This window comes from Mesorhizobium sp. USDA 4413 (assembly GCF_056280365.1).
In genome coordinates, this window is record NZ_JBVPRP010000001.1 from 6523783 (window position 1) to 6636529 (window position 112747).

Genomic DNA, 112747 nt, shown 5'->3' on the forward strand with positions numbered 1-112747 from the left:
CGTTCCATCCCGGCAATCCCGCGCTGACGCTGAACCTGCCGCTTTTCATCTTCCTGTTCCTTGCCTTGGCGGTCGGCATGGTCGTCGGCAGCATGGCGACCTGGGTCAAGCAGGGCCGCTACCGCAAGCTCGCGCGCCAGCGTGGTCTGGAAGCCGAAAACCTGCGCCAGGCGGTGAGCCGCCCGCCGGCGGCGCCCAAGGGACCGGCGTTACCTAATCCCACGAACTGAATAACGCCCTACGGAGCCTCCGATGCTGCACATTTCGGCCGAAGAGGTCGACCGCGCGCTGACCTTTCCCGGCCTTGTCGAGACATTGCGCACCGCTTTCCGCGATGGCGCCGTGCAGCCGGTTCGCCACCATCATGGCGTCGAGCGGCCGGATGGTGCGGCCTCTACCCTGCTTTTGATGCCAGCCTGGACCGACTTCAACGCGGCCGGCACCTCGGCGGGAGGGCATATCGGCGTCAAGATCGTCACCGTGTCGCCGGACAACAACGCCATCGGCAAGCCGGCGGTGATGGGCCTTTATCTTCTGCTCGACGGCGTCACCGGCGAGCCTGAGGCGCTGATCGACGGCCAGCTGCTGACGCAATGGCGCACGACCTGCGCCTCGGCGCTCGCCGCCTCCTATCTCGCCCGCAAGGACGCCTCGCGGCTTCTGGTGATCGGCGCCGGAGCGTTGTCGCCGTTCCTTGCCAAGGCGCATTCGGCGGTCAGGCCGATCACATCCATCCGCATCTGGAACCGCACGCCGGCCAATGCCGAAAAGGTGGCCGCCGCCTTGCGTGCCGAAGGCCTTCCGGCAAGCGCGGCCAGCGATCTCGACGCCGAGCTTGCCGAGGCCGATATCGTCACCTCCGCGACCATCTCGAACACGCCGCTGGTCAAGGGCGCGCTTTTGAAGCCGGGCGCCCATGTCGATCTCGTCGGCGGCTTCACGCCGACGATGCGCGAAAGCGATGACGACGCGATCAAGCGCGCCCGCGTCTATGTCGACACCCGCGCCGGCGCCACCAAGGAAGCCGGCGATATCGTCCAGCCGCTGGCCTCAGGTGTGCTGAAGCCGGAAGCGATCGTGGCCGACCTGCACGAGCTGGCGCGCGGCGAGAAACAGGGCCGGGAAAGCGACGGCGAGATCACGCTGTTCAAGTCGGTCGGCGCAGCTCTTGAGGATCTCGCCGCCGGCATCGCCGTCTACGAGGCGCTCAAATAGGCAGTACGGATTGGGCAGTAGGCAATAGAGAGGGTGGATCTACTGCCTACTGCCTACTGCCTACTGCCTACTGCCTACTGCCTACTGCCTACTGCCTACTGCCTACTGCCTACTGCCTACTGCCCATTCGGCCAATAGACGCGCAGGCGATGATTGTCGGGATCGAGCGCCACGAAGGTACGGCCGAAATCGAGATCGGTTGGCGCCTGCAGCATGTCGATCCCTCTGCCAATCCAATCCGCATGGGCGGAGTCGACCGCCGCCGCGTTCTCGACGGCAAGCACAAGCTCGCCGCCGCCCCCTGCCGCCGCCGCGGCCGGTTCTACCGTGTGGCGCGACCAGAGACCGAGCTTGAAGCCCTTGTCGAGCACGAACATGACGAAGGTCGACGAGGATTCGACCGGGTCGCGCCCGAGCAACGAGGCGTAGAACGCGCCGCTCCGCTCGGGGCTGTCGACATAGAGGATGACGAAATTCGGCGTGGTCATATCCGATCTCCAAAGTATCTGCACCTTGGAGACCATACGCGTACCCGCTGTCGGATTCTGGCAGCAGCAAATCAGCCGGAAGCGTCGAGGCCCGCCCGCCATTCCTTCAGCATCGCCTGGCGGCGGCGCGGATAGCGGAAGCCGGTCGCTGTCAGCCCGGACATCCGGTCAGTGCGGAAATGCCGGAAATCCTGGCGCATCTCACACCACGCCACCATCACCCGCACCTTGTCGAAGAAGGCGAGCGCGAAGGGCCACACCAGACGCTTCGATGCCGCGCCTTCGGCGTCGCGATAAAAGAAGCCGAGCTTGCGCTCGTCGCGGATCGCCTGCCGTACGATGCCGAGGTCGATCGCTTCGGCATTTTCCGAGCGTGGTCCGACAAGCAGCGTCGTGGCGTCGAGATCTTCGCGCAGATCATCCGGCAGCACTGCCGCGATCTTGGCCAGCGCATCCGTCGCGGCGGCCGCCAGCCTTTCATCCGGCTGCTTCGCCACCCAGCGCGAGCCGAGCACGATCGCCTCGATCTCCTCGTCGGTGAACATCAGCGGCGGCAGCATGAAGCCGGGCTTCAGCACATAGCCAAGCCCCGCCTCGCCTTCGATCGGCGCGCCCTGCCCCTGCAGCGTCGCGATATCGCGATAGAGGGTGCGGATCGACACGCCGATCTCGTCCGCAAGCGTGCGGCCGCTCACTGGCCGGCGATGGCGGCGCAGGATCTGGACGAGATCGAGCAGGCGTTCCGAGCGGGACATGAATGGCAACCGGTGTGCCGGACAATAGGGCCGGTCCGCACGTCCCGGCAAGCGACCTGGTGCCGCGGAACGCCTGCGTCCCGTTGCCGTTGTCTCCGCAATGGAGATGCGCGGAACCCTGCTGTTCTGGTCGGTGCTGACCGTTTTCGTTGCGGCGCTCAGTCTTGGACCGTCCTTTGCCCATGTGCTGGAATCGCTGCCCAGGTTGACGAAGTGGTCGCCGGCGCTGTGGCGAGAGACGACGGTCTTCAATGGTCAGTTTCTGCTTTTTGCCGTGATCGGAGCCCCGCTCGATATAGCTGCCATCCTCTGTCCGGCGCTGCTTGCCTGGATGCTGCGTGGTCAAGCTTCGGCCTTCCGCTTTGTGCTCGTGGCCACATTGCTCTATGCGGCCGCGCTGGCGCTCTGGTTCGGCCTTGTCAAACCGGCAAACGATATTCTCGGAACCTGGACGCGGGGGCCAATCCCGGAAAATTTCGAAGCCGTCCGGCTGCGTTGGGAAACCGGCCACATGGCGGTAACCGCGGCGAAGGCGCTTGGCTTCATTTCGCTTTGTTTCGGCCTGCTCGGCGCCCGGCATGGTTGATGGCCCCACCATTGAATAAGCCGGGCTTTGTTGCGCCGGTGGGCTTAGCTGTGGCAGAAGCGGGCCGAACCGCCGGAGATGATCCTTCTTGAAATCTTTTCGCGACAAACGCCGCGACGGCCGCCCGCGTCCCGCAAGGGCGGACCAACCCCGCTTGCGTGATCCGTTCCCGGCCGGACGGCAGCAGGCCGCGCCCGCCGAGCGCCGCGAAACCAAACCGGCGGACCGGCAGGAAGCCCGACCGGCGCCGCGCATGCTGGCGCGCCGCGAGGGCATGCTGCCCGCCGAGCGCCTGCCATTGATCCTGGAAGTGGCGCCCAACGCCGATTACGCTCTTCTGGACAGCGGCGCCGGCGAAAAACTCGAGCAATACGGCCCCTATCGTATCGTGCGCCCCGAAGGCCAGGCGATCTGGCAGCGCGCCCTTCCGGCGAAGGAATGGGAGCGCGCCGACGCCATCTTCACCGGCGACACAGACGAGGAAGGCATCGGCCGCTGGCGCTTTCCGAAGGCGCCGCTCGGCGAGACTTGGCCGATGAAGCATGACGGCATCGACTATCTCGGCCGCTTTACCTCGTTCCGCCATGTCGGCGTCTTTCCCGAGCAAGCCTCGCATTGGGACCATATGGCGGGGCTGATCGCAGCGGCGAAGAGGCCGGTGAAGGTGCTGAACCTCTTCGGTTACACCGGTCTGGCCTCGCTGGTGGCCGCCCGCGCCGGCGCCGAGGTCACCCATGTCGATGCCTCGAAGAAGGCGATCGGCTGGGCGCGCGAGAACCAGGAGATGGCCGGGCTGGCCGAAAAGCCGATCCGCTGGATCGTCGAGGACGCGGTCAAATTCGCCGAGCGCGAGGAGCGCCGCGGTAGCCGCTACGACATCGTGCTGTTCGACCCGCCGGCCTATGGCCGCGGCCCCAAGGGCGAGGTCTGGCAATTGTTCGAGGACCTGCCGGGCCTGACCGACCTCTGCCGCTCGATCCTGACGCCGAAACCGCTGGCCGTCGTCCTCACCGCCTATTCGATCCGCGCCTCCTTCTTCGCCATCCACGCGCTGATGCGCGATACTTTCGCCGGCATGGGCGGCACCGTCGAATCCGGCGAACTGATCATTCGCGAGAAATCCGCCGGCCGCGCGCTGTCGACCTCGCTGTTCTCGCGCTGGGTGGCTTGAAATGACGGCATATGACGGCGCGCGCCCTGTCGGGCAGGTCAAGGAAGTCACCAGCCTTGCCAATCCGCTGGTCAAGGACATCAAGGCGCTGGCGCTGAAGAAGTTCCGCGACCAGCAGAACGCCTTCATGGCCGAGGGCCTGAAGCTCGTCATCGACGCCCTCGACCTCGGCTGGTCGATCAGGACCTTGGTCTTCGCCAAGGCCGGGCGCGGCAATGCCGCCGTCGAAAAGGTCGCCGCCCGAACCGTCGCCGCCGGCGGCACGGTGCTCGAAGTCTCCGAAAAAGTGCTCGCGGCCATCACCCGCCGTGAAAACCCACAAATGGTGGTCGGTGTCTTTGCCCAGCAGACCGTGCCGCTGAAGGACATCCGCGCCAGGGACGGGGACGTGTGGGTGGCGCTCGACCGGGTCCGCGACCCCGGCAATCTCGGCACCGTGATCCGCACCGTCGACGCCGTCGGCGCCAGGGGCGTCATTCTGGTCGGCGACACCACCGATCCGTTCTCGCTGGAGACGGTGCGCGCCACCATGGGCTCGATCTTCGCCGTGCCGGTCGCTAGGGCGACGGAGCAGGCCTTCCTCGCCTGGCGGCGCGATTTTTCCGGCCTGGTCGTTGGCACGCACCTCAAGGGCGCGGTTGACTATCGCTTGGTCGATTTTTCAAGGGGGCCGGTCCTGCTGCTGATGGGCAACGAGCAGCAGGGATTGCCCGACAGCCTTGCCGAAAGTTGCGATCGCCTGCTCCGGATCCCGCAGGCCGGCCGCGCCGACTCGCTCAACCTGGCAGTCGCCACCGGCGTGATGCTGTTCGAGATAAGGCGCGGCGCGTTGAAGCTCGAGCCCGCAACTGACTCGCTATGAGGACTACCAAGTGAAATCCTGGTCCCCTTACGTCCTTCTGGTCTTCATCTCCATTGCGCTCGACCAGTGGATCAAGCAGCTGGTCGAGAACGGGCTCGCCTTTCAGGAGAAGGTCGACCTCCTGCCCTTCCTGGCGCTGTTCCGCACCTACAACACCGGCATTGCCTTCTCGATGTTCGAGTCCTTCGGCGATACCGGCCTCGTGGTCATCGCCGTGCTAGTCGTCGCCTTCGTGCTCTATCTCGCCACGCGCACGCCGGCCGGCCATGTCGTCGCCCGCACCGGCTTTGCGCTCATCATCGGCGGCGCTCTCGGCAACCTCATCGACCGGGCCGTCTACGGTCACGTCATCGACTACATCCTGTTCCACACGCCCGTCTGGTCCTTCGCGGTATTCAACCTTGCCGACTCCTTCATCTCGGTCGGCGCGGCGCTTGTCGTCTTCGACGAGCTGATCGGCTGGGGCCGCGAGGCCAAGCCGCAGGATCCAGGCAATTGACCTGACGCGGTTGAAACCGCAGACTTCTCACCAACCGGAACCGAGGAGAAAAAAGTGTCAGACACCTTCAAAGCCATCCTCGTTTCGCGCGATGCGGACAAGAAGCAATCCGTCGATGTCGTCGACCTCACCGAAGCCGATCTGATGGAAGGCGACGTCACCGTCGCCGTCGAGGCGACGACGGTGAACTACAAGGACGGCCTCGCCATCACCGGCAAGGCGCCGGTCGTGCGCCGCTGGCCGCTGGTTCCTGGCATCGATTTCGCCGGCACCGTGATCTCCTCCTCGCATGCCGACTGGCGCAAGGGCGATAAGGTCATCCTCAACGGCTGGGGCGTCGGCGAGACGCATTACGGCGCCTATGCCGGCCGGGCCCGCGTCAAGGGCGATTGGCTGGTACCGCTGCCAGAGGGCATGAGCGCGCATGATGCGATGGCCGTCGGCACGGCGGGCTATACGGCCATGCTCTCCGTTATGGCGCTGGAGCGTCACGGCATCGTGCCGGACCGCGGCCCGGTGGTGGTGACGGGTGCGGCCGGCGGCGTCGGCTCGGTCGCCATCTCGATCCTGTCCAGCCTTGGCTATCATGTCGTCGCCTCGACCGGCCGCAACGCCGAAAGCCCTTATCTGATCGACCTCGGCGCGGCCGAGGTGACCTCGCGCGAGGAGCTCAGCCAGCCGGCGAAGCCGCTCGCCAAGGAGCGCTGGGCAGGCGGCGTCGACTCGGTCGGCAGCCATACCTTGGCCAATGTGCTGTCGATGACCTCCTATGGCGGCGCGATCGCCGCTTGCGGCTTGGCCGGCGGCATGGACCTGCCGGGAAGCGTCGCGCCCTTCATCCTGCGCGGCGTCTCGCTGCTCGGCATCGATTCGGTCATGGCGCCGAAGCCGGTACGCCTGGAGGCATGGCGCCGCATCGGTACCGACCTCGACTTGAACAAGCTGTCGACCCTGTCGCGCACGATCGGTTTCGACGGCATCGTCGAAGCCGCGCGCGACATCGTCGAAGGCAAGATCAGGGGCCGGGTCGTCGTCGATATGTAGCCGGAAGTCGCGGTTTCACTTGCATCCGCAGGGCCGCCGGAATCCGCGCAATCGCTAAAATTCGAACGATCCCTCCCAGTCTTCCATAATCTCTGTCTGGCATGGTCCGCGCATGGTCGCGGACTCCGACATCGAACAGGACAGCAAAGCCGCGGGCGCTGACAGGCTCATCGCCGGCGCGCCGAAGCGGCAGGTGCTTGTCGCGCCGCCGCTGGCTCCCGAATTGCCCGCGGCCAGCCGCGACGGCCTGCCGTTCCTTACGATCGTTGCCATCGCGGTCATGGCGGGGCTCGCGCATCTCACCGGAGCGCCGCTCATCGTCACCGCCGGCCTCGCCGCCGCGGCCCTTGCCGGCCTGGCCATGCATCTGCGCAGCCGTCGCGACGAGCGTCGCACCGCGGCACTCCTTGACGAGACCGCAGCCCGCAGCCGCGCCGAGATCGAGACCCTCGCCGACCGCATGTGGGAGATGCAGGAGAGCGAGGAACGCTTCCGCGGCCTGATCGATGCGCTTGGCGACCTCGTCGTCCATCGCGACCGCGACGGCCATATCGTTTATGCCAACAGCGTCTTTGCCTCGCTTGTCGACATCGACCCCCGCGATCTTGCCGGCAAGACCCTGTCCGAGCTTGGCATCGATGTCGGCGTCGTTCCCGACGCCGCCTTCTCCGACCATGAATGCCTGAGTTCCACGGATGTCGCGATCCGCACGCCGAACGGGCCGCGCTGGTTCTCCTGGATCGAATTGTCGGTGCGCGACAAGGACACGGGCGCGGTCTCGCACCGGGCGATCGCCCGCGACATCACCGCCCGCAAGCGCGCCGAGTCCTCGCTGATCACCGCGCGCGAACGGGCCGAATATGCCAGCCAGGCCAAGTCGCGCTTCCTCGCCACCGTCAGCCATGAGATCCGCACGCCGATGAACGGCATCATGGGCATGGCGAAGCTGCTTGCCGATACCGACCTTTCGCCCGAACAGCGCACCTATGTCGGCGCCATTTCCACCTCGGCCAGCGCGCTGCTCGCGCTCATCGAGGACCTGCTCGACTACTCCAAGATCGAGGCCGGCCGCTTCGAGCCCGAGCCGCAGCCGACGTCGCTGCGCGAAATCGCCGACAACATCATCGAGCTTCTGGCCGCAAAGGCCTTCGCCAAGAACATCGGCCTTGGGTGCCATGTCGAGCCCGACGTGCCGCAGATGATCACCGCCGACCCCGGCCGCGTGCGCCAGGTGCTGCTCAACCTCATCGGCAATGCGGTGAAGTTCACCGACACGGGCGGCGTGCTGCTCACGGTGGCGCGCGCCCGCACCGAAACCACCGACCGTATCTGCTTCACCGTCGCCGACACCGGCCCGGGCCTGCGCGAAGAGGATATGGAGCGCATTTTTGAGGAGTTCGAGCAGTCCGACGGCACTTCGACCAGGGTGCATGGCGGCGCCGGCCTCGGGCTTGCCATCTCGAAGCGGCTGGCCACCGCGATGGGCGGCACGATCTCGGTCTCGAGCCGGCTCGGCGAAGGATCCGAATTCGTCCTCGAGCTTCCGGCGGTCGCGGCAAGCGAACCGCCGCCACATCGCCACAAACATCCTCGCCGACCGGCGGGCGGTGATCCTGTCGAAAAACGTCACCGAGGCCGATGCCATCGCCCGCACGATCAGGGCCCATGGCGGCAGTGTCGAGATCGCGACGACACCGGGCCAGGCAGCCCCCTTTGCTGCCGGCTGCAACGTGCTCCTGATCGACGCCGCGCTCGAAATCGGCGACGGCAGGCTGCTCAAGCGGCTGCGCGACTCGGGCTTTGTCGACTGCGAGGCCATCACCCTGATCGCGCCGACGGACCGCGGCATGCTCGGCGAATTCCGCGCCAGCGGCTACGCCACTTTCCTCGCGAGACCCGTCCGCGGCGAAACCCTGTTGCGGGTGCTGTTGACCAGCCATGGCTCCGCGCTTGTGCAGCCGCGGCCGCAGCCGCGCGAGGCTTCCTCGCGCAAGCGCGACCAGGGCCTGTCGGTGCTGATCGCGGAAGACAATGACATCAACGCCATGCTCGCCCGCGCCACGCTGCTCAAGGCCGGGCATCGCGTCAAGATCGTCGGCAACGGCAAGGCCGCGGTCGATGCCGTTACCGATGCCGGCCTCAAGTTCCGCTTCGATGTGGTGCTGATGGACCTGCATATGCCTGTCATGGACGGGCTCGACGCGATCGCAGCGATCCGTCGCCATGAAGAGTCGCTAGCCATGCCGCCGATCCCGATCATGGTGCTTTCCGCCGATAGTCAGGAAAAGACCCGGCATGCCGTGCTCGCCCACGGCGCCAGCGGTTTCGTGACCAAGCCGCTCGACCCGGACGCGCTCGTCCAGGCGGTCGAGGGCCAGGTCGCCGCCTGAGGAAATTTTTAGCCCTTGAACGCCTTGGCTTGCCTGGCGTTCGCGGCCACAAGATAGCCGGTTGAGCGTATTGCCCAGCCGACAAAGTATTGCCCGGCACGTCGTATCACGGTACTGTCACAATCCTGTTGCACCTACACCGTATCCCCGTGCCAAGAGGGATGGCTCGAAGGAGAATCACTCGTGCATACAGTCGTGCCTGAATGTGACACTCGGCCGAACGCCGGCGGCGCCCTGCTCGCTGCCCGCACCGCCGACGCTGTCGCAAGCGGTGCTCCCTTGGGCCGCATCGGCAATCTCGAAGTGCGGCTCGCCCGCAACGAGGCCGAGATCGCCGCCGCCCAGGAAGTCCGCTATCGGGTATTCTACGACGAGCTTGGCGCGAGGAAGGACCTGTTTCAGGCGCAGGACCGGCGTGACGCCGACCGTTTCGATCCGCTCTGCGATCACCTTCTTGTGTTCGATACCTCCCTTCCCGGTCCCGAGCATCGCCGCATCGTCGGCACCTACCGCTTGCTGAGGCAGGAGATCGCCACGGCCGCCGGCGGCTTCTATTCCGAGGGCGAGTTTGAGCTCACCAAGCTGATCGCGCGGCACCCCGGCCAGCGCTTCCTCGAGCTCGGCCGCTCCTGCGTTCTGCCGGAATACCGCTCCAAGCGCACCATCGAGGCGCTCTGGCAGGGCATCTGGGCTTATATCAACCATTACGGCATCGGCGTGATGACCGGCTGCGCCTCTTTCCATGGCATCGTGCCGGCGGCGCATGCCGAGGCGCTGACCTATCTTGCCCATCATTGCCGCACCGACTCCGCCTGGGATGTTCGCGCGGTCCCGGGGCGCTACTGCTCGATGGATCTGATGCCGATCGAGGCGGTGAACACCAAGGCGGCGATCGCCGCCATGCCGCCGCTGGTCAAGGGCTACCTGCGCGTCGGCGCCCGCATAGGCGACGGCTGCGTCATCGACCACGAATTCTCGACCGTCGACGTCTTCGTCGTCATGCCGGTCAAGGAGATCGGCGCCCGCTACGTCAACTACTATGGCGGTGAAGGGCAGCGCTTCGCGGCATAGCGAATAGCGAATAGCGAATAGCGAATAGAAGAAAGTAGCGGGATCTGTTCCGTTTAACTTCTATTCGCTACTCCCTATTCGCTATTCGCTCACCGGATGTCTTCCGGCTTTCGCCCCGGCCGGCTTTTATAGGCCGGAAACGACCAGCCAAATCTGAGCGCGCCGCCGCGCACCAGGAACGCTGCCGCAAAGCCGAGCAGGCTGGACGCCAGCGCCGGCAGGCCGGCTAGATCGCCAAGCGTGAAGAGGGTAGCGCCGGCAAGGGCGGCCGTGACATAGATTTCGGGCCTGAGCAGCACCGAGGGCTCGCCGGCAAGCAGGTCGCGCAGAATGCCGCCGAAGGTCGCCGTCAGCACGCCCATGACCACCGACACGACGGGAGAGCCGGTGATCGCCAGCCCCTTGGCCGCGCCCATCACCGAGAACGCCGCAAGGCCGATGGCGTCGAGCCAGAGCAGAAGCTTGTAGCGGGATTCGAAGCGGTGGGCGCTGAAGAACACTAGCACCGCGACGACGGCGCAGATCAGCACATAGCCGCTGTTGGCAACCCAGAACACCGGCAGGTTGAGGATGACGTCGCGCAACGTCCCGCCACCGATGCCGGTGACGCTGGCCAGGAACAGAAAGCCTATGATGTCGAGCTGCTTACGCGATGCCGCAAGCGCGCCCGTCGCCGCGAAGACGGCTACGCCGGCATAGTCGAGCAACGCGATGGGATTCATGGGTTAAGGGGAGTAGAGCAGTAAGGGAGTAGGAATAGGGAAAAATAAATAGCACAAGTCGCGCAAATTGTACCGCCGCTATCCCTACTCCCTTACAGCCCTACTCCCCTAGCTACGCATCCTTCTCCGCCTGCTCGTTCACCGGGCCCGGCTCGACCTTCGCCTCGGCGGCGGCCTTCGGGCCGCCCTTGGCGACGCCGACCATCGCCGGCCGCAGCACGCGCTCACCGATCGAATAGCCCGGCTGCACCACCTGGACGACGGTGCCGGCCGGAACGTCCGGATTGGGCACCTCGAACATCGCCTGGTGGAAGTTCGGATCGAACTTCTCGCCTTCCGGCGCGAGTTTCTTCACGCCATGGCGCTCCAGCGCGGACAGCATGGCGCGTTCGGTGAGCTCGACACCTTCGATCAGCGCCTTGAACCCGGCGTCGCCGCCGGCCTTCGCCTCGGCTGGGATCGCGTCCAGCGCGCGGCGCAGATTGTCGGACACCGACAGCATGTCGCGCGCGAAATTGGCTACCGCGTAAGTCCGCGCATCATGCACGTCGCGCGCGGTGCGCCGCCGCAGATTCTCCATGTCGGCCGCGACGCGCAGCGCGCGGTCCTTCAGTTCCTCGTTTTCTTTCAGCAGCCGCACCAGCGCTTCGTAGTCGCCGTCGACGCCACCTTCCGCACGCTCGCTGGAAGCCTGGGTGGCTTCCATATCTTCGGGCGTGCGTTCGTCTTTTGCCTGGTCGCTCATCGCGTTTCCCGTCATTCGGATTGGTCTGGATTTGCGCCCGATATCGAGGTTTGGAGGTCAAAAATCAAGGGGTAAGCGGTGGCCGAGGACGCCAGGCCATCATTCCGAATTAATTCAAATTTTACCCTATCACGCAGCTTTGTTTGCTCTCAAATGCCGTTGCGGGAACCATAGCGGGGCTGGAGGAGTTTCGAAGCCGACACAGGATTTTGGGACGATGAACGGCAACCACGGCAACAGGCGCGCCGAGCTGGCGAACGATATCAGGCGGCAGGCCAGTAGCGAAGCAACGAAGCGCTTTCTGCGCACCTTGCCGGCATTTCGCCTGGAAAAGGAGATGCCCCAGCGGCTGAGCGATCTGCTTGACCGCCTCGACGATGTCGAGGCGGAGAATGCGGACGGCGGGCGGCGCTCAATGGCCGCGCGCCACAACTGACGGGTTTTAGACCGCCCTCCGGTCGTCGCGCATCAGCGCTTCGCCGTGGCGGATCTCGGTGCCGAGCACCTTCAGGCATTCCCGCATGAAAGCGGCAAGGCCCGGCCAGCCCTTGGCTGAAACCAGATTGCCGTCGACATGCGCGCCTGTCGGGGCGACATCAACATAGGTGCCGCCGGCAAGCGTCACTTCCGGCTCGCAATATTGCAGCGCCGCGACCTCCTTGCCGCGCACCACGCCGTCGACCGCGATCAGGATCTGCACGCCGTGGCATATGGTGAAGATCGGCTTGCCTGTCTCATGGAAATGCCTGACCAGAGCCTGCACGCGCTTGTCGATGCGGATATATTCCGGTCCGCGCCCGCCCGCCGCATAGACCGCGTCGTAATCGGCCGGCTTCACCTCGGCGAAGGTCTTGTTGAGGATGTAGTCGTGGCCGAGCTTTTCCGTATAGGTCTGGTGGCCCTCGAAGTCGTGCAATGAGGTCTTGAGCACGTCTCCGGCCTTCTTGTCGGGGCACACGACATGGACGGTATGGCCGACCGCGTGCATGGCCTGTTCAAAGACGAAAATCTCATATTCCTCGCTGAACTCGCCAACGAGCATCAATATCTTCTTGCCTGCCATGCCGGTTTCCTCCCTTAGCTGGCTATTATTTCGTAGCCCGAAATAATGACCCTATCCTAAGGGCAGGTTGGCCGAAGGGGAAGCCTAAATCGTCAATGTGGTCTGACCAGAACAGTGCAGCCTTCGTTCCAGGCCTGTTTCTGGCCGGGTTGACCGACAAAATACGCAGTGCTGGTCGGACCAGGATGATAGCTCTGCTGCCTGAGTGGAGCGTCACCCGGGACGCTTGCGCCGCCAGGAATATCTCGGCCCCTTGGGCTCCGCCCCCACCGCCGGCTGATAGTACACCGGCAGGCCGCCGGTCCGCCCTTCCTCCAGCCGCTTCAACAGCACCGGATTGGAGACCTCGAACTCATCGAAGCCGAGCCGCAGCATATGCGGCAGCTGGTCGACCAGCACCTGACCGGTGGCGCGCACCGCGCCCTTGAAATGATGCCGGGTCCGCAGCAATTCGCCCTTGGAGAAGGAGCGGCCGTCATTGAAGGCCGGGAAGGCGAGCGCCACCAGCGACAACTGGTCCAGCAGGCCGGTTATCTTGTCGAGTTCGTCGCCCGGCTGCAGCAGCACCCCGAGGCGCTCCTTGGCTGACTTGCGAACGTCCTCATCCAGCCCGAGAAAGGCCTGCAGCGGCAGGATGAAACGGCCATTGCCGGCAAGCGCCTCGGCGCCTTCGGCGTGCGTCCACTCGTCTTCGCGAAAGCCGCCCGGAGTCCAAAGGTGGGTCCCCGCTGTCGTCGATTCAGTCATCAAAAATCCTAAAGTCCTAAAGATTCCAAGGATATGCCGAGATTCAGGTCAGGCCGAACCGAAGATGGTGGCTTCCGAGAACCAGAGCGGAGCGTACTTGAAGTACGTGAGCACCGGAAGCGCAGGAAGTCGCCATTTGCAGGCCGGCCTCACCTGAATATCGGCGTATCCTAAAGTGAGGCGTCGGTCAGCGACTTTTCCAAGCCGGAGAGGTGAATGCCGCACTCGGTCTTGGCGTGGCCCGCCCAGCGGCCGCTGCGCGCGTCGTCGCCGGGCTGCACCGGCTGCGTGCACGGGAAGCAGCCGATCGAGAGATAGCCATAGGCGACCAGCGGATTTTCGCGCAGCGCATGCGCGCGCATATAGTCGGCCTGGTCCGATGTCGTCCAATGCGCCAGCGGATTGATGCGGATGCGCGAGCCGACCGCCTCGAAGACGGGCAGCGCCGCGCGCGTCGATGCCTGGAAGCGCTTGCGCCCGGTGAACCAGGCGCGAAACGGCTCGACGCCGCGCGCCAGCGGCTCGACCTTGCGCATGTTGCAGCAGGCGTCGGTGTCGGTCTCGTGCAGCCGGCCCGTCGGATCGACGCGTTCGAGCGCTGCCTCCTCCGGCTTGATCACCCTGATATCGGACAGACCGAAGTCGGCCACCAGCGCGTCGCGATAGCCGAGCGTCTCCTCGAAATGCTTGCCGGTGTCGAGAAAGATGACCGGCAGCGAACGGTCGATCTCCGAAATCATGTGCAGAAGCACCGCCGAATCCGCGCCGAAGGACGACACGGCCGCGATCTCGCCGCGAAACAGATCACGCGCCGCGCGTTCGATGATCTCGATCGGCTTCAGATGGCCATGCAGCGCGTCGAGCCCCGCCGCTTCCGCGGCGACGCCCGTCTCCACGCTGCCGGTGCGGTCAAGCGGCCTTGGTTTCGCCAGCATAGAGCGCCTCCTTGAACGGCGCGGGACCGACACGGCGGTAGGCGTCGATAAAACGTTCGTCGGGACGGAGCCGAAGGCCGAGATAGGTGTCGACGATCTGCTCGATGGCATCGGTGATTTCTTCCGAGGAGAAGCCGCGGCCGATGATCTCGCCGATGGATGTGTTTTCGTCGGCCGAACCGCCGAGGGTCACCTGGTAGAGCTCGGTGCCCTTCTTCTCGACGCCCAGAATGCCGATATGGCCGACATGGTGGTGGCCGCAGGCATTGATGCAGCCGGAGATCTTCAGCTTCAGTTCGCCGATCTCGCGCTGCCGCTCCAGCGAGGCGAAGCGACGCGAGATTTCCTGCGCCACCGGAATGGAGCGCGCCGTGGCCAGCGAGCAATAATCCAAGCCCGGGCAGGAGATGATGTCGCTGATCAGGTTGGAATTGGCGGTCGCAAGCCCGATCTCGACCAGCGCGTCATAGACGGCCTTCAGATCCGCGCGCGCCACATGCGGCAGAATCAGGTTCTGCTCGTGGCTGACGCGCAGCTCGTCGAAAGCGTATTTCTCGGCAATGTCGGCGACCGCTTCCATCTGGCTGTCGGTGACGTCGCCGGGCACCTCGCCGATGCCCTTGAGCGAGATCGTCACCGCCGCGTAGTCGGGGTGGCGATGCGTCACGACATTCTGGTCGAGCCATTCCGAAAAGCTCTTGGAATCGAGCCGCGCTTGCTTGACGAGAGCATCGCCTTCCGGCCGGGCCGACAGCGCCGGCGGCGCGAAATAGGCGTTAATGGCTTGGATATCGGCCTCCGGCAGTTTCAGCTCGGTGTCCTTGAGCTCCTGCCATTCGGCCTCGATCTGCCTTGCGATCTCCTCGACGCCGGTCTCGTGCACCAGGATCTTGATACGCGCCTTGTACTTGTTGTCGCGGCGGCCGTAGAGGTTGTACACGCGCAGGATCGCCGTGCAGTAGGACAGCAACTCCGCTTCCGGCAGGAAGTCGCGGATCTTCTTGGCGACCATCGGCGTGCGGCCCAGGCCACCGCCGACATAAACCGCAAAGCCCAGCTCGCCGGCCGCGTTCTTTTTCAGGTGCAGGCCGATGTCATGCGCCTGGATGGCGGCGCGGTCGCGCTCGGCGCCTGTCACCGCGATCTTGAACTTGCGCGGCAGATACGAAAACTCCGGATGGACTGACGACCATTGGCGCAGGATTTCCGCGTAGGGCCGCGGATCGGCTACCTCGTCGGCGGCCGCCCCGGCGAAGTGATCGGCGGTAACGTTGCGGATGCAGTTGCCGCTGGTCTGGATGCAATGCATTTCGACGCTGGCGAGATCGGCCAGGATCGCCGGAACGTCGGCCAGCGCCGGCCAATGGAACTGCAGGTTCTGGCGCGTGGTGAAGTGGCCATAGCCCTTGTCATATTTGCGGGCGATGTGGGCCAGCATGCGCATTTGCCGGCTGTTCAGCGTGCCGTAAGGCACTGCGATACGCAGCATATAGGCATGCAGTTGCAGGTATACGCCGTTCATCAGCCTGAGCGGCCGGAACTGGTCTTCGGTGATCTCGCCGGCAAGCCGGCGCTTCACCTGGTCGCTGAACTCGGCCACTCGGGCCTGAACGAAATCGTGGTCGAACTCGTCGTAACGGTACATGCTTCGTCTTTCAGGGCGCGTCCGCCCGTTGCCTTCCGGGGATTTAAGCCGCCCGTGCCGCTTGCGGGCTCGCTTGTTTGCCGAGATCGGGGTGGATGGTCGGGCCCGCGGCGCGGATCTTCTCGCGCAGCCGCACCGGCTGGACCAACCCATCGACAATGGTGACGTCGATCACGTTGACATCCAGGACTTCATTGTTGGCGGCCGCCGCGGCGCCGATCGCTTCCAGCCGGTCCTCCGCAGCCTTGTCATACGCGATATCGGCATGGCCGACGGTCTCCGCCCAGCCGCCAGCGGCGTACCAGACGGCGATGCCGTCGGAAAGCCTGTTCGCGGTCAGTACCTTCATTGCTCAACTCCTTCGGCGACGGCTGAAGCCGCACCCTCATGCCTATGTGCCGCGAGCGGCTCGGATTGGTCGAAATTGGCGCCGGCGACGGCGTCGCCGATGATCGTCATCACTGGACCGGTGAGGTCGGCGCGCTCCTCCAGCGAGGGCAGGTCGGCCAGGGTGCCGTGGAAACGACGGCGAGCGCCGAGGCTGGCGTTCTCGACGACGGCGACGGCGGTGTCCGGCGACAGCCCGGCTTCGATCAGCCGGCCGGCGACCTCGGCGGCGACCGAACGACCCATATAGACGGCGACGGTGGCGCCGGAGATGGCAAGCTTTGCCCAGTCGGGCAGCGAGTTGCCCTTGAGGTCGTGGCCTGTGGTGAACACCATCGAGGACGAAACACCGCGCAGCGTCAGCGGCAGTTCGAAATCGGCGGCCGCGGCAAAGGCGGCGGTGACGCCCGGAATCACCTCATAGCCGATGCCGGCCTCCCGAAGCGCCGCCATTTCCTCGCCGGCGCGTCCGAACACCAACGGGTCGCCGGACTTCAGCCGCACCACGCGCTTGCCGGCGCGGCCAAGCTCGATGAGCAGCGCGTTGATCTCTTCCTGGCTCTTGGAATGGCAGCCCTTGCGCTTGCCGACCGGCAGGCGCTCGGCATCGCGGCGACCCATGGCGACGATCGCCTCGGGTACCAGCGCGTCGTAGACGATGGCGTCGGCCTCCATCAGCAGGCGGTGCGCGCGCAAGGTCAAAAGATCCTCCGCGCCTGGGCCGGCGCCGACCAGCGCGATATGTCCCTCGACGGGAGAATCCTGGGCCAGGAGCTCGAGCGCCGCGCCATGCGCCTCGGCGAGTTCGCCTGCTTCGATGGCCTTGGCTGGCGCGCCGGCGAAGAAATCGCTCCAGAAGCGGCGGCGGCGAGTGCCCTTCGGCAGTTTCTCGGCGGCGGCGCGGAACGAAGCGGCAAGTGCCGCCAGCCGGCCGAGCGACGGTGACAGCATGCGATCGATGCGCCCGCGCAGCATCTGCGCCAGAACCGGCCCGGCGCCTTCGGTGCCGATGGCAATCGCCACCGGCGCGCGGTTGACCAAGGCCGGAGTGAAGAAATCGCAGAGCTCAGGCCGATCCACGGCGTTGACCGGGATGCCTAGCCGGCGGGCGTCATCGACGACGCGACGATCGAGCGCCTCGTCGCTGCTGGCCGCGAACACCAGTGCTGCGCCTTGGAGATGCGCGGCTTCGTATGCCGCGTTGATGTGAACGGCCCCGGTCGATGCGATGAACTCTAACAGACCGCCGCTCGCATTGTCGGCAACGATGCGCAGCACCGCGCTCGACTGCGAAAGCAGCCTGGCCTTGGCAAGCGCTTCCTCGCCATTGCCGACGATGGTCACGGCTTCGCCCTCGACCCGCATGAAGACGGGAAAGGCATTGAGCTTGGCATTGGCTGGCGACATGGCGACGAGCAATATTAGAACAGTTTGGTAGTTTTACGCGGGCTGGCCAAAAACCAGAAGGCAAGCACTCGCGCGCCGCCGAACAGCAGGCAATCGCTTTTTCGCAGCCGCGAAGAGCAAGAGAAAAAAATTCTACTTTAAGAATGAGACGGCCGGGGCGGCGTGAGAAACAACCCTTGATCCGGCGCATTTTTAGCACCGGGTCGGGAAAGCGGCAAAATAGTTTTTCCAAATTCTACTGACTTAGTAGATTAAAGTCCATCTTGCCGCTCGGCGCCCAGCCTCGCCTGGCGGGAGCAGTCGAGGGCGCCCGCCGCCAGATCGGAACCATCATGCTCCGCGGCTCGTTTGCCTAGCGATCACCCTGTCGATCCGGGCTCCATCGATCGACAACGACAATGCAAGCAAGGAGAACACCATGAGCGTCAAGCTGAAGCGCGGATTGTGGGTCGTCGTGGCCGATGGGGAAAAGGCGCTCTTCCTGCGCAACCAGGGCGACAGCAAGTTCCCGAATCTGGAAGTGGTGCACGAGATGGAGCAGGAGAACCCCGCGACGCGCGAGCAAGGCAGCGACAAGCCGGGCCGCCAGAGCAACGAGGGTCCCCGCAGCGCCGTCGAAGAAACGGATTGGCACCGTCTTGGCAAGGAGCGCTTTGCCGTCGAGATCGCCGACCGGCTCTACAAGCTTGCGCATCGCGGTGCGTTCGACGCGATCGTGCTGATCGCGCCGCCGCAAGTGCTTGGCGAGATGCGCCAGAAACTGCACAAGGAAGTCAGCGACAAAGTGCAGGCCGAAATCCCGAAGACGCTCACCAACCACACCGTTTCCGACATCGAGAACCTGCTGCAGGCAGCATAGAGCGGCGGAAGGAAGCGGCGTCGGGCTCAGATAGGGGGCCTGAAGCGGGCTCTGTGGCGGCGCGGCGCTAATTTTGCGTAGCGTGCCTTCCTTCAGCATCGATTTCTGCCCGGTGGTGGTTGCATCATCGCCGCTCCCTCCATCATATTGCCGAAGGCGACAGCCTCGGCGAGCGCCCATCCGACATCGCGAATTTTCGAAAGGCGCTCCATAGACAATGCCGCATGACACGCCCCTTATCGCAACCATCGTCGCCGGTTTGGGGCTTGCATTCGTCTTCGGGGCGCTAGCCAACCGTTTCCGCATCCCGCCGCTTGTCGGCTATCTTGTCGCCGGCGTCCTGGTCGGTCCGAATACGCCGGGCTTCGTCGCCGACGCCAGCCTCGCCAACGAGCTCGCGGAAATCGGCGTCATCCTTTTGATGTTCGGCGTCGGCCTGCATTTTTCGCTGAAGGACCTTCTATCCGTCCGCGCGATCGCCGTGCCGGGCGCCGTCGTGCAGATCGGCTTCGCGACGCTGCTTGGCGTTGGCCTTGCCTGGCTGCTCGGCTGGTCGCTGGGCGCCGGCCTGGTCTTCGGCCTAGCACTTTCGGTCGCCTCGACCGTAGTGCTTTTGCGCGCCATGCAGGAGCGGCGGCTGATCGAGACCGAGCGTGGCCGCATCGCCGTCGGCTGGCTGATCGTAGAGGATCTGGCCATGGTGCTGGCGCTGGTGCTGTTGCCCGCGCTCGCCGGCGTGCTTGGCGGCCAGCCGCTGGCCGATGACCATGCGAGCCTGCTTTCGCTGCCCGCCAGCTACGGCGTGTGGGGCGTCGTCGGCGCGACATTCGCCAAAGTCGCCGCCTTCGTCGTCGTGATGCTGGTGGTCGGCCGCAGGGTCATCCCGTGGATCCTGCATTACGTCGCCCATACCGGCTCCCGGGAATTGTTCCGACTCTCGGTGCTGGCGATCGCGCTCGGCGTCGCCTTCGGCGCGGCGAAACTGTTCGGCGTCTCCCTGGCGCTCGGCGCCTTCTTCGCCGGCATGATCATGAGCGAATCCGAGCTCAGCCACCGCGCGGCGGAAGAATCGCTGCCGCTGCGCGACGCCTTCTCGGTGCTGTTCTTCGTCTCGGTCGGCATGCTGTTCGACCCGCTCAGCCTGATCAGCAACGGCCTGCCGATCCTCGCCACCTTGGCCATCATCGTCATCGGCAAGTCGATCGCGGCTTTCCTCATCGTGATCGCCTTCCGTTATCCGATCGCGACCGCGCTGATGATTTCGGCGAGCCTTGCCCAGATCGGCGAATTCTCCTTCATCCTGGCCGAGCTCGGCGTCGGCCTGAAACTATTGCCCGAACAGGGCCGGGACCTGATTCTGGCCGGCGCGATCCTCTCGATCCTGCTCAATCCGCTGATGTTCGTCGTTGTCGACCGGATGAAGCCATGGCTGGAAGAGCGCGCCGGCAAGGCCGCGCCGGCCGAAGAGCAAAGGCCGATCGGCCCGGCGACCGAGCCCGGCCATGTCGCTTCGGTTCAGGCAGCTCCAGGAAAGGAAGACGGTCCGCCGCCTAAAACGGCGCTTGCCGGCCATTCCATCCTGATCGGTTACGGCCGCGTCGGCAGCCTGGTGGGGCGCCGCGCTGAAGGAAGCCGCCCTGCCCTTCCTGGTAATCGAGGATGCCGGCAAGACACTGGCGAAGCTGCGCGACGACGGCGTCGAGACGGTCGCCGGCAATGCCGCCAACGCGGATGTCTTCGCGGCAGCCAATCCGGAGGGCGCAAAGCGGCTGATCCTCGCCATCCCCAATGCCTTCGAGGCCGGTCAGATCGTGTTTCGGGCCCGCGCGGCCAATCCGGCGATCAACATCATTGCCCGGGCTCATTCGGACGCCGAGGTCGAGCACCTGAAAGGGTTGGGCGCCGACACCGTGATCATGGGCGAGCGCGAGATCGCGCGAGGGATCGTCGAGGTGGTGACCCACACGGCCACCGAGCCGCCCGGGCCCGCGGCGGAGATCGATCCGCAGCCCGCATGACGCGTGTCAGGCGACGAAGGCGGAACCGCCATTCTGCGCGATATCGCTCAGATATTTCGCCGGCGGCTTGCCCAGCGCCTTCTTGAACATGGTGATGAAGGCGGTAACGGATTCATAGCCGAGATCGCCCGACACCTGTTGCACGCTGGCGCCGGAAGACAGTTCCCGGAGCGCTACGATCAGATGCAGTTGCTGGCGCCAGCGGCCGAAGCTCAAGCCCGTCTCCCTGACGATAAGGCGCGCCAGGCTGCTTTCGCTGAGCGCCACGCGATCCGCCCACTCCGCCAACGTGCTGCGATCGGCGGGATCATCCGCCAGCGCCTCGGCGATCCGTCGCAGCCGCGGCTCGGCCGAAATGGGCAGGTGCAATCGCTGCACCGGCATAAGCGGCAGTTCGGCGAGCAGGATGCTTCCCAGAAAACCGCAGCGTGGACCGTCCGGCGTGCATTCCGACAGTTCGATGATCACCTCGCGCAGCAGCGGCGAGATCGAAAGCGTGCAGCACCGATCCGGCAGATCGGCGGCGCCCGGCTCGATATAGACGAAGAAAATTCGCGCGTTCGCCGTCGCGATGTTGCTGTGGGACATGCCGCCGGGGATCCACACGCCGCAATGCGGCGGCACCACCCAAAGCCCGCTCGGAACGCGGCAGGTGACGCCGCCGCCAAGCGCGAAGACGAGCTGTCCCTTGCGATGCCAGTGCTCCCGCACCTCGGCTCTGGCCTCGGTGACATCGACGCCCACGGCGATCGCCGGCGCGGCCACGTCATCGACGTCGAAATCCAGCCAGGGCCAGTGGAGCGGCTGCCTCATGCTTGACCTCTTTTAGCGATCATTTGGCTTTATAGCTAAATTCTTCAAGCGCGAAAGTCGATAGGCTTGAGCCGTTATCGTCGCAATCGATCGCGCCTCGCGGGCGTCAATTTCAAAGGGGGCCTATGCTCGCTCTCGCTATCTCTTCCGCCAGCCCCAACCGGCTGAAGCTCATCGAGGCGGACAAGCCAAACTGCAACGTGAATGAAGCATTAGTGGCCGTTCATGCAACATCGTTGAATCGTGGCGAGCTGCGCCTGCTCGGCATACGACCCGACGGCTGGATACCCGGCCAGGACGTCGTCGGCGTTGTCGAACGCGCGGCGGCCAATGGCTCCGGGCCGGTCGTGGGCACGCGCGTTGCGGCATTGGTCGATCAGGCCGGCTGGGCCGAATATGTCGCCGTCCCAACAGATCGCCTCGCCGTCATACCCGACGGCGTAAGCTTCGCCTCGGCCGCCACGCTTCCGGTGGCGGGCACGACGGCGCTGAGAACTTTACGTCATGGCGGAGACCTGGCTGGCCAGCCGGTCCTGATTACCGGCGCAAGCGGCGCGGTCGGCCGCTTCCAGATCCAGATCGCCAGCGGGCAAGGCGCTTCGGTGACGGCGATCGCCTCGGCCCGCCACCACGATGATCTTCGCGATCTGGGCGCCGAGCGGGTTGTCGAGTCGATCGAACTGACCGGGGGACCGTTTTCGCTGATCACCGAGTCGGTCGGCGGCAAAAGCCTTGCCGACGCGATCGAACGCGTCGCGCCGGGCGGGACCATCGTGATGTTCGGCTCGAGCAGCGGCGAGCTCACGCCGGTTGGGTTTCGCCAGTTCGTTCCAGGCCACGAAGGCGCCAGGCTTCAGACTTTCGCCTATTACACGTCCGGCCCAGCCATCGGCGCCGACATCGCCGCGCTGCTCGGTCTTGTCGCGGCCGACAGGCTGGAAACCCGCGTGGCCATGACGGTACCATGGACGGACATCGGTCAGGCCCTGGACGCGCTGCGGCAGCGCGGCTTCAGCGGCAAGGCTGTCCTCACCATGGTTTGACGTCAGCCAATCACACGTGCTGGCCGCCATTGATGTGGATTTCCGAGCCGGTCACGTAGGACGCCTGGCCCGAGCACAGGAAGAAGATGATGTCGGCCACTTCCGAGGTGGCGCCCAGCCTTCTCAGCGGGATCGTCTCGACGATCTTGTCGGTGCCGGGCGACAGGATCGCCGTGTCGATCTCGCCCGGCGCGATCGCATTGACGCGGATGCCGTGCGGGCCGAAGTCATGCGCCATCTCGCGCGTCAGCGAGCCGAGCGCCGCCTTCGACGTCGCATAGGCCGTACCGGCGAAGGGATGAACGCGCGTGCCGGCGATCGAGGTGACATTGACGATCGAGCCCTTGGCGGCGGCGAGCTCTTTGAACAGACCTCTCGCCAGCATGATCGGCGCGAAGAAATTGACCTGGAACACGTCGCGCCAGACATGCATCGGCGTGTCGATCGAGTTCATCCGGCTGCCGTCCTTCAGCTTCGGCGAGATGCCGGCATTGTTGACCAGTGCGTGCAGCTGACCGCCATGCGCCTCCAGCCGGTGTCGGATTTCGGAAACGGCGATGCCGACATCCTCCTGGTCGGCGAGATCGACCTTGATGTGATCCTCGGGGCCGGCCGGCCAAGGACAGTCCTCGGCAAAGGCCTGGCGCGAGCAGGTGATGACCCGCCAGCCCTCGCGCGAAAAGCGCTTCACCGTTGCATGGCCGATACCCCGGCTGGCGCCGGTGAGCACGATGGTTTTTCTGCTGTCGGTCTCGGCCATGGTTTTGTCTCCGGCCGGACATGTAGCCGAAGGGAGCACTGATGGCGAGAGGGCGAGTTGCCGCCGCAGCGATGATCCCGAAAAGTTGGTTCCGGTTTTCGGGACCGCGTTGGAGTAAGAAGCCGGTGCCATTCCGATCCCGGCGGCTTCAGCCTCCGCTCAATATGTCGAGGATCGAGGTCTGGCGCTTCTTGGTCGGTCCGCCGACATCGCCGGGCGGCACCGGATGCTTGATCGAGGCGGTCGACCCGCTGTCGCTCGGCATGTCGAAGCCTCCGGCATCGACGGTCTCAGCCGGTCGTGTGGTCCGCGCCTGGCGCGCTGGTGCCGGCGCCTGGGCCGCGGGCGCCGGCTGGCCGACGGCCGCGGGCGGCGCTGGCGGCGCCTGCGAGGCATCCGCCGACGGGATCTCGTCGGGCACGATCGTATCGGAAGGTGTCGACTTCCAGGTGCCGGGCAGGGGCCGCACAGGCACGCCCTCATGCGCGGCCACCATGAATTCGTGCCAGGCCTGCGCCGGCAAGGCGCCGCCGGTGACCTTCTTCATCGGGCTGCCGTCGTCATTGCCAAACCACACGCCGGTGGTGAGATTGGCCGTGTAGCCGACGAACCAGGCGTCGCGCGAATTCTGGCTGGTGCCGGTCTTGCCCGCCGAAGGCCAGTTGAACGCCGCCTTCTTGGCGGTGCCGACCTCGACGGTCCCGGTCATCATCGAGTTCATCATGCCGACGATATCGGCCTTGATCACGCGCGGCGCGCTGCCGCCGCTGTTTTCGTAGAGCACCTTGCCGCTGGCGGTGGTGATGCGCTGGATGAAGTGAATGTCCGGCCTGTAGCCGCCATTGGCGAAGGGCACATAGGCCGCGGTCAGCTCAAGCGGCGTGACTTCCGATGTTCCGAGCGCGATCGACGTGTTGGCCTGCAGGTCGGACTGGATGCCCATGCGATGCGCGGCTTCCACCACGGCGTCAGGTCCCACTTCCATGGTGAGCTGTGCGGCCACTGAGTTGAGCGACTTGGCAAGAGCCGTGGCCAAAGTCACCTTGCCGTAATATTTGCCGCCGTAATTGTCGGGCGTCCATTTGCCGATTTTGATCGGCGCGTCGTTGCGGATGCTGTCCGGCGTGCGACCGGCCTCCAGCGCCGCCATGTAGACGAAAGGCTTGAAGGCGGAACCGGGCTGGCGACGCGCTTCCGAGGCGCGGTCGAACTGGCTGGTCGAATAATCATAACCGCCGACCATGGCTCGCACCGCGCCGGAATCGTCGATCGACACCAGCGCCCCTTGGCTAACGTTGAGCTTCTTGCCACTCTCGTCGATCAGCCGGCGGATCGACTGTTCCGCAAGCTTCTGCAGGTTGAGGTCGACGGTGGTGTTGATGACGATGTCGCCGCGCACATCGCCGATCAGGTCCGGAAGCTCGTCCATCACCGTGTCGGCGACGTAATTTTCCGAGCCGGTCCAGTAAGAGGGCGCGCGCGTTGCCGGCGCGCTCAGCGCGGTCTTGTATTCCTTGTCGCTGATCTTGCCTTCCTCGCGCATGGCCGCGAGCACGAGCTGCGCGCGCTCTTCGGCCGCTTTGGGATCGCGCGCCGGCGACAGCTTGGACGGCGCCTTGAGCAGGCCCGCCAGCAACGCCGCTTCCGAAAGCGTCACGTCGCGCGCGCTCTTGCCGAAATAGCGTCGTGAGGCCGCCTCGACGCCATAGGCGCCCGAGCCGAAATAGACCCGGTTGAGGTACATTTCGAGGATCTGGTCCTTGCTGTGCTTGTGCTCGAGCCAGAGCGCGAGCAGCACTTCCTGGACCTTGCGTTCCAGCGTGCGGTCCGGCGTCAGGAACAGGTTCTTCGCCAGCTGTTGCGTCAGCGTCGAGCCGCCCTGCGAGAAGTGCCCGCCGATGAGATTGGTGGCCATGGCGCGCGCCAGGCCGATCGGGTCGACACCGAAATGCGAATAGAAGCGACGGTCCTCGATGGCGACGACGGCCTCCGGGATATAGGGCGACATTTCATGCAGGCTGACGGCCTCGCCGCCCGACGCGCCGCGATTGGCGATCAGCCCGCCATCGACCGAGACGATCTTGATGTTGGGCGCGCGGTCCGGGATCGACCATGTCGTCGCCGCCGGCATCTTGGCGCCGTAATAGACCACGATGCCTGCCGCCGCGATGCCGCCCCAGATACAGAACACGAAGCACCAGTAGACCAGGCGGGTGGCGATGCCGAACAGTCCGCGCCGGTTGCGATCGCGGCCGCGGCCGCGTGATTTCGCTTTTGCGGATCTGCCCTTTGCAGCGGACTTGCGGGTGCGCGGCACGACGCGATCCTCCTCGCTCACCGAAAAGCCATCGGAGGATTTCGCGCGCTGCGACCCCTCGAAGTTCGGTTCGATGCGACTGTCTCTGCGGTTCGCCATGCGCCCTTGCTTGTCTGTCCCCGTTCCCGATGGCGTTCGGATTGAAGACTAGATGCGGCGGTTTAAAGGCGGGTTAAAGCAGGGTTTATGCACGCTTTAGAGGGACCACTGGTGAAGGGCTCGCACCCGCGCCGGCGGAGTGAAAGGAACTTCCTCGCCTCCAGCGCATTGGCTAGGTACCTACTCCAACCCTGAATTAGGCCCGCTGGCTTCGGCCGGCGGGCTTCTTTACTCGTTGGGAGCCTGACCGCGGGATATAAAGTGCATCACCTGAGGCGACTTTCGTCACAAAAGAAGCGTGAACAGGAAACGATTTTCCCCATCCGCCCACGTTCATGAACCATGGCGTTGTACGGGCCTGGAAGTCGTTGATCATCTCGCCTGCAGCGCACGACTTCTCGCCGGGTCGCAGCCAGGTCCGGCAGATCGAAAGGAACTGAGGCGGAGAGAGTCCCAGTGGCTCAAGTCCGGCGTGGTCTGCGGGTCGAGACACCTGAAAAGCGCGGAGAAATCGCGTCAGGCATCGCTGAGATGCCCCGGTCGGGTCGAGCCGCCGGGGCATTCAGGAGCGAACGCTTTAGTTGGCGCCGCCAAGTTCCTTGGTCATCTTGCAGAAATTGTCGTGTTGCTTGGCAATGGTATCGTCGCCGCAGTCCTTCTTGATCGAAGTCCGATCCTCTTCGCTCAGAGCCAGCCATGCTTTCTTGAACTCATCGCCAGACCTCATGGTTTTCATGCCGGCGTCTGTGAAGAACGGCGACATCTTAGCGGGATCGTCGAGGGCCGAGGTTCCAGTGTTGGCGCCCGCGAAGGCAGAGGCCGGGAAGGAAAGCGACAACGCGGTCATGCAAATGATATGAATTTTCATGGAAAGTTCCTCCTTTGGCCGATCACGTTCGCTTGATGGCCATTCCTAAGAACGAACAAGCGAATTTTGGGTTTCCTGAGCAAAGCGATTTTGTCGGAGCTGCGGAATGCGGTAACCAAGAAAGACCAAGAATAGGTCTGACTTGCTCAAAGTCCCGCTGCCTTGGCCAGATAGGGAGCGAGCGCCAATGCGTAGGTTGCCGTAAGATGATGATTGTCGCGCAGCACGACGATGTTGCCGACCACCGCCGGGCAGCTGTCCTCGCCGCATAGCGCATCGTTCATATCGACCACGGTCACCCCCGCCACGGACCGGGCCGCGAGCGCGTAGATGTTTTCCCGTTCGACCTCGCCGCGCGGATTGACGCATTTGCCGGGATCGGTTCCCAGGCAATTGCGTGGATCGAACAGGCTGAAAGGTGTGTTGCGGATGGCGATGACGCGCACGCCCTGGCTTGTGATCTCGCTCCAGACGCTGCGCAATCCCTCGACCATCGCGTCCCGCGCAACGCCGGTGTAGTTGCTCTGGCTGGTGATCACGAGATCGGGCTTCAGTTTCGCAATTTCGGCGAGAACTTTCTCGCGCCACAGCGCGCATTGCTCATACGGCTTGCCGTTGTCAAGGATGGTGACCCGGGTCACCGGGCATGCCGCCTTGGTGAAGGTGACGAGTTTCCACTTTCTGTCTTTGGCGATTTTGTCGATTGCCGGCACCCATTGCGCCGCGTGGGAATCGCCCATCACGACGATGGTTCTCGTCCCCGTCGGGTCGCCAAGCTGGCAACCGGTCGCGTTGACGCTCTTCTGCTCCTGATGACATCTCATTTTGTAGATGATCGGCACGTCGCTGCCGATCTTGCTCAAGGGGGGCAACAGCTTGACGCCCTCAGGGACAACAGCGTTCGCCAGCAAGGCCGCAGGCCCGGGATAATTTGGCGTTCCGATCAGGCTGGTATCGATGGGCTGCCGGTCGACCGCATAGACGAGCCCGCCGGCCCCCGCCACGCACAACCCGATCGCGGCCGTGCCGTCGATCAGCGGCCGCCATGCCAGCGACGAGCGCGAATGGCGATAGGGCTGTTCGACGAAACGGTAGGAGAGATGGGAAACGGCCAGAGTGGCGATGATGAGCAGAATGCCATCGACCGCGCCAACTGTGCCGCGCTGCGCCACATAGAATATGATCAGCGGCCAATGCCACAGATAGATCGAATAGGAGCGATCGCCGATATAGCGCAGCGCGGCGACATCCAGGCCGCGGAAGCGGCCGATGCGTATGTTGCCGGCCGCAATAACCAGAGCCGCCCCGAGCGTCGGCAACAGCGCCTTGAAGCCTGGAAAATCGGTCGACCTTGAAAACAGCACCGCCGATGCAAGCGCCGCCAGCATGCCGGCTACGGCCATCGCACTTCTCATATGCGCGCTCGGGCGGAACCGATCGAGCATCAGCGCCAGCAATCCCCCAAGAGCCAGCTCCCAGACCCGGGTATGGGTCACGAAATAGGCCCGTGCCGGATCGGATCGGGTAAGGGCGACGGAAACCGCGAGCGAGCCGGCCATGAGTACGCCGAGTACGAAGGTGAGCATTTGCACGGGTGAATAGCCGCGACGCCTGGCCCACCACAGCGCCGCGATCATCAACACCGGCCAGACGATGTAGAACTGCTCCTCGATCGACAGCGACCAGAAATGCTGCACCGGGCTGGGCGCATCCTCGGCGCCGAGATAATCCACGGCCTGCTCGGCAAGCCGCCAGTTCTGCACGTAGAGCGCGCTTGCGATCACCTGCTTGGCGGTTTCTTCCCACCACGCGTCCGACATGAACAGCAGTGTTCCCGCGAGCGTAACCAAAAGCGCGACGATCGCCGCCGGCAGCAGCCGCCTGACCCGGCGCGTGTAAAAGCCGACCAGCGAGATGCCGTCTTCGCTGAGCGCCATGCGCGCGAGCAGGCCGGTGATGAGAAAGCCGGAGATGACGAAGAAGATATCGACGCCGACATAGCCGCCCGGAAGCGCTGCCGGCCAGATGTGGAAAATCACCACAAAGGCTACGGCAAGCCCGCGCAGTCCCTGTATCTCCGGCCGAAATCCCCCCGGCGCAATGTCGTCTCGCAAAGCCAGTCTGGTCCCTCACCGCGCCGGCCCGTCCCGGCCCGCCACCATGGTCAATTCTGCTGGATCGAAATGCCCTTGTCGTCGATCTTGAGCTCGACGCCTTTCGGCCTGGTGTGCTCGCGATAGGCAGAGATGCCGAGCGCGATGATCACCGCGATCAGCACCCCGATGATGAGATAGAGCGTGTTCTGCCTCATTGCGCCCCCTCGTTTCGCTTGAGACCCGCTTTGAAGCTTGCAGGCAGCGGTCGCCTACTGGTCGTCGTCATCGGATGCCGGGCGCCAGCTCGTCGGATCGACCTTCTTTTGCGTGTCGCTGTCGGTGTAGACCCACCAGCCGCCGTCGCGATACTGGCCGATGGATTCGTTGACGACGCCGTCGCCGTCCTTCCACAGGATGGTGACCTTCGAGCCGTCCTTCGGCGCGCTTTCTATCGGTTTGCGCTCTGCCATTTCACTCCCTCCACGAACCGGCCCAACGTCCTTCCGACGCGCGGGTTCCGTCAGCTATGCGCGAAGATGTCCTCTTCCGCCCAACCCATAAGATCGAGCTTGGCTCGCGTCGGCAGGAAACGGAAGCAGGCGTCCGCCTCCTTGGTGCGGTTTTCGCGCGCCAGGCGCGCTGCAAGCACCTCGCGCAGGCGGTGCAGGTAAAGCACGTCGGAGGCGGCGTAGTCGAGCTGCTCGGGCGAGAGCGTTTCCGCCGCCCAGTCGGAGGATTGCTGCGCCTTGGACAGGCTGATGCCGAGCAATTCGTTGCAGAGATCCTTCAGCCCGTGGCGGTCGGTATAGGTGCGAACGAGCCGCGAGGCGATCTTGGTGCAGAACACCGGTTCCGCCATCACGCCGAAGGTATGATAGAGCACGGCGATGTCGAAGCGGCCGTAATGGAACAGCTTGGTGATCGCGCGATTCCTGAGCAGGCTGACGAGGTTCGGCGCCTTCTTCTGGCCGGGCGCGATCTGGATGACATCGGCGCTGCCGTCGCCGGGCGAGATCTGCACCACGCAGAGCCGGTCGCGATGCGGGTTGAGCCCCAGCGTTTCCGTGTCGATGGCCACCGCGCCCACATTATAGCGGGTGAGGTCCGGCAGATCGTTCTTGTGGAAACGGATATCGGTCATTCTTTTCTCCGGATCGCGGCCGCAATGCCGCGCGTCGCCTGGGATGCGTCAGCAGCGGCGGCGCGTTGCGCTGGTCATTCGTCCTCGCCGCGATCCGGAGAAAAATCAACAGAAAGTTGAAGTTCAACGCGTCAGCGCATCGAGGATGCGAGCCCACGATCGCTGCCCCTTGTGAAAGGAGGTCAGCTCGTACTTCTCGTTGGGCGAATGGATACGATCGTCGTCCAGGCCGAAGCCGACCAGCAGCGATTCCATGCCGAGATAGGTCTGAAAATCGCCGACCACGGGAATAGAGCCGCCGCCGCCGGTGGTGACCGCCTGCTTCTCCCATTCGTCGGACAGCGCATCCTTGGCCTTGGCCAGGAAAGGCGAGTCGTAGGAAAGCTGGATCGCCGGCGAGCCGCCATGCGGGTGGAATTCCACCGAGCAGTCGCCGGGGATGCGCTCGCGAACGAAAGCCTGGAAGGCGGCGCGGATCTTCTTCGGGTCCTGCTTGTGGACGAGCCGGAACGACACTTTCGCCGAAGCCTCCGCCGCGATCACCGTCTTGAAGCCTTTGCCGGTGTAGCCGCCGATGATGCCGTTGAATTCCGCGGTCGGCCTTGCCCAGGTCATTTCGAGCACCGAGCGCCCTTTCTCGCCGGCCGGAATGGAAAGCCCAACCGGTCCAAGGAAGGTCTCGGCCGTTTCGCCAAGGCCCTCCCATGATTTCAACACTTGCGAAGGGGTCTCCTCGACGCCGTCATAGAAGCCCGGAATGGTGACGCGGCCATCCTTGTCGTGGATGTCGGCCAGCACCTTGGCCAGAATGCGGATCGGATTGGCGGCCGGCCCCCCATAGAGACCCGAATGCAGGTCCCGGTTGGCCGCCTTGACGGTGACCTCCTCGCCGACCATGCCGCGCAGCGACACGCAGATCGACGGCGTCTCGCGGTTCCACATGCTGGTGTCGCAGACCAGCGCGAAATCCGCCTTCAGCTCGGCGGCGTTGGCCTCCAGGAACGGCTTCAGCGATGGCGAGCCGGATTCCTCCTCGCCTTCGAACAGGATGGTGACGCGGCAGGGCAGATTGCCATGCACCTGTTTCCAGGCGCGGCAGGCCTCGACGAAGGTCATCAGTTGCCCCTTGTCGTCGGCCGAGCCGCGCCCGGTGATCACCTTGCGGCCGGGCTCGATCTCCTTGATCGAGGGCGCGAACGGATCGGTTTCCCACAACTCGACCGGATCGACCGGCTGCACGTCGTAATGGCCGTAGAACAGCACATGCGGCGCGCCCGCCGGTCCCTCGTGATGCGCCACCACCATCGGATGTCCGGGCGTGTCGCGCACACTCGCGTCGAAACCGATCAGCTTGAGCTCGGCGACCAGCCATTCCGCCCCCTTGCGGCAGTCGGCGGCGAAGGCCGGATCGGTGGAGATCGACTTGATGCCGAGCAGGCCGAACAGCCGCTCCAGGCTCTGGTCGAGATTCTGGTCGAGACGTTCGAGGACGGGAGAGATTCTGGACATTGGCGGGCCTTTCGATTTTTGCGCCGACCCTAAAGGTCCGGACCGGAAACGAAAAGCCGCGATTGTTGGACCAAGCCCGGATACATGTCGCCCGAAGTGCGTGAGAAGATGACATGCACCCCCGAAGAGTCGCAGGACATGGGATCTGGAGATCAAAGAAAACCGCCGTGGTGGAGGGGGAACCACGGCGGTTTCTACTCGAAACGTTGCGGCAGCCCGGAGAGGGGGGATAGGCTGCCGCAGTTTGCCCGGGATAGGCGGGGGACGGGCCTTACTCCGGACTTCGGCGAAAAACTGCCGATGACGTCTATTTGGGTTTGTGAACGTGGCGATTCAAGGGCACGAAAATTACACTTTTGTAACATACCCGTGAGCGACAAGATTCGGGCCGGACAGGATCTGTCAGGGGTGTTGCCCGAACCGGTGGGTTCCACAGCCTTTGGCATGGACCGCGAGGCCCGGCCGCGCTATCCCTGCCGGCATGAAAAAAGGCGATCACCTCTTTCTCGTCGACGGCTCCGGCTACATTTTCCGCGCCTATCACGCGCTGCCGCCGCTCAATCGCAAATCCGACGGCCTGCCGACCAGCGCCGTGCTCGGCTTCTGCAACATGGTATGGAAGCTGATGCAGGACGCGCGCAACACCAATGTAGGTGTCGTGCCGACGCATTTCGCCGTCATCTTCGACTATTCCTCGAAGACCTTCCGCAGCGATCTCTATCCCGAATACAAGGCGAACCGTTCGGCACCGCCGGAAGACCTGATCCCGCAATTCGGCCTGATCCGCCAGGCGACCGCCGCCTTCAACCTGCCCTGCATCGAGATGGAAGGTTTCGAGGCCGACGACATCATCGCCACCTATTGCCGGCTGGCCTGCGAAGTCGGCGCCGACACCACCATCGTCTCCTCCGACAAGGATTTGATGCAGCTGGTCGGCCCCACGGTCGGCATGTACGATCCGATGAAGGACCGGCAGATCGGCATTCCCGAGGTGATCGAGAAATGGGGCGTGCCGCCAGAAAAGATGATCGACCTGCAGGCGCTCACCGGCGACTCGGTCGACAATGTGCCGGGCGTGCCGGGCATCGGCCCGAAGACCGCAGCGCAGCTTCTGGAACAGTTCGGCGACCTTGACGGGCTGCTCGCGCGCGCTTCCGAGATCAAGCAGGAAAAGCGTCGCGAGACCATCATCGCCAATGCCGACAAGGCGCGCATTTCGCGCGAGCTGGTGACGCTGAAGAACGACGTGCCGTTGAAGGAAGGCCTGGACGACCTCGTGTTGCATGCGCCTGACGGCCCGAAGCTGATCGGCTTCCTCAAGACGATGGAATTCACCACGCTGACGCGACGCGTCGCCGAAGCGACCGCGACCGAGGTCGGCGACGTCCAGGCCTCCGCCGTGACCATCGAGCGCGCCGATACCGCGCATGGCCCCGATGTCGGCGCCGGCGCGCCGCCGGCGCCGCGACAGGCCGCCGCGCCGAGCGAGGCCGCCAAGCCGGCTGCGCCGGTCAGGGGCGAGGATGCGCCGCCGCAAGGCGACACGCCATCGCTGCTCTCGGCGCTGCGGCTGGAGCAGGCGTCGGCGCGCAAGGTCGACCCTTCGGCCTATAGCGCCATTCGCGATATGGCCGCGCTCGAGGCCTGGATAGCCGAAGCCCGCGACGCCGGCATCCTTGCTTTCGACGCCGAGACCACCTCGTCCGACCCGATGCAGGCCGATCTCATTGGCCTGTCCATGGCGGTCGCGCCCGGCCGCGCCATCTATGTGCCGCTCGCCCACAGAAACGGCAATGGCGACCTGCTTGGCGGCGGCCTTCTGGAAAACCAGATCCCGGTCCGCAAGGCGCTGGCGCTGCTGAAGCCGCTGCTCGAGGATCGGTCGGTCCTGAAGATCGTGCAGGACATGAAATACGACATCGTCGTGATGAGCCGGCACGGCATCGAGGTCGCCCCGTTCGACGATACCATGCTGATCTCCTATGTGCTCGACGCGGGCACGTCCGGCGGCCACGACCTCGCCTCCCTGTCGGAGAAGTGGCTGGGCCACGCGCCGGCGACGAAAAAGGAGCTTGCCGGGTCGGGCAAGAGCGCCATCGGCTTCGATCAGGTCGATATCGAGCGCTCGACCGCCTATGCCGGCGAGCAGGCCGACCTGGCGCTCCGGCTCTGGCAGGTGCTGAAGCCGAGGCTGGCCGCCAAGGGCCTCGTTTCCGTCTATGAGCGGCTGGAACGGCCGCTGGTCCCGGTGCTCGCGCGCATGGAGCAGCGCGGCATCTCGGTCGACCGCCAGATCCTGTCGCGGCTCTCCGGCGAGCTGGCGCAGGGTGCTGCCCGCGTCGAGGAAGAGATCTATGGGATCGTCGGCGAGCGCATCAACATCGGCTCGCCGAAGCAGCTCGGCGACATCTTGTTCGGCAAGATGGGCCTGCCAGGCGGCTCAAAGACCAAGACCGGCCAGTGGTCGACCTCGGCCCAGCTTCTGGAGGATCTCGCCGCCGAAGGCCACGAGCTGCCGCGCAAGATCGTCGACTGGCGCCAGCTCACCAAGCTGAAATCGACCTATACCGACGCGCTGCCAGGCTTCATCAACCCCGGCACCAACCGCGTCCACACCTCCTATGCGCTTGCCGCGACCACGACCGGGCGGCTGTCGTCCTCCGATCCCAATCTGCAGAACATTCCGGTGCGCACGGCCGAAGGGCGCAAGATCAGGACTGCCTTCATTGCGGAGAAAGGCCACAAGCTGGTCTCGGCCGACTACAGCCAGATCGAGCTGCGCGTGCTCGCCCATGTCGCCGAGATCCCGCAGCTCAAGCAGGCTTTCGCCGACGGCGCCGACATCCACGCCATCACCGCATCGGAAATGTTCAACGTGCCGGTCGAAGGCATGCCTTCGGAAGTGCGCCGGCGCGCCAAGGCGATCAATTTCGGCATCATCTACGGCATCTCGGCCTTCGGCCTCGCCAACCAGCTGTCGATCCCGCGCGAGGAGGCAAGCGCCTATATCAAGCGCTATTTCGAGCGCTTCCCCGGCATCCGCGACTATATCGAGGAAACCAAGGCCTATGCGCGGGAGAACGGATTCGTCGAAACCATCTTCGGCCGCCGCATCCACTATCCGGAGATACGATCCTCCAACCCGTCGATCCGCGCCTTCAACGAGCGCGCCTCGATCAACGCCAGGCTCCAGGGCACCGCCGCCGACATCATCCGCCGCGCCATGGTGCATATGGAGGAGGCGTTGGAGAAGGCGAAGCTGTCGGCCCAAATGCTGTTGCAGGTGCACGACGAACTGATCTTCGAGACCGTGGAAGCCGAGGTCGAAGCGACGATCCCGGTGGTGCGCAAGGTGATGGAGAGTGCGCCGATGCCGGCGGTCTCGATGTCCGTGCCGCTGCATGTCGACGCGCGCGCCGCGGACAATTGGGACGAGGCGCATTGAGCGGCACTACGCCCGTAAGTGCGTCGAGATTCAGGTCAGGCCGAGCCGAAAATGGTGGATTCCGAGAACCGGAGCGGAGCGTACATAAAGTACGTGAACACCGGAAGCGCAGGAAGCCGCCATTTGCAGGCCGGCCCCCGCCTGAATATCGGCGTACTTACGCCGCCTCGGCGCGGCACTTCGCGCAAACCCCCCGAAACTCGATCACCGCCTTCTTGGCCGCGAAACCCGTCGAGCGCACCCACTCGTCGAGGCGATGGTCGACATCATGGTCGGACATCTCGGTCACCTGGCCGCAATTGTCGCAGATCGCGAAGGCAGTCATCGAATGGCTGTGGTCGTGCGGCTCGGCGCAGGCGACGAAGGAATTGAGGCTTTCCAGCCGATGCACGAAGCCCGATTTCACCAGCGTATCGAGCGCCCGGTAGACCTGCAGCGGCGCCCGGAAACCGCGCTCGCGCAGCTGGTCGAGCAGCGTATAGGCGCTGAGCGGGCCGCTGGAGGCCTCGAGCTTCTCGAGCACGCAGAGCTGGTTCTTGGTCAGCGCATCTCTTGCCGTCATCTATTTCCGTTCCGCTTGTCGCGTCGCTTCGCGTGCCGATTGCGCACATGAAACGCTTCCCGCTCATGAGATAGCGACGAACGCGCATTTTTGCCACTGTTTCCGCAGTTGGCTTGCCTGGCGCAGCCGCTACTTGCGCGGCGGTCCCTTGCGTTCGGCCGAAGCCGCCCAGAGATTGATGTCCGACTCGCGCGCGTAAGTGTCGATCTCGGCGAGCTCGCCATCGGAGAACTCGAGCGCCTTGAGCGCGCCAACGCAATCCTCGACCTGTTCCGGCCGGCTGGCGCCGATCAGCGCCGTCGTCACCCGGCCCTTGCGCAGCACCCAGGCCAGCGCCATCTGCGCCAGCGTCTGGCCGCGGCGGGCGGCAATGGCGTTGAGCGCCTTGATGTTGGCGATCGACCTGTCGTTGATGAAAGCCGGTTTGAGCGACTTGCCTTGCGACGCGCGGCTGCCTTCCGGGATGCCGCCGAGATATTTGTCGGTCAGCATGCCTTGCGCCAGCGGCGAGAACACGATCGAGCCGATGCCGAGCCCCTCCAGCGTGTCGAGCAGCCCGTCCTCCTCGACCCAGCGGTTGAGCATGGAATAGCTCGGCTGGTGGATCAGGCATGGCGTGCCGAGCCGCCGAAGGATATCGGCCGCTTCCCGCGTGCGCTGCGAATTGTAGGAGGAGATGCCCGCATAGAGCGCCTTGCCCGAGCGCACCGCATGGTCGAGCGCGCCCATGGTTTCCTCGAGCGGCGTCTCGGGATCGAAACGGTGCGAATAGAAGATGTCGACATAATCGAGCCCCATGCGCTTGAGGCTCTGGTCGAGGCTCGCCAGCACATATTTGCGGCTGCCCCATTCGCCATAGGGGCCGGACCACATCTCGTAGCCGGCCTTGGTCGAGATGATCAGCTCATCGCGATAGGCGGCGAAATCGGTGCGCAGTATCTCGCCGAACGCGGTCTCCGCCGAGCCAGGCGGCGGGCCGTAATTATTGGCGAGGTCGAAATGCGTGATGCCGAGGTCGAAGGCTTTGCGCACGATCGCCTGCTTGGTCCGGTGCGGCGTGTCGTTGCCGAAATTGTGCCACAGCCCGAGCGAAATGGCCGGCAGCTTGAGGCCGGACCGGCCGCAACGGTTGTAGATCATCGTCTCGTAGCGGTTCTCGGCGGCGACATAGGGCATGGGGAAATCCTCGGGATCGAGCTGCGCGGCGGTCGCCGCGACGGTGAATTGAATCGATGCTTGCCCCACATCCTTACCCTCTCCCCGCCGAAACGGGGAGAGGGGTTGCCACCTAGTTTTTCTTGGCCAGCAGCGCCTTCGCGTCCTTGACGCCGAGCGCGGCCGGCCGCTCGCAGCTCGTCTGCATGGCGACATATTTGCCGCTTTCGCCGGAGCGCAGGATGCCGGTCATCACATCGACGGCATGCAGCGCCAGTTCCATCGAGCAGCGGTGCGGCCGCCCTTCGGCGATCGCGATCGCCATATCGGCCAGGCCGGCGGTGCGGTAATTGGCCATCATGCCTTGGCCATGCATTTCGTTCGGCACGCCGAACGGATGGTTCCATTTGGGCAGCTTCTTCACCGGCTTGGCGCTATCGGTGAAGCGCACCTCGCCGCCGAAGAAGTTCGGGTCCGGCACGAATACGGTGCCCAATTCGCCATAGAGCTCCATCGGCGCGTGGCCATGGCTCCAGACGTCCCAGGAGGTGTTGAGCGTGATCACCGCGCCATTCGCGAATTCGAGCAGCGCATGGATCGTGGTCGGCGTGTTGACCGGGATCTTTTCGCCCGCACGCGGCTTCGACGAGATCGTGCGCTCCTTGGCCGGCGTCGTCGCGAAAGCCGCCACCTGTTTCACCGGCCCGATCAGCTGGATCAGGTTGGTGACATAATACGGCCCGATGTCCAGCACCGGACCGGCGCCCGGCTGGAAGAAGAAATCCGGATTGGGGTGCCAGTGCTCCATGCCATGGCCCATCACATGGCAGGTGCCGCTGGTGATCTTGCCAAGCTTGCCGCCGTCGATCAGCTCGCGCACCAGCTGGTGCGCGCCGCCGAGGAAGGTATCCGGCGCCGAACCGATGCGCAGGCCCTTCTTCTCGGCCCGCTTCTTCAGGTCCAGCCCTTCCTCGATCGACAGCACGAAGGGTTTTTCCGAATAGACATGCTTGCCGGCGTCGAGCACAGCTTTTGAGACTTCATAATGCACGGCCGGAATCGTCAGATTGACGATGATGTCGATCTCGTCGTCCCTGAGCAGGTCGTTGACCGTCTCGGCGCGCAGCTTAAACTCCTTCGCGCGCGCCTTCGCGGCCTCCATGTTGATATCCGCGCAGGCGCGCATCTTGATGCCGCGGAACAGCGGCGCCAGCGAGAAATACGCCTTCGAGATGTTGCCGCAGCCGATGACGCCCACGCCAAGTTTGCTTGCCATTTTCGATTACTCCTGCCAGCTCTTGGCTGCCGCGATCGAGCGCCGGGCAAAGCGCTCGATGTCGTTGGGATTGTCCTGTTCCATGACGAAATACTGGGCCGCGATTCTAGCGCGCAATGTCTTGAACAGGCCCGCCCAGTCGATCGTGCCGTGACCGACGTCCGACCAGCCGTCCTCGTCCAGCCCCTCGCCCGGTTTGGCGATATCCTTGACGTGGACGGCGACGATGCGCTTGCCGTGTTTTTCGATCCAGGGCAGCGGATCGGCGCCGCCCCGCACCACCCAGGCGACATCCATTTCCCAGCCGATATCGGGTGCGGCGGACAGGATATGGTCCTGCGGCAGCGAGCCGTCGGCGAGCGGCTTGAACTCGAAATCGTGATTGTGCCAGGCAAAGCCGTAGCCGGCCTTCTTCGCCACCTCGCCGACCTTGGCCAGACGCTCACCGAAGCCGCGCCAGCCGGCGGCGTCGGACGGGCGCTGATCGGGCATCAGATAGGGGCAAACCAGGAGCGTGATGCCGAGCGCGTCGGCGATTTTGCGTACACCGTCGAAATCATTTTCCAGCGCGTCGATCGAGAAATGCCCGGTCGGCATCGCAAGCCCGTTCTTGTCAAGCTCGGCGCGGAATGCCTTCGGGTCGTCATAGACGCCGCCGAAGCCCTCGACTTGGGCATAGCCGAGTTGCCCAAGCATTTTCACCACGCCGTTCCATGGCTGGAAATTGCGGGCGCTGTAGAGTTGGAATGACCAGTTCATCTGTCCTGTCCGTGCTGTTGGTCCTGGGAGGTTAAATTCGGTTGCCGGTTTGAGCGTCGAAGAGCGAGGCGCGCATCGGATCGAAGCCGATGCCGACGGCATCGCCATTCTTCGGCGTGCGTTCGGAGGTGACGCGCACGGTGAAGTTCTGCTGGCCGAGTTTGAGCCAGACCAGCGTGTCGGAACCCATCGGCTCGACGACCTCGACATTGGCCGTCGCCGTGAAGGGCCAGCCCGTGCCGCTGTTGAAGGCGACATGCTCGGGCCGGATGCCGAACACGGCCGGCCCCGGCACCGGCTCCTTCTCGAAGGCATAGGTTGCAAGCGGGATGCGCACGTCCTCGACGACAAAGTGCCAGTCGCCGCCGGCCTGCTCCAGGCGGCCTTCGACGAAGTTCATCGCCGGCGAGCCGAGGAAGCCGGCGACGAAGCGGTTGACCGGACGGTTGTAGATGGTCTGCGGGGCATCGAGCTGCTGGATGACGCCGCCTTTCATCACCGCGATGCGGTCGGCCAGCGTCATCGCCTCGATCTGGTCGTGGGTGACGTAGATCATCGTGTTCTTCAAGCGGCGGTGCAAAAGCTTGATCTCGACGCGCAATTCCGAACGCAGCTTGGCATCGAGGTTGGAGAGCGGCTCGTCGAACAGAAAAACGTCGACGTCACGCACCAGCGCCCGCCCGATCGCCACGCGCTGGCGCTGCCCGCCGGACAGCGCCGAGGGCTTCCTCTGCAGCAGCGGCTCGATCTGCAGGATCTCGGCAGCGCGCGCGATGCGCTTGGCGATCTCGTCCTTCGGCACGCCGGCGACGCGCAGGCCGAAGGAAAGGTTCCGCTCCACCGTCATCTGCGGATAGAGCGCATAGGACTGGAACACCATGCCGATGCCGCGGTCCTTCGGCTCCTCCCAGGTGACGTTCTTGCCCTTGATGAAGATGCGGCCGTCGGAAATGTCGAGCAGGCCGGCGATACAGTTGAGCAGGGTCGACTTGCCGCAGCCCGACGGTCCAAGCAGCACGACGAACTCGCCCTCGGCAACGTCGAGATTGAGCGTCTTGAGCACCGGCAGCACGCCGAAATTGAGCGACAGGTTCTGGATCGAAACGCTGGGATTGCCGGTCGCTGCCATCATCATCCTTTCACCGCGCCGGCGGCGATGCCGCGCACGAAGAGCTTGCCGGAAACGAAATAGACGATGAGCGGAACAAGGCCTGTCAGGATGGTCGCGGCCATGTTGACGTTGTATTCCTTCACGCCCTGCACCGAGTTGACGATGTTGTTGAGCTGCACCGTCATCGGATAGGTGTCGGGGCGCGTGTAGACGACGCCGAACAGGAAGTCGTTCCAGATGCCTGTCACCTGCAGGATGATGGCGACGACGAAGATCGGCAGCGACATCGGCAGCATGATGCGCAGATAGATGCCCCAGAAACCCGCGCCGTCGACGCGCGCGGCGCGGAATAGTTCCTCCGGCATCGAGGTGAAATAGTTGCGGAACAAAAGCGTCAGGATCGGCATGCCGAAGATCGAATGCACGATCACCAGGCCGGTCAGCGTGCCGTAGATGCCGATCTCGCGCAGGATGATGACGATCGGATAGATCATCACCTGGTAGGGGATGAAGGCGCCGACGATCAGGATGATGAAGAATGTGTCGGCACCCTTGAAGCGCCAGTTGGCCAGGGCGTAGCCGTTCACCGAGGCGATCGCGATCGAGAGCAACACCGACGGCACGGTAATGCGCACCGAATTCCAGAAGCCGCGCGAGAGTCCGTCGCAGTTGAGCCCGGTGCAAGCGCTCGCCCAGGCTTTCACCCAGGGTTCGAAGGTGATCTCCATCGGCGGCGAGAAGATGTTGCCGAGGCGGATTTCCGGCATGCCCTTCAGCGAGGTGACGATCATCACGTAGAGAGGCAAAAGGTAGTAGAGCGCCACGACGATCAGCGTGCCGTAGAGAAAGATGTTGCGGCGCGACAGCACATGCCGCGGCTTCGGCCCGCTCGGGCCGGCGGCATCGCGCCTGAGCGCTTCGGCGCCGCTGGACAGGGAGGCGACGTCAACCACGCTTCGTGCCTCCGAATTCGAGATAGGCCCACGGCACGATCACGATCACCACCGACAACAGCATCATGGTCGAGGCGGCGAAACCCTGGCCGAGATTCTGGGCGAAGAACATGTAGTCGTAAACATATTTGGCGGGCACTTCGGAGGCGATGCCGGGGCCGCCGCTGGTCTGCGCCACGACCAGGTCGTAGACCTTGACGATGCCGGCGGCGATGATCACCAGCGTGGTGATGAAGACCGGCCGCATCATCGGAATGACGATGAACAGATAGGTCTTCCAAGTGGGAATGCCGTCCACTCGCGCCGCCTTCCAGATATCTTCGTCGATGCCGCGCAGGCCGGCGAGCATCAGGCACATGATGAGCCCCGTGCCTTGCCAGAGCGCGGCGATCGAGATGCCGTATATGACGATGCTGGAATTGTAGAGCGGGTCGAAGCTGAAGCTCGTCCAGCCGAGGTCGCGCACGACGCGCTGTACGCCGAAATCCGGATTGAGCAGCCATTGCCAGACCAGCCCGGTGACGATGAAGGACAGCGCGAAGGGATAGAGGAAGATCGTGCGGAACGTGTCCTCGAAGCGGATCTTCTGGTCGAGAAGGGCGGCAAGCAGGAAGCCGATGACCAGCGAGAACACCAGCGATATCGCGCCATAGATCAAAAGGTTCTCGATCGAGACCAGCCAGCGCGATGTCGACCAGAGCCGGTGATATTGGTCGAGCCCGACGAAGTTGAGCCGCGGCAACAGCTTCGAATTGGTGAAGGAATAGAGCACCGTCCACGCCGTGCCGCCGACGAACACCACGAGCGCGGTGAGCACCATCGGGATCGATGCGACCTTGGCGTTGAGGTTCCGGAAAAGCTTGCTTGGGCGTTCGCTGTTGCTCATCTCGGCAGCCGCGCTGGGACAATGAGGGCGTCATGCTCCCGACCCTCGATAGGCTGGGGCCGGGAGCCGGCGGGGGCGCCGGTTGTCAGTCCGCCGAACCGATGATCTCGGCGAAGCGCTTCTGCGCCTCTTCGACGCTCATGTCGGGCTTGGCGAAGAATTCAGAGAACAGGTCTTCCTTCTGCTTCTGGGTGTCCTGCGAAAGCAGTTGGTCCGTCCACGGCATGACGGCGCCCTTGGCGAGAATGGCCAGGCCCTTCTTCATGCAGTCGTTCGCCGTATTGAGGTCGACATCGCCGCGCACCGGTAGCGACCCCTTCTTGAGGTTGAAGGCGACCTGGGTCTTCGGGTCGAGCAAGGTTTCGGCGAGCACCACCTGCGCCTTGGCCTTCGCCTCGTCCTTGAGCAGCGGGAAATAGAAAGCGTCGCCGCCGGTGGCGATGACTTCGTTGAGCCCGAGGCCAGGCAGGCAGGTATAGTCCTTGCCGGCGGTCTTGCCGGCGACCTGGAACTCGCCCTGCGCCCAGTCGCCCATGATCTGGCCGGCGGCCTTGCCGGTGATGACCAGGTTGGTCGCCTGGTTCCAGTCCTGCACATTGGTGTTCTTGGCCATCTTGCGGGCGTCGTCCGCCGCCTTGAACACCTTGGCGATCTCCGGACCGGCCGCGAAGGTGGCGTCCTTGTCCTTATAGACCTTGAGGAAGGTGTCGGTGCCGCCGACAGCGGCCATCAGCACGTCGAAGGCGCCCGAGGCCTGCCAGGGCTGCCCGCCGACGGCGAGCGGAATGATGCCGGCCTTCTCCAGCGCCGGCGCGTCGGCCACGAACTCGTTCCAGTCCTTCGGCATCGGCAGGCCAGCCTTCTGGAAGGCCTCGTTGGACAACCACAGCCACTGCCAGGAGTGGATGTTGACCGGCACGCAATAGATCTTGCCGTCGATGGTGCAGCTATCGAGCAGGCTCTTCGGCCGCACGATCTCCGTCCACTTGTCCTTGGTGGCGATGTCGGTGAGGTCGCGCATCAGGCCCGCCTGCACCAGCTCCTCCGCCTGGCGGCCGTGGTTGAACTGGGTGGCGCCCATCGGATCGCCGCCGGTGATGCGGCTGATCATGATCGGCCGCGCCGTGCCGCCGGAGCCGGCGATGGCGCCGTCGACCCAGTGATTGCCCGTCGCGTCGAACGCCTTGGCAAGCTCGGCCACCGCCGCCGCCTCGCCGCCCGAAGTCCACCAATGGGTGACTTCCAGGTCGGTCGCGGCCGCCGGACCGGCGAAGTTGAGCGCAACCGTCGCGGCAAAGGCGGCAGTCAGGAATTTGTATCGCATTTCGGCTTCCTCCCAGAATCTGAAACGTTACAGATTTTGGATACGGCAAATGGTCCGTCTAGGCAACCCCTCGCCTGAAAGCGGGGCGAGGTTTTTTCGCGTCGCGAACAAAATCATCCGATCGAGGCAGCAGTGCTGGCGTTCCTCTGGTAGTTTCGTGCCGAAATTATGCCGGGCCGATATTCCTTGTGATTCCAGAGACTTTCGACCGCTCTCAAACCCGGAACGCGGGGCCCCGACCTCGCCGGTCAATCACGAATATTGGCAATCTGTAACGTTTCAGTATATTGAACCAAGTCGCAAGCTGAAGGTCGCGCAAAGTCGACACCGCACGATTGCCGGCCGGCCCCGCGGCTGCTATGCGCCTGACGGGCGGGACGAATGGACAGACGGGTAAAGAAGAAGGACGACGACACGTCGGGCAAGGAGCGGCCGACGCTGAAGACGCTTGCCTTCATGACCGGGCTCGGCGTCACGACCGTGTCACGCGCGCTCAAGGACGCGCCGGAGATCGGTGCCGAGACCAGGCGCCGGGTCCAGCTCGTCGCCAAGCAAATCGGCTACCGGCCGAACCGGGCCGGCGTACGCTTGAGGACCGGCAAGACGAACGTCATCAGCCTGGTGCTTGACACCGAACGCGAGATCATGAGCTTCGTCTCCGACATCATCTACGGCGTTACCGAGGTGATCGCCGACACGCCCTACCATTTGATCGTCACGCCCTATTCGCGCTCGCAGGATCCGCTCGACCCGGTTCGCTATCTGGTCGAGACGGGCTCGGCCGACGGCGTCATCATCTCGCGCACCCAGCCCAACGATCCGCGGGCGCGCTACATGCTGGAGCGCGGCATTCCCTTCGCCACGCATGGCCGCACGGACATGGGGCTGGTGCATCCCTATCACGACTTCGACAATTACGCCTTTGCCGGCGAAGCCGTGCGCGCGCTCGCCGGCAGGGACCGCAACCGGCTGGCCCTTGTGACGCCGCCGCTCGGCCTCACCTATTACGGCCATACGGTGAACGGCTTTGCAGACGCGCTGAGCGAGGTGAGCGCCAGCGAAGTGCCGTTCAACACCGTCTCCATCGACCACACGATCGAGCAGATCAGGATGCGCACTGCGCAATTGATGCGCCGCGACGATCGCCCGGACGGCATCGTCAGCAGCGCCGCCGCGGCGACGCTCGCCGTGGTGGCCGGCATCGAGGACGCCGGACTGAAGCTCGGCCGCGATGTCGACGTGGTTTCGAAACAGTCCTCGGAACTGCTGCATCTGTTCCGGCGCGAGCTGCTCGTCGTCAACGAGAACTTCCGGCTGGCCGGCTCCGAGCTCGCCCGGGCCGTGCTCGGCTGGATCGGCGGCAAGGAACCGGGCTCGCTGCAATCGCTCAGCAAGCCGGGCGAGGTTCTGCCTTATCGGGGTTAGCTCTGGTTTCTGACTAAATGACCTTCACCGGGTTAGGCGGCTACGTCGGAGATTGGCCGAAACCCTTCAGCTTCGTCATCCGCGGGCGGAGCGGGAGCGAAGCGGACGCGCAGACCCGAGGATGGCGATCGGAGAGCCGTCTGGGCCAAACCTAGGCAGCCCCGCTGCCCCACGGGCCATGGAACGCCCCCTCTTCCCCGATGCGCTCGAAGCCATGCGCGCCGAAGAAGTCGCGCTGCGCCTGGATCAGGTTCGAGGTGCCTCGCCCCTGCCGGTAGCTGTCGAAATAGGCGAGCGCGGAGGACAGCGCCGGCACGGGCGATCCGGCCTCGGAAGCCCGCGCCACGATGCGCCTGAGCGACGGATGCGCCTCCTTCATCATGGCAATGAAGGCCGGGGCCATCAGGAGACTGGTGGACGCGCTGCCAGAACCGAACGCCTCGGCCATCGTGTCCAGCATCTGCGAGCGGATGATGCAGCCGGCGCGCCAGATCTTGGCGATGGTCGGCATCGGCAGATTCCAGTTGAACTCCTTCGAAGCGCCGCTCATCACGGCGAAGCCCTGCGCGTAAGCCGCGATCTTGCCGGCAAACAAGGCGAGCTCCAGATCCTTGAGCAGCGCGGCCTTGTCGCCGGAGATCTTTTCGACGCCGATATTGCCATAGGCCTTTTCCGCCGCCTGCCGCTCGTCCTTGATTGAGGACAATACGCGCGCCGCGACCGCCGCCTCGATCGCCGTTGCGGGAATACCGAGCTGCTGCGCCTCGATGACCGACCATTTGCCGGTGCCCTTCTGCCCGGCGCGGTCGAGGATGACGTCGACCACCGGCTTGCCGGTCTTCGGATCGTCGGCGGCGAGCACCTTGGCGGTGATCTCGATCAGGTAGGAGTTGAGCCGGCCCTGGTTCCACTGCTCGAAGACCTTGCCGATCTCTTTGGGCGCCATGCCGAGGCCGTCGCGCAATATGCCATAGATCTCGGCGATCATCTGCATGTCGGCATATTCGATGCCGTTGTGGATCGTCTTGACGAAATGGCCTGCACCGTCATGCCCCAGCCAGGCGGCGCACGGCTCGTCCTTGAACTTGGCGGAGATCGCGGTGAGCACTTTCTCGACACGCTTCCAGGACTCTTCGGTGCCGCCCACCATGATGGAAGGACCGTGGCGCGCGCCTTCCTCGCCGCCAGACACGCCCATGCCGATGAAGGTCAGGCCCGATCCGGACAGTTCGGAGAAGCGGCGCATCGTGTCGCGGAAATTAGCGTTGCCGGCGTCGATGACGATGTCGTTGTCGGAGAGCACGCCGCGAAGAGCCGCGATCTGCTCGTCGACCGGCTTGCCCGCCAGGACCATGATGATGATCGGCCGCGGCGGCCGGATCGCAGCGGCAAGCTCCTCCAGGCTGTAGCAGGGAACGACCCTATCCTTCAGCGGGCCGGCGCTCTCGACGAAGGCGTTGGTGCGCGACGGCGTGCGGTTGAAGACGGCGATGCGGTGCCCGTGCTCGGCGATGTTGAGCGCCAGGTTGGACCCCATCGTGCCAAGGCCGATCAGGCCGATTTCGGCTTTTTCCATCGTTTCTTCCCTGCTTCCGGATGCTTGTTATGGCCGCGTTTCGGGCGATGCCCACTGTTTCGCAAGATGAATGACGGGCCTTGGCGGCGGCGTCAACCGCCTAGCCGAATTGCATCGGCGGGTTGGCTATTGCGCCCTGATCTCTATGGGAGCCTCTATCTTCACCATCTCGAAATCCGAAACGAGGATATCCAACCGAGCGTTCCAGCGCCCGGAGATTGGAATGACGAGATTGTCGACGCGCCAGGTGCCGTCTCCGGGCTTGGTCGCCGGTCGCTTGATCGGCTCGATGCCGGAATCTGGCTTCGACAGCACCAGTGTCACCGCCTTGGCGTCCAGCGGTCCGAAATCGCCGGTCATGATCACGATCGAAGCGGCGACCTCGCCCGCATGGCCGGGCGTGACGCTGAGATCCGCCATTGCCTTCAAAGTATGGATGTGGATCGACGCCGGCTGGGCGGCGGCGATCGCCAGCGCGCGCGGCGGCGGGGTGAAGCGCCAGCCGGCGGCGACACCGAAGATGGCGAGCACGATCAGTATCTCGATGCCGATCGAGCGCACCAGCCGCCGCTGCACCTCGGTGTCGCCGGCTGCGGCGGGCGCCGTCAGCGTCCAGCGATTGACCGCAGCAAGCGTGAACAGAAAAAGCAGCAGCGCCAGCTTCAAGAGCAGCAGCCGGCCATAGGACGTGTCGATCAACGCCGCCGGCTGCTGCACTTGGATGATCGCCAGCACGAAGCCGCTGGCGGCAAGCACGATGACGACAGGCAGGATCGCGCGGGAGAAGCGCCGCAGAAAGGCTTTTGCTTCCGCCGGCTCTCGCCGCAATGCGAGCCCGAGCGGCGCCAGCGAACCGGCCCAGAAGGCGATTGCGGCGCCATGCAGGAACACCAGTAGCCGCGTCAGCCATTGCGGCTCGGCGGCGCTGGCGTGGCCGCTCACGGCGAGGGCGACGCCGACACCGAGCAGTGCTGCGCTCGCCGACAGCTTGCGAAAGCCTGACGGCCCGGCAAGCGAAAGCAGCGCGAGACCAAGCGCGATCAGCCCGATCAGCACCGTCGAGACGTAGCTCGTCTCCAGCGCAGTCTTCCAGACCGTCGGCGCCGCAAAGCGCGCGAGCGGAGCGCCAAGTCCGTCCAGCCCTTGCAGGCCGAGCGACACGGGCGCCGCGACGAGGCCGAAAAGCAGTGCCCCGGCGATAAAGCGCTGACCGCGGCGTCGGTCCCCGGCCAGCCAGGCGAGCGCGAACGCGCCGCCGACGCCAAGGAAGAGGCCGGCATAGAGAAATAGCTTGGCCGCCCAGATCGCCGCGCGCAGCGTCCAGTCGACGGCTTCGCCCGCCACCGGCGCGGCACTTGGCGCGCCGACGGAAAACAGCGCCGAACCGCCGACCGGATGGCCGTCGACCGACACCACCCGCCAGCTCAGCACATGCGTGCCGGATTTCAGCGTTTCGGGATTGTCGATCTCAACGGTCTGATCCTTGAGACGGAAGGATGTCAGCGCAAGCTGCGAGCCGTCCGGCCGCACAAGTGTCAGCACCAGCGGCGATACCGGCTCGCTGAAGGTCAGCGAAAACTGCGCCGGGCTTTGCGTCAGCACCGCGCCGTCCGTCGGGTCGGTCGCGACCAGCGCCGCATGCGCGAGGGCGCGGCCGGGCATGGCCAACACCGCCGCAACCATGAGCGCCGCGACCAGCCAGGCAAGCGGGCCGGCGTGCAGGCGGATCGTCGAGGAAGGCTGCGCTGCGTTCATGCCGTCTTAACAGGAACTGTTGGCGCGCCCCGATGGAGCGCGCCGACAAAAGATCATTTCTTCGGCAGCAACTTGATGCCGGGCGCCGGAGTTTCCAGGGCGTCCTCATCCTGGCCGACCGCCGCGATCTCGATCCAGCGATCGGCGGCGTCGCCGCATTCCTGCACCACCGGGAAATAGAGCATCTGGCCGGCCGGCAGATCGGCCGCCAGCGAAGCGCGGAAGACGAACTCGTCATAGAATTCGTCGGGCAAATTGCCGCCGCTCCAGTCCACTTCCTTCACGCCGGTGCTCAGCGTCTCGCCATAGAGCTGGTAGGATTTCTCGTATTTGCCCTTCTTGATCTGCAGCGTCCAGCCGGGCTTTGGCATCGGCTTCACCGCGATGACGCCTTCGGGGATCTGCACGCGAACCGCGGTCGTTGCCTTGCCCTCGCAGCCATGCGGCACGCGAAAAACCGCCTTGTAGGTCGAGCCGACAGCCGCTTCCTGCGTTTCGAGCGTGATATGGGCGAGCGCGGCACTGGTGCCGAAAGCGCAAAGCACGCCGGCCGCCAAAAGATACTTCTTCATGAATTGTCCCTCCGATTTCGAATTTGCGGATTAGTCGGCGTGATCTATGTCCATATCGCCGCTGCCCGTCTCACCCATGCCTTCGACGGCAAACTCTACTTTGACGCTGCCGGCCTTCTCGAAGGTCAGCGTCGCCGGGAACTTCTCGCCCTGCTTCGGCTGCCGCTTGAGGCCGACGAACATCAGGTGATAGGCGCCGGGCTTCAGCGCGACCTTGCCGCCGGCCGGGATCTCGAGCCCGCCGCTGACCGGCCGCATGGTCATGACACCGTCCTTGACGCCCATCTCATGCAGTTCGGCCTTGTCGGAGATATCGGAGGAAATCGACAGCAGCCGGTCCGGCGCGCTGCCCTTGTTGACTACGGTGAAATAACCGCCGGCCACCTTGGCACCGGGCGGCGTCGCCCGCGACCAGGGGTGCTCGATCTCGAGATCGCCGACCTTGAATTCATGCGCGAGGGCGGCGGGAATGCAGGCGAACAGGAGAAGAACGACAAGCACGGCAAGGCCGATGCGCTGCTGGAGGCGGAAACGCGGCGCGCCGCGAAAGGCGAAGGCTTGCGCCTCGTAAAGAACATTGGACATGGTTGCTCCATGAGTACGGGATCGCGCCGGAATGCGGCCGCGAACAGTCTGATCTTTGGATGAACAGGCGCGCGGAACGTTCCGCGGTTCAGACCAACGCCGGCGGTGCGCGCGGATTGGCCGGAGAGCGGTCGCGGGCGAAGTCCTGGTGCCGGAAGGCCGGAAGCTGGAAGGCGACCGCCTCGAAAAGCTGGGTTCCGGCCAGCGTGGCTGCTTGCGGCGGCGGCAGATGCGCCGGCGAAACCATGCTGCAGCCGAACGAGCAGCAGGCCGGCATATGCTGCTGGTGTGGATCCCCGCCGGGAAACTTTACAGCGCCTTCATGCGTGCAGATGACATTGCCGAAGGCGTCGAGCTGCGAAGGCGCGCCGAAGGCGAAAGCGCCGAGAGAGGACTGAAGCAATAGAAGCAGCGCCGCGACAAACGCGGCCGGCGTGCTCCCTCGTCTCAGCCTTATATCCAACGCAAAGCCTCTCCGGAAACTTGATCGACCCTAACACGGACGATGCGGCCGGGAAAATCGGCAAAACCGCGCTGCGGCAACACGGCGCGACGCGCCCGTTTTATCGCCCAGACCCGCTGCACGCTTCTGGGCGACATCGATTAGGGTCCGTTGAGATTCAGGTCAGGCCGCATCACCTGAATATCGACAGATCCTAGGCGGGCTGCGCCTGCCGTCCTTCGGGAATGGAACTCAACAGCGTCTGGCGCGCCGACTTCAGGTGCTTGCGGCAAGCGACGTCCACCTTGCCGGGATCGCGCGATTTCAGCGCAGCGATATAGGCGAGATGCTCCTGCACCGCGACCTCGTTGCGCTGGCGCTCCTCGGCCTTGTTCCACTGGTAGTGGTAGTGGAAGATCATCGCGATGACATCGTAGAAGTCGACGATGAAGCGGTTGTGCGAGGCGCGGTGGATCAGCCGGTGGAAGCGCTCGTCGAGCTCGGAGAATTCATTGAAGCGCGTGGCGATCTCGCTGGCGAGATGGCGATGCTCGACCTCCAGGCGGTCGAGATCGGCCCATACCGCGCTATCCTCCGGCAGCGCGGCGAAGGCCGCCGCCGAGCGCAGCTCGAACATCTCGCGGATCTCGGTTAGCTCCAGCGCGAAAGCACGCGTGAACCCCTTCAGCACCCAATGGCTGTTGCGTCGCTTCTCGATCAGCCCGAAGCGCGAGAAGCGGATGAGGAACTCGCGCACGCTGGTGGTGCCGACGCCGATCTCGCGCGCCAGCTCCAGCTCGTTGATCTGCATGCCGGCCTCGGCGCCCTCGGCAAGCAGGCGGCGCATGAAGGATCGCTCGATGATCTCGGCCAGCGAATCGGTCTCCTCCTCGGGGAAGTAATCCTCCGGCCGCGCCGCCCTGAGCACTGTCTTGTTGCGCTTGTTCCAGGCGATCAGCCCGGTCTCTTCCATGCGCGAAAGAATGCTTCGCACCGTGGTGCGGCTGACGCCGAGCAGCGTGCCGAGCTCAGGCTCCGACGGCAGGCTCTTGGTCTCGTCGAGCAGCCTGAGGCAACGGTTGAAGGCGTCCTTGTAGACATTGTTGCTCTTCGACATGCCCCGTATCCCCCAACGCTTGCGGCAACTCGCCGGAAGCGCGATATGATGGGTGTTCCTGGAGCGGTTAAGCGTTTCCCAGAATCGCTGAACCGCTCTAAATCCTTGTTTCTGCGCAATTCCGGACGGAAAACCGCTGCGCACTTTTCCTGGAATTGCTCTAGCGCAAGCCTCCGAAAAGCGGAACGTTTTTCGCCGGCTTGCAAAACGGGCAATCGCGGGCGTCTACCGACACACGTCGCCTGCGAAAAAACAATTGACGCAAAAATGTTTTTTCCCGATAAAAGACATTACCTTTAAACGGGCGCAAGTCAATCCGCCCGCACTCCCAGGATCACCCAGGACAGCCGCCCGTGACCGTTGCAAACACCATCCTTCTCTCACCTTCCGATAATGTCGCCGTTGCCAACGGGCGCATCGAAATTGGAACGCCATTGCCGGGCGGCGCCGCCGCGACTGCCGTGATCGAGCCGGGCCATAAGGTGGCGATCAAACCGATCGCGGCGGGCGAAGCGGTGGTGAAATACGCGCAGGCAATCGGCCGCGCCACGCAAGACATCGCCCCTGGCGAGCACGTCCATTCGCACAATCTGGTGTTCGAGAGCGGCCGCCTGCCGGTGGTGCCGCCGAGCGAGGCCGAGCACGCCACCGAGGCCGACCGCAAGCGCACCTTCATGGGCTACCGCCGCGCCGACGGCCGCGCCGGCACGCGCAACTTCATCGGCATCATCGCCAGCGTCAATTGCTCGTCGACCGTCTGCCATGCCATCGCCGACGAGGCCAACCGCACGCTGCTGCCGAAATATCCCGGCATCGACGGCTTCGTGCCGATCGTGCACGGCCAGGGCTGCGGCATGAGCGCCACCGGCGACGGCATGATGGTGCTGCACCGCACGCTGGCCGGCTATGCCCGCCATCCGAATTTCGGCGGCGTGCTGATGGTCGGCTTGGGCTGCGAGGTCAACCAGCTTACCCTTTACGGCCAGAAGGGTGTGGCCGCGGGAAAACGCCATTTCAACATCCAGGAGGCCGGCGGCTCGCGCAAGTCTGTCGAGAAGGCGATGGGCGTTCTGGCCGAGATCGCCGAGGAGGTCGGCCATCTGCAACGCGAGCCGATCCCGGTCTCCGAGATCGTCGTCGGCCTGCAATGCGGCGGCTCGGACGGCATGTCCGGCATCACCGCCAATCCCGCGCTGGGCGCGGCCGTCGATATCCTGGCCGGCTGCGGCGGCATCGGCATCCTGTCGGAGACCACCGAGATCTATGGTGCCGAGCATCTGCTTGCCTATCGTGCCGCTTCGCCCGAGATCGCCGCCAAGCTCGACAACTATGTGAAATGGTGGGAGGACCACACCGCCAAGCACGGCGCCTCGATCGACAACAACCCCTCGCCCGGCAACAAGCGCGGCGGCCTGACCACGATCCTCGAGAAATCGCTGGGCGCGGTCGCCAAGGGCGGCCAGACGCCGCTCAACGGCGTCTTCGGCTATGCCGAGAAGGTCTCGGGCAGCGGCCTGGTGTTCATGGACACGCCCGGTTACGACCCGGTCTCGGCCACCGGACAGGTGGCCGGCGGCGCCAACGTCATCGTCTTCACCACCGGCCGCGGTTCCTGCTTCGGCTGCCGGCCGACGCCGTCGATCAAGGTCGCCACCAATTCGACCATGTATCACCAGATGGAAGAGGACATGGACGTCAATTGCGGCGTCATCGCCTCGGGCGAGAAGACCATTGCCGGCATGGGCCGCGAGATCTTCGAACTGATCATCGAGACGGCGTCCGGCCGCAAGACCAAGAGCGAGGCGTTCGGCTACGGCGACAACGAATTCGTGCCCTGGCACCTGGGCGCGACGCTTTAGTCCGCGGGCGGACGCGTTGTCGGAAGCAAGGACGCCGGTCTTCACGATTGCGCGACTTCATGATGGAATGAATGTTCCATATTGACAGCATCGTGAAATTATCGTTCCATGTCGGCAAGGAGGAACGGAAGCGCCCATGCAATGCCAGGGAGGAGCGGACAGACTTCATCCGGCATCACATAAACGGCACCAGACACCGCTTGCATCGACCATGGCGATGCATTATCAAAAAATAGCATCTGTTTTTTATTGATAAAGTTCTGTTCGGCCGCGCCTATCCAAACGGAGCTTCCGCAACCTTCACCAGGCGACTTTAGGGAGGAACCTAATGAAATTCGTGACCAGCCTTCTCAACCGCCGCGCCTTCGTGGCTTTGGCCGCAGCGTCGATGCTCGCCGGCGCAATGCATTCCGCGCCCGCCTCGGCGGCCGACGTGACCATTCCGATCATTGTCAAGGATACCACCTCCTTCTACTGGCAGATCGTGCTGGCCGGCGCCCGCAAGGCTGGCAAGGACCTCGGCATCAACGTTCCGGAGCTCGGCGCCCAGGCCGAAACCGACGTCAACGGCCAGATCTCGATCCTCGAGAATGCCGTTGCCAGCAATCCGGCGGCCATCGTCATCTCGCCGACCGAGTTTAAGGCACTCGGCAAGCCGATCGACGAGGCGGCTTCGAAGGTCAAGGTCATCGGCATCGACTCCGGCGCCGACTCCAAGGCCTTCACCTCCTTCCTGACCACCGACAACGTCCAGGGCGGCCGCGTTGCCGCTGACGGTCTCGCTGCCGCGATCAGCGCCGCCAATGGCGGCAAGGTGGAAGGCAAGGTCGCGCTGATCACCGCGCTGCCCGGCGCAGGCTCGCTCGAGCAGCGCAAGCAAGGCTTCATCGAACAGCTCAAGGCCAAATATCCGGGCCTTGAGCTCGTCGCCGACAAATATGCGGACGGCCAGGCCACCACGGGCTTGAACATCGCCACCGACCTGATCACCGCCAATCCGGACCTCAAGGGCATCTTCGCCTCCAACCTGATCATGGCGCAGGGCGTCGGCCAGGCGATCGCCGAGAACAATCTCGGCGGCAAGGTGGCGCTGATCGGCTTCGACAGCGACGAGAAGCTGATCAAGTTCTTGAATGACGGCGTCATCTCCGGCCTCGTCGTCCAGGACCCGTATCGGATGGGCTATGACGGCATCAAGACCGCTCTCGCGGCCTCGAAGGGCGAGAAGGTCGAGGCCAATGTCGATACCGGCGCGAACCTCGTCACCAAGGCCAATATGAAAGATCCGAAGATCGACGCGCTGCTCAACCCGAAGCTCAACTGAGCAGCATCCCGACAATCGTTTCCGGGGCGGCATCGCCCCGGAAACGATCCATCAGGCGATTTGGAAATTCGCCGGCCTGATTTAGGCTCCAACTTCAAGATGCGCGTCAGACGCATCGCTGCGTATCCAACGGTTGAGACCAATCTGGGAGGATTGTCATGACGTCTACGGCGCAGGACCTGCATCCCGCCCCCACGCTGGCCCCGGGCAGGACGATCCTCGAACTCAACGGACTGGAAAAGCGCTATCCCGGCACGCATGCGCTGAAGCCGGTGCACCTCGCCTTCAAGGCAGGCGAAATCCACGCCATCGTCGGCGAGAACGGCGCCGGCAAGTCGACCCTGATAAAACTTCTGACCGGCGTCATGCCGCGCACGTCCGGCGAGGTCATCTGGGAAGGCAAGCCGGCGGCTTTGGCCACGCCGCATGAGGCGATGGCGCTGGGCATCAACGCCGTCCACCAGGAGGTGGTGCTGTGCCGCCACCTCACCGTCGCCGCCAACATGTTCCTCGGCGAGGAGGAATCCCGCTTCGGCCTGCTGCAGCAACGCGCCATGGTCAAGGAAGCGCAGAAGATCATCGACGGGCTGGGCTTCGACCTGCCGGCGCATGTCGTGCTCGGCGACCTGACCATCGGCCAGCAGCAGCTGATCGCCGCCGCCCGCGCCACGGTGCGCGGCACGAAATTCCTGATCTTCGACGAGCCGACCGCCTATCTCACCCGCAAGGAGGCCGACCAGCTCTTCAAGCTGATCCGCCGGCTGAAAGGCGACGGCGTCACGATCATCTATATCAGCCATCGCATGGAGGAAGTGTTCGAGCTTGCCGACCGCGTCTCCGTGCTGCGCGACGGCACTCTGGTCGGCACCCGCGACATTGCCGAGACCGACGAGCCCGAGCTGGTCAAGCTGATGATCAACCGCTCGATCGAGCAGATCTACCACAAGGAGCATTTCACCCCCGGCGCCACGATCGTCGAGACGAAGAACCTCTCCGGCAAAGGCTTCGAGAATGTCTCGGTGACGGTCCGCGCCGGCGAGATTGTCGGCCTCTACGGCCTGATCGGCGCCGGCCGCAGCGAGTTCGTCACCACGCTTTACGGCCGTCACAGGAAGTCAGCCGGCCAGATCCTGTGGGAAGGCAAGGAGGTTCAGGTCAATTCCGAGCATGACGCGATAAGGCTCGGCATGGCGCTCGCCCCGGAAAGCCGCCGCGACCAGGGCCTGTGCCTCAATCTGCCGGTCGGCATCAACCTCAACCTGCCGATCTACAAGCGCATCTCGAGCAACTTTCTGATCTCCGGCGCCAAGGAGAAGACCGAGGCCGACCGCCAGATCGCCGATCTGCGCATCAAGACGCCGACGCGCAATGCCCTGGCTTCCAGCCTCTCGGGCGGCAACCAGCAGAAGATCGTCATCGGCAAATGGCTGGCGCATGGCGCCAAGCTGTTCATCTTCGACGAGCCGACGGTGGGCGTCGATGTCGGCACCAAGGCCGAGATCTACCGCCTGTTCTCGACGCTGCTGTCCAAGGGCGCCGGCATCATCCTGATCTCGTCCTACCTGCCGGAAGTCTACGAGCTTGCCGACACGCTGCATGTGTTCCGGCGCGGCAAGTTGGTCGCCACGCACGGTTTCCGCACCGCCAGCCACGAGGACATTTTGGGTCAGGCTCTGGCCGAGAAACAAGAAAAGTCGGGAGGACAAAAATGAGCACCGAGGCAATCCCCGCCGAAAAACCCAAGCGCAATTTCAACGCCCTCTTCGGCCTGACGCTGCTTGGCCTGCTGGTTCTGATGTGGATTGTGCTGGCCGTCGCCACGCCCTCCTTCGCCACGGCGCTCAACATCACCAATCTTCTGCGCCAAGGCTCGCTGATCGCCATCCTCGCCGTCGGCCAGACCTTCGTCATCATCACCGGCGGCATCGACCTCTCGGTCGGCGCCATCGTCGGCTTCACCACCGTCATCGTCGCCCTGCTGATCAATGCAGGCTGGCCGATCTGGGTCGCCGTGCTCGTTACCTTGCTCGTCGGCGTGGCCATCGGCCTGTTCCATGGCTTCGGCATCGTCAAGATGGGCCTGCCGCCTTTCATCATCACGCTTGCCACCATGACGTCGCTGCGCGGCATCGGCTTGCTGATGACCAACGGTAACTCGATCTCGATCAACAGCGATTCGTTCCAGGCCTTCTCGCGCGGATCGCTCGCCGGCATCCCCTACCTGTTCTGGATGGTGATCTTGGTCGCCGTGCCGTCCTACATTTTCCTGCATCACACGCGTTGGGGCCGCTATCTCTTCTCGGTAGGCTCCAATGCGGAGGCGGCGCGCCTGTCGGGCGTCAACGTGCCGCGCACCATCTACATGGCCTATGTCCTGTCCGGCCTGCTGGCGGCTTTCGTCGGCGTGCTGCTCGCCTCGCGCATCGGCATCGGCAACCCGACGCAGGGCGACACCTATGAACTGCAGGCCATCGCCTCGTCGGTCATCGGCGGCACCTCGCTGTTCGGCGCCATCGGCTCCGTGCATGGACCGCTGATCGGCTCCTTCATCCTGTCGACGATCAACAACGGCGCCAACCTGCTCAACGTCAACACCTTCTGGCAGCGTGTCATCACCGGAGCGCTGATCATCGTCATCGTCTACTTCGACGGCCTGCGCCGGCGAGGCAAGTGAATCCTCCCTGAACTCCGCGCCGGCCCCGCATGACGAGGCCGGCGCTCTTTTTTGAACACTGGATCTGCACATGAAAGCCGTCGTCTGCCGCTCCCCCGGCGAGCTTGTTCTCGAAGACCGCGCCGAACCCGGCGCACCTCCACACGGCTGGGCGCGCATCGCCGTCAGCCATGTCGGCATCTGCGGCACCGACTACCACATCTTCGAAGGCAAGCATCCCTTCCTCGCCTATCCGCGCATCATGGGCCACGAGGTTTCCGGCACCATTGTCGAGAAGGCAGAGGGCGTCGATCTCGCCGTCGGCGAACCGGTGATCATCAACCCCTATCTCGCCTGCGGCAAATGCATCGCCTGCCGGCACGGCAAACCGAATTGCTGCGTGAAGATCGAAGTGCTCGGTGTCCACCGCGACGGCGCCATGTGCGACGAGATCCTGGTGCCGGCGCAGAACCTTTACCCGGCAAACGGCCTGTCGCTGGCCGACGCCGCTGCAGTGGAATTCCTGGCGATCGGCGCGCATGCGGTACGCCGATCGCTTGGGCTGCCCGGCCAGCGCACGCTGGTCATCGGCGCTGGCCCGATCGGCCTCGGCACGGCGATCTTCGCGCGCATCGCGGGGCTCGACGTCAGCCTGCTCGACATGAGCAGCGAACGTCTCGGCTTCGCCGAAAAGGAGCTTGGCTTTGCCGCGCTCGACACCTCGAAGGCGACAGCCGGCGAACTGGTGCGGCAGGCGACGGGCGGCGAAGGGTTCGACCTCGTCTTCGACGCGACCGGCAACACGCAATCGGTGCAATCGGCCTTCGCCCATGTCGCGCATGGCGGCACGCTGGTGCTGGTCAGCGTCGTCAAGGACGACATCACCTTCTCCGACCCCGAATTCCACAAGCGCGAGATGACTTTGGTCGGCAGCCGCAACGCGCTCAAGGCCGACTTCGAGCATGTGGCCGCATCGATCCGCAATGGCGCCGTGCCGTTGGCGAAACTCGTCACCCATCGCACCACGCTCGCCGGGACGCCGCGTGACCTGGCCAGATGGACGCATGAGAAATCGGGGCTGATCAAGGCGGTCATCGAGGTCGGGTGAGCGCCGCTAGAGCAATTCCAGGAAAAGTGTGAGCGGTTTTCCGTCCGGAATTGCGTAAAACAGATAGATAGGGCGTTTCGCCGTTTCCGTGAAACGGTGAAACGCACTATTAGCCGGCCGACAGCCTCAACTCCACCCGCTCCGCCGGAAAGCGCGACTCCGCGAACTGGATCGGCTCACCGTCCAGCGTGACGTTGACGGCGACCGTCACCAGCACGATGGCGCCGGGCTGCAGATCGAGGGCTGCAAGATCGTCGGCGTCGGCATGACGCGCCGATAGCACGGTCGAATGCCTCAGATAGTCATTGATGCCGAAGCGCTTCAGCGAGGCGGTGATCGACCCCGTTTCCGCCATTGCCGCCTCGATGCCCGCGAAGCGTTTGGCGTCGAACCAGGTGGTTGCGCGTGACACCGCATGCCCGTCGGCCTCGCCGCGCGTCTCCAGGCGGATGACGGCCGCGCCCTTCGCTATGCCAAGCGCCTCGGCGACGCGCCGGCTGGCCGGCTCCGTCGACGACGACAAGAGCGCGATATGCCGCTCGCTCGTCTGCCCTTGCAGCCCGGTCGAGAAGCGCGTGCGCGCGCCGATCGGATAGGACAGCCTTTTGCGCGACAACACGAATGTGCCGCGTCCCTGCTCGGCCTTCAGCACGCCTTCCTGCACAAGTGCCGCAATGGCGCTGCGCACCGTATGGCGGTTGACGCCGTAGCGCTCGGCCAGCGCTATCTCGGGCGGCAGCGCCGCGTTCTCGGCGAAATCGCCGCTCGCGATCCCCTGCAATATCTTGTCGGCGATCTGCCGCCACAGCGACACGCCGTTGCGCCTTTCGATGCTGCTTGCCAGTCCGCTCATTTCCCCGCCCCCAACGTCCTCACCCTACTTTTGCGCTCCCTGTCATCCACCCGTCATGGACTCTCGTTAGGAGGTGGGTATAATTTGTATAGTTGTCTATATCAATAGACAAATCTTCAGATGCAGGGAGGGATGCGATGCGAGGACAGGAAGCGCGCGAGCAGGCCAGCCGAAAGGCGTTGATGGCGACGCTGGCGCACGCCGAAGCCGATGAGATCGCCCGCCTGTGGAACGAGTCTGGCCTGCCCTCCGAGGCCGAGCTTTTGCGCGGCCCCGAAACCGGACTGGTGACCGTGCGCGGGCGGATCGGCGGCGGCGACGCGCCCTTCAATGTCGGCGAGGCGACGGTCACCCGCGCCACGGTGCGGCTGCCCTCCGGCCGGGTGGGCCATTCCTATGCGCTCGGCCGCGACAAGGACAAGGCCAGGCTCGCGGCGATCGCCGACGCGCTCTGGCAGGACCCGAGGCACCGCGAAACGGTCGAGACGAAGCTCGCCGCGCCCTTGCGCGCGGCGCTCGACGCGGCGCGCGAGACCCGGCGTATCGAGGCGGCGGCCACGAAAGTGGATTTCTTCACCATGGTGCGCGGAGAGGACTGATGGATATCGCCACGCAATCGATCGACGGCGGCTTCGTCGAGCCGGTCTTCAACGCCCAGGTCGTCTTCCGCGCCATCATGGACGCGATGGCGCGCCCAGGCACCATCCAGAACCTGCCGCCACTCGCCCGCCCGCCCGCGCCATTGTCGGCGACGGCAGGCGCCGTGGCGCTCTCGCTCTGCGACAACGACACGCCGGTCTGGCTCGATCCGCCGCTGCAGGCGGAAACCTCGGTCAAGGCCTGGCTTTGCTTCCACACCGGCGCGCCCCTGGCCAACACCCCCGCCGATGCACATTTCGCCTTGATCGCTAATCCGAAGGAGATGGCCGCGCTCGACGGTTTTGCGCAAGGCACGCAGGAATATCCCGACCGCTCTACGACGCTGATCCTCGTCTTCGACGACCTTGCCTCGGGCCCGTCGCTGCTGCTCGAAGGTCCGGGGATCGAAAAGACGTCGATGATCGCGCCTCCAGGCATGCCGCGCCATTTCGTCGAGCAGTGGAAGCAGAACAACCAGCGTTTCCCGCGCGGCGTCGACATCATCCTGGCGGCGCCAGGCCACCTCGCCTGCCTGCCGCGCACCACCCGCATCAAGATGATGGAGGCGTGACATGTATGTCGCGGTGAAAGGCGGCGAGGCCGCCATTGCCAATGCGCACCGCCTGCTTGCCGATCGCCGCCGCGGCGACCGCTCGGTGCCGGCGCTGCGCCTCGACCAGATCGTCGAGCAGCTGGCGCTCGGCGTCGACCGCGTGATGAGCGAGGGCTCGCTGTATGATCGCGAGCTTGCGGCTCTGGCCGTCGTCCAGGCGCGCGGCGACATGATCGAGGCGATCTTCCTGGTGCGCGCCTACCGCACAACGCTGCCGCGCTTCGGCTACACCAATCCGGTCGACACCGGCGCGATGCAGATTGAGCGTCGTGTTTCGGCAACCTACAAGGACCTGCCCGGCGGGCAGGTGCTCGGCCCGACCTTCGACTATACGCACCGCCTGCTCGATCCGGAGCTTGCCGCCGGCGCCGAGGTCGAGACGCCGGCGCAGCGCCCGGTCGAGCCGGAGGCTATGCCGCGCGTTTCCGCGATCCTTGCCCATGAAGGTCTGATCGAGGCCGACGGCGACATGCCGCTTGACCATGTGCCTGGCGACATCACGCGCGAGCCGCTGCAGTTCCCGATGGCACGCGACATCCGCCTGCAGGCGCTGTCGCGTGGCGACGAAGGTTTCCTGCTGGCGCTCGGCTATTCCACGCAACGCGGCTACGCCCGCAATCACCCCTTTGTCGGCGAGGTGCGCATCGGCGAGGTCGAGCTGGAGCTGGAGGTACCGGAGCTGCCCTTTGCCGCGCCGCTCGGCTCCATCCGCGTCACCGAATGCCAGATGGTCAACCAGTTCAAGGGTTCGGCCAAGGCGCCGCCGCAATTCACCCGCGGCTATGGCCTGGTCTTCGGCCAGAGCGAGCGCAAGGCCATGGCCATGGCGCTGTGCGATCGGGCGCTGCGCGCGAGCGAGCTTGGCGAGGATGTCGTCGCGGCCGCGCAGGACGAGGAATTCGTCATCTCGCATTCCGACAATGTGCAGGCCACTGGCTTCGTCGAGCATCTGAAGCTGCCGCACTATGTCGACTTCCAGGCCGAGCTCGGCCTGGTACGCCGCATGCGCGCCGAATACGAGGCCCGCGAAAACGAGGAGAAGGCTGAAGAAAAAAGGGAGGCCGCGGAATGAACGCGCAATCGACCGACATCGCCACCTATAACTTCGCCTATCTCGACGAGCAGACCAAAAGGATGATCCGCCGCGCCATTTTGAAAGGCATTGCCATTCCCGGCTACCAGGTGCCTTTCGCCTCGCGCGAGATGCCGATGCCTTATGGCTGGGGCACCGGCGGCGTGCAGGTCACCGCCTCGATCATCGGTCCCGACGATGTGCTGAAGGTCATCGACCAAGGCGCCGACGACACGACCAACGCCGTCTCGATCCGCGCCTTCTTCAAGAAGGTCGCCCAGGTCGCCGTCACCACGGAAACCGGGAAGGCGACGATCATCCAGACCCGTCACCGTATCCCCGAGCATCCGCTGACCGCGGGTCAAGTGCTGGTCTTCCAGGTGCCGATCCCCGAGCCGCTGCGTTTCCTAGAGCCGCGCGAGACCGAAACGCGCAAGATGCATGCGCTGGAGGAATACGGCCTCATGCATGTGAAGCTCTACGAGGACATCGCCAGGCACGGCCGCATCGCCACCACCTATGCCTATCCGGTCAAGGTCGAGGGCCGCTATGTGATGGATCCTTCGCCCACGCCGAAATTCGACAATCCGAAGATGCACCGCTCGCCGGCCTTGCAATTGTTCGGCGCCGGCCGCGAGAAGCGCATCTATGCGGTGCCGCCTTTCACCGATGTCGTCAGCCTCGACTTCGAGGATCATCCCTTCGAGGTGCAGACCTTCGACCAGCCTTGCGCGCTCTGCGGCGCCGAGAATGTCTATCTCGACGAGGTCATCCTCGACGACCATGGCGGCCACATGTTCGTCTGCTCAGACACCGACCACTGCGAGAAGCGGCGCGCCGATGGACATCACGGCCACCTTGCCCCCGAGACCCATTCTGCTTCTGAAAAAATGGAGCCGGCCGAATGACCGACGAACCGCTGCTGCGCGTTTCAGCGCTGTCCAAATTCTACGGCTCGCGCGTCGGCTGCGAGAACGTCACCTTCGACCTCTGGCCGGGGGAGGTCCTGGCGGTGGTCGGCGAGTCCGGCTCCGGCAAGACGACGCTGCTCAACTGCCTATCGACCAGGCTGCTACCTTCCTCCGGCACCGCGAGCTACCGCATGCGTGACGGTCAATGGCGCGAGCTCTACCGCATGAGCGAGGCCGAGCGCCGCTTCCTGATGCGCACCGACTGGGGCTTTGTCCATCAGAACCCGGCCGACGGGCTGCGCATGACGGTGTCGGCCGGCGCCAATGTCGGCGAAAGGCTGATGGCCGTCGGTGACCGCCACTATGGCAGGATCCGCGCCACCGCCGTCGACTGGCTGTCGCGCGTCGAGATCGACGAGGACCGCATCGACGACGAGCCGCGCGCCTTTTCCGGCGGCATGCGCCAGCGCCTGCAGATCGCCCGCAACCTCGTGACCGGCCCTCGGCTCGTCTTTATGGACGAGCCCACCGGCGGCCTAGACGTCTCGGTGCAGGCCCGCCTGCTGGACCTGTTGCGCGGGCTGGTCACCGATCTCGGCCTGTCGGCGATCGTCGTCACCCACGACCTCGCCGTGGCGCGGCTTCTGTCGCAGCGCATGATGGTGATGAAGGACGGCCACGTCGTCGAAAGCGGCCTTACCGACCGCGTGCTCGACGATCCGCGTGCGCCCTACACCCAGCTTCTCGTTTCTTCCATTTTGCAGGTCTAGCCGCATGGTCCCGAAAAGTGGAAGCCGGTTTTCGGACCAGACCATGCGGCACAACAAAGGACTCTGATGATGGCTACTCCGCTTGTCGTTTCCGATGTCGCCAAAAGCTTCACCATGCATCTGCGCGACGGCGTCACGCTGCCGGTGGTGACGGGGGTCTCCTTCTCGATCCGCGCCGGGGAATGCGCCGTGCTCGGCGGCCCGTCGGGTGCAGGAAAAAGCTCGATCCTGAAGATGCTCTACGGCAACTATGCCGTCGATGAAGGCCAGATCATCGTCCAGCATGGGGGCGGGTTGATCGACCTCGCCTCCGCCAGCCCGCGAACCGTGCTTGCCGTGCGCCGCCATACTATCGGCTATGTCAGCCAGTTCCTGCGCACCGTGCCGCGTGTTTCCGCGCTCGACGTGGTCGCCGAGCCGCTGGTCGAGCGCGGCGAGGACCGCGAGACCGCGCGGGCCAAGGCTCGCTCCTTGCTTGCGCAGCTCAACCTGCCGGAAAAACTCTTGGCATTGCCGCCCGCGACCTTCTCGGGCGGCGAGCAGCAGCGCGTCAACATCGCGCGCGGCTTCATCACCGAGCATCCGATCCTTTTGCTCGACGAGCCGACCGCTTCGCTCGACGCGAAGAACCGCGATGTCGTGGTCGAGCTCATCGCCGCCAAGAAGGCGGCGGGCGTCGCCCTGCTCGGCATCTTCCACGATCTCGATGTGCGTGAGGCTGTCGCCGATCGCGTCATCGACGTCACCGCCTTTGCCGCCGGAAAGATCGCCGCATGAAGAAGCTTTCGGAGACGCCGCTGATCCATCCGACGGCGCAGGTCGAAAACTCGACGCTCGGCCGCTGGACCGAGATCGCCGAGCGCAGCCGCGTCGCCGAATGCGAGCTCGGCGACTATTCCTACATGATGCAGGACTGCGTCGTCTGGTGCGCGACCATCGGCAAGTTCTCCAATATCGCGGCAAGCGTGCGCCTCAACGCCACCAACCACCCGACCTCGCGGCCGACACTGCACCACTTCACCTATCGCGCCTCCGACTATTGGGACGACGCCGAGCATGAAAGCGCATTCTTCGCTGAGCGCCGCGCCAAGCGCGTCATCGTCGGTCACGACACCTGGCTCGGCCACGGTTCGACCGTGCTGCCCGGCGTGACCGTCGGCGACGGCGCGGCCGTCGGCGCGGGCGCGGTGGTGACGAAGGACGTCGCGCCCTACACCATCGTCGGCGGCGTGCCGGCGAAACCGATCCGCGAGCGCTTCGACCGCCGCACCGCCGAGCGCTACCAGGCGCTTGCGTGGTGGGATTGGGACCATGCGAGCCTGCGCGCCGCGCTCGATGATTTCCGCAAGTTGTCGGCCGAGGCGTTTTTGGAAAAATATGATGGCTGATTTTGGTGAATAATGAATGGCGGGTAACAAGATCTCGCTAGGGAAGCCTTCTTCACCATTCACACCGCTGACACATGACTCGGACAGGAGGCGTTTTCCTGCAAGGAGATCGCCATGCTCGACACAATCAAACCTTCGCTCGCCGGATTTTTCGAAGGCACCAATCCAGCGCCACCCACGCATCTCGGCACCCGTTACGACGCGTCGGGCAACTTCCTGCTCGAACCGGGCAACACGGTCGTCTGCCATCTGGTCGAGGGCTCGGCTTCCCAAGCGGCGATCATCAGCGTGCGCGAGCGCATGCTCGCCATGCCGGATGCCGATCGGCTCGCCTTCACGCCGATCTCCAGCCTGCATATGACGCTCTTCCAGGGCATCATCGAATATCGCCGCCGCCTTCCCTACTGGCCCGCCGACGTGCAGCTCGATGCCGGTATCGACGCCATGACCCGCCTCTATCTCGATCGCCTGCAAGGCTTCGAGGGACACGGCCCCTTCAAGCTCAAGATTGTCGAAGTTGTGCCGACCGGCCTCACCGTCGCCGGCGCCACCGAGGAAGACCGCCGGACCCTGAAAGCGTGGCGCGATGCCCTTTCAGTGCCGTTCGGCTACCGCCACCCGGACCACGACAGCTATGTCTTCCACATCACCTTCGCCTATCAGATCCGCCGCCTTTCCGACGAGCGTGCCTTCGCCTGGCAGGATCTGTTCGACGAGAGCCTGTTCTTCCTCGAGCGGGAAGCCCCGGTGGTCGAGCTCAAGCCGCCGGCCTTCTGCAGCTTCAAGGACATGAAGCATTTCGAGGAATTGCTGGTGCTTGGTTGAATCTCCAAGCCTGTGACTCGTAACAAAACTGACATCAATCCGACACCCCAGCTTCATCGGCCTGCGCTAGCGAAGGTTAACAGACCTGCAAAACCGCGACGGACTGGAGCTTTGGTATGTCGGCATCATCGGCCACGCTGGAAATTCGCGGCGTAACCCGACGATTTGGCAAGAACACCGCTGTCAGCGACATCAACATCTCGATCCCGCGCGGTCAGATGGTCGGCATCATCGGCCGCTCCGGCGCCGGCAAGTCCACATTGCTGCGCATGATCAATCGTCTCATCGATCCCAGCCAGGGGTCGATTTTTTTCGACGGCGCCGAGGTCTCCAGCCTGCAGGGCTCGCCGCTGCGCCGCTGGCAGCGCGACTGCGCCATGATCTTCCAGCAGTTCAACCTCGTGCCGCGCCTCGACGTCTTGACCAACGTCCTGCTCGGCCGCCTCAACCATCGCTCCACGATGTCCAATCTGCTCGGCATGTTCACGCGCACCGAATGCGCCGAGGCGGTGGCCGCGCTCGAGCGCCTCGACATCGCCCGCACCGCACTGCAGCCGGCCGGCACGCTCTCCGGCGGCCAGCAGCAGCGCGTCGCGATCGCCCGCGCCATGATGCAGCAGCCGAAAGTACTTCTGGCCGACGAGCCGATCGCCTCGCTCGATCCGCTCAACGCCAAGGTGGTGATGGATTCGCTGCGCGACATCAATCTGCGCGAAGGCATCACCGTCGTCACCAATCTGCACACGCTGGACACCGCGCGCGCCTATTGCAACCGCATCATCGGCATGGCTGCGGGCAAGGTCGTCTTCGACGGCCCCCCGGAAGACCTCGATCGCGACGCCGTGCGCACCGTCTATGGCGCCGACGCCAGCGGCGCCGAGATCTCCGAGGCCATCACGTCGACCAGCGTGACCATCAAGCCGAAGATCATCGCATCCGCCGGACCGCTCGAACCAGCCTTCCCTGGCTACTGACTCCGCGCCCCGGCCCCAGCGGTCCGGGCATCGTGGATTTCAGCCGAGCAACCCGGATCGCCCGCCAGCGTCAACGGCAAGACTTGAAAAATCAGAACGCCGCCGGCGCGCAGCCGGAACAACAGGAGAGAGATCACAATGTTCAGAAAGATGGTTTTTGCGGGCGTTTCGCTGCTCGCCATGGCGGCAAGCGCCGCGCACGCCGCCGACATCAAGGAATTCCGCGTCGGCATCCTCGGCGGCGAGAACGAGACCGACCGTCTGCGCAACTACCAGTGCCTCGCCGATCACCTGAAGGCCGAATTCGGCTTCGAGAAGGTGTCGCTGTTCCCGGCCGCCGACTATGACGGCGTGATCCAGGGCCTGCTCGGCGGCACGCTCGACTTCGCCGAGCTCGGTGCCTCCGGCTATGCCAGCGTCTATATCAAGGACCCGAATGCCGTCACGCCCATCCTGACCACCCAGCAGACCGACGGCTCGACCGGCTATTATTCGATCGGCCTGGCGCTGAAGTCCTCCGGCATCACCGACATCGAGTCGGCCAAGGGCAAGAAGCTCGGCTACGCCGACCCGGACTCGACCTCGGGCTACCTGATTCCCTTGACCCAGATTCCGAAGGACACCGGCGTCGCCAATGACACCTATTTCGCCTCGACCCAGTTCAACGGCGGCCACGAGAACAACATCCTCGCCGTGCGTGACGGCAAGGTCGACGTTGCCGTGGACGACTCCTCCGGCATCGGCGACTTCAAAAACGGCTACACCTCCGGCACCTTCCACAAGGAAGTCGCCAAGGGCGCGGTCGACCCGAACGACTTCGTCGAAGTGTGGCGCTCGGGCCTGATCCCGAATGGCCCGCTGGTCGTGCGCACCGCGCTCGGCGACGACATGACCGCCAAGCTGACCGCCTTCTTCACCGAGCTGCCGAAGAAGGACAAGGCCTGCTTCGAAGGCGTCGAGGGTGGCGATTTCACCGGCTACGTCCCGGTCAAGCCGGAGTTCTACAACGTCATCGTCGAGGCCCGCAAAGCCGCTATCGGCGGCTAAAGGCATCAGGAAAAGGGCGGCGCTCACCAAAGCGACGTGCGTCCACTTGGACGCACAAAGTACGCTTTGGCACTTTGGATTGCCGCATCGGACTTTCCGAAAATCGGATTTCGATTTTCGGGCCGATGCGGCGGCGCCGCCTTTTTTGCATTCTCGATCATGACCCTTTCGACAACGATCCATTCCGACGCGACCCGTCAGCAAGCCGATGCCTGGCGGCGCCAGACGTCGCTGCGCCGCTTCTACACCGCGCTTGGTGTCGGCCTGCTGCTTGTCGCCATGTGCGCGACCATGTGGTTCGCCGATGAGGCCAATGCCGGCCACTTCTTCGACCGGCTGCCGCATATCCTCGATTTCCTGAGCTGGCTGGTTCCGAAGGACTGGAACGACGTCTGGCGGGCGCTGTTCGACATCGCCTCGCCCAACGACAAGGGCACGCAGGAATTCAACTTCGCGCTCGGCCGCGTCTATATCTGGGGCGGCTTCTACATCCCTGAATATTTCGAGCTGATGCTGACCACGGTTAACGTGGCGCTGGTCTCGACTTTCATCGGCTTCGTCTTCGCGGTTCCCTTCTCCTTCATCGCCGCGCGCAACCTGACGCCGAGCCCGATCCTGCGTCTCATCGTCAAGCGCTTCATGGAACTGCTGCGCGCCTTTCCAGAGATCGTGATTGCAGGCCTGTTCGCGGCCATCGTCTCGATCGGCCCCGTGGCAGCCATCATCGCCATCGGCCTGCATTCGATCGGCGCGCTGGGCAAGCTGTTCTACGAGATCAACGAGAACATCGACATGCGCCCGGAGGAGGGCCTGCGCGCCGTCGGCGCCAACTGGTTCGAGCGCGTGCGCTTCGCCGACCTGCCGCAGGTGCTGCCCAATTTCATGTCCTACACGCTGCTCCGGATCGAGATCAACGTGCGCATCTCGACCATCATGGGCGCGGTCGGCGGCGGCGGCATCGGCGAGGAACTGAAGCTCGCCATTTCGCGCGGCTTCGGCGCCAAGACGCTGGCGCTGGTGCTCCTGCTCTTCATCACCATCTTCCTCGTCGACCAGTTCTCCGCCTGGCTGCGCCGCAAGCTCGTAGGCGAGCAGGCTTTCCTGATGAGCGCGTGATATGGCTGCTATGACCGCCTCCGAACTAAGCGCCATCGAAGACCGTCACCCGCAGATATTCCGGCGGCCGGCCTACAAGCGCTTCTGGCCGCTGCTGCTGATCGCGGGCACAGCGCTCTATCTTGCCTATGCTTTGTGGTTCTTCAGCCTGCCGCAGGTGCTGCGAGAGTCACATTGGGAGCGCCTGCCGCTCTTCCTGTCGCAATGGATCAGCTACGACCTCCAGCCGGAATTCCGGCTCGACCAGCCCGAGATCACGCCGAAATATCCGCGCTTCTCGGCGCTTGGCGAAAACCCCGATCCCGATTGGGTGATCAAGAACCCCAACGGCACTTACACCGTGCAGATCGACGGTAGCGCCAAATCCGTCTCCTTCGACAAGACCAGGGCGACGATCACGGCAAATGGCGAAACTGTGCCCATATCGCTGACCGGCGGCAAGCCGGTGGTCACGGGCCCAGTCCCCGACTGGGTGACCGTCCATGACGACGAGATCGTCGCAAAAATGGGCTTTGTCGGCGAGGTGCGGGTCACGGTCGACCGCGTCAAGGTGCGCAAGCGCTTCCTCGGCTGGGCGAATTTCGTCTTCGACACGCGCTCGCCCTTTTTCGGCAAACCATATAGCGAAGTCATCTCGCTGATCGTCTCGGGGCCGGAGCTTAAGCCCGGCACGTCGAATCTTGCCTTGGCCGCCGACAACATCTGGAACAATGCGCAGTGGCAACACGGCGATGTCTGGACGAAGCTGCTGCAGACAATCGTCATGGCCTTTCTCGGCACGCTGCTCGGCGGCATCGTCGCCTTCCCGCTTGCCTTCTTCGCCGCCCGCAACATCACGCCGAGCGGCGTGCTGAGCCAGGTGCTGAAACGCTTCTTCGACTTCATGCGCTCGGTCGACATGCTGATCTGGGCGCTGTTCTTCACCCGCGCCTTCGGCCCCGGACCGCTGGCCGGCAGCGCCGCGATCTTCTTCACCGAAATCGGCACATTGGGCAAAACCTATTCCGAGGCGCTGGAGAACATCGACGACAAGCCGCGCGAAGGCGTGCTCTCGACCGGCGCCAGCGGCATTTTGGTGCAGCGCTACGGCGTGTTGCCGGAGGTGGTGCCGGTCTTCATCAGCCAGACGCTCTACCAGTGGGAATCCAACACCCGCGGCGCGACCATCATCGGCGCCGTCGGCGCCGGCGGCATCGGCCTGAAGCTTTGGGAAGCGATGCGCACCAACTCGAACTGGGCCAACGTCTTCTACATGGTGCTGTTGACGCTGGCCGTCGTGTTCATCTTCGACAACATCTCGAACTTCCTGCGCCGAAGGCTGAGCCGCACGCTGCACGATTACAACAGGCTGCAGGCTGAGCGGGGATAGGCTTGTGACGCAAAGCGCGGGCATCGTGTAGTGCCGCGCCAAGGGTCGACCCCCACTCCGTCGAGCTGCGCTCGACACCTCTCCCCCGATCGACGGGGTAGAGGAAAGGCGCCAAGCTGTTCGAGCCGACGCCTGCCGCGAGGCTCCCTTTCCTCTCCCTCCGGAGGGCAGGGCTATCGCATATGGGTCAGGGCGTGGGTTAGATAGTCATCATTCCAGGCGCATTTCTTGATGCGATGGCTGATGGGGACTTTGTCGGCATCGGCGGCCTGGAGGATATTTTTGGCGATGCGGTTGAGGAGCGCGGTGTTGGCCGGAGCGTTGTCCTTGCGGGCACGGCTCAGATCCTCGTCCAGGTGAACGTCGAGCATCCAATGCAGCCCATTCTCGATTTGCCAATGAGCCCTTGTGAGGTCGAGCGCCCGCTGCGGTGACAGCAGCGTAGAAGCCATGAACAGGCGCGTCAGCGGCTTGGCCTGATTGCGCCGACTGGTGATACGGATGAAGGTTTCATGGCCGGGCATCAGCGGCTCGGCTGCGGCCACAACCTCGGCCCGCCACACTCGTTGCGGCCATGGCTGGTTTCGGTTTGCTCCGCCACAGCGGGAGTGGTTTCGGCCAGCTGTTGTTTGGCGTGAGCTACCCAATGGCGGCGATTTCCTTTAAGCGCGAGCAGGTAGTCGCCGCCGCGCTCGGTGATGGCTTTTGCCATGCGCTTGTGACAGTGGAGCGCATCGGCCGTGACCATTCTGCCCGTAAGATCAATCAGTTCGATGATCTTGAGGGCTGCCTCGACCTCATTCTCTCCCTTCCCGGGCGACACTGCTGCCAAGCATAGCCGTGTCTCGGCGGCAAAGGCCGACACCGTCAGGGGCGGACTGGCCGCAAGACCTCTTCTCATAGGCTCGCCGCAGCGTTGCCGTCGAGCGAGACCACCTCCTGGTATGCCCGCGCGAAGCCTGCCGCAAAGGCGGCGAAGGCCCGCCCAAACGCCTCCGGGTCAAGCAGCCGCAACAGCCGCGAGAAGGTGTCGTGGCTGGGCGCCACCTCAAATTCGATCAACCGCGATAGCGCCTGCTTACGTTCCTGCGCGAACAACGAGAACTCCGTCGCATTGCTCGCGCCGCATAAGCTCGCCGCTATCATCATCACGATCAGGTCGCCAAGCCGATGCGTGGCGTTGCCAGCGCGCGGATCAGGCACCGCGCCGAAATAGCTCTCAAGGCTGGAAATGGCAGTCTCTCCCTCGCTCGACTGCCTGCCCAAAGAATCCTTTCTCAGGCTAACTTCAAGTCCCAAAAAGCCATATGCGATTCCCCTGCTCCGGAGGGGGAGAGGTGGCTCGGCGAAGCCGCGACGGAGTGGGGGAACCACCTGGCAATCGCTTCAAACGCGAATGGAGCAGGCGCCACTATCGCCCGATCGGTGCACCCTAAGCCGCCTTCTTCCACCCATCCCTGATATGCCGATACCCCTCGCGATAAACCGCCTCCGGGCTCTCCGAAAAATCGCGCCAAACCTTCGTCGCCGCCGCCAGATCCTTCAGCGAGCGTCCGAACGACTCGATGGTCAGCCAGTCGTCATAGCCGCTCTTTCGGATGGCAGAAAAGGTTTCCTTCCACGGGATGTTGCCCCGCCCCGGCACGCCGCGGTCGTTCTCCGAAATATGGATATGAACGATGTTCCTCCGGTTGCGCGTGTAGGCGCCGATCGGATCTGCCTCCTCGATATTGGCATGGAAAGTATCGTACATCGCCCGGATGTGCGGCCGGCCGATCGCGTCGATATGCTCTGACAGGTCGGCCATGGTGTTGAACAGATAGCATTCGAAGCGGTTGAGCGCTTCCAGCCCGATGGTGACGCCCTTCTTGCCGGCATGGTCGCCAATGGCGCGCTGCGAGGCGACCGAGCGCTCCTTCTCCGCGGAAGTCGGCCCGCTACCGGAAAAGGCGCCGAGCGTCGAATGCAGCGGCCCGCTGAGTGTGTTGGCGCCAAGGGCGGCGCTGCAGTCGATCGCCCATCTCATGTAATCGATGCCGGCCTTGCGCGTGGCGCCATCCGGCGAGATCAGGTTCATCGCCGGATCGCCCATGGCCGAGACCGCGGTGCGCTCCAGACCGATGCGGTCGAGCATTTCGCCGAGCTTTTTGTAGTCGTCAGGCGCCCCGACAAAGACCGGTATCTCGACGCCATCGAAGCCGGTCGCCTTGATGTCCTTCAGCAGCGCCTCGTGCTTCTTCGAGACGCTGGTGGTCCATAAGAACATGCAAATGCCGATTTTCATCGACACCCCCTTCCCACTTGCGGCCAGCCATTTTGGCTGGCAGGCCACACTCCCCCTCATCCGGCCGCTTCGCGGCCACCTTCTCCCCGGTGGGGAGAGGAGGTCGGCGCCGGCGTTGCTTGTCTCCTCTCCCCTCGGGGAGAGGTCGGATTGCCCCGAATTGCTCTTCGCAATTCGGCTGGCAATCCGGGTGGGGGGACTCCCTTGGACGACGCAGCCGTCCCTAGAGCTTCGTCCACGCCCCGTTCTTCTTCGACGACTTCACGCAGGCCTCGATGAAGGCCATGCCTTCGACGCCGTCCGCGATCGTCGGGAAGACCACATCCTTGGCCGGCTTGCCGCCCTTCCTGCGCGCCGCGCGGATGGCGCGGGCGGCCTCCTGGTAGATGTTGGCGAAACCTTCGAGATAGCCCTCCGGATGGCCGGACGGCACGCGGCTGACGCGCGCGGCCACCGGCATCGCGCCGGCACCTGCCCGCGTCAGAAGCTGCTTCGGTTGGCCGAAGGGCGTGTACCAGAGATAGTTCGGGTCGGCCTGCACCCATTCCAGCCCACCCTTGGAGCCGTAGATGCGCAGCTTCAGCCCGTTCTCATGGCCTGGCGCCACCTGGCTCGCCCAGATCATGCCCTTGGCCGGATGCTTGTCGCCGACCGGCTTGAAGCGCAGCATGACGTTGACATTGTCGTCGAGCTGGCGTCCCGGCACGAACGCGTCGAGATCGGCCGACAAGGAATCCAGCTCCAGTCCCGACACGAAGCGGGCAAGATTATAGGCATGCGTGCCGATGTCGCCGAGCGCCCCGCCGGCGCCCGCCTGCTTGGGGTCGGAGCGCCATGAGGCCTGCTTCTGGCCGGTGGCGGCGAGGTCCTCGGTCAGCCAGTCCTGCGGATATTCCGACTGCACGATGCGGATGTCGCCGAGCATGCCCTTGGCCACCATCTCGCGCGCCTGCCTGATCATCGGATAGGCGGTGTAGTTGTGGGTGAGCACGAACACCTTGCCGGTCTTCTCAACAAGCGCCGCCAGCTTCCTGGCTTCCGCCAGCGAGGTCGCCAGCGGCTTGTCGCAGATGACATGGATGCCCGCCTCGAGGAAGGCCTTTGCCGCCGGGACATGCACATTGTTGGGCGTGACGATCGCCACCGCCTCGATGCCGTCCGGACGCTTGGCTTCAGCCTTGGCCATCTCGGCATAGGAGCTGTAGCTGCGCTCCGGATCTAGCCCGAGTTCGGCGGCGGAAGCCTTTGCCCGCGCCGGGTCCGACGACAGCGCGCCGGCCACCAGCACGAAGTCATTGTCCATGCGCGCTGCGATGCGGTGCACTGCGCCAATGAAAGCGCCCTGCCCGCCGCCAACCATGCCATAGCGGATCGGGCCGCCTCCCGCTTCCGACTTCGATGCGCCGACCATTTTTGTCCCTCCATTGTCTGAGATACCCCTCCCCCTTGAGGCGAGGGTGTCCCGCAGGGCCGGGTGGGGTCGATAGGTGCCGAGGTCTACGCCCGGCGACCCTCCCCGATCCGCAGCGCGGATCGACCCTCCCCTCAAGGGGGAGGGAACGCAAGTGTCAAATCCCCATCATCGCCCGCAACAGCTTCTTGTCGGTTGTGCCGGCGGCGAAATCGTCGAAGGCCTTCTCCGTCACTCGGATGATGTGGTGCTGGATGAAAGGCGCGCCCTCGGCCGCGCCGTCCTCGGGATGCTTCAGGCAGCACTCCCATTCCAGCACCGCCCAGGAACCGTAATTGTACTGGGTGAGCTTGGAGAAGATGCTGCCGAAATCCACCTGCCCGTCGCCCAGCGAACGGAAACGGCCCGCCCGGTTCACCCAGCCCTGGTAGCCGGAATAGACGCCTTGCCGCCCGGTGGGGTTGAACTCGGCGTCCTTCACATGGAACGCCTTGATGCGCTCGTGATAGATGTCGATGAACTCGAGGTAGTCGAGCTGTTGCAGCAGGAAATGCGACGGATCGTAGTTGATGTTGCAGCGCTTGTGCCCGCCAACCGCGTCTAAAAACATCTCGAAGGTCGCGCCGTCGAACACGTCTTCGGAAGGATGTATCTCGTAGCCGACGTCGACGCCATTGTCCTCATAGACATCGAGGATCGGTCTCCAGCGCTTGCCGAGTTCGTCGAAGGCTTCCTCGATCAGTCCGGCCGGCCGCTGCGGGAAGGGATAGAGGTAAGGGAAGGCCAACGAGCCGGTGAACGAGACTGAAGCGTTCAGCCCCAGATTGCGCGATGCCTTGGCGCCGAACTTCATCTGTTCGACGGCCCATTCCTGCCGTGCCTTGGGATTGTTGTGCACCGATGGCGGCGCGAAGCCGTCCATCTGCGCGTCATAGGCGGGATGCACCGCCACCAGTTGGCCCTGCAGATGCGTCGACAATTCAGTGATCTCGACGCCGGCGTCAGCGCAAATGCCTTTCACCTCGTCGCAATAGGCCTTCGACGACGCAGCTTTCTTCAGATCAAAGAGGCGTCCGTCCCAGGTCGGGATCTGCACGCCCTTATAGCCGAGCCCTGCCGCCCATTTGGTTATCGAAGCCAGCGAATTGAACGGCGCGGCGTCACCCGCGAACTGCGCCAGAAACAGGCCGGGACCCTTCATCGTCGTCGGCATCGACATCCTCCCTCTTTGTTTTCGCGAACCAAGCATAGCGTCGATTGGAGCGAGGGCCAGCCTGTTTGGTCGGTCCTATCGGCATCTGAACGCTATGTCATTCTGGTATTACCAAATCCCGTAATTCGGTCAAGCGCCGGAAAACCTCGAAGGAGGGGGCGACCGGCAATCAAAAAAGCGAAATTACCTCGTTAAATCATGAAATTGACCGAGATGCGGAGCTTCCAATGCCCACTTCTTGCCGCGCATGAAAATTTGCTGTAGAGGTCATGGCAGGCCCAATTGGTCGAACCAGTTTCGAGGAAAATGCTGGCAACGCCTTGGGGAGGAAACGTGCGGCGGCCTCTGTCGGAGGCGTCGCGGGTAAAATGTGACAGGCGAATTCTGGGAAGGATAGACCATGCATCTTTCGACGCACAATTGGATGCGGGCGGAGCCGCTCGAAGTGACGCTAAAGCGCATCAAGAAGTTTGGCTACGAATCGATCGAGATTTCCGGCGAGCCCGAGCAATACAAGACCAAGGAGACGCGCGCGCTTCTGAAGGAGCACGGCATTCGCTGCTGGGGCTCGGTGACGCTGATGCTGGGCGAACGCAACCTCGCCGCCAAGGACCAGGGCCAGCGTGAGCGTTCGGTCCAATATGTCAAGGACGTGCTGACCATGGTGAGCGAGCTCGACGGCGAGATCATCACGCTCGTGCCCGCGACCGTCGGCAAGGTCGTGCCGGACGGCACCGAGGCGGAGGAATGGGGTTGGGTGGTCGACGCCACGCGCGAATGCTTCACCCATGCCAAGAAGGTCGGCGTCAGGATCGCCGTCGAGCCGCTCAATCGCTTCGAGACCTACCTCTTCAACCGCGGCGCCCAGGCGCTGGCGCTCGCCGATGCGGTGAGCCCTGAATGCGGCGTCTGCCTCGACGCCTACCACATCCACATGGAGGAATTTAACGTCTATGACGCGATCCGTCAGGTCGGGAAGCGCCTGTTCGACTTCCATGTCGCCGAAAACAACCGCTTCGCCGCCGGCCTTGGCCAGATCGACTGGCCGAAGATCGTCGGCACGCTGAAGGAGATCGGCTATGACGGCGCGCTGACGAACGAATTCGTCGCACCCGTCGACCGCACGCCGGCCGCGCCCTATCCGGAGATGGTCGAGCGCAATCCGGTCGACATCTCGCCCGAGCAGCTCAAATTCATCCAGGACCACGGCTCCAGCTTGCTCACGGAAAAGTTCTACACCGACCAGATGCGCATCACCGCTGAAACGCTGCTGCCGCTGATCAAGTGACTTGCGACTGAAACCTGTCCCTTCCGCCCAGCGGGCGGAAAGGACCGAAGGAAAAACATGCGCATCAAAAGCGTCCAGGCCTGGTGGGTTCGTATCCCGATCGAAGTCGCGAAGCAGCATCGCAGCGATTTCGGTCAGGTGACGACGTTCGACGCCGCCATTGTGCGCATAGAGACCGATGACGGCCTGGTCGGCTGGGGCGAGGGCAAGAACGCCGCCGGCAGCGCCGGCAGCTACGGCGCGCTGGTCCACATGCTGAACCACGAGATCGCGCCGCAGCTCATCGGCCGCGATCCGGCCGACATCGGCATCATCTGGGAGATGCTCTACAATGGCGTGCGGCATGAGACGGCGGCGCATGCCGGCCATGCCATGCCGCAGCTGGCGCGGCGCGGCATGAGCGTGGCGGCGATCAGCGCCGTCGATATCGCGCTCTGGGACATCCTCGGCAAGGCGCTCGGAAAGCCGGTGTGGCGGCTGCTCGGCGGCCGCAAGGTCGAGCGCATGCAGGCCTATGCCTCGGGCGGCTGGGCCGCCGCTGACGCGATCGGCGAGCAGTTGAAATCCTACATCGCCAAGGGTGGCTTCAAGGCGCTGAAGATGCGCGTCGGCGCCATGGACGGCGCCCCGCATATTTCGGCCGCGCGCGTGCGCGCCGCGCGAAAGGCGATCGGCCCCGACGTCGATCTGATGGTCGATGCGCACGGCACCTATACCGTCGCCGAGGCCAAGCGCTTCATCAAGCTCACTGCCGATCTCGACCTTGCCTGGTTCGAGGAACCGGTGATCGCCGACGACAAGCCGGGCATGGCCGAGGTGCGCGCCTCCGGCTCGACCCCAATCGCCACCGGCGAGAGCGAGGCGACGCGCTATGCCTTCCGCGACCTGGCGATGCAGAAATCCGCCGACATCTTCCAGCCGGATCCGGCATTTTGCGGCGGCATTAGCGAGGCGATGAAGATCGGCACCATCGCCAGCGCCTTCAACCTGCGCTTCGCGCCGCATCTATGGGCCGGCGCGCCCTGCTTCTTTGCCGGGTTGCATGTGTGTGCCGCCTCGCCCGCCAGCTTCATCATCGAATATTCGCTCGGCGCCAATCCGATGATCCACGACCTGGTCGAGGAGACTGTCGAAGCGAAGGACGGTATGATAGCGATCCCTGAAAAGCCTGGATTGGGATTCACCATCTCCGAGCGATTCCTGGAGGCGCACGCGCAACGTATTTGACGATGAAAGAAAAGAACCTTCTCGCGGAACTTGCCGCTTATCTCTTCTCCAACTCGGACAAGGAGTCCGGCCGCACGCCGTCGGAACGCGAGTTGGCGGAACATTTCGGCGTCAGCCGCGGCCAGATCCGCGAGGCGCTCGCCATCCTCGAAGCCATGCGCATCGTCGAGCGGCGCGCCAAATCCGGCATCTATATCGACACCAAGCAGGCGAGCGTGGAAGCGTTGGCGCTTTTCGCCCGCGCCGGCCTGCCGCTCGACCCCGTGCAGATCTACGAAACCGTCGAATTGCGCAAGATCCACGAGATCAAGGCGGCCGAGCTTGCCTGCTCGCGCGCCACCGAGGAGAACTTCGAGCGCCTGCGCGAGATCCTGAAAGCCTCGGAAGAACGCATCGCCGCCGGCGAAGGCCTCGCCAAGGAGGACCGCGAGTTCCACCTCGAGATCGTGCGCGCGACCAAGAACAGCGTCTTCCACAACATCTGCAGCGTCTATTATCTCATGGGCGAGCAGCGCTTGCCGATCTATTTCAACGACCCCGAACGCAGCGTGCGCTCGCATGCCGAGCACATCCAGATTTACGAAGCGCTGCTGCGCCGCGACGGCAATCTCGCCCAGGCCTTGATGAATGCCCATCTGCAGGGCGCCGAGAGCTACTGGAAGGGGATCATCGAAGGCCGCGGAACGGAATCGAAAAGCCCGGCGCTCGAGAAGGCTTGAGTTCGGTGCGCAAGATACTCTCGACGCACCCGCTGCATCCGCGCGCCACGGCCATGCTGGCCGGTGCCGGGCGGCTTGCGATCGCTTCCGCGCTCGATCCCAAGACGCTGACCGATGAGGCCCGCGACGCCGACATCGTCATCGTGCGCGCGCCGCTGCCGCCGGAGCTGTTTGCGGGTGCTTCGAATTTGCGCGCCGCGATCCGCCACGGCGCCGGGCTGGACATGATCCCGGTCGAGGCCGCGACCGCCGCCGGCGTGCTGGTCGCGAACGTGCCTGCCGTCAACGCCCGCTCGGTCGCCGAGCATGTGATGTTCACCGCCCTTGCCCTGTTGCGGCGCTTCCGCGTGATGGACCGCGACCTGCGCGCCAAGGGTTGGCTTGCCGGGCGCGAGCATGCCAATTCGACCAGCGAGCTAGCCGGCAAGACCATCGGGATCGTCGGCCTCGGCGCCGTCGGCCAGGCCGTCGGCCATATCGCCGCGCACGGCTTCGACCTCAATGTCGTGGCGACGACGCGCAGCCTGCGCCCGGCGCCCGAGCGTGTCGGCTTCCTGTCGATCGACGCGCTGGTCGAGCAGAGCGACATCATCGTGCTCTGCTGCCCGCTGACGCAGGAAACGCGCGGCCTGCTCAGCCGCGAGCGCATCGCCCGCATGAAGCCCAACGCGCTGCTGATCAATGTCTCGCGCGGCCCGGTGGTGGACGACGAGGCGCTGATCGAAGCGCTGCAGCAGGGCCGTATCGGCGGCGCTGCGCTGGACGTTTCCACCCAGCCGCTGCCGCCCAACCATCCCTATTTCGGCTTCGACAATGTCATTATCACCCCGCATATGGCCGGCATCACAGAGGAATCGATGATGCGCATGGGCGTCGGCGCCGCCGGCGAGGCGCTGCTGGTGCTCGCCGGCAAGCTGCCGGTCAATCTGCGCAATCCGGAAGCCGTCGAGCACTACCGGCGGCGCTTTCCGGCCAGCTGAAGTCCGCGCCTCAATTTTCGCCGATTTGGCGGCGACCTTCACCGTCATGGTCAAGCACCTCGCGGAAATCCTGGTTCCGATAGCCGGCATCTGCATCACCGCAACGGGCGCTCGAGCGGATCAAGGCAGGTATGTGCCCTGCGACAACGGCCTACGCTGCGTGATGGCACCGTGCCCTTCGAACAGCGCGCTCGACCTCGCCACCGGCAAGATCGTCAAAGGTGTGTGGATCGACGTTGACTGCCTGCCGCAGCAGGACAAGGCGCTCGATCTCCCGGATAAGCTCTATGCCGGCAAGGTCGTCGTCACAGGCACGATCGCAAACCGGCCGCATACCTTCAACGGCAAGCAGTACAGCCTGCCGACGCTGACCGCGACCGGTATCGAGCGTGCGGCGAACGACAGCGAGCGCGCTCAGTGCTCGGCGCGCTAAGGCTCGCGCCTCGCGGCGCATTCAACCTGCAAGCAAAGCCTCAACGGCCGCCGCGATGGACAGAAGCCGGCGATCATCCCCATGCTTGCCCACCAGCATTAGCCCAGTCGGCAGTTTCGTGCCCGGCATCGGCAGCGAGATGGCGCAGAGATCGAACTGGTTGGCGACTTGGGTATTGCGCAAAAGCAGCCCTTCCGTCCTGTCGCGCAGCGCTTCGTCGCCGGCCACGGCGGCAATGGACGGCGCGACCATCGGCACGGTCGGCAGAGCCAGGAGATCGACCGCCTCCAGCCGGTCCGCCATGGCCGCCACCAGCTCGCCGCGGCGGCGGATCGTGCGGATATAGGTCGAGGCCGGAACGGTGAGCGCACGCGACAATGGCCCGGTGACATGCGGATCGATCGGCATCGAGGCACCGCTTGCCAACCAATCGGCATGCACTTCCGCGCCTTCCATGGAGGCGATCGTGCCGCGCCTAGTCGCCGCGCGCATCTCGGCGATGAGATCGTCGATGGACAAATCGTGAGCGCGGGCGCCGCCCTGCCCCATCCTGTCGATGCAGACCTCGAAAGCTCCGGTGACCTTCGCTTGCGTCTCGCCGAAAAGCACGCCGCGCGGAATGCCGATGCGCAAGCCGGCGAGCGAGACCGGCCGAAGGGCCGCCGGCTCTTCTCCGGCCATGATCGCCTCAGCAATGGCGCAATCGGCAACGCTACGGGCAAGCGGGCCGATCGAATCCAGCGTCATCGACAGCGGAAAGGCGCCGGCCAAAGGCACACGCGGCGCCGTCGGCTTGAAGCCGACGACGCCGTTGAGCGAGGCGGGGATGCGCACCGAGCCGCCGGTGTCCGATCCGATCGAGATGTCGCTCGTGCCCTCGCCGACCGCGACGCCCGCTCCCGATGACGAGCCGCCCGGGATCAGGCCGGCGTCGGCGGCATTGCCCGGCGTGCCGTAATGCAGATTATCGCCGATCGCGGTGAAGGCGAACTCGGTCATGTTGGTCTTGCCGAGGATGACGGCGCCGGCCTGGCGCAGCCTTTGCACGATCACCGCGTCCCGCGCGGCGGGTGCGGCGCCGGCGCGGATCAGCGACCCGGCCGTCGTCGGCTCCCCGGCGACGTCGAACAGGTCCTTGATCGAAACGATCCGACCGTCGAGCGGCCCAAGGCTGACGCCGGCCTTGCGGCGGGCGCCGGATGCATCGGCGGCTGCGCGCGCCGCCTCGGCATACAGCTTCGTGTAGACCCTCTCGTCGTCCGCGCGATTGGCAAGACGTGACAGGATGTTTTCGAGGCGGTCACGGATGGATTGCATTTTCGATGTCGGGCCTTGCAAAGTTGCAACGTCTTTAGGCACGGCCCGATGTTGGGCCGGCGCAAGAGATAAACCGGCAAGCGTGCCTTTGCACCCTGCCAGCGATGGGAAGATGCTGATGCTGTACAAAGGCAGCTGCCACTGCGGCAAGGTGGCGTTCGAGGTCAAGGGTGAAATCGGCGGCGTGGTGCGCTGCAACTGCTCGATCTGCCGGCGCAAGGGGGCCCTGTTATGGGCCGTGCCGCACGAAAGGCTCAATCTGGTCGCCTGGGGCGACGATCTCGGCCGCTACACCTTCGGCAAGGCTCAAATCGCGCATCGCTTCTGCCGGACCTGCGGCATTCATCCGTTTGCCGAGGACGTAAGCGAAGACGACGGGCGCACAGCTTACATCAACATCAATTGCCTGGACGATATCGACATCGCGGGCATCGAAGTGTTCGAGTTCGACGGCCGCTCGGCCTGACGCTTTTGTCTTTACGCAGTTCGGATGGAAAAACGCTACGCACCTTTCCTGGAATTGCTCTATCGGTAACCGGTCGCATCAGCCGGCTTGCCAGCATCCTGAACTTCCGGGACATACCGCCAGGCGTCCGGGCGCGATCCGTCGAGATCGGTAAAGCCGTAGATCTGCGCCAGCCCGCCGCTGGAAAGCGACTGTCCGTTCCAGCGCGAGCGCTGAGGATCCGAGGCGAGCGCCACGACCGCGCGGCCGACGAAGCGCGGCGTCTCGGATATGACGAAATGCGGCACATTGGCTGTCGCGTCGCGCCAGTTCTCTTCCCGCACGCCGAATGCCTCCAGCATCATCTCCGAGCGCAGCCAGCCCGGCGTCAGCGAGACGGATGTCGCGCCATGCCTTTCGAGGTCCTTGGCATGCGCCCACGCCATGCGGTTCACCGCCACCTTGGCGAGATCGTAGAAGGGCGACAGCCGGTAGTGCCCGGCATTGTATTCGGCCGTGCCGTCAGTGACTTCGACAAGCAACCCGCCCGGATGCTCGATCATCAGCGGCAACGCGTGATGCGCGGTGATCAGATGCGTATCGATCCCGAGCCGCAGCAGCCGCAGGCCGTTCTCCAGATTGTGTTCCCAGACGGACTTGTTCCATTCGAAGAGTTTTTCACCGCCCCACAGGTCGTTGACCAGTATATCGAGACGGCCCTGCTCCCGGCGGATACGTGCGACAAGCTCCTGAACCTCTTCGGCGACCAGGTGGTCGACCCGAACGGCAATGCCCTTGCCGCCTTGGGCGCTGACCAACTCCGCTGTCTCTTCAATGGTTTCGGGGCGCTGATAATCCGACTGCCGGGTGCGGGTCGTGCGGCCGGTAACATAGACGGTGGCGCCGGCGGCGCCCAGTTCGACCGCAATTCCGCGGCCCGCGCCGCGCGTTGCGCCGGCAACAAGCGCGACTTTCCCTTGAAGCGTCATTGGACCCTCCGAACTTGAACTGCGCACAAATGAGGAACTGGCGTTTGTCGCGCCTCCCATTTATAAATGATCATTCGTTTATAAAAGAGAGTCAAGATGACCCGGCCAAAAACCCAGTCCGACGAGCGGGTGCTGGAAGCCGCCTACCGGCTGATGCATGCCGAGGGTCCGGAAGCACTGACCTTCGAAAGACTGGCGCGGGCCTGCGGCCTTTCAGGCTCGACGCTGGTGCAGCGCTTCAAGAACAAGACGCTGCTGAAGCAGCGCACGCTGCTCTATGCCTGGGATGGTCTCGACCGAAAAACCGAGGAAGCGGCAGCATCGGTCCCCAAGACCCCCGCTGGCGCCGTCGAGCTATTAGTCGCTCTCTCGAGCGGCTATGGCGACATCGAATCCTATGCAGAAGGCCTGCTCGTCCTGCGTGAGGATTTGCGCGATCCAATGCTCAGGGCGCGCGGCGCCGCCTGGAAGGCGGCGCTCGGCAGGATGCTCTCCGATTGCTTCGCCGGCGTCCGCGGCGTGCCGGACGATATCGGCCTGCTGATGGCAGCTCACTGGCAGGGTTCTCTGCTGTGGTGGAGCTTCGATCCCGACGACATGGAGCTCCCCGCCTATGTCGAGCATAGCCTGACGCGCTTCGTATCGGCCATCACGACAATATCGGCCCGGCGCTCATGAGAGCCGCCGGGCCGAAGCTTGAGAGGACGGTCGGGCTTGCCTACTCGGCGGTCTGCTTCGGCCCCATCACGAAGGCCACAAGCGCTGCGAGCAAGGTCGCCGCGCCGCCATAGGCAAAGGCGCTCGCAACACCGGCATGATCGACCAGCATGCCGCCGACGATGGCGCCGAGCGCGATCGCCACCTGGAAAGTCGCGACCATCAGGCCCCCGGCGCTCTCGGCCTGGTCGGGCGCGGCGCGCACCAGCCAGGTCTGCAGGCCGACCGGCACGGCGCCGAAGGCGAAGCCCCAGGCGGCGACGGCGATCGCCGCCGTGATTGGCGAGGCGCCGAACACGAGCAGCCCCGCCGCCGACAAGGCGATCAGCAGCGGCGCCAGGCCGACGGCCAGCTTCAGATTGCGTTCGGCCAGGAACGCGCCGGCGAAATTGCCGAAGAAGCCGCCAACGCCATAGGCGAGCAGCACCAGCGAGATGGTCTCGATCGGCATCGCCGGGACCGTCTCCAGGAACGGCCGCACATAGGTGAAACCTGCGAACTGCCCGGACGCGACCAGCAGCACCACCAGCAGCGCGATGCGGATCCTCGGGCGCTTCAGCACCTCGACCAGCGTGCGGAAGCTCGCCACGGCCGTCGGCGGCAGGCTGGGAAGCGTCGCGAGCTGCACCAGCAGGGCCAGCGCGCCGACGACCGCCGCGATCATGAAGGCCGTGCGCCAGCCCCAGATGTCGCCGACATAGGCGCCGACCGGAGCCGCCGTCACGGTGGCGACCGAGACACCGGTGAGGATGATCGACATGGCGCGCGGCATCAGCCGCATCGGCACCAGCCTGAGCGCCATGGCCGCCGACATCGACCAGAAGCCGCCGAGCGCGACGCCGAGCACGACGCGGGCAAGAAGCAGCATGGTGAGCGAGGAGGCGAAGGCGGCGACGAGATTGGAGACGATCAAAAGGACGGATAGCATCCACATCACAAGCCGGCGGTCGAGCCGCTTGGTCACGATCGCCATGGTCGGCGCGACGATCGCGCCGACGACCGCCGTCGCCGTCACCGCTTGTCCGGCGGCACCTTCGCTGACGCCGAGGTCCTGCGCCAGTCGAGTCAACAGGCTGGCGGGCAGGAATTCGGCGGTCACGAGGCCGAAAACACCGAGCGCCAGCGAGACCACCGCGCCCCATGCAGGCTCACTTCGTTCCTCAGGTTCGGTTCTGTCGAGGACAGCGGCGTCGATGGCGCCTGTGGCGGGCTCGGTCATGGCTATCTCCGGTGAGTTGCAGCGCAACATTTGGACTGCGCTGCAACATAGGGAGTGACTATCTGGACTTTCCATGCTAAAAACACCGAAATGAATTACAATTCGTCCAAATCCGTATTGCAGACTTCGGGCGACCCGCTCACCGACATGCTGCGCGGATTGCGCCTGGACGGCGTCGACTATGGCCGCTGCGTGCTTGGCGAGCCCTGGGCCGTTTCCTTCCCGGCACAGAAGGCCGCGCGCTTCCATTTCATCGGGCAGCACGGTTGTTGGCTGTTCTCACCGGCCAAGGAATGGATCGAGCTCTCGGTGGGTGACGCGCTGCTGATCCCGCGCGGCGACGAGCATGTGCTGGCGAGCGCGCCCGGCGTGCCGCCGGTGCCGATCGGCCGCTACACCATCGAGGCTGTGTGCGAGAACATCTACGATGTCTCGAACGGCTGCGACGGCTGCAAGACCTTGCTGTTTTGCGGCAGCATGCATTTCAATCTCGATGGCTCGCATCCGCTGCTCGAGATGATGCCTGACCTCATGCAGGCGCATAAGCTGATGGCTAACGCGCCAGGCATCCAGCATCTGCTCGACGCGATGGCCGGCGAGGTGACGATGGACCGCGTCGGCTCTGGCGGCATTCTTGCCCGCCTGGCCGACGTGCTCGCCGCCACCATCATCCGCTCCTGGGTGGAGAATGGCTGCGGCGATGCCACCGGATGGATCGCCGCCGTGCGCAACCCGGATGTCGGCAAAGTGCTTGCCGCCATTCATCTGCGGCCGGAGCGCGACTGGACGGTCGAAGCACTGGCCAGGATGATGGGCGCCTCGCGCTCCGCCTTCGCGCAGCGCTTCGCCACCGTGGTCTGCGAGACGCCCGCTAAATATGTGCTGCGCGTGCGCATGCATCAGGCGCGGCAATGGCTTGCCCGCGACGGCATGCGGGTTTCGGTCACCGCCTCGCGACTGGGATACGATTCGGAGGCCTCCTTCAGCCGCGCCTTCAAGCGGGTGATGGGCGTGGCGCCGAGCCATTTCCGCAATGCCGGCGCGGAGGAGCAATCCTGACATCGGGCAGGCAGCCGCTGGAGGAATTGCCAAATCTTTTGGACGACGCGCCATTCCCCGCCGACCGAGGCCGCCTAAGCTGGTTGGCGGAGGAAACCGCCATGCCCAATCATCTCGCACCGCTTGCGCTTGCCGCGCTCGCCATTCTGCCGAGCCGGGCTTTCGCGCTCGAAGACAGCTACTTGCCGGCCGACAAGATCCCCTATGCCGTCGAGGCGCCGGGCCAGCCACAGCGCCTTGGCCCGCTATGGGGAGAGCGAGCGAAAGGGCCCGCCGGCACGCTGCTGAAAGTCCCCGGCAATTGGCGCGCGCCCGTCCATGCCCATACCGCCGACTATCGCGCCGTGGTCATCAAGGGTCTCTGGGCGCACTGGCAGATGCAGGGCGGCGAAGCCACCAAGGTCGAGTTGCCGCCGGGCTCCTACTGGACCCAGAAGGCCGACGAGATGCATGACGATGCCTGTCTCTCGGACACCGAATGCGTGATCCTGCTGATCAACGACACGCCTTACGAGACCTATCTGCCGAAATAGGGCTGCGGCCAGCCGGCCGCTAACCGGCGTGCCGCAGGCTGACGCCGCTGCCTTTGTCGAACATCACCACCTTGTCCGGGTTCCAGGCAAAGCGCACCGGCTGTTCGATCGCAACATCGGTCCTGGCCGGCACGGTCGCCCGCAGCATCGTGTCACCGACCCTGAGCGTCAGGATCTTTTCCACGCCATGGTTCTCGACATCGTGGACGCGTGCCTCGACCGGCGCGTCGCTCTCCAGATAGACGTCCTCCGGGCGAATGCCGAAGACGAGCGGGCGACCATCGGCCGCGCCGCTCGTCCTGCCCCCGCCAAAAGTCTTGGCCCCAAGCGGCAGTTCGAAATTCACCGGCGCCATCACCGCCCGGTCGTTGACCAGCCTGCCGTCGATGAGGTTCATCGGCGGCGAGCCGACGAAGCTCGCGACATAGGTGTCGCGCGGATTGTTGTAGATCTCGTGCGGCGTGCCGGTCTGGACGATGCGGCCATGGTTGAGCACGCCGACCTTGTCGCCCATCGACATGGCCTCGATCTGGTCATGCGTGACGAACAGGAACGTGGCGCCGAGCTGCATCTGCAGGTTCTTCAATTCCGTGCGCAGCGCCTCGCGCAGCTTGGCGTCGAGCGCCGACAGCGGCTCGTCCATCAGGAACACGCGCGGCTTGCGCACGATGGCGCGGCCGATCGAGACGCGCTGCATCTCGCCGCCGGAAAGCCGGTCGGTCTTGCGATCCAGAAGATGCTCAATCCTGAGCGTGCGGGCGGCGCGCGCGACGCGGTCCTTGATCTCTGCATCCGGCAGCCGGCGGATCTTCGGCTTCAGCGGAAATTCGAGGTTCTGCCGCACCGTGTAGCGCGGATAGAGCGAATATTGCTGCAGCACCAGCGCCACGTCGCGCTCGGCCGCGCCCCAGTCGGCCACGTCGACGCCATCGATGAAGACTTGGCCCTCGTTCGGCCTCTCCAGCCCCGCGATCAGGCGCAGCGTCGTTGTCTTGCCGGCGCCGGTCTCGCCAAGCAGCACGAAGAACTCGCCGTCGGCGATCTCCAGGTTGAGACCGGTCAGCGCGGTATGACTGCCGAACTTCTTGGTGATGTTCTTCAGTTCGATATGGGCCATTACAGCCTTACTCCCAGCGACTTGCCGCTTGCCGTGTCGAAGAAATGCGCCTGCTCTGGATCGATACGGGCATGGACCTTCTCGCCCGGACCGGAAACGTAGCCGGCCTTGGTGCGGGCCCGCAGCATCTTGGAGCCGACCTTGAGGTCGACAATGTCGAAGGATCCCAGCGGCTCGATGATCTGCGCCTCGACCGGCATGTAGCCGGGCGCGGCATCGTGCCGAACGAGAACTCCTTCCGGACGGATGCCGAGCGTCAGGCCGCCATTGGTGGCGTGGCCGTTGAGCTTGGACAGCAGCGCGCGCGGAAATTCGAAACCTTTGGCCGCGCCGCCGAGCGTGACGCTCGCGGCGCCGGCCTCCTCGGCGACGCTGGCCTCGGCGACATTCATCACCGGGCTGCCGACGAATTGGGCCACGAACAGGTTGGCCGGATGCGAGTAGACCTCGTCAGGCGTGCCGACCTGCTGGATGAAGCCTTCATGCATGATGACGATACGGTCGGCGAGGCTCATCGCCTCGATCTGGTCGTGAGTGACGTAGATCGTGGTCGAGCCCTGCTTGATGTGCAGCCGCTTTATCTCGGCCCGCATTTCCTCGCGCAGTTTGGCGTCCAGCGCACCGATCGGCTCGTCCATCAGCATCGCCTTCGGCCGTCGCACCAGCGCGCGGCCGATCGCCACCCGCTGCATGTCGCCGCCCGAGAGCGCCGACGGCTTCTTGTCGAGGAGGTCGGTGATGCGCAGGACCCGCGCGATCTCGCGCACCGACTTGTCGACCTCGCCGCTGCTCATACGTGTGGCGCGCAGCGGAAAGGCGATGTTCTCGAAAACCGTCATATGCGGATAGAGCGAGAAGGACTGGAACACCATGGCGATGTCTCGATCGGCCGCCTTGAGGTGCTGCACGGCCTTGCCGTCGATCAGTATGTCGCCCTGGTCGATCGTCTCCAGCCCGGCTATGGCGCGCAGCGTCGTCGTCTTGCCGCAGCCCGACTGTCCAAGCAGCACGATGAATTCGTTGTCGGCGATGGCGAGGTTGAGGTTGTGGATGACCTGGACGACGCCGAAGAATTTCTCGATGCCGCGAAGTTCGATCTGCGTCACTGCCGGGCTCCCTCATGCATCGCGGCGCCGGTTTCCTCACTCTGCTCCGGCGCAATTTTGGACGTGATGTTGAAGCCGATCAGCCCGATCAGGATGATCGTTACGCCATAGGAATGCAGGCTAAGGCTCCACGGTTGGCAGAGCGCGACAATGCCGAGCACCATGAGGATCTGCGACGCCGGCAAAAGGTACTTCTCGTTGACCGCGCGAAAGCTCATTTGCGAATCGCTCCGAAAGTCACGCCGCGAAGCAGGTGGTTGCGCAGCAGGAAGGTGAAGATCGCGACCGGCAGCAGGAACAGGAAGGTACCTGCCGCGATCGTCGTCCAGTCCGGCAGGCCCGAGCCGATCTGGCTGGGGATGAACGGCGGTGCCGTCTGGGCGCGCCGGTTGGTCATGATCAGCGCGAAGGCGTACTCGTTCCAGGCGGTGATGAAGCAGAACACGGCAGTGGCGGCGATGCCGGTCGCGGCTTCCGGCAGCACGATCTTGAAGAAGGCCTGCATGCGCGTGTAGCCGTCGACGAGTGCCGCCTCCTCATACTCTTTCGGGATCTCGTCCATGAAGCCCTTCATCAACCAGACCGAGAAGGACAGGTTGAAGGCGACATAGAGGATGATCAGACCGATATGCGAGTCATTGAGGCCGACCGCCCGGTACATCAGGAACATCGGGATCGCGACCACGACCGGCGGCAGCATGCGTGTCGACAGGATGAAGAAGAGAAGATCCGCCTCGCCCGCGATCTTGAAGCGCGAGAAGCCGTAGGCGGTGAAGGTTCCCATGCCGACGGCGAGCACCGTGCTGATGACGGCCACGATCAGACTGTTCATGAACCGGTCGGGATATTGCGACAGCTGCACGTCCTTGCCGACCTTCAGCACCCGCTCGCCACCGTCATAGATTCGCTTTTCCCACCAGGGCGCGGCTTCGTAGGCTTGCGGGTCGACTGTCTTTTGCATCTGCACGCGCTTGGTGAAGAGCCGGACGAATGGCGTCACCTCGGGTTCGAAGAGGACGGTGGGCGGCACGCTGACGGCGAGTTCCTTCGGCTTGAACGCCGTCGAGGCGATCCAATAGATCGGCGCCAGGAAAATCAGCGTGGCTATCAGCACCGCGGCGATGGCGATGCGGTTGAAGGCGACCTCGGAAGAAGTGCGGACGGCGGCCATCTGTCAGCGCTCCTTCACCTTGTTGAGATACTTCACGTAGAGATTGGTGATGGCCAGCACCATGATCAGCACGATGTAGGCCAGCGCGCAGGACTTGCCGGTGTCCCACTGCTGGAACGCCTGCTTGTAGAGCCGGATCGCAATGAGCTCGGCAGTCGGCTGGGTCGTCATCGTGTAGGCGATGTCGAATGTCTTGAAAGCTTCCATGGTGCGGAAGATCAGCGCGATGAGCAGGATCGGCGAGACCAGCGGCAGCGTTATGCGGGTGAAGGTGTACCACCAGCCGGCGCGGTCGATCGCGGCGGCTTCATAGAGATGCTGCGGCACGGCAGACAGGCCGGCCAGCGACAAGAGCATCACGAAGGGCGACCACATCCAGATATCGGTGATCGCGACCGCGTAGAGGGCGCTGTCGGGATTGGAGAGCCAGGCGAAGTCGCCGAGGCCGAAGACGTAGTTGATGGGTCCCCAGGAGGGGCTGTAGAGCAGCTGCCAGAACAGGCCGACGACCGCCGCCGACATCATCATTGGCAACAGCAGCAAGGTCGTGATGAGGCCCTTCATCGGAAAGCTGCGATTGAGCAGAAGCGCGAGGCCGAAGCCCACGATCATCTGTCCGGCCACCGAAACGATCACGTATTTCGCCGTGATGACGAAGTTCGACCAGATGTGGTCGTCGCTGAGCAGCTCGCGATAATTCTGCAAGCCGACGAACTGCCAGGGCTCGCTGCGGTTGGCGGCAAAGTTGGTGAAGGAATAGCCGAGCGAATAGATCAGCGGAAAAATGTTGAAGACGATCAGAAAAGCCAGCGTCGGGATGATGAACATGTTGCGGATGGTCAGATCCGACCAGCCGCGCGCGGCGGCCCTGGACGCAGGATCAAGATGTGTGAGGGCTACCGAAGCCAACGGTCGTTCTCCCTGGAAACAGAAATGCCGGAGGGGAAACCCTCCTCCGGCATTCTGACTGCGATGCTTACTTGTAGCGATTGTATTTGGTGAAAGTCGCCTTCCAGTCGGCGGCGGTCTTGTCGAGCGCTTCCTGGGCGGTGCCCTTGCCGCCGACCACGAACGGATAGATGTTCTGGTTCAGCTGATCGAGGACTTCGGCATATTCAGGCGTCGCCCAGAAGTCCTTGACCATGAACATCGTGTCGTAGAACGCCTTGTTGTAGGGCGTGGCATTCTGGAACGCGTCCGACTTCAGCACGGCCTGGCTGCAGGTGTAGCCGCCGAGCTCGGCCCACTTCTTCTGCGTCTCGTCCTTAATGAACCACTCCAGGAACTTCATCGCCTCGTCCTTGTTCTTCGAGTACGAGATGACGGAGATGCCCTGGCCGCCGAGAGCGGCGAAGCGCTTGCCGTCGGGGCCGGCTGGATTTGCGAAGAAGCCGGTCACGTCGGCGTATGGGTTGGTAGCCTTGTTCACCAGCGGCGGGAAGAAGGCGAAGAAGTTCATGCTCATCGCGGCAAGGCCACCGGTGATGGCCTGGTTGTCTTCAACGAAGAAGGTCTTGCCCCAGCCGGGAGGCGTGAACTTGTAGAGCTCCTTGTACATTTCGAGGCCGGCTACGGCCTCCTTCGAATTGGTAATGCCGTCGACCTTGTAGGTCGCGTAGTCGCCGAGATCGCCGCCATAGCTGAAGATCGCGCTTTCGACGCCCATAGCCATCGCATCATAGGAATTGTCGGTGTAGATGGCGACGCCGTAGCGCTTCTGGTCGGGACGGTGGAAGAACTCGGCGATGTCGCGCAGTTGCGCATAGGTCTTCGGCACATCGAGATCGTAGCCGTATTTCGCCTTGAACGCTTCCTTCTCCTTCGGGTCCTCGAACCAGTCCTTGCGGTAGGACCAGCCGATCGCGTCGCCTTCGAGCGGGATCGCCCAGTACTTGCCGGAACCGCCGGGATATTCGGCATAGTATTTGATGGTTGCGGGAGCCATCACATCGCCGAGCTTGTGCTGGTTGAAGAAGTCGGTCAGGTCGACATAGTGGCCCTGCGTCGAGCCGGCGCCGAGCCATTGCGAGTCGCCGACCACCATGTCGTAAGCGTCGCCATGTGCGTTGAATTCGGTGAAGGCCTTGGTCTGGAAATCCGGCCACGGCGTGGTCTGTACCGTTACCTTGACGCCGGTCTCGGCCGTGTAGTCATTGACGAGTTCCTGCAGATAGTTCGCCGGATCCCATTCCGCCCAGAAGATGGTGAGTTCCTTGTCCTGCGCGCGGACGGATGTCCCGCAGGCAAGCGCCAGCCCGATACCAGCAATCACGCTGGTCACTATCTTGCGCATAGTTTTCCTCCCTTGTGCGCCTTCTACCGTAACATGCGGGCCGGCAGCGTGGTCGGCCCTGGCAGTTCCTCCCGTGATGGCACTTTCCGGTTTTGGGCCTCCTCGCCCTGCCGGAAAAATGGATCGCAGCCTGCGCTTTCAATCCACTTTATGCGTCCTGATCTGGTATTACCAATTCAAGAGGGACGTCAAGCTCTTTCTTGTAGCGTCAAAAGCCGTCCGACCAATCGTTCGTAGCGATATCCCTCTGTTTTATCTTATTTTCCCTACTCCTTGATAGGTGAAGGCCTTGTCTTCCGCGATGCATCACCGCTATCATTGGCAGACGGCTTCTCAATCTGGTCGAACCAGATTTAGGATTTCCCCATCTCAGGCGCAACTGAAACGCCAGGCGCTTTCGCTCCCGATTCGGCCACTGCTGCCCGCACCAGCGCCCCTGCCGCCCAATCGGCGACCGACATCATGTCACGGCTGTCCAACCCCCATATGTCCTTCAGCACGATCAGCACTTCGACGCCGAATATCAACGACAGCGCCTGGGCGAGACGCGTGAACTGGCGCGGCTTCAGTTTGCCCTTGAGCGGCGAGATCGCGTCCTTCAGCAGATCGACGCGATGGCCGCGTGTGAAGGCCGGCTCGGTGCCCAGCGTGCCGGCCTGCCGCTGCGCCCACTGGTCGAGCGAAAGCTTGAGCGCTGCCTTGAACGTCGCTTCGAAGGCTTCGATGCGCGGCATGGCGCTGGCGAACAGCTCCGCGACGCGCCGCTCCGGATCGTTCGATTTCGACTTCCAGGTGAGGATCGGTCCGAGCCCCTCATCGACGACCGCCGCCACCAGTGCGGCCTGGCTCGGGAAATAGCGGTAGGCGGTGGCGCGCGACACTTCCGCCGCCTCGGCGACCTCGCTGACGGACGGCGTCACACCGGACTGCATCAGGCGCGTCGCCGTCTCCAGCATCAGCCGCCTGGTCCGTGCACGAGGCCCCCTCTCGGCTGTCGGCGCCTGCTCGACATCATCAGAAGCGGCTTGTTGACGTGAGACATCCATGTCAATACGATACGCGCGTCTCAAAAAATTGCAATGGTCCGCCGCGAGGGGCCAGGCAGAAGCGGCGGGCGGCGATCCGACCATGCCGGACGACGGGGACCGCGGATGGAGCGCATCTATGTGGTCGGCACCGCCGACACCAAAGGTGAGGAACTCGCCTTCCTGGCCGATGCCGTCACTGCTGCCGGCGGCACGGTCGTCCGTGTCGATATCGGCACGCGCGGCGCGACCGTCCCGGTCGATATCTCCGCCAGCGAGGTCGCCGCGCATCATGCCAAGGGAGCCGGCGCTGTTCTCGGCACCGACGATCGCGGCGCCGCCGTTGCCGGCATGGCTGCCGCCTTCGCCAGTTTCATCCAGTCGCGCAATGATATCGCCGGCGTCATCGGCATCGGCGGTGGCGGCGGCACCTCGATCGTCACCGCCGGCATGCGCGCCCTGCCGCTCGGCCTGCCGAAGCTCATGGTCTCGACGCTGGCCTCCGGCGACACCGCGCCTTACGTCGACGTCTCCGACATCATCATGATGCCGTCGGTCACCGATATGGCGGGACTGAACAGGCTCTCCCGCACGGTGCTGCACAATGCCGCCCAGGCCATCGCCGGCATGGCGGCGAAGCCGGCCGTGGCCGACGCCGGCAAGCCGGCGCTGGGGCTCACCATGTTCGGCGTCACCACGCCCTGCGTGACCGCGATCGTCGAGCGCTTACGCGCCGACTATGACTGCATGGTTTTCCACGCCACCGGCACCGGCGGCCGCTCGATGGAGAAGCTCGCCGACAGCGGTCTGCTGGCCGGCGTTCTCGACATCACCACGACCGAGGTCTGCGATTTCCTGTTCGGCGGCGTGCTGCCGGCGACCGAGGATCGCTTCGGCGCGATCGCCCGCACGAAATTGCCCTATGTCGGCTCGGTCGGCGCGCGCTCGACATGGTGAACTTCTGGGCGCCGCCGACGATCCCAGAACGCTATCGCGGACGATTGTTCTACGAGCACAATCCCAATGTCACGCTGATGCGCACCACCGCCAAGGAATGCCGCCGGATCGGCGAATGGATCGGCGGCCGCCTCGCCCGATGCGACGGCCCGGTCCGTTTCCTGATCCCGGAAAAGGGCGTCTCGGCACTCGATATCGAAGGCGGCGCCTTCTTCGACAAGGAGGCCGATGCGGCACTGTTCGACGCCATCGAGCGCACGATCGAGCCGACGAAAGACCGCACCGTCACGCGCCTGCCGCTGCACATCAACGATCCCGCCTTCGCCAAGGCCGCGGCCGAGGCTTTTCTCGACATCGCCAGAAAGTGAGACACAACGAGCATGGCTGCTATCCCGCGCAAAACGATACTGGAAAGGTTCCGCAAGATGATCGGCGACGGCGTGCCGATCGTCGGCGGCGGCGCCGGCACCGGCCTGTCGGCCAAGGCCGAGGAAGCCGGTGGCATCGACCTGATCATCATCTACAATTCCGGCCGCTACCGCATGGCCGGGCGCGGCTCGGCCGCCGGTCTGCTGGCCTATGGCAACGCCAATGAGATCGTCAAGGAAATGGCCTGTGAAGTGCTGCCGGTGGTGAAGAAGACCCCGGTGCTGGCCGGCGTCAACGGCACCGACCCCTTCGTCATCATGCCGCTGCTGTTGTCCGAGCTGAGGACCATGGGCTTTTCCGGCGTGCAGAATTTTCCGACCGTCGGCCTGTTCGACGGCACTATGCGCCAGAGTTTCGAGGAGACCGGCATGAGCTTCGGCCTCGAGGTCGACATGATCGCCGAGGCGCACAAGCTCGATCTGCTTACCACGCCCTATGTCTTCAACCCTGACGAGGCGCGCGCCATGACGCAAGCCGGCGCCGATATCGTCGTTGCCCATATGGGTGTGACGACCGGCGGCTCGATCGGCGCCACCTCGGCCAAGACGCTCGACGCCTGCGTGAAGGAGATCGACGCCATAGCCGATGCCGCGCGCTCGGTGCGCAAGGACGTGATCCTGCTTTGCCATGGCGGACCGATCTCGATGCCCGACGACGCGCGCTACATCCTCGAGCGCTGCGAGGGGCTGCACGGCTTCTATGGCGCGAGCTCGATGGAACGGCTGCCGGCGGAAGCGGCGATCGCCAGGCAGACGGCGGATTTCAAGGCGATCACGCTGGAGCATCGGACCCAAAGGTGGAAGCCGGTTTTGGGAAAATCCGATGCTCCGATAAAAACGAAAAGGAAGGGATGAGGCAATGGCCGACAGGAGCAAGGTTTTCGTCTACCCGAAGGATGTCAGCGCGTTCGGCTTCGACTGGGGCAAGCTGTCACTCACCGTCGCGCCGGAAGTGAACGGCGCTGAGCGCTTTTCGGGCGGCGTCGTCGACCTGCCGCCGGGCAAGGGTCACACCCGCCACAACCACCCGGGTGCCGAGGAGATCATCTTCGTCATCTCCGGCAATGGCGAGCAGATGGTCGAGGACGAGAACGGCAATCCGGTCGTCGCCAAGGTCGGTCCCGGCTGCACCATCTACGTGCCGGAAAGCCGCTTTCACTCGACGCTCAACACCGGCGAGCAGCCGATGCAGCTTTTCGTCGTCTATTCGCCGGCCGGCCCAGAGCTCGCGTTGCGGGAGCTACCGGATTTCAGGTTGCTGCAGGCGGGCAAATAATCTTCAGCTTGCAGCCTCCTCATCCGGCCGCTTCGCGGCCACCTTCTCCCGTCGGGGAGAAGAGATTGGCGCTGGCGGTGGCAGGCTCCTCTCCCCTTGGGGCGAGGTCGGATTGCCCCGAAGTGCCATTCGCAATTCGGCTGGCAATCCGGGTGAGGGGGAGCGCCGTCGAGGCTAAGCTGCCGCGCCGCCCCTGTTCCACCCGCGCCCGCGGTCGCCGAACATCACATAGCCGGCGTCGGTCACCGCGACCGTGTCCTCCAGCTTGATGAAGCCGCGTGTCGGGTGGAGCATCGTCGTCTCGACCGAAAGCACCATGTTCCTTTCCAGCGGCCTGGCGGCATAGGTGCCTTCATAGGCGACCGGATGGTTGGTCATCAGGAACGGCGCCTCATGCGTGATCAGCCCCATGCCGTGGGCGAAGAAATCCGTATAGGCCGCGACCTTGGACGCCTTCAGCGCGCTCTCCGCATGCGCGATCATATCGCCGCCCAGCGTGCCGGCCTTGACCTTGGAGAAGGCCGCCTGCTGCACCGCCTCCACCTCAGCCAGCAGATCCTCCAACTCGGCATCCGGCTCGCCGAGCACGCCCATGCGGCAGAGGTCGCCGATATAGCCATGATAGTTGCCGCCGGAATCGATCGACATCACCTCGCCCTTCTTCCACGCCTGGCTGGACGCCGCGCGGTTGTGGCTGGAGCCCAGCGTCAGCAGGCAATATTCGAAATGCGCGCCACGATTGGTTTCCTCGCGCCTGAGCTGCTCGATGATGTCGGTCTTGCTCGTGCCCTCGCGCGCCCAGGCGATCGTCGCCAGCATGGAATCGGTGATCAGCTCGGAAGCGACGCGCAACTTCTCGAGCTCGGCCTCGGTCTTGATGGCGCGCATATTCTCCAGCATGCCGGTCGCGTCGATGAGCTTGGCGTCCGGCAGCGCCTTGCGGACCAACATATAGGCGTCGGACGGCAGGAACGCCGGCTCGATGCCGATGCGGGCGGCTTCCTTGCCGATCTGCTTGAGATGCTCCACCGCCAGATTGGCGGCATCCAGCGTGCCCCAGCAGGCCGTATGCAAAGTTGGCGTCCAGAACGGATGGTTCTGATGCTCGCCGCCTTCCATCTTGTTGCCGATATAGGCGGCGTGTTCCGGCCCGCTCTTTTCGTAGAGCACAATCGGCAAATAACGGCTGTGGCCGATCGCATCCATTGCCGCGAAGAAGATGAACTTATAGCCGCCGAGCAGATATTGGGTGTTGTGCTTGGAGGTGGCGAAGAGCACGTCGATGCCGGCCTCTTCCATCAGCCGATCCACCCGCGTCTGGTCGAACGGTACGCTGCTGACCTCGGTTTTGCCCGGAGCGATGTTCATCTGCCTCTCCCTGTTTTTCATCGGCCGCAGGAGCGCCGAACGTCATGATTTATGGCTGTCAGCCAAATCTGCATCAATTTGGCCACTCTGGTCCAGCCAGAATAGTTCACTTTCACGCCAAAGCCGACTTGCGACAAAAGAACGATCCATCTTCGCCGCAATCTGGTCCTACCAGATCAGGAGATCGGAGCTCCTTTTGCCTGGCTGGTCCAGCGGACGGAAATTTCAAAGCCAAGCCATGATGCGCCAAATCCGTCTCTGGCGAAACCTTTGCCAAGGACCATAATCATCGGATTGCCGCGCCCACCACGGCGCGAAGAGGGGGAGTTTGAGCGATGTCCGAATTGACGATTTCACGCCGCGGCCTGCTGGCCGGTTCGGCGCTGCTTCTGGCCTCGACCGCGCTGCCGGCCATCGGCTTTGCGCAGACGCCGAAGAAGGGCGGCAGGCTGATCGTCGCCGCCGACTCCGAGCCGCGCAACCTCAACCCGGCGATCGTCGCCTCCAACGGCGTTTTCTTCATTTCAAGCAAGATCGTCGAGACGCTGGCCGAAGCCTCCTTCGACGGCAAGGACGGGCTTCAGCCGCGCCTGGCGCTGTCGTGGGAAGGTGCTGCCGACGGCCTGTCGGTGACCTTCAAATTGCGTGACGGCGTCAAATGGCATGACGGCAAGCCCTTCACCTCCGCCGACGTCGCCTTCTCCGCGCTGCAGATCTGGAAGCCGCTGCAGAATCTCGGCCGCACCGTGTTCAAGGATCTCGCCGCGGTCGACACGCCCGACGATCTGACGGCCGTCTTCAAATTCGCCAAGCCGACGCCGTTCCAGCTGATCCGCAACGCTCTGCCGGCGCTGTCCAGCGTCGTGCCGAAGCACCTTTATGAGGTGGGCAAGACCGAAGACAATCCGGCCAACAACGCGCCGGTCGGCACCGGTCCGTTCAAATTCGCCGAATACAAGGCCGGCCAGTACTACCGGCTGACCAGGAACGACGCCTATTGGGGCAAGGACGAGCCCTATCTCGACGAGATCGTCTATCAGGTGCTTCCCGACCGCACGTCCGCAGCTGCCGCGCTCGAGGCGGAAGAGATCCAGCTTGCCGCCTTCTCCGCCGTGCCGCTCGCCGATCTCGACCGCATTTCGAAAGTGCCGGGACTGAAGGTCATCACCAAGGGTTATGAGGGGCTCACCTACCAGCTCGTCGTGGAGATCAACCACCGGCGCAAGGAGTTGGCCGACCTCAAGGTGCGACAGGCGATCGCCCATGCCATCGACAAGGATTTCGTCGTCAAGACGATCTTCCTCGGTTACGCCGCGACCGCCACCGGCCCGGTGCCGAAGAACGATCCGCAATTCTACACCGCCGACGTGCCGACCTATCCTTTCGATGTCGCCAAAGCCAATGCGCTTCTCGATGAAGCCGGCTACAAGCGCGCCGACGACGGCAAGCGCTTTGCGTTGAAGCTCCTGCCGGCACCCTATTTCAACGAGACGAAACAGTTCGGGGACTACCTTCGTCAGGCGCTGGCCGCAATCGGCATCGACGCCCAAATCGTCAACAACGACTCGGCCGCCCATATCAAGGCCGTCTACACCGATCATGCCTTCGACCTCGCCGTCGGCCCGCCCGTGTTCCGCGGCGATCCGGCCATCTCGACCACCATCCTGGTGCAGAGCGGCATTCCCGACGGCGTGCCCTTCTCCAACCAGGGCGGCTACAAGAACGCCGATCTCGACGCGCTAATCACGAAGGCATCGGAGACGCTCGACACCGCCGCCCGCACCGAGCTCTACAAGGAGTTCCAGAAGAAGGTTGCGGCCGACTTGCCGCTTATCAACGTCGCCGAATGGAGCTTCATCTCCGTCGCGCGCGACACGGTCGGCAACGTCGCCAACAACCCGCGCTGGGCGGTGTCGAACTGGGCGGACACTTATTTGGAATCGTGACACACTCGCGCGGATGAGAGTTCGCGGCGAAATGGGAACTTGGGCAAAGGCCGAGTTCCTTCACACCCCCCTCTGGCCTGCCGGCCATCTCCCCCGCAAGGGGGGAGATGAGCAGCTTCTCCGTCCCGCCAGTTCCGCAACGTCGAAAATTGGCGAAGCCGTTGGCGACAGCCAATCTCCCCCCTTGCGGGGGAGATGTCCGGCAGGACAGAGGGGGGTGCCTGGACGCATTCCCAGCCAAGGTACTGCCAACCCACCGAGGCGCGCATGACCCGCGCCCTCCGCCTCTTGCGCCGCCGCCTCGTCGGCAGCGTCTTCGTCCTGCTCATCGTCATCATCGGCAGCTTCCTCCTCCTCGAAGCCGCGCCCGGCGACGCGGTCGACGCCTATATCGTCTCGACCGGCGGCGACGCCGGCATGATCGAATTGCTGCGTCACCGCTGGGGCCTCGACCAGTCCGAGCTGACGCGCCTTGCCAACTATCTCTGGGCGCTGCTCCATCTCGACCTCGGCCAGTCCGTCACCTTCTCGCGGGCGATCCGCGACGTCATCCTCGAACGCCTGCCGACCACACTCATCCTGATGGGCAGCGCCACCGCGCTGTCCTTCGGCCTCGGCTCGGCGCTCGGCATCTATGCCGGCGCCAGACCCGGCAGCTTCCGCGACCGCTTCCTGGCGATCGGCTCGCTGGCGCTCTATGCCGTGCCCGGCTTCTGGCTCGGTCTCGTGCTCATCGTCGTCTTTGCCGTCGATTTGCGCTGGCTGCCGATCGGCGGCATCGAGACCATCGCCTCCGGCAAAACCGGATTGGCGCGGGCGGCCGATATCGCCACCCATCTCGTGCTGCCGGTGTCCGCGCTCGGCTTCATCTATCTCGCGCTCTATCTGCGCATGATGCGTGCCGGCATGGCGGAAGCCTGGCGGCAGGATTTCGTGCTCGCCGCCCGCGCCAGAGGCCTGCGGCAACGCCGCATCGTGCTCGCCCATGTTGCCCGAAATGCGCTTCTGCCTCTCGTCACCATGCTCGGCCTGCAATCGGCGCAGATGCTGGGCGGCAGCGTCGTCATCGAAAGCGTCTTTGCCGTGCCCGGCCTCGGCCGGCTGGCGCAGGAGGCCGTCGCCGGGCGCGACACACCGCTGCTGCTCGGCATCATTCTGGTCAGCGCCGTCCTCGTCGTCGTCATTAACCTTCTGGTCGATCTCGCCTACGCTGTCCTCGATCCGCGCGTCGGCGCCAGCGAGGCAAGCGCATGAACCGCCTCTGCCATTTCTTCCGCACGCCGGAAGCGATCGCAGGCGCCTCGATCCTCGCCTTGCTCGTCGTCATGGCATTGGCGGCGCCGCTGCTCTTTTCCGGCGACCCGCAGGCGATCGCCGGCCCGGCGCTGCTGCCGCCGTTCCAGGACTGGTCGCTGCCGCTCGGCACCGACCGGCTCGGCCGCGACGTGCTGGCCGAGCTGTTCCATGGCGCCCGCACCTCGCTGGCGGTTGGGCTGGCTGCGGCTGCAGCGGCTCTCCTCATCGGCTCGATCATCGGCACTTTGGCCGGTTTCGCCGGTGGTCTGGTCGACGAAGTGCTGATGCGCATCACCGACGCCTTCCAGACCGTGCCGAGCTTCCTGCTCGCGCTCGCGTTCGTCAGTATCGTCGGGCCATCGCTCGGCGTCGTCGTCGCCGCGATCGCGCTCGGCGCCTGGACAGGACCCGCGCGGGTGGCGCGCGCGGAGGTGCTTTCGATCCGCGAACGCGACTATGTCGCCGGCGCGCGCGTCCTCGGCATGCACCCTCTCGAAATCGCCTTTCGCGAAGTGCTGCCCAACGCGCTGCCGCCGGTGCTGGCGCTGTCCTCGGTGATTGTTGCGGCGGCGATCCTCACCGAAGCCGCGCTCTCCTTCTTGGGCCTCGGCGACCCCAACCGCGTCACCTGGGGCGGCATGATCGCCGAGGGGCGCGCGGTGCTGCGCACCGCGCCTTTCCTGTCGGTCGTGCCCGGCATCGCGCTGGTACTCACCGTACTCGGCGTCTACCTCGCCGGCGAAGGCGTGGTGGAAAGCGCAGCCGTGCGCAGGAGCCTGTCGTGACCGCGCTGCTCTCGATCCGGGATTTAGGGGTGGCCTATCGCCGCGACGGTGCCGAGGTGCCGGCGCTGAAGAGTGTCAGCCTGGATGTTCTCGCGGGAGAGCGCCTGGCGATTATCGGCGAAAGCGGTTCGGGCAAGAGCACGCTGGCGCTCACGGTCGCGGGGTTGTTGCCGAGCGGTACCCTTGTGGATGGAACCATCGAATGGTCAGCAGGCCAATTACAAAAGCCTCGTTCTGTCACACCCCCCTCTGTCCTGCCGTACATGGCCGGCAGGACAGAGGGGGGTGTGAAGGATCGCCAGCCTCTGCATTTTCGACCTATTGGCGGCCGTGACATCGGCTTCGTCTTCCAGGACCCCTCGTCCAGCCTCGATCCGGTCATGCCGATCGGCAAGCAGATCGCCGAAGTCGCCCGCACCCATCTCCACCTCACTTGGCGCGAAGCCTTCACTAGAGCCAAGATTCTCCTCGAACGCGTCCGCCTCCCCGATCCGGACTCGGCTCTCCACGCCTATCCGCACCAGCTCTCCGGCGGTCAAAAGCAACGCGTAGCCATCGCCGCCGCCATCGCCGCCGAACCGATGCTGTTGATCGCCGACGAAGCGACCAGCGCGCTCGACACCATCGTGCAGGCCGAGATTGTCGCCCTGATCCGCAGGCTGGTGGCCGAGGACGGCATGACGCTCATCTTCATCAGCCACGACATCGCGCTTGCGGCCGCGCTTGCCGATCGCATCGCGGTGCTGCGTCACGGCGAACTGATCGAACTCGGCGAGACCCGCCAGATCGTCAATGCGCCCCGCCACGCCTATACACGTGCCCTGCTCGATGCCCATCTCGGCCTCGACGCCGAGCCGTTGCTTGACCGCCAAGGCGCCTCGGCATGAGCGTGCTTGCCGTCTCCAGCCTTGCCAAGCGCTACCATCGTGGCGGCAAGCCTTTCGCCGCGGTCGACGACGTGTCCTTCGACATCGGCCCGGCGGAGACGCTGGCGCTCGCCGGGCCGTCCGGCAGCGGCAAATCCACCATCGCCAGGCTGGTGCTGCGGCTGATCGAGCCCGATGCCGGCCGCATCGACTTCGAAGGCGCGGACTTCCTTGCGCTGTCGGGCGCCGCGCTGCGCGCACGCCGCGCACGCATCCAGATGGTGTTCCAGGATCCGCTCGCCGCTTTCAATCCGCGCGCCACCGTGGGACGCGTGCTGGACGATCCCCTGCGCATTCACAACATCGCCTCACGCGCCGAGCGCCCGCGCCGCATCGCGGCGCTGCTGGAGCGCGTCGGCCTTGATGCCGGCCTTGCCGCGCGCGCCATCCACGAGATTTCCGGCGGCCAGCGCCAGCGCGTGGCGATCGCCCGCGCCATCGCCACGCACCCGTCGCTTATCGTGCTCGACGAAGCCGTGTCGGCGCTCGATGTCTCGGTGCGCGGCCAAATCCTGGAATTGCTGCTCGACCTGCAACGTCAGGAACGGATCGCCTATCTGTTCATTTCGCATGACCTCGGCGTCATCCGCGCCGTGGCGCATCGCATCGTCATCCTGGATAGCGGCCGGATCGCCGAAAGCGGCGATGCCCGCGCCGTCATCGCCAACCCGCAATCGGCGATCGGCAAGGCGCTGGTGGCGGCGACGCCGAAGCTCATCAGAAACCGACCATGATCCCGCAAAGTGGCAACCGGTTTGCGGACAAGATCATGGTCAAACAACAAAATCAGGAACCACCATGATCGATCCTGAAGCAGCCAGAGCCGAAAAACTGTCGCGCGAGCTCGACTCCGCCTTCCGCAACCGCGCCGACCTCTATCGTCTCTTCCTCGACGAGCTGACGGCCGAGCTCGGTGCCGAGAAAGCCGAGGCGGTCATGATCCGCACGATCGAAAAGCGCGGCCGGGAAGTCGCCGCGGTGGCCTTCGCCGATTTCGGCCCCAATGATGCGCCGGCGATCGGCGAGGCGTTCCTCGCCGTCAGCCCCGATGGCGGCCGCATGTATCCGACCGATGTCGAGCGCGGGCCTGGTCACATTGCCTTCAAGGTCAAGCGCTGCCCGCTGAAGGATGCCTGGGTCGAGGCCGGAGTCGGCGCGGAGAAACTCGCCACGCTCTGCCGCATCGCCGGTGCCTTCGACCGCGGCCTGTTCGAGGCGACCGGCGTGCGTTTTGCCAATGTCACCTGGACGCCCGGCCACGGCTCCGGCTGCTGCCATATCGCGCTGACCAATCGCGACGCCTAAAGCAATTCTAGGAGAAGTGTGAGAGGTTAGGCTCGGCGCCTTCGCCGTAGCCTTCCGTCCGGAATTGCGCGAACCAAAGAGATGGAGCCGGAGAATTATTCGGCAAAGACGTGCAGCTCGCCGCCCGCCTCGTCGATCGCGGCGCGCAGCTCGGCTGGCGGCTCGCGATCGGTGACGACATCGGAAATCTCGCTCAGCGCGCAGACGCGTTCGAGCCCGCTGCGGCCGAACTTGTCATTGGTCACCACCAGCATCGTCGATAGCGACCGCGACATCATCGCCCTCTTCACCGCCGCCGCGCCCGAGATCATGTCGCTTGGGCCCTCGGCATTCAGCGCCGAGGCGCCGATGATCGCGACATCGGCATTGTATCGGCGCACGAATTCGACCGTGTCCTCGCCGAGCACGGCGGCCTCGCGGCTGTCATAGGTGCCGGGGCAAAGGATGACGCGGAAGCCGGGGTTGGCGCCGGCCACGGAGGCGACGCCGACGGAATTGGTGATGATCGTCAGGTCCCGGCCGAACTGCGACAGGTTGCGCGCGACCTCGTAGGTGGTCGACCCGCCGTCGATCATCACGATGCGGCCTTTCTCGATCAGTCCGGCGGCGCCGCGCCCGATGCGCGCGCGCTCGTCGACCAGGGTGAGGCCGCGTTCGGCGATTACCGGTTCCGATGTCACCAGCGAAATGGTGGCGCCGCCATAGGTGCGGTTGAGGAGCCCCGCATCGCCGAGCTCGATCAGATCGCGGCGGATGGTCTCGCCGGCGACGCCGATCCGGCGCGCCAGCTTCGAGATGCGGATCGAGGCTGAGCGCCGAACCTCCGACAGGATCAGCTCGTGTCGCTCCTTCTTCGTCAGTCGGCCCGGCTCGATATTCATCGTTGTTCCTTCCCAGGATTTCGTTCCCGGCGCAGCGACATTAGCCACGGCAGAGGCAGGAAAGCCAGCCTGGGGTCTGCTGAGATTCAGGTCACGCCGAGCCGAAAACGGTGGTCTCAGAGAACGTACTTGAAAGTACGTGAGCACCGGAAGCGTAGGAGACCGCCATTTGCAGGCCGGCCTCACCTGAATATCAGCAGACCCCTAGTGACGCAGCCGATCGCGCATGGCGTACCACAACATGCCGAGCACATAGAGCGGGCCGCGCAGCGCCGTGCCGCCGGGGAACGGCAGCGGCGTCAACGTCGAGAACAGATCGAGCCGCGAGGCATCGCCCGTGATCGCTTCCGCGAGCAGCTTGCCCGACAGCGTCGACAGGATGACGCCCTTGCCCGAATAGCCATGCGCGAAATAGACCTCGCCATAGTGCCCGACATGCGGCAGGCGCGACGTGGTGATCGACACCAGGCCGCCCCAGGCATGGTCGATGCGGCAGCCCTTGAGCTGCGGAAAGGTCTTTTCCATATGCGGCCGCACGAAGCCGGCAATGTCGGCCGGCGGTGACGGCGTGTAGCGCTCGCCGCCGCCGAACAGCAGGCGGCCGTCCGCCGACATGCGATAGTAGTTGACCACGAACAGCGTGTCCGAAACCGCGGCGTTGGATGGGATGACGTTGCGCGCGCCCAAAGGCTCAGTGGCGACGATATAATTGCCGACCGGCATGATGCGGCTGTTGACGCGCGGCTCCAATCCCTTGAGCAACGCATCCCCGGCCAGCGCCACATGCCTGGCCCGGACCGAACCCTTGTCGGTGAACACCCGGATGGACGGTTCGCGCTCCAGCCGGACGGCAACCGAGTTCTCATGGATGACGACACCGGCGGCGGAAGCGGCGCGGGCGAGCCCCAGCGTATAGTTGAGCGGGTGCATGTGACCGCCGAGCCTCTCGAACACCGCGCCCTGATAGGGCGTGTCGACCATCTGCCGCGCCTCGGCCGCCGACAGGATCTCGACATCGGTGAAGTTCATCACCTTGGCGAGGCATTCGGCTTCTTCCTCGAAGTCGCGCACGTCCGAGCTGCTGACCGCGCCGACCAGATGGCCGGTCTGGCGCAAGTCGCATTCGATGCCGTGGCGCTCGATGATGTCGAGCACCAGCCCGCGCGCCTCGAAAGCCAGGTCGAACAGCGCCTTCGCCCGTTCCGGCCCGAAGGCTTTGACCAGGCTCCTGGCGCCCTTGCGCAGGCCGGGGATCATCTGGCCGCCATTGCGGCCCGAGGCGCCCCAGCCGATCTTGCCACCCTCGAGCAGCACCACTTTCAGACCACGCTCGGCCGCATGCAGCGCCGCCGAAAGGCCGGTGCAGCCGCCGCCGACCACCACCAGATCGGCCTCGACATCGCCGGCAAGTGCGGGATGGTCGGGCGCCGGATTGGCGGTGGCGACATAATAGGATTTGCCGATGTCGAGACCGGAATTGAAACCCGTCGAACGCGAAGCCATCGTCACACCTTGAGCAGCAGGTGGTCACGTTCCCAGCACGTCACGATGCTCTGGAACAGGTCGAGCTCGACGCTCTTCACGCGCAAATAGGTCTGGAAGAAATCCTCGCCGAGCAGCGCACGCACGGGCTCGCAGGCGGCGAAGCGGTCAAGCGCTTCCTCCATCGTCTTCGGCAGTGTGCTCTTGCTCTTATAGGCATTGCCGAAGGCCTCTTCCGAGCGCGCAAGCTTCTCCTCAATGCCGAGATAGCCGGCGATCAGCGAGCCGGCCATGGCAAGGTAGGGATTGGCGTCCGCCCCCGGCAGCCGGTTCTCGATGCGCCGCGCGGCGCGGCCGCCCAGCGGCACGCGCAGGCCGCAGGAGCGGTTGTCGTGCGACCATTCGATATTGGCCGGGGCACTGTGACCCGGCCGGATGCGCCGGTAGGAATTCGCATGCGGTGCGAACAGCGGCATGATTTCGGGGATGTATTTCTGCAGGCCGCCGATGAAATGCGAGAACATCTCACTGTCCTCGCCATCCTCGCCGGCAAACAAGGGCTCGCCCTTCCTGTCCACGATCGACATGTGCAGATGCATCGCGCTGCCGGCCTGCGCCGCGATCGGCTTGGCCATGAAGGTGGCGTGCATGCCGTTCGCTTGCGCGATCTGTCGCGCCAGGCGCTTGAACAAGAGCACCTGGTCGGCAAGCGTCAGCGGATCGCCATGCAGCAGATTGATCTCGAGCTGCGCCGTGCCGGATTCATGGATCAGCGTCTCAACCGGCAAGCCGGCGATAGCAGCATGTTGGTAAAGGCGCCGCGTTACCGCTTCGAACTCCTCCATCGCCTGCACGTCGTAAGGATGCTGCACGTTTTCCGGCCGGCCGTTGCGACCCACCGGCGCCGTGATCGGACGATCCGGGTCGGGATTTGGCGCCGTCAGGTAGAATTCGAGCTCCGGCGCCATCACCGCACGCCAGCCTCGCCTCTCATAAAGGTCGAGCACGGCTTTCAGCACATGGCGCGGCGAAGCCATCCACGGCCGGTCGTCCATGTGGAACGTGTCGGCGAAAACATAGGCCTTACCGACGCTGCCGGGTGCAAGGCAGAGGCTCGAAACGTCCGGCACCATGCGCATGTCCGGATCCTGGTAGGCGAAGCCTTCGTCGATGGAGCCGGAATAGCGGCCGTCGATGGCAACCAGGAAGGCGCTGCTCGGCAGGTAGAGCGCCCGGTCGTCGAGCGACTTCAGGAATTTGGCGACCGGCAGGGTCTTGCCGCGCAACACGCCGTTGACATCGGGCACGAAGCACTCGACTTCGCTGATCGCATGCGTCTTCAGCCAGCTTTGCGTGTCCGCACCGGGGATTGAAATGTTCAGATTGTCAGGCATTGGTCATGTCCGTACGAAGGAGAGATCGCTTCGGCGGGCATGTCCGTTCCGGTAGGGCGTTATCTAAGCTGCGTTATCCGAGGACGGACGCCCGCCTGATGACCGGCCGAAAGGCCGGGGTATGGGGCGCCTGCACCCCTTCGGTCCAGCCATCGCGAACGACATGCGAGCCGACCTTGGTCTCCTCCGCGCGCTGCAGGTTCTCGTGGCGGCAGCAGCGCATGACTACCGGCGCTCCGCCAAAGCGCGCGCCGATGCGGCCGTGACTGGAAACGGCCGGGTGGGGGAAAGCCTTTCTACCGCTCGCATGACAAGCCTTGTCGAGAACCTGGCCTATGGTTTGGCCGATCGTTGCTCGCAGTGCAAGCCCGCCCATGGAACCGCTGCACATTGCTGGCCCAAACGGGCGGAGGGAACCGGATACCTGCTTGTACTGTTCCCCGTATGCGCCGCAGGCCGACAGGACGATTTCCGAAACACCCAGGAGTGATCAGATGGAAAGCAGAGTCGATACGGGCGCATGTTTTTGCGGAGCGGTTGCCGCCGAGATGCAGGGCGATCCGTTCTGGATCTGCTTCGATCATGACGACGACTGCCGCCGTGCGATTGGCAGCCCGCTGACCATCTGGGTCGGCTACCGGCCGGACCAGTTCCGCTTCACGCGCGGCCAACCCCGGAACTTCTCGAGGACGAAGGGTGTCGTTCGCACCTTCTGCGGCAAATGCGGCACCTCGATCACCTATCGCGACGAAGGGCTGAGCGACGAACTCTATGTCACCATCGGCTTCTTCGATCATCCGGAGCGGTTCAAGCCGCATGCCCACGCCTATTGGCGCCTTCGGCTGCCTTGGCTGGAATTCGCCGACGATCTGCCGCGCATCGACGCCTACTCGCGGCGCCGCGATCCGACATTCGGAAATCCCAACGACCGGTAGCCGATTTGCCAAGAGAGCCTCAGCCGATGCTCTCGCCGCCGTCGACCACCAGCGCCTGTCCCGTCATGAAGGACGAGCGATCGGAGACGAGGAACAGGATCGCCTCCGCGATCTCCTCCACGCTCGCCCAGCGCCCCATCGGGATCTTGGTGCGGACATAATTTTCGATCGCGTCGCGCCCGCCCATCTGCGCGATGAACGGCGCGTTGAACGGCGTGTCGACCCAACCCGGGCAGAGCGCGTTGATGCGCACATTGTGCTTGGCGTAGTCGAGCGACATCTGCCGGGTCATCGCCACCACGGCATGCTTGGACGTGGCATAGGCGATCATCTCGCGGTCATAGAACACGCCGGAATTGGACGCCGTGTTGAGGATGACGCCGCCGCCTTGCGCGATCATCGCCGGCATGACGGTCTTCGCCGCCAGGAACTGAGCCCGCACATTGATGCGCCACGAGGCGTCCATCCCGTCGGTGCCCACTTCCGTTAGCGTGCCGCCGACCTGGATGCCGGCATGGCTGTGCAGGATATCGATCCGGCCGTGCCGATCGAGCGTTCCCTCGATGAGGCCCTCGACGGCCGTATCGTCGCCGACATCGGTGGCGATGGCCTCGGCGCGGCCGCCGGCTTCGCGGATGTCGGAGGCCGTTGCTTCGCCGGCCGCCGGATCACGGTCCGCGATCACCACATGCGCCCCTTCCCTGGCCATGATCATCGCCCCGGCGCGCCCTATGCCCGATCCGGCGCCAGTCACCACGGCGATACGGTCTTTCAAGATCATGGACCTGTCTTTCAAGGCGATGGCTTCCGGCGCCCGAGCTGCCATTGCGCAAGCAGCACGAGCAGGACGGACGCGGCGAGCACGATCGTGGCGATGGCGTTGATCTCCGGCGTCACGCCGCGCCGTATCGAGGCGAAGACGTAGATCGGCAGCGTCGTCTGCGCGCCGGCGACGAAGAAGGCGATGATGAAGTCGTCGAAGGAGAAGGTGAAGGCGAGCAGGAAGCCCGCGATCACCGCCGGCATGATCTGCGGCAGCACGATCGAGCGGAACGTCGTCAGCGGCGTGGCGTAGAGGTCGCTCGAAGCCTCGACCAGGTTGCGGTCGAGGCTGCCGAGCCGGGTGCCGACGATCATCGTCACCAGCGCCATCGAGAACAGGCCGTGCGCGGCGATGATCGAGCCGTAGCCGAGCGCAAGGCGCGGCGGCTGGTCGGTCGGCCAGAGCGACGCGAGGAACGGATTGACGGCGGCAAAGAGCTGCACCAGCGCCACCAGGGTCGAGATACCGATGACCACGCCCGGAACGACGATGGCCGCGCCCAGCAACGCGTCGAACAGAGCCCGCGTCCGCGTGCCGACCCGCTGCAGCCCGAGCGCCGCGGCCGTGCCGCAAAAGGCTGCGAGCAGCGCGCTCGTCGTGGCGATGAGCAGGCTGTTTTTCAGCGCCTCGACCAGGAAAGGATTGGACAGCGCCTTGCCGTACCATTGCATGGAAAAGCCGGTGAATTCGCTGGCATGATGACCGGCGTTGAAGGAGAACAGCACGACCAGCGCGATCGGCAGATAGAGGAAGGCAAAGACGGCAACGACGAAGGCACGCATCAGATCAGGTCCACCCGGCGTGCGCCCGAAAGGCGGGTCGAGATGCGGTTGGCGACGATCAGCACCACGACCGAAACCAGCACCAGCGTGATGGCGATGGCCGATCCGAACGGCCAGTTGCGCGATTGCAGGAAGAGATCGACCAGCGCGTTGCCGATGAAGAACACCTTGCCGCCGCCGAGCAGCGTCGGGATCAGATATTCGCCGAGCAGCAGGATCATCACCAGCGAGAATCCGGTCATCACGCCGGGCAGCGAAAGTCTCAGCGTCACGCCGAGAAAGGTCGACAGCGGCGTGGCACCCAGATCGGCCGAGGCTTCCAGCAGCCGGCGGTCGAGCCGTTCCAGGCTGACATAGATCGGCAGGATCATCAGCGGCAGATAGCCGTAGACGATACCGAGCAGCACCGCGCCCGGCGTGTTGATCAGCCTCAGATCCTCGATGCCGATATAGGCAAGCAAAGCCGGGATGCCGCGCCCGCCGAGGATGTACATCCAGGCATAGGTGCGCATCAAAAGGCTGGTCCAGAACGGGATGACGATCATTGCGAGCAGGATCAGCCGCCAGCGCTGCGGCGCGCGCAGCGCCAGATAATAGGCGACAGGATAGGCGACGAGCAGGCAGGCCAAAGCGCCGATCGGCGCCAGCACCATGGTGTTCCAGAAGGCCGTCGCCCGCGCCGGCAAATTGGCGTATTGCGCGAAGGTCAGCGCCGCCTGATAGCCGCCCTCCGGCGCCCGCTCGCCGACGCTGAAGATGGCGATGGCGACGAAGGGCAGCACCAGGAAGACGACCAGCCACAGCGTTGCCGGAGCAAGCAGCAGCGCCGTCACGAGATTTTTGCGAAAGAGACTGCCGCGCATCGGGAAAGCCGGTTGGGAGCCGGCGGGCATTTGCCCGCCGGTCGCATTGTCTGGATCGGGTTTGTGGCCGGTCTCGCTCAAGCCGACTTGAAGCGCGCCATCAACTCGGCGCGGCCCGGATCGGTGAGCGTCGCGGCGGCGCCGAATTCCAGCGGCTTCAGCAGCTCGGCCGCCGGATAGAGGATCGGGTTGTCGAGCACTTCCTTGGGCAGCAGCGCGTTGACCCGTGCATCCGTGCAGGGCGCGCCATTGGCCAGATGCTCCTTCACCGCGACCTTCGGATTCATCAGGTAGTTGAGCAGCGCATAACCGGCCGGCTTGTTCGGCGCATCCTTCGGGATCGCGTAGAAGTCGGTCCAGATCTCGCCGCCCTCCTTGCCGAGCACATAGGCGATCTCGGGGATGTCGCGGTGGAGCTGCGCGCCGTCATTGGTCCAGCACATCGTCATCCAGGCATCGCCCGAGCGCATCGACGGCTGATAGTCGCTCGACACCGCGAACAGATGCGGCTTCACCTTGAGCAGAAGCTCCTCCGCCTTGGCGAGCTCGTCCTGCTTCAGCGAGTTGAACGAGTAGCCGTAATATTTCAACGCGTTGCCGATGGTGGTGAGCTGGTAGTCGTGCACCATGGTGCGGCCGTCGGCCTCGGTCATGGCCGTATCCCAGAACTCCTTCCAACTCGACATCGGCTTGGAAAGCTTCTTGGTGTTGACGGCAAAGCCGGTCGTGCCCCAGTTCTTCGGCACGGCGTAGATCGTGCCGTCGATCGTGCCTTCGGCGGTGAAGCGCGCATCTTCCGACTTGCCGTCGAAATTCGGAAGCTTCGCCATGTCTAGCGGCTCGATGATACCGAGCTTCTTATAGGTCGAGATCGTGTAATTGGTCGGCACGAACAGGCTCCAGCCCGAGCCGCCGGCCTGCAGCTTGGCCAGCATCTCCTCGTTCGAGCCGAAGACGTTGACCTCGACGGCCACACCTGTCTCGGCCTTGAAATTCTCGAAGGTCTGCGGGTCGTGATAGTTCGGCCAGGTGGCGATCGACATGCGGTCGCCGAGATTCTCGGCCGCATAGGCCGGCGTCGGCATGATACCGAGCTCGCGCGCCATCACCGCGGTCGCGACACCGAGGCCGGTGAGGCCGAGGAAGTCGCGCCGGCTGATCGAGCCGCGCTTCAGGCGCATCAACTGGTCGACGAATTTGTCGGGGGTTATCGGCAGTCCGTCACGATACGATTTCGGCATGTTGGTCTTCCCTCTGGTTTGTCCCGTTATTGTTGGCGTGCGGAAACGCCAGCGGCGCTCCGGCGGCAAAGCCGATGGCGACGGGTTCGCCCGGCTTGAAGAGATTGCCCTGGCCGATCACATGGTCGGCCTTGGCGAGCAATGATCCGATGCCTTGGATCTCGATCGCGTATTCCGCCGTCGAGCCCAGGAAAATCCGGTTGCGGATAACGCCTTTCAGGACGCCGCCTCCCGGCGCCGAAAGGCTGAGCGATTCCGGCCGCAGGCTGACGGATACGGCCTCGCCCCGGCTGAGCGGCACCCGTTTGCGCGCTGCAATCACCGTGCCGTCGGCGAGCGCGACGTCGACGAGGTCGCCGGAGAGACCGGTCACCCTGCCGCTGACGAGATTGGTCTTGCCGACGAAATCCGCCACGAACAGGTCGGCCGGCTCGTCATAAATTTCGCTCGGCTGTCCGAGCTGGACGACTCGGCCGCCATTCATGACGCAGACGAAATCGCTCATCGACAATGCCTCTTCCTGGTCGTGGGTGACCAGCACGAAGGTGATGCCGATCTCGCGCTGCAGGTTCTGCAGCTCGATCTGCATGTCGGTGCGCAGCTTCTTGTCGAGCGCCGCCAGCGGCTCGTCGAGCAACAGCACCGCCGGCTTGTTGACCAGCGCCCGTGCGAGCGCCACCCGCTGCTGCTGGCCGCCGGAAAGCTCGTGGATCTTGCGGCGACCGTAGCCGGCGAGCTGCACCATCGAAAGCGCCTCGCCGGCCCTTGTGGCGATCTCGCGCGACGACAGCCTGGGCCTCGCCTGCCGCAGCCCGTAGGAGATGTTCTCCTCGACATCGAGATGCGGGAACAGCGCATATTGCTGGAACACCATGTTGACTGGCCGCCGGTAGGGCGGCGTGCCGGCCATGTCGCGGCCGCGGATCAGCACCTGGCCCTCGCTCGGCTGCTCGAAGCCGCCGATCATGCGCAGGCACGTCGTCTTGCCGCAGCCGGAGGGACCCAGCAGCGCGACGAAAGCGGAAGGCGGGATGGCAAGGTCGATGCCGCTGACCGCGGTGACGGCGCCATAGCGCTTGGTGACCGCGCGAAATTCGATATCGGGCACTGCAGTCAAACCACGGGCTCCAGCGACAGCGTGAGGCAATATCATGACGCTAGCAGAGCCAATGGCACCTAGTATATACCTCGCAGGTGGTATATTCAGCCGATTTTATCATTTTGAGGGGTATGGATTGGCTGCCTCCCGCAGTGACGACTACAACGCTTTGGCCGTCGTGATCGCCGCGTCGCGCGAGACTGGCGGCGATCATTTCGGCAAGGCGATCGTCCGCTGGCTCAGCGGACATGTCCGCTTCGATCACTGCGTGATCTTCGGCTATCGCGGCGCCGCGCGACCGCCGCTGCTGTTCGAGACCTTCTCGCCGGCGGAGAGCCACATCTTCGTCGCGCTCTACCAGGAAGGGCCGTATTTGCTCGACCCCTTCCATCACGCCGCGGTCGAGCGCAAGGAGGGTTTCTGGCGCATGCGCGAGCTCGCCCCGGACCGCTTCTATGCCAGCGAATACTACCGCTCCTATTACAGCCAGACCAAACTTGCCGAGGAGGTCGGCTTCTTCGTGCCTTTAGCCGGCAAGGATGCGCTGGTGCTGTCGCTGATGCGGCTGCACGCCACCGGCCCGTTCGGAACGGCGGATGCCAGGCTGCTGCGCGACATGGCGCCGGCGGTGATCGGCTTCTGCAAGCAGCGCTGGCCCGCTTTGCCCGCCGAAGAGAGTGCCGCCCAGCCTTCAGGCGAAACCGTCGCAGCGGCCAACGAGCTCGACCGCGCGCATATCTGGAAGAGCCTTTCCCTGACCTCGCGCGAGAAGCAGGTCGTCGACCTGGTGCTCCAGGGCCATTCCACGGAATCGATCGCCAGGGCGCTGCGCATCGTCCCGGGGACGGTCAAGGTCCACCGCCGCAACATCTACCGCAAGCTGAAGATCAAGTCGCAGGCCGGCCTGTTCGCGCGCTTCGTCGAGATCATCGACGCCCGGACCGGATAGCAATGCCGGCCGCCCTTGCGGCGGCTCGCGTTGAGCGTCTATCGTGCGGCCGAAACGACCGGCCAGCTATTCCGGCGGCGGCCAGCTATCTCCGCGCCGGATCGAGTGACGAACAGATTTCAGGACCGATCAAGCAGCGCATAGCCAATGGCCGACAAAACACGCTTCGGACTGACCGCTGTCGATACAGTGCCCCTGCATGAAAAAGTCTATCTGGGTGCGGGCGCTGATGTCAGGCCAGCTCCAGCCTGGCCAGAAGCTGACCTCGCGCAAGCTCGCTAAGGAGCTCGGCACCAGCGATATGCCGGTGCGCAGCGCCTTCATCCGGCTGCAGGCGCTGAGGGCGCTGAGCCCGATGCCGAACGGCAGCGTCGAGGTGCCGCTGATTTCGGCCGACCGCTTCCAGCAACTGACCGACGTGCGCACGGTCCTGGAGGGCACGGCCACCGAGCTCGCGACAAAGTTCATCAACGGCAACAACCTGCGCGCCATCCGCCGTCTCAGCGCCCAGCTCACCCAGTCTGCCCGCAGCGGCGACATAGACGACTATCTGCGCAAGAACCACGACTTCAAATTCTCGATCTACCGCCATTGCGGCAACGAGCAGATGATCTTCCTGATCGAGACGGTGTGGATGCAGGTCGGCCCTTTCCTGCGCAATCTGCGCATCGGCTTCGAGGACGACCTCGCCGGCATTCTCGGCATCGACTATCACGAGGAGGTGGTGGCGGCGATCGAGGCCGGCG

Annotated in this window: 109 protein-coding genes and 3 pseudogenes (2 of these 112 running past the window's edge); 53 read left to right on the forward strand and 59 right to left on the reverse strand. The window is 64.4% G+C overall.

Features of this window, described 5'->3' with window-relative positions:
* Both ACVMIM_RS31700 and lhpI read left to right on the forward strand, forming a co-directional pair.
* Positions 1-230: the 3' portion of a DUF1049 domain-containing protein gene (locus ACVMIM_RS31700; protein WP_476116843.1), read on the forward strand. It extends 103 nt beyond the left edge of the window; the window shows 230 of its 333 coding nt (coding positions 104-333); its start codon lies off the left edge, out of view; its stop codon occupies positions 228-230.
* A 22-nt stretch (positions 231-252) separates the two neighbouring features.
* A complete protein-coding gene (lhpI, locus tag ACVMIM_RS31705) occupies positions 253-1215 on the forward strand; it encodes a bifunctional Delta(1)-pyrroline-2-carboxylate/Delta(1)-piperideine-2-carboxylate reductase (protein WP_476116845.1) in 963 nt (320 codons plus the stop codon).
* 116 nt (positions 1216-1331) lie between these two features.
* Here the strand turns inward: lhpI and ACVMIM_RS31710 are convergent, their stop codons facing one another.
* Positions 1332-1703, reverse strand: coding sequence for a VOC family protein (locus ACVMIM_RS31710; RefSeq protein ID WP_476116847.1), 372 nt, complete (start codon positions 1701-1703; stop codon positions 1332-1334).
* 71 nt (positions 1704-1774) lie between these two features.
* Positions 1775-2458, reverse strand: a complete 684-nt coding sequence (locus ACVMIM_RS31715) for a helix-turn-helix transcriptional regulator (RefSeq protein WP_476116848.1) — start codon at positions 2456-2458, stop codon at positions 1775-1777.
* 100 nt (positions 2459-2558) lie between these two features.
* Between ACVMIM_RS31715 and ACVMIM_RS31720 the strand changes: the two genes are divergently transcribed.
* The 7 genes and pseudogenes from ACVMIM_RS31720 to olsB all read left to right on the forward strand — a co-directional run bounded on the left by ACVMIM_RS31720 (position 2559) and on the right by olsB (position 10081).
* A complete protein-coding gene (locus tag ACVMIM_RS31720; RefSeq protein WP_476116850.1) occupies positions 2559-3044 on the forward strand; it encodes a DUF1772 domain-containing protein in 486 nt (161 codons plus the stop codon).
* A gap of 88 nt (positions 3045-3132) precedes the next feature.
* Positions 3133-4215, forward strand: coding sequence for an RsmD family RNA methyltransferase (locus tag ACVMIM_RS31725; protein ID WP_476116852.1), 1083 nt, complete (start codon positions 3133-3135; stop codon positions 4213-4215).
* Between the two features lies 1 nt (position 4216).
* Positions 4217-5077: a TrmH family RNA methyltransferase gene (locus ACVMIM_RS31730; RefSeq protein ID WP_476116854.1), complete on the forward strand. Its 861-nt coding sequence runs from the start codon at positions 4217-4219 to the stop codon at positions 5075-5077.
* 10 nt (positions 5078-5087) lie between these two features.
* Entirely contained in the window at positions 5088-5576 is a 489-nt protein-coding gene (gene lspA / locus ACVMIM_RS31735) for a signal peptidase II (RefSeq protein WP_476116856.1), read from the forward strand.
* Positions 5577-5630: 54 nt separating this feature from the next.
* Positions 5631-6620, forward strand: a complete 990-nt coding sequence (gene acuI, locus ACVMIM_RS31740; RefSeq protein WP_476116858.1) for an acrylyl-CoA reductase (NADPH) — start codon at positions 5631-5633, stop codon at positions 6618-6620.
* 112 nt (positions 6621-6732) lie between these two features.
* A pseudogene (locus tag ACVMIM_RS31745) lies at positions 6733-9010 on the forward strand (hybrid sensor histidine kinase/response regulator).
* Between the two features lie 183 nt (positions 9011-9193).
* Complete coding sequence (olsB, locus tag ACVMIM_RS31750; protein WP_476116860.1) at positions 9194-10081, forward strand: l-ornithine N(alpha)-acyltransferase; 888 nt, start codon at positions 9194-9196, stop codon at positions 10079-10081.
* Between the two features lie 89 nt (positions 10082-10170).
* Here olsB and ACVMIM_RS31755 read toward each other — a convergent pair whose 3' ends face one another.
* Both ACVMIM_RS31755 and grpE read right to left on the reverse strand, forming a co-directional pair.
* Positions 10171-10803: a trimeric intracellular cation channel family protein gene (locus ACVMIM_RS31755; protein ID WP_476116862.1), complete on the reverse strand. Its 633-nt coding sequence runs from the start codon at positions 10801-10803 to the stop codon at positions 10171-10173.
* Between the two features lie 112 nt (positions 10804-10915).
* Complete coding sequence (grpE, locus tag ACVMIM_RS31760; RefSeq protein WP_476116864.1) at positions 10916-11548, reverse strand: nucleotide exchange factor GrpE; 633 nt, start codon at positions 11546-11548, stop codon at positions 10916-10918.
* Positions 11549-11765: 217 nt separating this feature from the next.
* On the opposite strand from grpE, the gene ACVMIM_RS31765 reads away from it, so the two are divergent.
* A complete protein-coding gene (locus ACVMIM_RS31765) occupies positions 11766-11984 on the forward strand; it encodes a hypothetical protein (protein WP_476116866.1) in 219 nt (72 codons plus the stop codon).
* Positions 11985-11990: 6 nt separating this feature from the next.
* On the opposite strand, the gene ACVMIM_RS31770 is transcribed toward ACVMIM_RS31765, so the two are convergent.
* The 6 genes from ACVMIM_RS31770 to cysG all read right to left on the reverse strand — a co-directional run bounded on the left by ACVMIM_RS31770 (position 11991) and on the right by cysG (position 17732).
* Entirely contained in the window at positions 11991-12611 is a 621-nt protein-coding gene (locus ACVMIM_RS31770) for a DJ-1/PfpI family protein (RefSeq protein WP_476116868.1), read from the reverse strand.
* 213 nt (positions 12612-12824) lie between these two features.
* Entirely contained in the window at positions 12825-13358 is a 534-nt protein-coding gene (locus ACVMIM_RS31775; protein ID WP_476116870.1) for a DUF934 domain-containing protein, read from the reverse strand.
* A 170-nt stretch (positions 13359-13528) separates the two neighbouring features.
* The gene (locus ACVMIM_RS31780) at positions 13529-14293 is read right to left on the reverse strand and encodes a phosphoadenylyl-sulfate reductase (RefSeq protein ID WP_476116872.1); all 765 of its coding nucleotides are present in this window, start codon (positions 14291-14293) and stop codon (positions 13529-13531) included.
* Complete coding sequence (locus ACVMIM_RS31785; RefSeq protein ID WP_476116874.1) at positions 14268-15938, reverse strand: nitrite/sulfite reductase; 1671 nt, start codon at positions 15936-15938, stop codon at positions 14268-14270. The genes ACVMIM_RS31780 and ACVMIM_RS31785 overlap by 26 nt, the downstream gene beginning before the upstream one ends.
* A 43-nt stretch (positions 15939-15981) precedes the next feature.
* The gene (locus ACVMIM_RS31790; protein WP_278051802.1) at positions 15982-16287 is read right to left on the reverse strand and encodes a DUF2849 domain-containing protein; all 306 of its coding nucleotides are present in this window, start codon (positions 16285-16287) and stop codon (positions 15982-15984) included.
* Positions 16284-17732, reverse strand: a complete 1449-nt coding sequence (gene cysG, locus ACVMIM_RS31795; RefSeq protein WP_476116875.1) for a siroheme synthase CysG — start codon at positions 17730-17732, stop codon at positions 16284-16286. Before cysG ends, ACVMIM_RS31790 begins: the two co-directional genes overlap by 4 nt.
* A gap of 418 nt (positions 17733-18150) precedes the next feature.
* Here cysG and ACVMIM_RS31800 point away from each other — a divergent pair, with 418 nt between their 5' ends.
* Both ACVMIM_RS31800 and ybaL read left to right on the forward strand, forming a co-directional pair.
* Complete coding sequence (locus ACVMIM_RS31800) at positions 18151-18591, forward strand: host attachment family protein (RefSeq protein ID WP_040997525.1); 441 nt, start codon at positions 18151-18153, stop codon at positions 18589-18591.
* 217 nt (positions 18592-18808) lie between these two features.
* A pseudogene (gene ybaL / locus ACVMIM_RS31805) lies at positions 18809-20609 on the forward strand (YbaL family putative K(+) efflux transporter).
* Positions 20610-20615: 6 nt separating this feature from the next.
* On the opposite strand, the gene ACVMIM_RS31810 reads toward ybaL, so the two are convergent.
* Entirely contained in the window at positions 20616-21422 is an 807-nt protein-coding gene (locus ACVMIM_RS31810) for an AraC family transcriptional regulator (protein ID WP_476116877.1), read from the reverse strand.
* A 125-nt stretch (positions 21423-21547) separates the two neighbouring features.
* On the opposite strand from ACVMIM_RS31810, the gene ACVMIM_RS31815 reads away from it, so the two are divergent.
* Entirely contained in the window at positions 21548-22465 is a 918-nt protein-coding gene (locus ACVMIM_RS31815; protein ID WP_476116879.1) for a zinc-binding dehydrogenase, read from the forward strand.
* Positions 22466-22475: 10 nt separating this feature from the next.
* Here ACVMIM_RS31815 and ACVMIM_RS31820 read toward each other — a convergent pair whose 3' ends face one another.
* From ACVMIM_RS31820 to ACVMIM_RS31855, 8 genes are all read right to left on the reverse strand, one after another.
* Positions 22476-23225, reverse strand: coding sequence for an SDR family NAD(P)-dependent oxidoreductase (locus ACVMIM_RS31820; protein ID WP_224513785.1), 750 nt, complete (start codon positions 23223-23225; stop codon positions 22476-22478).
* Positions 23226-23373: 148 nt separating this feature from the next.
* On the reverse strand, positions 23374-25641 hold the full coding sequence (locus ACVMIM_RS31825) for a transglycosylase domain-containing protein (RefSeq protein ID WP_476116881.1): 2268 nt from the start codon (positions 25639-25641) through the stop codon (positions 23374-23376).
* Between the two features lie 577 nt (positions 25642-26218).
* On the reverse strand, positions 26219-26488 hold the full coding sequence (locus ACVMIM_RS31830) for a hypothetical protein (RefSeq protein WP_476116883.1): 270 nt from the start codon (positions 26486-26488) through the stop codon (positions 26219-26221).
* 167 nt (positions 26489-26655) lie between these two features.
* Entirely contained in the window at positions 26656-28623 is a 1968-nt protein-coding gene (locus tag ACVMIM_RS31835; protein WP_476116884.1) for an acyltransferase family protein, read from the reverse strand.
* Between the two features lie 50 nt (positions 28624-28673).
* Entirely contained in the window at positions 28674-28820 is a 147-nt protein-coding gene (locus ACVMIM_RS31840; protein WP_476116886.1) for a hypothetical protein, read from the reverse strand.
* Positions 28821-28874: 54 nt separating this feature from the next.
* Entirely contained in the window at positions 28875-29075 is a 201-nt protein-coding gene (locus ACVMIM_RS31845; RefSeq protein WP_041003606.1) for a hypothetical protein, read from the reverse strand.
* 50 nt (positions 29076-29125) lie between these two features.
* Positions 29126-29746, reverse strand: coding sequence for a ribonuclease D (locus ACVMIM_RS31850; protein WP_476116888.1), 621 nt, complete (start codon positions 29744-29746; stop codon positions 29126-29128).
* Between the two features lie 123 nt (positions 29747-29869).
* Positions 29870-31255 carry a M20/M25/M40 family metallo-hydrolase gene (locus tag ACVMIM_RS31855; protein ID WP_476116889.1) on the reverse strand — a complete coding sequence of 462 codons (1386 nt, stop codon included), beginning with the start codon at positions 31253-31255 and terminating at the stop codon, positions 29870-29872.
* 481 nt (positions 31256-31736) lie between these two features.
* Here ACVMIM_RS31855 and polA point away from each other — a divergent pair, with 481 nt between their 5' ends.
* Positions 31737-34700: a DNA polymerase I gene (gene polA, locus ACVMIM_RS31860; RefSeq protein WP_476116891.1), complete on the forward strand. Its 2964-nt coding sequence runs from the start codon at positions 31737-31739 to the stop codon at positions 34698-34700.
* 157 nt (positions 34701-34857) lie between these two features.
* Here polA and ACVMIM_RS31865 read toward each other — a convergent pair whose 3' ends face one another.
* The 8 genes from ACVMIM_RS31865 to ACVMIM_RS31900 form a co-directional block, all read right to left on the reverse strand.
* Positions 34858-35262: a Fur family transcriptional regulator gene (locus tag ACVMIM_RS31865; protein WP_041003614.1), complete on the reverse strand. Its 405-nt coding sequence runs from the start codon at positions 35260-35262 to the stop codon at positions 34858-34860.
* Positions 35263-35391: 129 nt separating this feature from the next.
* Positions 35392-36438 carry an L-glyceraldehyde 3-phosphate reductase gene (gene mgrA / locus ACVMIM_RS31870; RefSeq protein WP_476117443.1) on the reverse strand — a complete coding sequence of 349 codons (1047 nt, stop codon included), beginning with the start codon at positions 36436-36438 and terminating at the stop codon, positions 35392-35394.
* A 112-nt stretch (positions 36439-36550) separates the two neighbouring features.
* Positions 36551-37693: a Gfo/Idh/MocA family protein gene (locus ACVMIM_RS31875; protein WP_041003620.1), complete on the reverse strand. Its 1143-nt coding sequence runs from the start codon at positions 37691-37693 to the stop codon at positions 36551-36553.
* 6 nt (positions 37694-37699) lie between these two features.
* Positions 37700-38452, reverse strand: a complete 753-nt coding sequence (locus ACVMIM_RS31880; RefSeq protein WP_476116894.1) for a sugar phosphate isomerase/epimerase family protein — start codon at positions 38450-38452, stop codon at positions 37700-37702.
* 31 nt (positions 38453-38483) lie between these two features.
* The gene (locus ACVMIM_RS31885) at positions 38484-39581 is read right to left on the reverse strand and encodes an ABC transporter ATP-binding protein (RefSeq protein ID WP_476117445.1); all 1098 of its coding nucleotides are present in this window, start codon (positions 39579-39581) and stop codon (positions 38484-38486) included.
* 2 nt (positions 39582-39583) lie between these two features.
* A complete protein-coding gene (locus ACVMIM_RS31890; protein WP_278051792.1) occupies positions 39584-40516 on the reverse strand; it encodes a carbohydrate ABC transporter permease in 933 nt (310 codons plus the stop codon).
* Complete coding sequence (locus ACVMIM_RS31895; RefSeq protein WP_278051791.1) at positions 40509-41402, reverse strand: carbohydrate ABC transporter permease; 894 nt, start codon at positions 41400-41402, stop codon at positions 40509-40511. The genes ACVMIM_RS31890 and ACVMIM_RS31895 overlap by 8 nt, the downstream gene beginning before the upstream one ends.
* Before the next feature lie 85 nt (positions 41403-41487).
* On the reverse strand, positions 41488-42726 hold the full coding sequence (locus ACVMIM_RS31900) for an ABC transporter substrate-binding protein (protein ID WP_041003629.1): 1239 nt from the start codon (positions 42724-42726) through the stop codon (positions 41488-41490).
* Positions 42727-43107: 381 nt separating this feature from the next.
* On the opposite strand from ACVMIM_RS31900, the gene ACVMIM_RS31905 reads away from it, so the two are divergent.
* Positions 43108-44151 carry a LacI family transcriptional regulator gene (locus ACVMIM_RS31905; RefSeq protein ID WP_476116897.1) on the forward strand — a complete coding sequence of 348 codons (1044 nt, stop codon included), beginning with the start codon at positions 43108-43110 and terminating at the stop codon, positions 44149-44151.
* Positions 44152-44302: 151 nt separating this feature from the next.
* On the opposite strand, the gene gndA is transcribed toward ACVMIM_RS31905, so the two are convergent.
* From gndA to ACVMIM_RS31935, 6 genes are all read right to left on the reverse strand, one after another.
* The gene (gndA, locus tag ACVMIM_RS31910) at positions 44303-45727 is read right to left on the reverse strand and encodes an NADP-dependent phosphogluconate dehydrogenase (RefSeq protein ID WP_476116898.1); all 1425 of its coding nucleotides are present in this window, start codon (positions 45725-45727) and stop codon (positions 44303-44305) included.
* A gap of 126 nt (positions 45728-45853) precedes the next feature.
* Entirely contained in the window at positions 45854-47482 is a 1629-nt protein-coding gene (locus ACVMIM_RS31915) for a copper resistance CopC/CopD family protein (RefSeq protein ID WP_476116900.1), read from the reverse strand.
* A 53-nt stretch (positions 47483-47535) separates the two neighbouring features.
* On the reverse strand, positions 47536-48054 hold the full coding sequence (locus tag ACVMIM_RS31920) for a YcnI family copper-binding membrane protein (RefSeq protein WP_476116902.1): 519 nt from the start codon (positions 48052-48054) through the stop codon (positions 47536-47538).
* Positions 48055-48084: 30 nt separating this feature from the next.
* Positions 48085-48639 (reverse strand): copper chaperone PCu(A)C, encoded by a 555-nt coding sequence (locus ACVMIM_RS31925; protein WP_476116904.1) that lies wholly within the window; start codon positions 48637-48639, stop codon positions 48085-48087.
* Positions 48640-48727: 88 nt separating this feature from the next.
* Positions 48728-49090, reverse strand: coding sequence for a DUF2946 family protein (locus ACVMIM_RS31930; RefSeq protein ID WP_476117447.1), 363 nt, complete (start codon positions 49088-49090; stop codon positions 48728-48730).
* 205 nt (positions 49091-49295) lie between these two features.
* The gene (locus ACVMIM_RS31935) at positions 49296-50198 is read right to left on the reverse strand and encodes a GntR family transcriptional regulator (RefSeq protein ID WP_041003644.1); all 903 of its coding nucleotides are present in this window, start codon (positions 50196-50198) and stop codon (positions 49296-49298) included.
* A gap of 353 nt (positions 50199-50551) precedes the next feature.
* Here ACVMIM_RS31935 and ACVMIM_RS31940 point away from each other — a divergent pair, with 353 nt between their 5' ends.
* The 5 genes from ACVMIM_RS31940 to ACVMIM_RS31960 all read left to right on the forward strand — a co-directional run bounded on the left by ACVMIM_RS31940 (position 50552) and on the right by ACVMIM_RS31960 (position 57142).
* On the forward strand, positions 50552-52057 hold the full coding sequence (locus ACVMIM_RS31940) for a UxaA family hydrolase (protein ID WP_041003646.1): 1506 nt from the start codon (positions 50552-50554) through the stop codon (positions 52055-52057).
* A 328-nt stretch (positions 52058-52385) separates the two neighbouring features.
* Positions 52386-53381, forward strand: coding sequence for an ABC transporter substrate-binding protein (locus tag ACVMIM_RS31945; protein WP_041003648.1), 996 nt, complete (start codon positions 52386-52388; stop codon positions 53379-53381).
* Positions 53382-53539: 158 nt separating this feature from the next.
* On the forward strand, positions 53540-55093 hold the full coding sequence (locus ACVMIM_RS31950; RefSeq protein WP_278051780.1) for a sugar ABC transporter ATP-binding protein: 1554 nt from the start codon (positions 53540-53542) through the stop codon (positions 55091-55093).
* Entirely contained in the window at positions 55090-56055 is a 966-nt protein-coding gene (locus tag ACVMIM_RS31955) for an ABC transporter permease (protein ID WP_041003652.1), read from the forward strand. Before ACVMIM_RS31950 ends, ACVMIM_RS31955 begins: the two co-directional genes overlap by 4 nt.
* A 70-nt stretch (positions 56056-56125) precedes the next feature.
* Positions 56126-57142, forward strand: coding sequence for a zinc-binding alcohol dehydrogenase family protein (locus ACVMIM_RS31960; RefSeq protein WP_476116907.1), 1017 nt, complete (start codon positions 56126-56128; stop codon positions 57140-57142).
* A 109-nt stretch (positions 57143-57251) separates the two neighbouring features.
* Here the strand turns inward: ACVMIM_RS31960 and phnF are convergent, their stop codons facing one another.
* A complete protein-coding gene (phnF, locus tag ACVMIM_RS31965; RefSeq protein WP_476116908.1) occupies positions 57252-57995 on the reverse strand; it encodes a phosphonate metabolism transcriptional regulator PhnF in 744 nt (247 codons plus the stop codon).
* Between the two features lie 137 nt (positions 57996-58132).
* Between phnF and phnG the strand changes: the two genes are divergently transcribed.
* From phnG to phnE (ACVMIM_RS32025), 12 genes are all read left to right on the forward strand, one after another.
* Entirely contained in the window at positions 58133-58594 is a 462-nt protein-coding gene (gene phnG, locus ACVMIM_RS31970) for a phosphonate C-P lyase system protein PhnG (protein WP_476116910.1), read from the forward strand.
* Positions 58594-59205 (forward strand): phosphonate C-P lyase system protein PhnH, encoded by a 612-nt coding sequence (phnH, locus tag ACVMIM_RS31975; protein ID WP_476116911.1) that lies wholly within the window; start codon positions 58594-58596, stop codon positions 59203-59205. Before phnG ends, phnH begins: the two co-directional genes overlap by 1 nt.
* A gap of 1 nt (position 59206) precedes the next feature.
* Positions 59207-60319 carry a carbon-phosphorus lyase complex subunit gene (locus ACVMIM_RS31980; RefSeq protein ID WP_476116913.1) on the forward strand — a complete coding sequence of 371 codons (1113 nt, stop codon included), beginning with the start codon at positions 59207-59209 and terminating at the stop codon, positions 60317-60319.
* On the forward strand, positions 60316-61227 hold the full coding sequence (locus tag ACVMIM_RS31985) for an alpha-D-ribose 1-methylphosphonate 5-phosphate C-P-lyase PhnJ (RefSeq protein ID WP_476116914.1): 912 nt from the start codon (positions 60316-60318) through the stop codon (positions 61225-61227). The genes ACVMIM_RS31980 and ACVMIM_RS31985 overlap by 4 nt, the downstream gene beginning before the upstream one ends.
* Positions 61224-62000 (forward strand): phosphonate C-P lyase system protein PhnK, encoded by a 777-nt coding sequence (phnK, locus tag ACVMIM_RS31990; RefSeq protein WP_476116916.1) that lies wholly within the window; start codon positions 61224-61226, stop codon positions 61998-62000. The genes ACVMIM_RS31985 and phnK overlap by 4 nt, the downstream gene beginning before the upstream one ends.
* 69 nt (positions 62001-62069) lie before the next feature.
* Positions 62070-62777 (forward strand): phosphonate C-P lyase system protein PhnL, encoded by a 708-nt coding sequence (gene phnL, locus ACVMIM_RS31995; protein ID WP_476116918.1) that lies wholly within the window; start codon positions 62070-62072, stop codon positions 62775-62777.
* The gene (locus ACVMIM_RS32000) at positions 62774-63388 is read left to right on the forward strand and encodes a DapH/DapD/GlmU-related protein (protein WP_476116919.1); all 615 of its coding nucleotides are present in this window, start codon (positions 62774-62776) and stop codon (positions 63386-63388) included. Before phnL ends, ACVMIM_RS32000 begins: the two co-directional genes overlap by 4 nt.
* Before the next feature lie 114 nt (positions 63389-63502).
* Positions 63503-64213, forward strand: coding sequence for a DUF1868 domain-containing protein (locus ACVMIM_RS32005; RefSeq protein ID WP_476116920.1), 711 nt, complete (start codon positions 63503-63505; stop codon positions 64211-64213).
* Positions 64214-64329: 116 nt separating this feature from the next.
* Positions 64330-65187 carry a phosphonate ABC transporter ATP-binding protein gene (phnC, locus tag ACVMIM_RS32010; RefSeq protein ID WP_476116922.1) on the forward strand — a complete coding sequence of 286 codons (858 nt, stop codon included), beginning with the start codon at positions 64330-64332 and terminating at the stop codon, positions 65185-65187.
* Positions 65188-65325: 138 nt separating this feature from the next.
* A complete protein-coding gene (gene phnD, locus ACVMIM_RS32015; protein ID WP_476116924.1) occupies positions 65326-66234 on the forward strand; it encodes a phosphonate ABC transporter substrate-binding protein in 909 nt (302 codons plus the stop codon).
* 159 nt (positions 66235-66393) lie between these two features.
* A complete protein-coding gene (phnE, locus tag ACVMIM_RS32020; protein WP_476116926.1) occupies positions 66394-67350 on the forward strand; it encodes a phosphonate ABC transporter, permease protein PhnE in 957 nt (318 codons plus the stop codon).
* A 1-nt stretch (position 67351) separates the two neighbouring features.
* A complete protein-coding gene (gene phnE, locus ACVMIM_RS32025) occupies positions 67352-68719 on the forward strand; it encodes a phosphonate ABC transporter, permease protein PhnE (protein ID WP_476116927.1) in 1368 nt (455 codons plus the stop codon).
* A 173-nt stretch (positions 68720-68892) separates the two neighbouring features.
* Here the strand turns inward: phnE (ACVMIM_RS32025) and ACVMIM_RS32030 are convergent, their stop codons facing one another.
* From ACVMIM_RS32030 to ACVMIM_RS32055, 6 genes are all read right to left on the reverse strand, one after another.
* Positions 68893-69264 carry an ISAs1 family transposase gene (locus ACVMIM_RS32030; RefSeq protein ID WP_476116929.1) on the reverse strand — a complete coding sequence of 124 codons (372 nt, stop codon included), beginning with the start codon at positions 69262-69264 and terminating at the stop codon, positions 68893-68895.
* Positions 69243-69551, reverse strand: a complete 309-nt coding sequence (locus ACVMIM_RS32035; protein ID WP_476116930.1) for an ISAs1 family transposase — start codon at positions 69549-69551, stop codon at positions 69243-69245. The genes ACVMIM_RS32030 and ACVMIM_RS32035 overlap by 22 nt, the downstream gene beginning before the upstream one ends.
* A gap of 65 nt (positions 69552-69616) precedes the next feature.
* Entirely contained in the window at positions 69617-69985 is a 369-nt protein-coding gene (locus ACVMIM_RS32040; protein WP_476116932.1) for a transposase family protein, read from the reverse strand.
* A 166-nt stretch (positions 69986-70151) separates the two neighbouring features.
* A complete protein-coding gene (locus ACVMIM_RS32045; protein WP_476116933.1) occupies positions 70152-71003 on the reverse strand; it encodes a sugar phosphate isomerase/epimerase family protein in 852 nt (283 codons plus the stop codon).
* 223 nt (positions 71004-71226) lie between these two features.
* Positions 71227-72414 (reverse strand): Gfo/Idh/MocA family protein, encoded by a 1188-nt coding sequence (locus ACVMIM_RS32050; protein ID WP_476116934.1) that lies wholly within the window; start codon positions 72412-72414, stop codon positions 71227-71229.
* 157 nt (positions 72415-72571) lie between these two features.
* Positions 72572-73627: a sugar phosphate isomerase/epimerase family protein gene (locus tag ACVMIM_RS32055; protein ID WP_476116936.1), complete on the reverse strand. Its 1056-nt coding sequence runs from the start codon at positions 73625-73627 to the stop codon at positions 72572-72574.
* Positions 73628-74027: 400 nt separating this feature from the next.
* Between ACVMIM_RS32055 and ACVMIM_RS32060 the strand changes: the two genes are divergently transcribed.
* Genes ACVMIM_RS32060 through ACVMIM_RS32080 form a run of 5 tightly spaced genes read left to right on the forward strand, consistent with a single transcriptional unit; the run spans position 74028 to position 78274 of the window.
* A complete protein-coding gene (locus ACVMIM_RS32060) occupies positions 74028-74915 on the forward strand; it encodes a sugar phosphate isomerase/epimerase family protein (RefSeq protein WP_476116938.1) in 888 nt (295 codons plus the stop codon).
* A gap of 57 nt (positions 74916-74972) precedes the next feature.
* Positions 74973-76142, forward strand: a complete 1170-nt coding sequence (locus ACVMIM_RS32065) for a mandelate racemase/muconate lactonizing enzyme family protein (RefSeq protein ID WP_476116940.1) — start codon at positions 74973-74975, stop codon at positions 76140-76142.
* A gap of 2 nt (positions 76143-76144) precedes the next feature.
* Positions 76145-76861, forward strand: a complete 717-nt coding sequence (locus ACVMIM_RS32070) for a FadR/GntR family transcriptional regulator (RefSeq protein WP_476116941.1) — start codon at positions 76145-76147, stop codon at positions 76859-76861.
* A gap of 5 nt (positions 76862-76866) precedes the next feature.
* Complete coding sequence (locus ACVMIM_RS32075) at positions 76867-77841, forward strand: hydroxyacid dehydrogenase (protein WP_476116943.1); 975 nt, start codon at positions 76867-76869, stop codon at positions 77839-77841.
* 46 nt (positions 77842-77887) lie between these two features.
* The gene (locus ACVMIM_RS32080) at positions 77888-78274 is read left to right on the forward strand and encodes a hypothetical protein (protein WP_476116945.1); all 387 of its coding nucleotides are present in this window, start codon (positions 77888-77890) and stop codon (positions 78272-78274) included.
* 21 nt (positions 78275-78295) lie between these two features.
* On the opposite strand, the gene ACVMIM_RS32085 is transcribed toward ACVMIM_RS32080, so the two are convergent.
* Positions 78296-79591: an amidase gene (locus ACVMIM_RS32085; RefSeq protein WP_476116947.1), complete on the reverse strand. Its 1296-nt coding sequence runs from the start codon at positions 79589-79591 to the stop codon at positions 78296-78298.
* A 118-nt stretch (positions 79592-79709) separates the two neighbouring features.
* On the opposite strand from ACVMIM_RS32085, the gene ACVMIM_RS32090 reads away from it, so the two are divergent.
* Positions 79710-80057 (forward strand): GFA family protein, encoded by a 348-nt coding sequence (locus ACVMIM_RS32090; RefSeq protein ID WP_476116948.1) that lies wholly within the window; start codon positions 79710-79712, stop codon positions 80055-80057.
* Between the two features lie 59 nt (positions 80058-80116).
* Here the strand turns inward: ACVMIM_RS32090 and ACVMIM_RS32095 are convergent, their stop codons facing one another.
* Positions 80117-81025 carry an SDR family oxidoreductase gene (locus tag ACVMIM_RS32095; RefSeq protein WP_476116950.1) on the reverse strand — a complete coding sequence of 303 codons (909 nt, stop codon included), beginning with the start codon at positions 81023-81025 and terminating at the stop codon, positions 80117-80119.
* 96 nt (positions 81026-81121) lie between these two features.
* Between ACVMIM_RS32095 and ACVMIM_RS32100 the strand changes: the two genes are divergently transcribed.
* Positions 81122-81703, forward strand: coding sequence for a TetR/AcrR family transcriptional regulator (locus ACVMIM_RS32100; protein ID WP_476116952.1), 582 nt, complete (start codon positions 81122-81124; stop codon positions 81701-81703).
* A 40-nt stretch (positions 81704-81743) separates the two neighbouring features.
* Here the strand turns inward: ACVMIM_RS32100 and ACVMIM_RS32105 are convergent, their stop codons facing one another.
* Positions 81744-82961, reverse strand: coding sequence for an MFS transporter (locus tag ACVMIM_RS32105; protein ID WP_476116953.1), 1218 nt, complete (start codon positions 82959-82961; stop codon positions 81744-81746).
* Between the two features lie 90 nt (positions 82962-83051).
* Between ACVMIM_RS32105 and ACVMIM_RS32110 the strand changes: the two genes are divergently transcribed.
* Together ACVMIM_RS32110 and ACVMIM_RS32115 are read left to right on the forward strand one after the other, a co-directional pair.
* Positions 83052-84020, forward strand: a complete 969-nt coding sequence (locus tag ACVMIM_RS32110) for an AraC family transcriptional regulator (protein WP_476116955.1) — start codon at positions 83052-83054, stop codon at positions 84018-84020.
* 101 nt (positions 84021-84121) lie between these two features.
* On the forward strand, positions 84122-84553 hold the full coding sequence (locus ACVMIM_RS32115) for a DUF4437 domain-containing protein (RefSeq protein ID WP_041003773.1): 432 nt from the start codon (positions 84122-84124) through the stop codon (positions 84551-84553).
* Positions 84554-84572: 19 nt separating this feature from the next.
* Here ACVMIM_RS32115 and ACVMIM_RS32120 read toward each other — a convergent pair whose 3' ends face one another.
* The 7 genes from ACVMIM_RS32120 to ACVMIM_RS32150 all read right to left on the reverse strand — a co-directional run bounded on the left by ACVMIM_RS32120 (position 84573) and on the right by ACVMIM_RS32150 (position 91286).
* Positions 84573-85670, reverse strand: coding sequence for an ABC transporter ATP-binding protein (locus tag ACVMIM_RS32120; protein WP_476116958.1), 1098 nt, complete (start codon positions 85668-85670; stop codon positions 84573-84575).
* Positions 85670-86776, reverse strand: a complete 1107-nt coding sequence (locus ACVMIM_RS32125; protein ID WP_476116959.1) for an ABC transporter ATP-binding protein — start codon at positions 86774-86776, stop codon at positions 85670-85672. Before ACVMIM_RS32125 ends, ACVMIM_RS32120 begins: the two co-directional genes overlap by 1 nt.
* The gene (locus tag ACVMIM_RS32130; protein WP_041003705.1) at positions 86773-86994 is read right to left on the reverse strand and encodes a hypothetical protein; all 222 of its coding nucleotides are present in this window, start codon (positions 86992-86994) and stop codon (positions 86773-86775) included. Before ACVMIM_RS32130 ends, ACVMIM_RS32125 begins: the two co-directional genes overlap by 4 nt.
* The gene (locus tag ACVMIM_RS32135; protein ID WP_041003707.1) at positions 86991-87947 is read right to left on the reverse strand and encodes a carbohydrate ABC transporter permease; all 957 of its coding nucleotides are present in this window, start codon (positions 87945-87947) and stop codon (positions 86991-86993) included. Before ACVMIM_RS32135 ends, ACVMIM_RS32130 begins: the two co-directional genes overlap by 4 nt.
* A gap of 3 nt (positions 87948-87950) precedes the next feature.
* Positions 87951-88856: a carbohydrate ABC transporter permease gene (locus tag ACVMIM_RS32140; RefSeq protein WP_041003710.1), complete on the reverse strand. Its 906-nt coding sequence runs from the start codon at positions 88854-88856 to the stop codon at positions 87951-87953.
* A 67-nt stretch (positions 88857-88923) separates the two neighbouring features.
* Entirely contained in the window at positions 88924-90240 is a 1317-nt protein-coding gene (locus ACVMIM_RS32145; RefSeq protein ID WP_476116962.1) for an ABC transporter substrate-binding protein, read from the reverse strand.
* Between the two features lie 353 nt (positions 90241-90593).
* Positions 90594-91286, reverse strand: a complete 693-nt coding sequence (locus tag ACVMIM_RS32150) for a TetR/AcrR family transcriptional regulator (RefSeq protein WP_476116964.1) — start codon at positions 91284-91286, stop codon at positions 90594-90596.
* A gap of 105 nt (positions 91287-91391) precedes the next feature.
* Between ACVMIM_RS32150 and ACVMIM_RS32155 the strand changes: the two are divergent.
* The 3 genes and pseudogenes from ACVMIM_RS32155 (at position 91392) to ACVMIM_RS32165 (ending at position 93926) form a co-directional block, all read left to right on the forward strand.
* Positions 91392-92590, forward strand: a pseudogene (locus ACVMIM_RS32155) (Tm-1-like ATP-binding domain-containing protein).
* A 12-nt stretch (positions 92591-92602) separates the two neighbouring features.
* On the forward strand, positions 92603-93505 hold the full coding sequence (locus tag ACVMIM_RS32160) for a phosphoenolpyruvate hydrolase family protein (RefSeq protein ID WP_476116966.1): 903 nt from the start codon (positions 92603-92605) through the stop codon (positions 93503-93505).
* Between the two features lie 4 nt (positions 93506-93509).
* The gene (locus ACVMIM_RS32165; RefSeq protein ID WP_476116968.1) at positions 93510-93926 is read left to right on the forward strand and encodes a cupin domain-containing protein; all 417 of its coding nucleotides are present in this window, start codon (positions 93510-93512) and stop codon (positions 93924-93926) included.
* Between the two features lie 174 nt (positions 93927-94100).
* On the opposite strand, the gene ACVMIM_RS32170 is transcribed toward ACVMIM_RS32165, so the two are convergent.
* Positions 94101-95294, reverse strand: coding sequence for a M24 family metallopeptidase (locus ACVMIM_RS32170; RefSeq protein ID WP_476116970.1), 1194 nt, complete (start codon positions 95292-95294; stop codon positions 94101-94103).
* Positions 95295-95629: 335 nt separating this feature from the next.
* Between ACVMIM_RS32170 and ACVMIM_RS32175 the strand changes: the two genes are divergently transcribed.
* The 6 genes from ACVMIM_RS32175 to ACVMIM_RS32200 all read left to right on the forward strand — a co-directional run bounded on the left by ACVMIM_RS32175 (position 95630) and on the right by ACVMIM_RS32200 (position 101552).
* Entirely contained in the window at positions 95630-97240 is a 1611-nt protein-coding gene (locus ACVMIM_RS32175; protein ID WP_476116971.1) for an ABC transporter substrate-binding protein, read from the forward strand.
* Between the two features lie 267 nt (positions 97241-97507).
* A complete protein-coding gene (locus tag ACVMIM_RS32180; protein ID WP_476116973.1) occupies positions 97508-98494 on the forward strand; it encodes an ABC transporter permease in 987 nt (328 codons plus the stop codon).
* A complete protein-coding gene (locus tag ACVMIM_RS32185; protein ID WP_476116975.1) occupies positions 98491-99321 on the forward strand; it encodes an ABC transporter permease in 831 nt (276 codons plus the stop codon). The genes ACVMIM_RS32180 and ACVMIM_RS32185 overlap by 4 nt, the downstream gene beginning before the upstream one ends.
* Positions 99318-100208: an ATP-binding cassette domain-containing protein gene (locus ACVMIM_RS32190; RefSeq protein ID WP_476116976.1), complete on the forward strand. Its 891-nt coding sequence runs from the start codon at positions 99318-99320 to the stop codon at positions 100206-100208. Before ACVMIM_RS32185 ends, ACVMIM_RS32190 begins: the two co-directional genes overlap by 4 nt.
* Entirely contained in the window at positions 100205-100981 is a 777-nt protein-coding gene (locus ACVMIM_RS32195; protein WP_278051731.1) for an ABC transporter ATP-binding protein, read from the forward strand. The genes ACVMIM_RS32190 and ACVMIM_RS32195 overlap by 4 nt, the downstream gene beginning before the upstream one ends.
* A gap of 64 nt (positions 100982-101045) precedes the next feature.
* Positions 101046-101552: an L-2-amino-thiazoline-4-carboxylic acid hydrolase gene (locus tag ACVMIM_RS32200; RefSeq protein ID WP_041003727.1), complete on the forward strand. Its 507-nt coding sequence runs from the start codon at positions 101046-101048 to the stop codon at positions 101550-101552.
* A 95-nt stretch (positions 101553-101647) separates the two neighbouring features.
* Here ACVMIM_RS32200 and ACVMIM_RS32205 read toward each other — a convergent pair whose 3' ends face one another.
* From ACVMIM_RS32205 to ACVMIM_RS32215, 3 genes are all read right to left on the reverse strand, one after another.
* A complete protein-coding gene (locus tag ACVMIM_RS32205; protein WP_476116978.1) occupies positions 101648-102433 on the reverse strand; it encodes a DeoR/GlpR family DNA-binding transcription regulator in 786 nt (261 codons plus the stop codon).
* Positions 102434-102637: 204 nt separating this feature from the next.
* A complete protein-coding gene (locus ACVMIM_RS32210) occupies positions 102638-103936 on the reverse strand; it encodes an NAD(P)/FAD-dependent oxidoreductase (protein ID WP_476116980.1) in 1299 nt (432 codons plus the stop codon).
* Positions 103937-103938: 2 nt separating this feature from the next.
* Complete coding sequence (locus ACVMIM_RS32215) at positions 103939-105309, reverse strand: glutamine synthetase family protein (protein ID WP_476116982.1); 1371 nt, start codon at positions 105307-105309, stop codon at positions 103939-103941.
* Between the two features lie 494 nt (positions 105310-105803).
* On the opposite strand from ACVMIM_RS32215, the gene ACVMIM_RS32220 reads away from it, so the two are divergent.
* On the forward strand, positions 105804-106244 hold the full coding sequence (locus ACVMIM_RS32220; protein ID WP_041003733.1) for a GFA family protein: 441 nt from the start codon (positions 105804-105806) through the stop codon (positions 106242-106244).
* Between the two features lie 19 nt (positions 106245-106263).
* On the opposite strand, the gene ACVMIM_RS32225 is transcribed toward ACVMIM_RS32220, so the two are convergent.
* From ACVMIM_RS32225 to ACVMIM_RS32245, 5 genes are all read right to left on the reverse strand, one after another.
* On the reverse strand, positions 106264-107025 hold the full coding sequence (locus ACVMIM_RS32225; RefSeq protein ID WP_476116984.1) for an SDR family NAD(P)-dependent oxidoreductase: 762 nt from the start codon (positions 107023-107025) through the stop codon (positions 106264-106266).
* Between the two features lie 11 nt (positions 107026-107036).
* Positions 107037-107849: an ABC transporter permease gene (locus tag ACVMIM_RS32230; protein WP_476116986.1), complete on the reverse strand. Its 813-nt coding sequence runs from the start codon at positions 107847-107849 to the stop codon at positions 107037-107039.
* Complete coding sequence (locus ACVMIM_RS32235) at positions 107849-108712, reverse strand: ABC transporter permease (protein ID WP_476116988.1); 864 nt, start codon at positions 108710-108712, stop codon at positions 107849-107851. Before ACVMIM_RS32235 ends, ACVMIM_RS32230 begins: the two co-directional genes overlap by 1 nt.
* A gap of 77 nt (positions 108713-108789) precedes the next feature.
* Positions 108790-109953 (reverse strand): ABC transporter substrate-binding protein, encoded by a 1164-nt coding sequence (locus ACVMIM_RS32240; RefSeq protein ID WP_476116989.1) that lies wholly within the window; start codon positions 109951-109953, stop codon positions 108790-108792.
* Positions 109934-111070 carry an ABC transporter ATP-binding protein gene (locus tag ACVMIM_RS32245; RefSeq protein WP_476116991.1) on the reverse strand — a complete coding sequence of 379 codons (1137 nt, stop codon included), beginning with the start codon at positions 111068-111070 and terminating at the stop codon, positions 109934-109936. The genes ACVMIM_RS32240 and ACVMIM_RS32245 overlap by 20 nt, the downstream gene beginning before the upstream one ends.
* A gap of 118 nt (positions 111071-111188) precedes the next feature.
* Here ACVMIM_RS32245 and ACVMIM_RS32250 point away from each other — a divergent pair, with 118 nt between their 5' ends.
* Positions 111189-112001 (forward strand): LuxR C-terminal-related transcriptional regulator, encoded by an 813-nt coding sequence (locus ACVMIM_RS32250; RefSeq protein ID WP_476116993.1) that lies wholly within the window; start codon positions 111189-111191, stop codon positions 111999-112001.
* Positions 112002-112200: 199 nt separating this feature from the next.
* A protein-coding gene (locus ACVMIM_RS32255) for a GntR family transcriptional regulator (RefSeq protein ID WP_476116995.1) crosses the window boundary here: on the forward strand, positions 112201-112747 show its 5' portion. The gene runs 95 nt beyond the window's last position; only the first 547 of its 642 coding nucleotides appear in the window; the start codon lies at positions 112201-112203; its stop codon lies off the right edge, out of view.

Coding starts and splice junctions, on each gene's coding strand:
- lhpI (WP_476116845.1), top strand. CDS start 253: ATGCTGCACATTTCGGCCGAAGAGGTCGACCGCGCGCTGACCTTTCCC.
- ACVMIM_RS31710 (WP_476116847.1), bottom strand. CDS start 1,703: ATGACCACGCCGAATTTCGTCATCCTCTATGTCGACAGCCCCGAGCGG.
- ACVMIM_RS31715 (WP_476116848.1), bottom strand. CDS start 2,458: ATGTCCCGCTCGGAACGCCTGCTCGATCTCGTCCAGATCCTGCGCCGC.
- ACVMIM_RS31720 (WP_476116850.1), top strand. CDS start 2,559: ATGGAGATGCGCGGAACCCTGCTGTTCTGGTCGGTGCTGACCGTTTTC.
- ACVMIM_RS31730 (WP_476116854.1), top strand. CDS start 4,217: ATGACGGCATATGACGGCGCGCGCCCTGTCGGGCAGGTCAAGGAAGTC.
- ACVMIM_RS31755 (WP_476116862.1), bottom strand. CDS start 10,803: ATGAATCCCATCGCGTTGCTCGACTATGCCGGCGTAGCCGTCTTCGCG.
- grpE (WP_476116864.1), bottom strand. CDS start 11,548: ATGAGCGACCAGGCAAAAGACGAACGCACGCCCGAAGATATGGAAGCC.
- ACVMIM_RS31765 (WP_476116866.1), top strand. CDS start 11,766: ATGAACGGCAACCACGGCAACAGGCGCGCCGAGCTGGCGAACGATATC.
- ACVMIM_RS31770 (WP_476116868.1), bottom strand. CDS start 12,611: ATGGCAGGCAAGAAGATATTGATGCTCGTTGGCGAGTTCAGCGAGGAA.
- ACVMIM_RS31775 (WP_476116870.1), bottom strand. CDS start 13,358: ATGACTGAATCGACGACAGCGGGGACCCACCTTTGGACTCCGGGCGGC.
- ACVMIM_RS31780 (WP_476116872.1), bottom strand. CDS start 14,293: ATGCTGGCGAAACCAAGGCCGCTTGACCGCACCGGCAGCGTGGAGACG.
- ACVMIM_RS31785 (WP_476116874.1), bottom strand. CDS start 15,938: ATGTACCGTTACGACGAGTTCGACCACGATTTCGTTCAGGCCCGAGTG.
- ACVMIM_RS31790 (WP_278051802.1), bottom strand. CDS start 16,287: ATGAAGGTACTGACCGCGAACAGGCTTTCCGACGGCATCGCCGTCTGG.
- cysG (WP_476116875.1), bottom strand. CDS start 17,732: ATGTCGCCAGCCAATGCCAAGCTCAATGCCTTTCCCGTCTTCATGCGG.
- ACVMIM_RS31800 (WP_040997525.1), top strand. CDS start 18,151: ATGAGCGTCAAGCTGAAGCGCGGATTGTGGGTCGTCGTGGCCGATGGG.
- ACVMIM_RS31810 (WP_476116877.1), bottom strand. CDS start 21,422: ATGAGGCAGCCGCTCCACTGGCCCTGGCTGGATTTCGACGTCGATGAC.
- ACVMIM_RS31815 (WP_476116879.1), top strand. CDS start 21,548: ATGCTCGCTCTCGCTATCTCTTCCGCCAGCCCCAACCGGCTGAAGCTC.
- ACVMIM_RS31820 (WP_224513785.1), bottom strand. CDS start 23,225: ATGGCCGAGACCGACAGCAGAAAAACCATCGTGCTCACCGGCGCCAGC.
- ACVMIM_RS31825 (WP_476116881.1), bottom strand. CDS start 25,641: ATGGCGAACCGCAGAGACAGTCGCATCGAACCGAACTTCGAGGGGTCG.
- ACVMIM_RS31830 (WP_476116883.1), bottom strand. CDS start 26,488: ATGACCGCGTTGTCGCTTTCCTTCCCGGCCTCTGCCTTCGCGGGCGCC.
- ACVMIM_RS31840 (WP_476116886.1), bottom strand. CDS start 28,820: ATGAGGCAGAACACGCTCTATCTCATCATCGGGGTGCTGATCGCGGTG.
- ACVMIM_RS31845 (WP_041003606.1), bottom strand. CDS start 29,075: ATGGCAGAGCGCAAACCGATAGAAAGCGCGCCGAAGGACGGCTCGAAG.
- ACVMIM_RS31850 (WP_476116888.1), bottom strand. CDS start 29,746: ATGACCGATATCCGTTTCCACAAGAACGATCTGCCGGACCTCACCCGC.
- ACVMIM_RS31855 (WP_476116889.1), bottom strand. CDS start 31,255: ATGTCCAGAATCTCTCCCGTCCTCGAACGTCTCGACCAGAATCTCGAC.
- polA (WP_476116891.1), top strand. CDS start 31,737: ATGAAAAAAGGCGATCACCTCTTTCTCGTCGACGGCTCCGGCTACATT.
- ACVMIM_RS31865 (WP_041003614.1), bottom strand. CDS start 35,262: ATGACGGCAAGAGATGCGCTGACCAAGAACCAGCTCTGCGTGCTCGAG.
- mgrA (WP_476117443.1), bottom strand. CDS start 36,438: ATGCCCTATGTCGCCGCCGAGAACCGCTACGAGACGATGATCTACAAC.
- ACVMIM_RS31875 (WP_041003620.1), bottom strand. CDS start 37,693: ATGGCAAGCAAACTTGGCGTGGGCGTCATCGGCTGCGGCAACATCTCG.
- ACVMIM_RS31880 (WP_476116894.1), bottom strand. CDS start 38,452: ATGAACTGGTCATTCCAACTCTACAGCGCCCGCAATTTCCAGCCATGG.
- ACVMIM_RS31885 (WP_476117445.1), bottom strand. CDS start 39,581: ATGGCAGCGACCGGCAATCCCAGCGTTTCGATCCAGAACCTGTCGCTC.
- ACVMIM_RS31895 (WP_278051791.1), bottom strand. CDS start 41,402: ATGAGCAACAGCGAACGCCCAAGCAAGCTTTTCCGGAACCTCAACGCC.
- ACVMIM_RS31900 (WP_041003629.1), bottom strand. CDS start 42,726: ATGCGATACAAATTCCTGACTGCCGCCTTTGCCGCGACGGTTGCGCTC.
- ACVMIM_RS31905 (WP_476116897.1), top strand. CDS start 43,108: ATGGACAGACGGGTAAAGAAGAAGGACGACGACACGTCGGGCAAGGAG.
- gndA (WP_476116898.1), bottom strand. CDS start 45,727: ATGGAAAAAGCCGAAATCGGCCTGATCGGCCTTGGCACGATGGGGTCC.
- ACVMIM_RS31915 (WP_476116900.1), bottom strand. CDS start 47,482: ATGAACGCAGCGCAGCCTTCCTCGACGATCCGCCTGCACGCCGGCCCG.
- ACVMIM_RS31920 (WP_476116902.1), bottom strand. CDS start 48,054: ATGAAGAAGTATCTTTTGGCGGCCGGCGTGCTTTGCGCTTTCGGCACC.
- ACVMIM_RS31925 (WP_476116904.1), bottom strand. CDS start 48,639: ATGTCCAATGTTCTTTACGAGGCGCAAGCCTTCGCCTTTCGCGGCGCG.
- ACVMIM_RS31935 (WP_041003644.1), bottom strand. CDS start 50,198: ATGTCGAAGAGCAACAATGTCTACAAGGACGCCTTCAACCGTTGCCTC.
- ACVMIM_RS31945 (WP_041003648.1), top strand. CDS start 52,386: ATGAAATTCGTGACCAGCCTTCTCAACCGCCGCGCCTTCGTGGCTTTG.
- ACVMIM_RS31950 (WP_278051780.1), top strand. CDS start 53,540: ATGACGTCTACGGCGCAGGACCTGCATCCCGCCCCCACGCTGGCCCCG.
- ACVMIM_RS31955 (WP_041003652.1), top strand. CDS start 55,090: ATGAGCACCGAGGCAATCCCCGCCGAAAAACCCAAGCGCAATTTCAAC.
- ACVMIM_RS31960 (WP_476116907.1), top strand. CDS start 56,126: ATGAAAGCCGTCGTCTGCCGCTCCCCCGGCGAGCTTGTTCTCGAAGAC.
- phnF (WP_476116908.1), bottom strand. CDS start 57,995: ATGAGCGGACTGGCAAGCAGCATCGAAAGGCGCAACGGCGTGTCGCTG.
- phnG (WP_476116910.1), top strand. CDS start 58,133: ATGCGAGGACAGGAAGCGCGCGAGCAGGCCAGCCGAAAGGCGTTGATG.
- phnH (WP_476116911.1), top strand. CDS start 58,594: ATGGATATCGCCACGCAATCGATCGACGGCGGCTTCGTCGAGCCGGTC.
- ACVMIM_RS31980 (WP_476116913.1), top strand. CDS start 59,207: ATGTATGTCGCGGTGAAAGGCGGCGAGGCCGCCATTGCCAATGCGCAC.
- ACVMIM_RS31985 (WP_476116914.1), top strand. CDS start 60,316: ATGAACGCGCAATCGACCGACATCGCCACCTATAACTTCGCCTATCTC.
- phnK (WP_476116916.1), top strand. CDS start 61,224: ATGACCGACGAACCGCTGCTGCGCGTTTCAGCGCTGTCCAAATTCTAC.
- phnL (WP_476116918.1), top strand. CDS start 62,070: ATGGCTACTCCGCTTGTCGTTTCCGATGTCGCCAAAAGCTTCACCATG.
- ACVMIM_RS32000 (WP_476116919.1), top strand. CDS start 62,774: ATGAAGAAGCTTTCGGAGACGCCGCTGATCCATCCGACGGCGCAGGTC.
- ACVMIM_RS32005 (WP_476116920.1), top strand. CDS start 63,503: ATGCTCGACACAATCAAACCTTCGCTCGCCGGATTTTTCGAAGGCACC.
- phnC (WP_476116922.1), top strand. CDS start 64,330: ATGTCGGCATCATCGGCCACGCTGGAAATTCGCGGCGTAACCCGACGA.
- phnD (WP_476116924.1), top strand. CDS start 65,326: ATGTTCAGAAAGATGGTTTTTGCGGGCGTTTCGCTGCTCGCCATGGCG.
- phnE (WP_476116926.1), top strand. CDS start 66,394: ATGACCCTTTCGACAACGATCCATTCCGACGCGACCCGTCAGCAAGCC.
- phnE (WP_476116927.1), top strand. CDS start 67,352: ATGGCTGCTATGACCGCCTCCGAACTAAGCGCCATCGAAGACCGTCAC.
- ACVMIM_RS32045 (WP_476116933.1), bottom strand. CDS start 71,003: ATGAAAATCGGCATTTGCATGTTCTTATGGACCACCAGCGTCTCGAAG.
- ACVMIM_RS32050 (WP_476116934.1), bottom strand. CDS start 72,414: ATGGTCGGCGCATCGAAGTCGGAAGCGGGAGGCGGCCCGATCCGCTAT.
- ACVMIM_RS32055 (WP_476116936.1), bottom strand. CDS start 73,627: ATGCCGACGACGATGAAGGGTCCCGGCCTGTTTCTGGCGCAGTTCGCG.
- ACVMIM_RS32060 (WP_476116938.1), top strand. CDS start 74,028: ATGCATCTTTCGACGCACAATTGGATGCGGGCGGAGCCGCTCGAAGTG.
- ACVMIM_RS32065 (WP_476116940.1), top strand. CDS start 74,973: ATGCGCATCAAAAGCGTCCAGGCCTGGTGGGTTCGTATCCCGATCGAA.
- ACVMIM_RS32070 (WP_476116941.1), top strand. CDS start 76,145: ATGAAAGAAAAGAACCTTCTCGCGGAACTTGCCGCTTATCTCTTCTCC.
- ACVMIM_RS32080 (WP_476116945.1), top strand. CDS start 77,888: ATGGTCAAGCACCTCGCGGAAATCCTGGTTCCGATAGCCGGCATCTGC.
- ACVMIM_RS32085 (WP_476116947.1), bottom strand. CDS start 79,591: ATGCAATCCATCCGTGACCGCCTCGAAAACATCCTGTCACGTCTTGCC.
- ACVMIM_RS32090 (WP_476116948.1), top strand. CDS start 79,710: ATGCTGTACAAAGGCAGCTGCCACTGCGGCAAGGTGGCGTTCGAGGTC.
- ACVMIM_RS32095 (WP_476116950.1), bottom strand. CDS start 81,025: ATGACGCTTCAAGGGAAAGTCGCGCTTGTTGCCGGCGCAACGCGCGGC.
- ACVMIM_RS32100 (WP_476116952.1), top strand. CDS start 81,122: ATGACCCGGCCAAAAACCCAGTCCGACGAGCGGGTGCTGGAAGCCGCC.
- ACVMIM_RS32105 (WP_476116953.1), bottom strand. CDS start 82,961: ATGACCGAGCCCGCCACAGGCGCCATCGACGCCGCTGTCCTCGACAGA.
- ACVMIM_RS32110 (WP_476116955.1), top strand. CDS start 83,052: ATGAATTACAATTCGTCCAAATCCGTATTGCAGACTTCGGGCGACCCG.
- ACVMIM_RS32115 (WP_041003773.1), top strand. CDS start 84,122: ATGCCCAATCATCTCGCACCGCTTGCGCTTGCCGCGCTCGCCATTCTG.
- ACVMIM_RS32120 (WP_476116958.1), bottom strand. CDS start 85,670: ATGGCCCATATCGAACTGAAGAACATCACCAAGAAGTTCGGCAGTCAT.
- ACVMIM_RS32130 (WP_041003705.1), bottom strand. CDS start 86,994: ATGAGCTTTCGCGCGGTCAACGAGAAGTACCTTTTGCCGGCGTCGCAG.
- ACVMIM_RS32135 (WP_041003707.1), bottom strand. CDS start 87,947: ATGGCCGCCGTCCGCACTTCTTCCGAGGTCGCCTTCAACCGCATCGCC.
- ACVMIM_RS32145 (WP_476116962.1), bottom strand. CDS start 90,240: ATGCGCAAGATAGTGACCAGCGTGATTGCTGGTATCGGGCTGGCGCTT.
- ACVMIM_RS32150 (WP_476116964.1), bottom strand. CDS start 91,286: ATGGATGTCTCACGTCAACAAGCCGCTTCTGATGATGTCGAGCAGGCG.
- ACVMIM_RS32160 (WP_476116966.1), top strand. CDS start 92,603: ATGGCTGCTATCCCGCGCAAAACGATACTGGAAAGGTTCCGCAAGATG.
- ACVMIM_RS32165 (WP_476116968.1), top strand. CDS start 93,510: ATGGCCGACAGGAGCAAGGTTTTCGTCTACCCGAAGGATGTCAGCGCG.
- ACVMIM_RS32170 (WP_476116970.1), bottom strand. CDS start 95,294: ATGAACATCGCTCCGGGCAAAACCGAGGTCAGCAGCGTACCGTTCGAC.
- ACVMIM_RS32175 (WP_476116971.1), top strand. CDS start 95,630: ATGTCCGAATTGACGATTTCACGCCGCGGCCTGCTGGCCGGTTCGGCG.
- ACVMIM_RS32180 (WP_476116973.1), top strand. CDS start 97,508: ATGACCCGCGCCCTCCGCCTCTTGCGCCGCCGCCTCGTCGGCAGCGTC.
- ACVMIM_RS32185 (WP_476116975.1), top strand. CDS start 98,491: ATGAACCGCCTCTGCCATTTCTTCCGCACGCCGGAAGCGATCGCAGGC.
- ACVMIM_RS32195 (WP_278051731.1), top strand. CDS start 100,205: ATGAGCGTGCTTGCCGTCTCCAGCCTTGCCAAGCGCTACCATCGTGGC.
- ACVMIM_RS32200 (WP_041003727.1), top strand. CDS start 101,046: ATGATCGATCCTGAAGCAGCCAGAGCCGAAAAACTGTCGCGCGAGCTC.
- ACVMIM_RS32205 (WP_476116978.1), bottom strand. CDS start 102,433: ATGAATATCGAGCCGGGCCGACTGACGAAGAAGGAGCGACACGAGCTG.
- ACVMIM_RS32210 (WP_476116980.1), bottom strand. CDS start 103,936: ATGGCTTCGCGTTCGACGGGTTTCAATTCCGGTCTCGACATCGGCAAA.
- ACVMIM_RS32215 (WP_476116982.1), bottom strand. CDS start 105,309: ATGCCTGACAATCTGAACATTTCAATCCCCGGTGCGGACACGCAAAGC.
- ACVMIM_RS32220 (WP_041003733.1), top strand. CDS start 105,804: ATGGAAAGCAGAGTCGATACGGGCGCATGTTTTTGCGGAGCGGTTGCC.
- ACVMIM_RS32225 (WP_476116984.1), bottom strand. CDS start 107,025: ATGATCTTGAAAGACCGTATCGCCGTGGTGACTGGCGCCGGATCGGGC.
- ACVMIM_RS32230 (WP_476116986.1), bottom strand. CDS start 107,849: ATGCGTGCCTTCGTCGTTGCCGTCTTTGCCTTCCTCTATCTGCCGATC.
- ACVMIM_RS32235 (WP_476116988.1), bottom strand. CDS start 108,712: ATGCGCGGCAGTCTCTTTCGCAAAAATCTCGTGACGGCGCTGCTGCTT.
- ACVMIM_RS32240 (WP_476116989.1), bottom strand. CDS start 109,953: ATGCCGAAATCGTATCGTGACGGACTGCCGATAACCCCCGACAAATTC.